This window comes from Bradyrhizobium sp. JYMT SZCCT0180, from assembly GCF_018130165.1.
Taxonomy (GTDB): Bacteria; Pseudomonadota; Alphaproteobacteria; order Rhizobiales; family Xanthobacteraceae; genus Bradyrhizobium.
The window spans coordinates 350,001-460,855 of sequence record NZ_JAFCLZ010000001.1; the positions used below are offsets into that span (position 1 = coordinate 350,001).

Below are 110,855 nucleotides of genomic sequence, written 5' to 3' on the forward strand. Positions count from 1 at the left end.
GTTCCGGTTGTCTTTGATGTATCACTGGCCTGGTCCGCGTTCGCTCGCCACTACTAACGGAGTCTCGTTTGATGTCCTTTCCTCCGGGTACTTAGATGTTTCAGTTCCCCGGGTTCGCTTAAAACCTCCTATGTATTCAGAGATTTCATACCTTCACTTGATAACTGGAAATCCAAAACCTCACGGCTTGGTCTCAAACATTGCTGTTCAAACCCCAAGATACGAGATCTTGGAGTTCCAGCTATCGAAGGTGGGTTTCCCCATTCGGAAATCCGTGGATCAAAGCTTCTTCGCAGCTCCCCACGGCTTATCGCAGCGTAGCACGTCCTTCATCGCCTCTCAGCGCCAAGGCATCCACCGAACACCCTTAAGGCACTTGATTGCTCTCATTATCAATGTCCACACACTCGGCAGAATGTAGTCCGTACAATTGCCTTGAGGTCGAAACCCCAAAACGCGCACCCTCGATGAATGCTATGCACGGCCGGACAATGATTAGAAAGACCAGCTTGCTTCGTAAGATCAACCCGATAGCGAGGCGGTCAAGCTTCGCTAAAAAGATCATTTACAACTCGCTCACCTCACTCATCTTGCGATGGGTTTCGATGCGCGAGCGCCGAAATGATCTGGAGATTATGAATTGAACTCCGCAAATTGCTTTGCAGACCCAAAACTCGGATCAATCTCCTCTTTACGATGTCAGAAATCACGCACGCGTATCCCGTAGGACACGACATGCGAAGTGATGTTTCGCGGACGATTTGAAATGCGCTTCGTTAGCAGGCCACTTTGTCGATCTTCAATTCCATCTGGTGGAGCCAGACGGGATCGAACCGACGACCTCATGCTTGCAAAGCACGCGCTCTCCCAGCTGAGCTATGGCCCCGTACCAGAAGACGAATGCTTACGTCGGTCATGAGACGTGATGCGCTCGATCAAAGTGGTGGGCCTGGGAAGACTTGAACTTCCGACCTCACGCTTATCAAGCGCGCGCTCTAACCAACTGAGCTACAAGCCCCTAACACGAGAGGCCGCAGTGGCGCGCATCGGCTTAACGCCAGATGCATCGCACAAGCGCTAAGCCCCTGGCGCGTGTTCGTCCGCGAAGAAAGAGAAGCGTAGACGGCGAAATCCCGCCAATGCAGCTCAACGATCCTGACGATCGTTGGCCACTGATGTTTCTAAAACGGTTCGATATCGGCAAGCTACAAGTAGCAAGCTTCTGAAGAACCATCCTTAGAAAGGAGGTGATCCAGCCGCAGGTTCCCCTACGGCTACCTTGTTACGACTTCACCCCAGTCGCTGACCCTACCGTGGCCGGCTGCCTCCCTTGCGGGTTAGCGCACCGTCTTCAGGTAAAACCAACTCCCATGGTGTGACGGGCGGTGTGTACAAGGCCCGGGAACGTATTCACCGTGGCGTGCTGATCCACGATTACTAGCGATTCCAACTTCATGGGCTCGAGTTGCAGAGCCCAATCCGAACTGAGACGGCTTTTTGAGATTTGCGAAGGGTTGCCCCTTAGCGTCCCATTGTCACCGCCATTGTAGCACGTGTGTAGCCCAGCCCGTAAGGGCCATGAGGACTTGACGTCATCCCCACCTTCCTCGCGGCTTATCACCGGCAGTCTCCTTAGAGTGCTCAACTAAATGGTAGCAACTAAGGACGGGGGTTGCGCTCGTTGCGGGACTTAACCCAACATCTCACGACACGAGCTGACGACAGCCATGCAGCACCTGTCTCCGGTCCAGCCGAACTGAAGAACTCCGTCTCTGGAGTCCGCGACCGGGATGTCAAGGGCTGGTAAGGTTCTGCGCGTTGCGTCGAATTAAACCACATGCTCCACCGCTTGTGCGGGCCCCCGTCAATTCCTTTGAGTTTTAATCTTGCGACCGTACTCCCCAGGCGGAATGCTTAAAGCGTTAGCTGCGCCACTAGTGAGTAAACCCACTAACGGCTGGCATTCATCGTTTACGGCGTGGACTACCAGGGTATCTAATCCTGTTTGCTCCCCACGCTTTCGTGCCTCAGCGTCAGTATCGGGCCAGTGAGCCGCCTTCGCCACTGGTGTTCTTGCGAATATCTACGAATTTCACCTCTACACTCGCAGTTCCACTCACCTCTCCCGAACTCAAGATCTTCAGTATCAAAGGCAGTTCTGGAGTTGAGCTCCAGGATTTCACCCCTGACTTAAAGACCCGCCTACGCACCCTTTACGCCCAGTGATTCCGAGCAACGCTAGCCCCCTTCGTATTACCGCGGCTGCTGGCACGAAGTTAGCCGGGGCTTATTCTTGCGGTACCGTCATTATCTTCCCGCACAAAAGAGCTTTACAACCCTAGGGCCTTCATCACTCACGCGGCATGGCTGGATCAGGCTTGCGCCCATTGTCCAATATTCCCCACTGCTGCCTCCCGTAGGAGTTTGGGCCGTGTCTCAGTCCCAATGTGGCTGATCATCCTCTCAGACCAGCTACTGATCGTCGCCTTGGTGAGCCGTTACCTCACCAACTAGCTAATCAGACGCGGGCCAATCTTTCGGCGATAAATCTTTCCCCGTAAGGGCTTATCCGGTATTAGCACAAGTTTCCCTGTGTTGTTCCGAACCAAAAGGTATGTTCCCACGCGTTACTCACCCGTCTGCCGCTGACGTATTGCTACGCCCGCTCGACTTGCATGTGTTAAGCCTGCCGCCAGCGTTCGCTCTGAGCCAGGATCAAACTCTCAAGTTGGACTTGAAACTTCAAACCGGCTGATCACAACGTTTGACGAGGTCCCACCATTTTTTGCCAGCCGAAGCTGACAAGCTGCCTACGATTCACATCGTGGGCAACGATGGTGTAACCTATGTAAACGTGTACCGCCGAAGTCTTTCGTCCGGCCCCAACACTTCAATACTTGCGTATTTCAGTAATCGAGGCCCGCAAGGACTCCGCCGTCCACGTTTCTCTTTCTTCATCTTCACTTGTCAAACAGCCCGGGACCCGAAGGACCCATCTCCCATTGATTGGGAGCTTCCCACTACTGGGAGTTCCGGAAGCAACTTCACCGGACGGCAAATAACAACCGATTGGTATCGGCTGTTGATTCACTCATCATAATGAGGAGCTTCACGGGCGCGACAACTTGCCTTGGCCTCAGGGCCAAAGCAGCGCCGCGCTCAGTGGTCGGGTTATAGGCCCACCCGATTGGACCTGTCAACGGCTTTCGTCAGAAAATTGTCGCACGATGTGGAAGAAATTTTGGACCCCAAGAAGTCTATATATTTGGGGCCTTTACGCCGTACTTGAGCCACAATCCTGCGACGTTCTGACTATAACGTATGCATTGAACCGCCGGATGCCAGTGGGGGCTGCCGGTGTTCATCTACCAGGGATCGGCGATTTCAATGAACCCGTCGCCTTTCCCCACGCGGCCGAGAAACATCGAGAGATCTGCACATCATTGACGTTCGAGATTCCGGCCGGTCTTCTGGCCTTTGATTCCCGAATATTGATTCGTGCGGCGCGCGGTGCACCGGGATCCTCCTTATAGGAGGGCAAAACCGGATCTGGATCGAGCGAAGGTCTAGTCGAATGTTGATGGAATTTGGGGGGACACAGGGTTGAATCAGAAGGCGTCACGCGGAAGCGGCTATGGACGCGAGACCGGGATCATTGATCTCGGTCACGAGCCGCCGCTTTCCGTCGATGGCACCGAGGCCGCGGTGATCGACCGCCGCCGTGTCTCCGTACAATGGTTTAGCGGCACTATCCTGACTGGTCTGTGCGGCGCAGCTCTCATCGGCGGCGCCGTTTTTGCGTCACTCGACGGCGAAATGACCTTTGCCAAGGTGCCGGAGCGCGTCGAAGGCGCGTTGCGCGGCGCTTTCGGCGCCAACGATCGTACCGCCAGCCTGCATAAGAGCGACCGCCTGCCGCCGCCAGGCGAATCGACAGCCGCGCGCAACGTCCAGCGGGTCTCGACCGTGACCCGGGTCGGCAACCGCGACGTGATGCGGGTTCGGCCGTTCATCCGGATCTCCGGCAATTTGTCGATGACGACGAGCGACCTTTCCGCCAAAATCCCGCCATTCAACGCCCAGCGCATGCTGACCGATGTCGGCGCCCCCACTCCCGCCGCCGCTGACGATCCGAACAACCCCGATGCCGTCGAACCCGATGCCGAGGTCTCCTTCGTCACCAAGGACCTCGCTTCCGTGCTGCCGAAGGCGAAACTCGCCGCCGTGGTCGCGCTCGACGAAGTCCTGATGCGCGTGCGGGACGCCGCCAACTGGCGCGGCAACACCGGCGGCGTACGCTATACGGCACTGGCGAACGCCACCGCCGATGCCAGCGGCGTCCAGTCCGACATGAAGCTGGCCTACGCCACCGAGGGCACCGTCTCCGACCCTTATGCCGGCTTTGAAACCCGCGTGGTGCCGGAAAACGTCACGCTGCTGCCGAAGACCAAAGACCAGATCACCGGCGGCAACCCTTCCAACGAGCGCATTCACGTCGTGAAGAAGGGTGATTCGGTCACCTCGATCCTGCGCGATCAGGGCGCAACGCCGGACGAGGCCAAGGCGATCGCCGCAACGCTGGGCGCCCGCGGCCGCGACGGCGGCCTGAAGGAAGGCCAGAAACTCCGTATCCTGATGGCCCCTGCTGCCCCCGGCCCGGGCGTGCGGCTGCAGCCCTATCGGGTGATCGTCGCCAACGAAACCACCATCGAGGCCGTTGCCGCACTGTCCGACGTCGGCAAATACGTCGCCGTCGACGTGCAGAGCATGAATACGGTCGCCGAGGCGGCCGCCGGTAAAGACGACGACGACGATGAGGATGACGGCACCGGCGTCCGGCTCTACCAGAGCATTTACGAGACCGCGTTGCGCAACAAGGTGCCGGCCACGGTCATCGAGGACATGGTCAAGATCTATTCCTACGACGTCGACTTCCAGCGCAAGGTGCAGCCCGGCGATTCCTTCGACGTGTTCTTCGCCGGCGAAGACGACGGCGCGACCATCACCGAAAAGACCGAGGTGCTGTTCGCTTCGCTCACGGTCGGCGGCGAAACCAAGAAATATTACCGCTTCCAGACCCCCGACGACGCGGTCGTCGACTACTACGACGAGACCGGCAAGAGCGCGAAGAAGTTCCTGGTGCGCAAACCCGTCAACAACGCGATCATGCGCTCGGGCTTCGGCGGACGCCGCCATCCGATCCTCGGCTACACCAAGATGCACACCGGCGTCGACTGGGCCACGCCCTACGGCACGCCGATCTTCGCTTCCGGCAACGGCGTCGTCGAGAAAGTCGGCTGGGAAGGCGGCTACGGCAAATACGTCAAGCTGAAGCACAACAACGGTTACGAGACCGCCTACGGCCACATGTCGGCGTTCGCCAAGGGCATGGAGCCCGGCAAGCGGGTGCGTCAGGGCCAGGTGATCGGCTTCGTCGGATCGACGGGCATGTCGACCGGCGCCCACGTGCACTACGAAATCCTGGTCAACGGCCGCTTCGTCGATCCGATGCGCGTGAAGCTGCCGCGTGGCCGCTCGCTCGAAGGCCCGGTCATGGCGGGCTTCGAGAAGGAACGCGATCGCCTCGATACCCAGATGAACAATCGCGGCGGCGCGCGTGTCTCCGACGCCGCCGGCAGCACCGCTGCACCATCGGTGCGGCAAGTCAGCCGCTGAGCGTTTAACTTCCCGGCTTTTCACCTCGTATGTTCGTTAGCGTGAAGTTGCACGCGTTACTGTTCCGCGACGCGGAATGTTTTGCGCGCACACGTACTTCACTCAAGTTCCTCCGCGACAAAATCGCATCGCGCGCGTCGCGATAATGCTTGCGAGCATTTCGGACGCGGTCCACTCTTGTTGCAAGAAGACGATGGGGGGCAGCGAAGGATGCAGGCATATCTCGCACGGCGATTGTTGGCGCTTGTCCCGGCGCTGTTCTTTGCCAGCCTGATTGTCTTCGTCATCGTGCGGCTGGTGCCGGGCAACGTCATCGACATGATGCTCGCCCAGAACGACGTCGGCGCCGACAAGCTCTCGCGTGACCAGCTGATCGCAACGCTCGGTCTCGATCGCCCGATGTGGCTGCAATATTTTCACTGGATCGGCGGCATCCTTTTTCACGGCGATTTCGGCCGCTCGCTCTGGCAGAATACGCCGGTGCGCGAACTGCTCGGCGCCCGGCTGCCGGTGACGTTCCAGCTCGGCTTCATGGCGCTGATCATTGCGCTGATCATCGCGCTGCCGATCGGCATCTATTCTGCGATCCGGCAGGACACCGCCGGCGATTATCTCACCCGTTCGTTCTCGATCCTGATGCTGGCGGTGCCGAGCTTCTGGATGGGCACCATGGTCATGGTGTTCCCGTCGATCTGGTGGGGCTGGTCGCCGCAGGTGAACTTCGTCGCGTTCACCGACAATCCACTGCAGAACCTCAAGCAGATGATTCTGCCGGCGATCATTCTGGGCACCGCGCTGTCGGCCATCACCATGCGCCTGACCCGCACCATGATGCTGGAGGTGCTGCGCCAGGATTATATCCGCACCGCCTGGGCCAAGGGCCTGTCGGAGCGGCTGGTCGTCATCCGGCATGCACTGCGCAACGCGCTGATCCCGGTGGTTACGCTGATCGGCCTGCAGGCGCCGATCCTGATCGGCGGCGCCGTTATCGTCGAGCAGATCTTCGTCATTCCCGGCATGGGGCTGCTGCTGCTCGACGCCATCAGCCAGCGCGACTACCCGATCATTACCGGCGTCAGCCTCGTGATCGGTCTTTGCGTGATGCTGATCAATCTCGCCGTCGACCTGAGTTACGGCCTGCTCGATCCCAAGGTGAGATACCGCTGATGACGCTGGCGATCGATATTCCGGCCACGAGCGGCAAGACCGAGCGCAACGGCGTCCTCCGCTTTGTCATCCGACTGTTCCGCGAGAAGCCGCTCGGCGCCGCCGGCGGCGTCATCTTCATCCTATTCCTGCTGTGCGGGATCTTCGCCGATGTTCTGGCGCCCTATGGCATGAACCAGATCAGCCCGCGCAACCGCCTGATGGCGCCGTCATGGGCCTATCCGTTCGGAACCGACAATCTCGGCCGCGACATGCTCTCGCGCTGTCTCTATGGCGCCCAGATTTCCGTCATCATCGCCTTTGCCGCAGCGTCGCTGGCCACCGTCATCTCCATCGTGATCGGCATCATCACCGGCTATCTCGGCGGCAAGATCGATCTCGTGACGCAACGGTTCGTCGATGCCTGGATGAGCTTTCCCGATCTCATCATCCTCCTGGTCGTGGTTTCGGTTCTCGGCCCCGGCCTGCCGCAGATCATCGGTACGCTCGGCCTGCTGCTCGGCATCGCCGGCTCGCGCATCATCCGCTCCGCCGTGGTGTCGGTGCGCGAGAACATGTATGTGCACGCCGCTCAATCGATCGGCGCCTCGACCGGCCGCATCCTGTGGCGGCATATCCTGCCCAACATCATGCCACCGATCATCGTGCTGTTCACGACGCGTGTCGGCACCGTGATCCTCGCCGAGTCGGGCCTGTCGTTTCTCGGCCTTGGCGTGCCGCCGCCGACGCCGACCTGGGGCGGCATGCTGTCGGGCTCGGGACGCACCTTCATGTTCCAGGGACCCTGGCTGGCGCTGGCGCCGGGCCTCTGTCTGACGATCGTCGTTTACGCCACCAACGTGTTCGGAGATGCCTTGCGGGACTTGCTCGACCCACGCATGCGCGGATCAAGATAAATCGCTGAATTAAGAATAAAGGAGGAAACCATGAGTGTTATTCGCAACGCCTGGCGCCTGGCCGCCGGGTCGGCCGCGATCCTGTTCGCGCTGGCCATGCCGGCATCGGCGCAAACCGAAGCAAAACCGCAATATGGCGGCACGCTCGAGATCGGCACCGTCTATGTGACGCTGTCGGCCTTGTCGTTCGACCCGGCCGACTGGAACTGGAAGCTCAACCACGACACCGGCAACTATCTCGAGCAACTGTTCGCCGCCGACCTCTCGAAGTCGAAGAAAAACGGCGGCAAGCATCCATTCTACGCCGACGCCTACCTGCCTTCCGACGCCATCCGTGGCGAACTGGCGGAAAGCTGGGAGTGGAAAAAGGATCCGTTGCGCGTCGAGATCCGCCTGCGCAAGGGCATCATGTTTCCGGACAAGCCGGGTGTGATGCAATCGCGCGAGTTGAACGCCGAAGACGTCGTGTTCAGCTATAATCGCCTAGCCAAGAGCCCGAAAGCGCAGGCCGGGTACTTCTCCTATGTCGACAAGGTGGAAGCCACCGACCGCCACACGGTGGTGTTCACCTTCAACTCTTTCCACGCCGAATGGGACTACCGCTTCGGCTGGGGCTACTACTCCCCGATCTACCCCAAGGAAATGGCCGACGCCGGCGCGACCAACTGGAAGAACGGCAACGGCACGGGCCCGTTCATGCTGACCGACTTCGTGCAGGGCAATTCCAACACCTACTCCAAGAACCCGATCTACTGGGACAAGGAGAAGATCGGCGGCGCCGAATACAAGCTGCCCTTTGTCGACAAGGTGGTCTATCGCACCATCAAGGACGAGGCGACGTTCCTCACCGCGCTGCGGACCGGCAAGCTTGACATCCTCGAGACGATCAGGTGGTCGGCGGTCGATGAACTGAAGAAGAGCGCGCCGCAATTGCAGTGGTCGAAATGGCTCAACATGAGCGGCACGTTCCTTGCGATGCGCGTCGACACCAAACCGTTCGACGACATCAGAGTCCGCCGCGCGCTCAATCTCGCTGTCAACAAGCAGGAAATCGTCAAGGAATTTTACGGTGGCAACGCCGAGCTGTTCGCCTATCCGCAGCATCCCGATTACGGCGGATATTTCGAACCACTGTCGGCCATGCCTGACTCGGTCAAAGAACTGTTCACTTACAATCCCGAGAAGGCGAAGAAGCTGCTGGCCGAAGCCGGCGTGCCGAAGGGGTTTACCTTCAAGGTGCAGGTTTGCTCATGTTCGCCCGATCATATCGACCTGATTCCGCTGCTGGCGGCCTATCTCGAGCAGGTCGGCGTCAAGATCGAAATCCAGACCATGGAATATGGCGCGTTTCTTTCCGCCATGACCACCAAGACCAACGCGGCCGGTTACTTAATGAACAACGGCCACACCAACCCGACGCGCTCGCTGCACAAGAGCTTCTTCACCAAGGAGGTCTGGAACCCGTCGCAATGGTCCGATCCGAAGCTGGACGCCAAGCTCGATGAAATGTACCGCACGTCGGACGAGGAAAAACGCGTCGAGATAATCCGCGATATCACCCGCGAGATCGTCGACAAGGCGCCATACATCTGGCTTCCCACCCCGTACATCTTCACGGCCTGGTGGCCCTGGGTGAAGAACTACGCCGGCGAACTCCGCGCCGGCGCCGTTCGTCCGGGGCCGATCTATGCCCGGATCTGGGTCGATCAGGACCTCAAGAAGAAGATGGGCCATTGAGCGGGACCGCGGCGATGACGCGCCCACTGCTGGAAGTCAAAAACCTGACGACGCGGTTCCGCACCGAGCGCGGAACCGTGACCGCGGTCGATGGCGTCTCGTTTCATGTCGATCCCGGTGAGACACTCGCGATCGTCGGCGAGTCCGGGTCCGGCAAGAGCGTGACCGCGCTCTCCGTGCTGCGCCTGATTCCGAATCCACCGGGGCGGATCGAGAGCGGGGAAATCCTGTTCGACGGCACGGATCTGTTGAAGCTCGACGATCCCGGCATCCGCGCGGTCCGCGGCAACAAGATCGCGATGATCTTCCAGGAGCCGATGTCCTCGCTCAATCCGGCGCTGACCGTCGGCCTCCAGGTCGCCGAGCCGATCAATGTGCATCGGGGCACGCCGTGGGAAAAAGCCTATGAGGCTGCGACCGAACTGATCGGCCGCGTCCGCATCGGCGATGCCGCGAGCCGGCTCGGCTCCTATCCGCACCAATATTCCGGCGGCATGCGCCAGCGCGTGATGATCGCGATGGCGCTGGCTTGCGCGCCACGCCTGATCATCGCCGATGAGCCGACCACCGCGCTCGACGTCACGGTTCAGGCGCAGATCCTGGACCTCCTGAAGGAAGTCACGCGTGAGACCGGCTCCTCGCTGATCCTGATCACCCATGATCTCGGCGTCGTCGCCCGCTATGCCGACCGCGTCGCGGTCATGTATGGCGGCCGCATCGTCGAAGTCGCGCCGGCGCGCGAGCTCTACGCCCGGCCACAGCATCCCTATACGTCAGGCCTGATGGCTTCCGTTCCCCGCCTCGACGGCGGCGGCGGCAGGCGCCTGATGCCGATCGAGGGCCAGCCGCCTGATCTCGCCAGCCTGCCGCCCGGCTGTTCCTTCGCGCCGCGCTGCCGCGCGGTCCTGGATCAATGCCGAACCGCGAAGCCTGAACTGCTTCAGGTCGCCGACCGTCACGCCAAAGCGTGTTTCGCCCATGTCTGACGCGCTGCCCGAGCCATCCGTCGATACCATCCTTCGGGTCGAGGATCTGAAGGTTCATTTCCCGGTCACCAAGGGCATCATCCTGCAGCGCCAGGTCGCGACCGTCAAAGCGGTCGACGGCGTTTCGTTCACGATCCGGCGCGGCGAGACGCTGGGCCTCGTCGGCGAAAGCGGCTCCGGCAAATCGACCACGGGACTAGCGGTACTGCGGATGCTGACGCCGACCGCCGGGCGGATCGTGTTCGAGGGACAGGACATCGCCCCGCACCGCGGCGCCGAATTGCTGGGTGTGCGGCGCCGGATGCAGATGGTCTATCAGGACCCTTATGGCTCGCTCAATCCGCGCATGACGATCCGCAACATCGTCGGCGAGCCGCTGGCCGTTCATGGCCTCGATGGCGACAAGGCGGCGACCCGCGACAAGATCGCTTCCCTGATCGCTTCCGTCGGCCTGTTGCCGGACATGGCCGATCGCTATCCGCATGAATTCTCCGGCGGCCAGCGCCAGCGCATCGGCATCGCCCGCGCGCTGGCGCTGGAGCCGAGCCTCTTGATCGCCGACGAGCCGGTGTCTGCGCTCGACGTCTCGATCCAGGCGCAGGTCATCAATTTGTTCATGGACCTACAGGAGCGGCTGGGGCTGACCTATCTGTTCATCGCGCATGATCTGGCTGTGGTCCGCCACATCTCGACGCGCATCGCGGTGATGTATCTCGGCCGCCTCGTCGAAATCGCCGACCGCGACGACCTCTATCGCAACCCGCTGCATCCCTACACCGAAGCCCTGATGGCGGCGGTGCCGGTCGCCGATCCCGAGGTGGAAGCGCGCCGGCCGCGTGCGGTGATTTCAGGCGAAGTGCCGAGCGCGCTGCGGCCGCCGCCCGGATGCAGCTTCCACACCCGTTGCCCCCGTGCCATGGCGGTGTGCAAGACCGATCAGCCGCCGCTCCGCGAGCTCGGTCCGGGACGCGCGGTGGCGTGTCATCTGCACGCAGGATGAGCTCTCGCAAGATTCTTAAGAGTCCAGTTCGCAGCGCATTGTCATTTTTGTGGCGACGAGGCCGCGCCGCAACGACAAGTTTTGTTTGCCAAACTGCGCAAGCGAACGAATACTCACCCCCATAATAAAAAACGGGAGGTAGCGTCATGACGAGCAGGCTTGCATTCGGTGCGACTGTGGCTGCGGCAGTGTTTCTTGCCACCGGCGCCTCGGCGCAGACCTATGAAGTTACCAAACTCGTACCAGGCTCGGCATTTCACGGCGTCCATGGGCTCGGCATCGACAAGGCCGGGCGGCTGTTCGCCGGCAGCGTCGCGGGTGCGGCGCTCTACGAAGTCGATCGCGCGAGCGGCACGGCCAAGATCGCGGTTGCCTCGCCGGAAGGCATGGCCGACGACATCGCCTTTGCCCCCGACGGCACCATGGCGTGGACCGCATTCCTGACCGGCGACCTCTACTCGCGAAAGGGCGACGGCCCGGTCAAGAAGCTGGCCTCCGGCCTGCCCGGCATCAACTCGCTCGCGTTTCGCAAGGACGGACGGCTGTACGCGACGCAGGTGTTCCTCGGCGACGCGCTCTATGAGATCGATGTCGAGGGCGCCAAGCCGCCGCGCAAGATCATGGAGAAGATGGGCGGCCTCAACGGCTTCGAGTTTGGGCCGGACGACAAGCTTTACGGCCCGCTCTGGTTCAAGGGCCAAGTCGCCAGGGTCGACGTCGACAAGGCCGAGCTGACTGTGGTCGCCGACGGTTTCAAGATTCCGGCGGCGGTCAATTTCGATTCCAAGGGCAATCTTTGGGTCGTGGACACCGCGCTCGGCCAATTGGTGCGGGTCGATCCGAAGTCCGGCGCCAAGAAGATGGTGGCGCAGCTCAAGCCTTCGCTCGACAACCTCGCGATCGACGACAAGGACCGGATCTTCGTTTCCAACATGGCCGATAACGGCATTCAGGAGGTCGATCCGGAAACCGGCGCTGCCAAGCAAGTGATCATCGGCAAACTGGCGCTGCCCGGCGGCATCGGCGTCGTCTCGGACGGCGGCAAAGACACCCTCTACGTCGCCGACGTGTTCGCCTACCGCACCGTCGACGGCGCCACCGGCGAGGTCTCCGAGCCTGCCCGCATGCATGCCGACGGCGTGACGCTGGAGTATCCGATGAGCGCCACCGCGCGGGGCGACGACGTGATCCTGTCGAGCTGGTTCACCGGCACGGTGCAGTTGATCGACCGCAAGACCGGTAAGACCAGGGACATGCTTCACGACTTCAAGGCGCCGCACGACGCCGTCAAGCTCGGTGACGGCTCCATTCTCGTCAACGAACTCGGCAGCAAATCGCTGGTCCGCGCCAGTGGCGAGCACGGCAAGGACCGTAAGGTTCTGATCGGGGACCTCGAAGGACCGGTCGGCATGGCCGCCACCGCATCGGGCGATGCGGTCTATGTCACGGAAGCCTTCGCCGGCCGCGTCTCGAAGATCGGCACCAACGGCGAGAAGACAATCGTCGCCAAGGACCTGAAAATGCCCGAAGGCATCGCGCTCGGGCCCGACGGCATGCTGGTCGTCGCCGAAGTCGGCGCCAGGCGCATTGTCGGGATCAATCCGAAAGACGGGACCGTCACCGAGATCGCCGCCAACCTGCCGATCGGCCTCGCCCCTGCCCCCGGCGGATTGCCGTCCAACATCCCGACCGGCGTCGGCGTCGGCGCATCCGGGACGATTTACTTCTCGTCGGATCTGGAGAACGCGATTTACAAGGTGGTGAGGAAGTAGCGCAGGGCATCGAAGCCCTGACGGTCGCGGTCCCGGTCGCCAATCCCAAAGCACGCAGGCCGCACGCCGTCATGTCGGTGAGATGTCGGGCGCGCCGCGGCCACTGCCCGGATGCAGCTTCCACACCCGTTGCCCGCGCGCGGAGAAATCGCCCGCATCGGCAAGACGATCCACGAAGCAGCGCCATTGGCCACCCCGATGATGCCCTACCTTCCGCATCATGACGGTCACCAAGACCCCCTCAACGTACGTTCTTGAAGAACCTGTGGACGCCGATCTCCGCAGTGAGAGTTGCACCAATCGTCCAGGAAGGGGCGGCAATCGTTCTCGCGTAATAGTGCGTAGCGCCACCTGTATTGTCCGCGACCGCCCCATCAATCACGCGGCGAGCTACTGCGAGGCAGTCTTTGAAGGTTGGGTTTTCGCTATCTTGATCCAGCGCCAGGATCTTTGGCCGGTTTGGATCACCCACGTTAAAGCAAGAGAATTGGCTAGGCTGCAGACAAACCCCTTCGATGGTGTCCCGGAATTTGTGTGAATTCACTCGATTGATAACCACGTGAGCGACGGCTTCACGGCCTGCGTTGGATTCGCCCCTGGCCTCGCCAAAAATCGTGCGAGCCAAAGCCAAGTGATCGTCGGGGTCAGCGATCTGGTCCAGAACCGACGAGCCTCCCCCTGACGGCGTCGGCGCCACATTTAGCCAACGGATGTCGACGATGGTTGAAACCTTGAAAGGCGAGAGGTTTACGCCGCGATGCTGGTTGCCGCCCAGCAACTCGATTGTGTTTGCATCAATAAATTTTGAATGGAAGCCAACGTGACCCGACGAGCCTGTGGTGCCCGGCTGAGGAGAGAGCACCACGACCGCTCCCTCCGGAATATCCTTCAGCCCGACCGCGATCGCTTTGCCCCACTTCCGCCAACTAACCGCGCGAGCGGATACCTTGGGTATGCTGGCTGCCGCTGTCGCATTTTCGCTTTTTGCGAGGCAATGCGCCACAAAGGCACCGCACCATGCCGGAACCCCACCACCTCCCACGGCGCCGTGATCTGTGGAAAGAAAGTATTTCTTGATCTCCGGATTATCTCCCGGTTCTGCAACGTTGCGAGATTTGATTGCCTTTGCAATAGCCAACCAGGGAGCGCTTCCGGGCGCCCCGCCACCCTGCGGCAACTCTCCTGGAGCGAACTGCCTGATTAATTCGAACGCTTTCGCCAGCGCCGAACCAAGCGCTCCGTCAGTCGCTGCGACAAACTCGGCGACAGTTTTCGGAGCCGCTTCGGTACCGACCAAGTCAGAACGCGTGCTGAAAAGCGTCTTAAGCTGCACGGCCTTCAACAAGGGCGGTACGAGCACCGTGTCGAGCGGCCTGTCGCGACCCGCAGCCGTTTCGTTTTCATCCAGGATCTTGACCGCTGGTGCGGGACCAAGCAGATAGGCATGGAAGACACTTAGATAGCTGGGAAGGAATGGGTCACTTTCACTGGCAACCGGTGGAACCGACTTGAGCCTGCTGATCTCCTTGGCGTCGGCGAGCATGCTATGGCCTGCGGCCCAGATTTGGCTGACGTAATTGTCGAAATCACTCGGGTTGAACGGCTTGAATGGCTTGGCCAGGTCGCCGCCATCCTTTAAAAACGATTTCCATTCTCCGGAGGATACCTGGAGCGGACCGACTGCATCCGAGGTCGTGCTTTTCGGACCACTGTTAATCAGCCCGGTCTCGATGATCGCACGAGCGATAAGAAAGTCCGCAGCGATGAACCAAGGCACCGTAGCTGGAAGATTATTGAATGACCGTTCGACGACGATAGATTGCTGTACGAATATTTCCGGGACGAGCGGTACACGCTCCTCGTCCGAGGCTTCCAGGTCAGCCGTGAGAGCCCAACCGACCAGTCCACCCGGATCGATCTCGCTGAACAGGTCCTGAGTTTTTCCGGTGGATTCGACCGGCTGGTTCGGAAACAGAATGCCGAGCTTCGGTCCTGTCGGCGTTTGCAGAAAGTCAGTGCGCTTCTTTGCTTGCAGCTTCATGTTGGCCCCCGTTCCGAAGAACCTCAGTTTGGCAGAGCGTTGTAGAGGTCTGGCGTTACTTGATCTGCAAGGTCGTCGGGCATATCCAATGTCAAATCTTTGCTTATCGAAGGTAGTCCGCGAACCTCTCTAATCCTGGCTCTCGCGCTGTCCAACGTATCGCCTGTGACTTTCAGCGTACCTCCTTGCACCTTATTCAAAGAGGCAATCAAATCCGCCAACGCCGTTTTGCCTGTGGGATTGTTTCGGAAGGTTCGGAGTTCGAAGAAATTTCTCGGACCCTTACCGTCCTGAGAACACTGCCGCGACGCAAGGATCTCGCCAATTTCCTGAGAGTCCAACTTGCCGTTGTTCTTTGCCTTCGGACGGACCCCCACCGGATTGTCCATCGTAGCTTCATAGACCCTGATAAGCGCTACCGTGCTGGGGAATTGCATCGTGCCGATCTCGCTCTTTGGCACGCAAAGCGCTTTTTGAATCCCTTTGACGTACTCAGGACCCTGAGCTTGTGGGTCATATGTATCGAGTATCGCTTTGAATTCCGGATGCTCCGTATATCGGGGCCGACCGGGGTTCACGAGAGTCTGTTTAGGCTGAAGCGGCACCCCAAGCGTCGGAAGCGCGGGACCGGATCCGGGGGCCATCCCGGTTTGCTTGAATACAGTCACCGTCGAATTGATGTTCGCCGAAATCGTCATCGGCATGCAGATCGAAAGGTACGTTCGCAGCGTGTGGACTGCCGCGGGCTTGTTATCGATCGATGAGGAGAACTTGACCAGATCCCTGCGAAAAAGGTCACGATTTGGGATCACGACACTCTGGACTGTCGTCTGGTCGACCTGCAGCAGCAAAGAATGGAAATTTTTTACCGAGTCATTGGCCAGTCCGAAAGCCGCCGATATCGCAGCCAACCCAACTCCGCTGACACCCGTTATGTTTGGATTGGTGAGTGCATCCACTGCGAACCGGATCGCGCCGATCTCCGCAAGAACGGCCGCCTTCTCGCGCCTTTTCAGGTCAAGCCACGCCAGATATGAATCGCAGCGGGCATCGATATCATTCAAACCGGCTTGAACGACGATCGGCCAGTAATTGGCTGAAACCTACGAGCAACCTGGCACGTCAGCGCCGACATCATTGCTGGCGCTACGGCACAAGTATTCCAGATAAACATTCTGGAGCTCGATGGATGAGGCCGTTGCCGCTGTATAGAGCTGAGTGCCAACTCCATCACGAACATAAGCCCGGTCGTTCGGATCGCACCCGCCCAGCAGCAGCGCCAAACCCATACACCAAGCAACGATACCCGCACGCATCGCACGCCCCCACACCCTACGGTTGGGATTGTGGAGACGAGTCCGGAGGTTGCACAAGGAGATTCTACGCCTAGAGCGCTAAATCGGCATGCGTGTCGCTTTTACACCACACACCTTTTGGGTGTGACGACTCGCCTCACGTCCAAGTTGCATAGTGGAATCAAGCGGTTCGAGTGATTTTACCGCTGCTGCAATCACCTAAAAAAACAGCCTGCGCGAGGCAGGCCGTTTTGTTGTCTATGTCGCTTTGCGTGCATTGCAGGATGCGTCGCTGCGCCGCCTGATCGGTCAGTTCAGCTTGCGCTTCGGGATCGGCGCCTCGAACGTCGCGATCTCGGCGGTCTGCGGTGCCTTGCCGTTGAAGGTCAATACGTTGCCTTCGCTAGAGATCACCACGCGGTCGCCGTCGGCGACCGAGCCTTCGAGGATCATCTCGGCCAGCGGATCCTGCAAATTGCGCTGGATCACCCGCTTCAGGGGACGGGCGCCATAGGCGGGATCCCAGCCCTTGGCGGCGAGCCAGTCGCGCGCCGCGGCATCCAGCGTGAGCGTGATCTTGCGCTCCTCCAACAGCTTCTGCAGCCGCGCGAACTGGATCTCGACGATCCGGCCCATCTCGCTCTTCTGCAAGCGGTGGAACAGGATGATCTCATCGACCCGGTTGAGGAATTCGGGGCGGAAATGCGCCCGCACCATCCCCATCACCTGATCGCGCACTTCAGAGGTGTCCTCGCCTTCCGGCTGGTTCACCAGGAATTCCGAACCGAGGTTCGAGGTCATGATGATCAGCGTGTTGCGGAAGTCGACGGTGCGGCCCTGGCCGTCGGTCAGCCGGCCGTCGTCGAGCACCTGCAGCAGCACGTTGAAGACGTCGGGATGCGCCTTTTCGATCTCGTCGAACAGCACCACCTGATAGGGCCGCCGCCGCACCGCTTCGGTGAGCGCGCCGCCCTCGTCATAGCCGACATAGCCCGGAGGCGCGCCGATCAGCCGCGAGACCGAGTGTTTTTCCATGTACTCGGACATATCGAGGCGGACCATCGCGGTCTCGTCGTTGAACAGATACTCCGCCAGCGCCTTGGTCAGTTCGGTCTTGCCGACGCCGGTCGGCCCCAGGAACATGAACGACCCCATTGGGCGGTTGGGGTCCTGCAAGCCCGCGCGCGAACGGCGGACGGCGGTCGCCACCGCACGCACGGCTTCAGCCTGGCCGACCACCCGCTGGCCGAGACTGCCTTCCATCTTCAGCAGCTTGTCCTTTTCGCCCTCCAGCATCTTGTCGACGGGCACACCGGTCCAGCGCGACACCACCTGCGCGATGTGGTCGGCGGTAACCGCCTCCTCCATCATCTCGCCGGGGTTCTCCTTGGCTTCGATGTCGGCAAGCTTCTTCTCCAGTTCGGGAATCCGGCCATAGGCCAGTTCCCCCGCGCGCTGGAATTCGCCGCGGCGCTGGGCGTTGGCAAGCTCGATGCGCAAGGCATCGAGGTCGCTCTTCAGCTTCTGGGCATCGGAGAGCTTGTTCTTCTCCGCGCTCCAGCGCGCCGTCAGCGCCGCCGACTTCTCCTCGAGCTCGGCGAGTTCCTTTTCCAGCGTCTGCAGGCGGCTCTTGGAGCCGGCATCGCTTTCCTTCCGGAGCGCCTCCTGCTCGATCTTCAGGCGGATGATCTCCCGATCCATCGTATCGAGCTCTTCCGGCTTGGAATCGACCTGCATCTTGAGCCGCGCCGAGGCCTCGTCCATCAGGTCGATGGCCTTGTCGGGCAGGAAGCGGTCGGTGATGTAGCGGTTCGACAGCGTGGTGGCGGCCACCAGCGCCGAATCCGTGATGCGCACGCCGTGGTGCTGTTCGTATTTGTCCTTCAGGCCGCGCAGAATCGAGATCGTGTCCTCGACCGTCGGCTCGGAAACGAAGATCGGCTGGAACCGGCGCGCCAGCGCCGCATCCTTTTCGACATGCTTGCGGTATTCGTCGAGCGTGGTGGCGCCGATGCAATGCAGTTCGCCGCGCGCCAGCGCCGGCTTCAACAGGTTGGACGCGTCCATCGCGCCATCAGCCTTGCCGGCGCCGATCAGCGTGTGCATCTCGTCGATGAACAGGATGATGCTGCCTTCGGCCGAAGTGACTTCGGCCAGCACGGCCTTCAGCCGCTCCTCGAACTCGCCGCGGTATTTGGCGCCCGCAATCAGCGAGCCGAGGTCAAGCACCAGCAGCTTCTTGTCTTTCAGGCTCTCCGGAACGTCGCCGTTGAGAATCCGCAGCGCCAGACCCTCGACGATCGCGGTCTTGCCGACGCCGGGTTCGCCGATCAGCACGGGATTGTTCTTGGTGCGGCGGGAGAGCACCTGAATGGTGCGGCGGATTTCCTCGTCGCGGCCGATCACCGGATCGAGCTTGCCGTCGCGCGCGGCCTGGGTGAGGTCGCGGGCATACTTTTTCAATGCGTCATAGGCGTTCTCGGCGGTCGCCGAGTCAGCGGTGCGGCCCTTGCGCAGGCTTTCGATCGCAGCATTGAGGTTCTGCGGGGTGACGCCGCCCTTGCTCAGGATGGTCGCGGCCTCGCTGCCCTTCTCGAGGGTCAGGCCCAGCAGCAGCCGCTCCACGGTAACAAAGCTGTCGCCGGCTTTTTCGGCCGCCTTTTCCGACGCGTCGAAGGCGCGCGCCAGTTCGGGGGCGAGATAGACCTGCCCCGCGCCACTGCCGGATACTTTCGGGAGTTTGCCCAGCGCGTCCTCGGTGGCCTTGAGGATGGCGCGGGAATTGCCGCCGGCGCGGTCGATCAGACCCCCGGCGAGGCCTTCGCTGTCGTCCAGCAGCACTTTGAGTATGTGCAGCGGGGAGAATTGCTGGTGGCCGTCGCGCACGGCCAGCGACTGCGCAGACTGGATGAAACCGCGCGCACGCTCGGTGTATTTCTCAATATTCATTCTTCACTTCCCTCGGCCTGCCACCCCCACCCCGAAGGCATGGACGCGGCATCTTCATTGGGTTTCCGCACGGCCGCGTTGACATTCCTCAACCAGCCGGCGGTCGTCGCCGTCATTTCAGGCTTGACGCAAATGTGGGCATGTCAGGCCAAAAACGGAAGAGGCCGATTTTGCAATTTCAGCGTAGTGGCAGGCTGCAAAAGAATCTCTTAAAAGGCCGGATGACCTCGTCAAAACCCCCTGAGATCACCGGTATCTACCGCTATCCCGTCAAGGGCCTGACCCCTGAGCCGCTGCCGCGTGCGGTCCTGACCCCCGGCGAGACCCTGCTGGCCGACCGCCGCTACGCCATCGAAAACGGCCCCTCCGGCTTCGATCCGGCCGAGCCGAAATGGCTGCCAAAACCGCATTTCCTGATGCTGCAGCGGGACGGCTGGCTGGCGGCGCTGCAGACCCATTTCGACGATGCCAGCCACGTGCTGACCATCCGGCACAACGGCGTGGTGGCTGCCCAGGGCAACCTCGAAACCGCCGAGGGCCGAGCCGCCATCGAGGCGTTCTTCGCCACCAGCTATGCCGGCCAGATCAAGGGGCCGCCGAAGGTGCTGACCAGCCCGGGCCACAGTTTCTCCGACGTCGCCCGCAAGGTGGTCTCGATCATCAACCTGGCGAGCCTGCGCGCCATCGAGAACATGGTCGACCACCCCGTCCACCCCCTGCGCTTCCGCGCCAACCTCTATGTCGAGGGCTGGCCGGCCTGGCACGAGTTCGACCTGCTCGACCGCACCATCGCGATCGGCGATGTCAGGCTCAAGGTGGTGAAGCGGATCGTCCGCTGCGCCGCTGTCAACGTCGATCCTGATACCGCGGAGCGCGATCTGGCCATCCCGCAGGCGCTGCAGCGCAGGCTCGGTCACGGCGATTGCGGCATCTATGCCGAGGTGACGGCGGGCGGCAGCATCGCCGTCGGCGATGCCATCATGGCGGAACAGCCGGAATTGTTGTGAGGTAGCTTGGGATGAAGCGGCGATTTCCGCTGTCGTCCTCCGCGAAAGCGGGGGACCCAGTACGCCGCGGCTTCTCGGTTCAATCATTACGGTCTCTGGAATACTGGGTCCCCGCCCCCGTGCGCAATTGCGCACTCGGCGGGGACGACGATTGTGGGTGCGACACACACCTCGACGTTCTCGCGACGCATTGCGCCCGAGCCTTGCCAGAAATCTCCTTGCCCCCGAAAATGAGGGCGCAGGGAAGACCGGGTGCGCGCTGCACCCGCGGTCTCGCGTGCGGTTTGCACAAAACAAAGTGCACACGAGCATACAGGGCAGCGGAGAACACCCGGCCTTCCCTGCGCAATGGCTTTACGGCTTATGCCGTGCTCTCCCCGGAGACGAGTTCTTGGTTGACTCCGTCGCTGCCGTTCGGCTCTCGCCCACCCGACAGCTTGACGCCTGCAACGGGTGCCAGGACCACACGGTTTTGCCGTACGCTCATCCACGCCATCGTCGAGGCGCAAACCAGCGTCCACCGCAACCCGTCCAACGTCCGTGACGACGGCCGACGCCCTTCTGAGGAGGACGGGATGGGCAATGATATGCACCTGATTTTCATTCTGGTAAACAGAAATATTTTTCAGCCGGAGCTTGACACGATTTCGATAAATCAGAAGTGATTTGCCCGTCGTGCCAGTTTGTCGCGCCAGTCTGCCCGTTCGCGGGCATAGCGCTCCCAAATGGAACCGGCGGCCACTCAGAACGTTTGCTTGGGGTGGAGGACATCATGCGCAAAGTCTTCTCACTGTTGGACGACGAACAGCGGCAGGCGCTCATCGAGGTCGTTGACCTCGGCACGGCGGTTGCTTCAGCCGGGCTGATCGTGTCGATCCTCAATGTGTTCGTCGATCTGGTGACGTGAACCGCCTGAGCCATCGGGTGGGTGGGAGTTTTCGGCCAGCCCGCTTCGAGGGCCGGAGCGACTCGTGCTTTCGGTTTTGTACCCTGGAGGTGCGTTATGAAACACGACCTGATTCATGAGGACTCGGTGAGAGAAGCGCTGCCGACCGAGGGAGAGCGGAACTACGGGATGCTGACCGCTGGCGTTATGGCCCTCGTGGCTATTGGAATGGCAATCTACTGGATTGCGTAAAACCTGGCGGATTTCGCATAGCGCCGGCGTCAGGAAATCTCGCGCGGAAGTTTCCAATCGGGCCGCGGGTCGCAGGGCTCTTCGACCCTGGCGACGTGATAACCGCTGGGAATCACCTGGCCGCCTTCCTCATCCGCAACCGGAACGTCCATAACTAGCCCCTCTATCAGGGCTGCTTCCCAGACCTCTTTCTCGGTAGGGAAGGCACTTCCGATCTGCTTGTCGCCTTCGAACAGCGCATACATCGGGGCCTCCTAGAGCTTCGGTTCTGATTGAATCAGAACCGAAGCTCTAGACTCTTGTTTTGACGCGTTTTCTTCACGCGAACCGGTGTCCACTTCGCTCGAAAACGCTCTAACCAAAACCCCGCCAGCTACAGGTGTAGCTGACGGGGCTTTTGAGATGATATTTCCGGTGGATTTCTCCTTCGTTGTATCACTCGAACAATCAACGTGGCCGGAGAAGGATCGTTCCCATGTTCCAGCCGTTTTTTCGCGGCCGTTCAGGCGGTCTTGGCAAACATCGTGAGAACGCCGTCGGCGATGTTGATGGCCACGACTTGTGACGAAGTCAGGCCTTTGGCCTTGAGCACGGATGCCGCTTCCGGCGTCGCGTCGATGGACTTCCGAAGCGACTGAATGTCTTCCTCGCGGGTTTGAGCCACGAGTTCATCGACCTTCGAACGTACCGCCGGCTGCAGATCCTTGACGTCGACGACCTGGATACTCCGGATGACGGTGCTGGACTGCGAAGGCTGCGCCTCGGATTGCGAGGGGCCTGGTTGAGATTGCGAGGGGCTTCCCTGTGCCTGCACGAAAGCTGGCGCGCCCAGAGAGAGGGCGGCAATGATGACGGATGCCGTAACGATGCGCATGCTCACTCCTTTTCAGTTTGACTGGCAGGACACCTATCCAAAAAGTTTGGTTGGGATCTGATTCCGATGTGGCCATTCAGTGAAACCAATGCGGCTGCAATGCGCGGCCGAAGGTTCCGATTTGCCATCGGGATCAAGTGGAAGGATCTGATTGCCCGGCGGAGCTAGATCTTGCGCCCTGTAGCCAGCTCAGCCCACATGATGCACACCCGGCCGTGTCATTCACCCGTGCGAAGCATCTGCAACTCGGCAATGCGTTTGTCGGCGCGGCGGAGTCGCCGGCAAAGCTCGCGGTTGATATTCTGCATCACGATCACATAGGCGTGGATGTCGGCCTTGTAGCACGCATAGAGTTGCCGGGCCGTGAGTTCGTACAGCACGGTGGGGCTCTCCGCGACGACGGTGGCTGACCGGTTCTGCATTTCGATCAGCGTCATCTCGCCGAAAAAGTCCCCGGGCTCGAGACCCGTCATGCGTAGGACGCGCCCGGACTCCAGCAGCTTGCTCACCACCAGCTGGCCGGTGTGAACGATGAACATCGAGCGACCCGCCTCGCCTTCCGCGACGACCGTGGCGCCGGCGTCGAAGCGGCGCTCGGCCAGCATTGAGATCAGGAGATCGAGGCTTGCGTCTGAAAGGCCACCGAAGAAAGGCGTGGCGAGCAGGAACGCTTTCAGATCTGAGGAGCTGACAGCCATCGGGCCAATATACCCGCGCGCCCGGCGGCGGCAAGCGGGCCAGGCCCGGCGGGCCGCTCAGCGAGGCCCGAGGCGGCCCGCCGGCTTGCTTCGGCGAAGCCATGATGGGCACGGCGCCAACGCGCCTGTGCCCATCCGGCGGTTCGTTCCCAATGACGATTTCAGCTCGTCGGCATCACGTAGGCGTAGATCCGGCCGCGCGAGACCGGCGCTTCCCGGACGCGGTTGCCGTTGTTGCCGGAGATCATGATCGGGTTGCCCTTGGCGTCGATGCCGGTGATGATTCCGACATGGCCGCCGCCGCGGCCCCTTGTCATCACAGCGATGGCACCGACCTGCGGGCCGGAAACGCGCTGGCCGTAGCTGGCGAACGATTTCGCCATGTCCGAGCCGGTGCCGCGATAGCCGGTATGCTGCAGCACCATGTTCATGAAGCGGGCGCACCAGAGGCTGCCGCGCCCGGTCGGGTTGCCGCCAAGATACCGGCGCGCCTCGGTGACGACGTTGGAGGAACCAAAGCCTACCGGCGCCATCACGCCGCCGGGCGGCGTCAGGGTCGAATTATGATCGGTGAAGGTGACGTTGATATCGGCGTTGGCGTTGGCATCGGCAAAGCCGCCGGCCTGCATCTTCGCGACGTTGCGCTCCCAGCGCGACAGGCGCGCGATCTTGCGGTGATGGTGGCGGGCGTAATGCCGTGCATGGTGCCCGGCGTGGTAGCCGCGGACGTGGCGCCCTGCGCCATGGTGGGGCCGCGCGGAGGCCGGCGTGGCCATGACGGCGATGGAGACCGAACACAACGCCAGCGCAAGGACACGGAGCGACCGGCGAAACGCAAACAACTGAAGCATCTTTGATCCTCTGTAACACAGCACAATCCTGCAGCGTTCGTAGACAAACGAACGCGGCGAGGGGTTTGAATTTTTGGCTGTGGCGAGAGGAAGATTTCATGCGGCGGTGCGGCAACGATTCCGGGGTGATTCCGCGATCATTTTGTGGCCAAAAACAAACCTGCCTGCCGCATTGCGGCCCAGAGCATTAACTGCAATTTTCGGGGCCGGAGAACGCGCCAAAACCAAGAGGAACCCTCAATGCCCTATGCCGTCACCAGCGATAATGTCCGCCTGTATTTCGAAGAAGCGGGCACGGGGACACCGATCATCTTCCTGCATGAATTCGCGGCCGACCACACCAATTGGGAGCCGCAGATGCGCTACTTCTCGCGCGGCCACCGCTGCATCGCCTATTCGGCACGGGGCTATACGCCTTCCGACGTGCCGCCGACATCGGACGTCTACACCTACAAGCATTTCTACACCGACGCGCTCGACGTGCTCGATCATCTCGGGATCGCCAAGGCGCATTTCGTCGGCCTCTCGATGGGCGCCTATTCGTCGCTGCAGATCGGCCTCAACGCCCCGGAGCGCGCGATGTCGATGACGCTGGCCGGCGTCGGCTCGGGCTCTCCGCTCGAAACCCTCGAAGCCTTCCGGGCGCAATGCCGCGGCAACGCCGAGCAATATGAGGCGATCGGATCGGTGGAAGTCGCCAAGGCGACGCGCGAGGCGCCGAGCCGGATTCCGTTCCTGTTGAAGGACCCGCGCGGCCACGCCGATTTCTACGCCGCACTGGCGCGCCACAGCGCCACAGGCTCGGCCAACACCATGCGCAGTTTTCAGGGCGGCCGGCCCTCGATCTACACGCTGACGGACGCGATCCGCAAAGTGCCGACGCCGGCGCTGATCATCTGCGGCGACGAGGATGACAATTGCATCGAACCTAGCCTGTTCCTGAAGCGACATATGCCTGCGTCGGGGCTGACGTTCTTCCCCAAATCAGGCCACGTGCTCAATCTGGAGGAGCCGGCGCTGTTCAATGAAATGGTCGAGCGGTTCATCGCGCTGGTGGAGGCCGGGAGATGGCCGGTGCGAGATCCGCGTTCGATGGGCTAGGACGCGGACTCATTCAGGCGCAGCCACAGCCTGATTGACGCGAGTTGAACGAAGGCACACGCCAGCTCTGATACATTGCGCCGTTCTTCATCGCAGGAGATAGACTGACGTGTCCGATACCCAGAAACTGACACCCGCACTCTCGACGGCTGGGCGCGACCTGCTGAGGCGAAAAATGCGCTCAATCTTCAATGTAAGGCAATTCGGAGTTGATGGTCGAAAGACGCTCTTCTTGCTGCTTCTCCTTTTCGCGATCCCCGCGGGCGACTGCTCCGCGCAGACACCGCCGCCGCCAGTCAGCGAACATGTGTTCGAGCGCGTGCCGCCGACGGTCGTGAAGAGATTGGCGACCCGCTTTTCGCTAGGCGCATTCGCCGGCCGCTTCGAGGAGACGCCGCTCGGCGCGGTCCGCAAAGCCGTGGGCGAAGGGACCATTCAACACCAGGGCCACGCTGGAGGTAGCATCTATTGGCTGTGTTACAGGCGCGCGCAGCATCGGTTATGGGTCGTGTCCCACGGAGAGATGGGCGGCCCGGACCATCGCGTCACAGAGATCGTTGAAGAGCTCACCGAGAAAGACACCGAGACCGCGACCGGTTGCGCCATCATCCCGGAAAAGTTCGCGCCCGTCGTCTTCGACGGCAAGCTGCATTTAGGTATGTCGCGTTCGGAGGTAGTCACGGCGCTGGGACCGCCGTCGAAGTCGGAAGCTGCTCAGATGGTGTATTCTCACGCCGGAAAGCTCGCAAACGGTTTCGATGAGACCGCTTGGCTCATTCTCCGATTTCGTGAGGAAAAGCTCGTGTCCATGCGCGGCTTCAAGACCACTACGAATTGAAGTGGCTGCCGGATCAAAAGTTCGAGGTTTGCGGATTCCCCGATGCGCTATTGCGCATCAGGGAATGACGGCGGTTGCTACTTCTCGCCCCGGCTCAGCAAAAACACGCCCTGCTCGCCGAACATGTTCCAGAACCACCACGGCAGGTTGAGCCGCAGCGGGCGGCCGTAGAGATCGAGCGCGACCGCGCGCTCCATCTTGACGTTGATCTCGTCGCAGAGCTGCACGAAATCCTTGATGGTGCAGAAATGGATGTTCGGCGTGTCGTACCAGGTAGCCGGCAAATTTTCGGTGCGCGGCATGTGGCCGCCGACCAATAATTGCAGCCGCATCCGCCAGAACCCGAAATTCGGGAACGAGACGATGGCGCGATGGCCGATCCGCAGCAGGTTTTCCAGCACCACTTTCGGCTGCCGCGTCGCCTGCAGCGTCTGCGACAGGATCACGTAGTCGAAGGCGTCGTCGGGATAGTTGACGAGGTCGGTGTCGGCGTCGCCCTGCACCACCGCAAGGCCCTTCGCGACGCAGCGGTTGACGCCCTCGCGCGACAGCTCGATGCCGCGGCCGTCGATGCCGCGGCTTTCCAGCAGTTGCAGCAGTTCGCCGTCGCCGCAGCCGACATCGAGCACCTTTGAACCGCTCTGCACCATCTCGGCGACCAACAGATGATCGCTGCGCAGATTTTCGGTGCGATGCGGCTCCACGCCGGTGAGCGGCAAAGTCTGTTGAGACGACATCGACATATCAACCACCGGTCTTTTGCAGGCCCCGCGCGGTGCCTGCGGATTGCAGGAAGGCGCGGGAAATGTCGAAGAATTCGGGCACGTCGAGCAGGAAGGCGTCGTGGCCGCGATCGGTTTCGATTTCGGCGAACGACACCCGCGCGCTCGACGCGTTCAGCGCATGCACCAGCGCGCGCGATTCCGCGGTCGGGAACAGCCAGTCCGAGGTGAACGACACCACGCAGAAGCGGGTCTTGATGCCGTTGAACGCTTTGGCCAGCACGCCATCATGGTCGGCGGCGATGTCGAAATAATCCATCGCGCGCGTCAGATAGAGATAGGAGTTGGCGTCGAACCGCTCGACGAACGACGAGCCCTGGTAGCGCAGATAGCTTTCGACCTGGAAATCGGCGTCGAACGAAAACGTCGGCAGCTCGCGGTCCTGCATCCGCCGGCCGAACTTGCGGTGCAAGGCGGCGTCGGAGAGATAGGTGATATGCGCGGCCATCCGCGCGACACCGAGGCCGCGATGCGGATGCGTGTCATGCTCAAAATAGCGGCCGCCGCGCCAATCCGGATCGGCCATCACGGCCTGTCGGCCAAGCTCATGGAATGCGATGTTCTGCGCCGAGTGGCGTGTCGAACATGCGATCGCCAGCGTCGAGAACACGCGCGCCGGATACGCCGCGGTCCATTGCAGCGCCTGCATGCCGCCCATCGAGCCGCCGACCACGCAGAACAGCGTCTCGATGCCGAGACGATCGATCAGCATGGTCTGCGCGCGCACCATGTCGGGAAGGGTGATGATGGGAAAATCGAGGCCCCACAATTTGCCTGACGCCGGGTTGGTCGAGGCCGGCCCGGTCGAGCCCATGCAGCCGCCGATCACGTTGCTGCAGATGATGAAGTAGAGGTTGGTGTCGAGCGGCTTGCCGGGGCCGACCATGGTGTCCCACCAGCCATGCTTGCCGGTGACGGGGTGCGCATTGTTGACATGCTGATCGCCGGTCAGCGCATGGCAAACCAGGATGGCGTTCGAGCGGTCCGCGTTCAGCTCGCCATAGGTCTGGTAGGCGATCTGGAACGGCGCCAGATCGACGCCGCAATCGAGCTTGAGCGGCTGGTCGGCGCCGAACTTCGCGACCTGCGAGGTCGGATGATCCGCCTCATGGGCCCGATCCTCGCCATGAATCGAAGGGCTTGGGATCGAGGGGCTTGGTATCGACTGAACGTTTGTCATCTCGGCCACCGACCTCGAAAGCTGAGGTCCTCCCGGACAGAAATCAGGCCACAAAAAAAAACCCGGCCTGAACAAAGGTTCGACCGGGATCACTTCTGTCCCCGGCCTGTTTAGCGAGTTGTTTAACGTGGCTGCAAGCCGGCCGGCTCAAATGACCACGGAATGGGCTAAAGCTAGTCCGAAGGGAGCTTTTCGTCAAGGCGGGCCATGGTTAACCGGCCGGGCGCCCCATCATTGCCGATGTTTCTCTTTGCTTTCGGCGGCCGTCTTTCCTAATCAATGCCCTTGTATTTGCCGGTGATTTCGGCCCCCGGCGCTAAAGGCTAGAACATGTCCAAGGGACCCTCGAAGGCACCCCCCGCCCCGCCCTCCCTCGCGGTGCTGCGCAAAGAGATCGACAGCATCGACGAGCAGGTTCACCGCTTGTTGATGGCGCGCGGCGACATCATCGATCGCCTGATCCAGGTGAAGGAGACCCAGGAAGTCGGCTCCGCGTTCCGCCCGGCGCGCGAGGCCGACATGATGCGGCGGCTGGTGGAGCGGCACCGCGGCATCCTCCCGATCGACACCATCGAGAGCATCTGGCGCGTCATCATCTCGACCTTCACCTACGTCCAGGCGCCGTTCTCGGTGCATGCGGACGTCTCGGTCGGCGAATCCGCTATGCGGGATTCGGCGCGGTTTCATTTCGGCTTCGTGGTGCCATACGTCGCGCATTTCAGCGCACAGGCCGCGGTCGAAGCGGTGGCGAAATCGAAGGGCGACCTGGCGCTGGTCTCGGCGACGTCGAGCCGCACGCCGTGGTGGATCGAACTCGAAGCCGCCGGCGCGCCAAAGATCATCGCGCGGGTGCCGTTCCTCGAACGCGCCGACCATCCGGCGGCGTTGCCGGTGTTCCTGGTCTCGCGCGTCGCCGACAACGCCATGGTGATCGAAGTCGAGACCTGGAGCGTGCGCGTCTCCGGCTGGAACGCCGAGACCGCCCGCGCGCTGGCGCCGCTCGCCGAGATCGTCGCTGTCCCCGATACCGCCTTCGACGGCGCCGCGCTCCTGGTGTCGATATCAGGCACCGGGCTGGAGAAGATCAAGACCGCCCTGATCGAGGCCGGCGCGTCGGTGCGCTCCGCAGCCCTCGTCGGCAGCCACGCAACACGCTATACGGTGCCCCCGAACGGGGCGGCCAAATCCTGAACAGACGCCCTACGATCCGGAGCCAGAAGATGTCCCGCCCCGTGCCGAACCCCGGCATTCTCGATATTGCACCCTACACCCCCGGCAAGAGCCCGGTGGCCGAGCCGGGCCGCAAGGTGTTCAAGCTCTCCGCCAACGAGACGCCGTTCGGCCCGTCGCCGAAGGCGATGGCGGTCTACAAGGAAGCGGCTGGTCATCTGGAGGATTATCCAGAAGGCACGTCGCGGGTGCTGCGCGAGGCGATCGGCCGCGCCTTCGGGCTCGATCCGAACCGCATCATCTGCGGCGCCGGCTCGGACGAAATTCTCAACCTCCTTGCGCACACTTATCTCAAGCATGGCGACGAGGCGATCTCGACCGCGCACGGCTTCCTGGTGTACCCGATCGCGACCATGGCGAACGGCGCCAAAAATGTCGTCGCGGCTGAGACCAATTTCACCGCCGATGTCGATGCGATCCTGAAGCTGGTCACGCCGCGCACCAAGATGGTGTGGCTCGCCAATCCGAACAACCCGACCGGAACCTACATTCCGTTCGACGAGGTCAAACGGCTCCGCGCCGGACTGCCTGACCATGTGCTGCTGGTGCTCGACGCCGCCTATGCCGACTACGTGTCGCGCAACGATTACGAACTCGGCATCGAGCTGGTGGCGACCACGGAAAACACCGTGGTGACGCATACGTTCTCCAAGATCCACGGGCTGGCGTCGTTGCGGATCGGCTGGATGTTCGGCCCGGCCAACATCGTCGACGCCGTCAACCGCATTCGCGGCCCCTTCAACGTCTCGACGCCGGCAATGCTGGCGGCGGTAGCGGCGATCGAGGACACCGCGCATGTCCAGATGTCGAAGACATTCACGGAGCAATGGCGCAACTGGCTGACCGAAGAAATTTCCAAGCTCGGCCTCAAGGTGACGCCGAGCGTGGCGAATTTTGTGCTGATCCATTTCCCGCAGGAAAAGGGCAAGACCTCGGCGGACGCCGACGCTTACTTAACAAAACGCGGCCTGGTGCTGCGGGCGCTGAACAATTACGGCCTGCCGCATTCGCTGCGCATGACCATCGGCACCGAAGAGGCCAACCGCCTCGTCGTCGATGGCCTCAAAGACTTTATGGCGGGCAAGTGAGCATCAAGTGAGCACTGAACCTCTCTTCAAACGCGTCGCGCTGATCGGCTTCGGCCTGATCGGCGGCTCGATCGCCCGCGCCGCTCGCGCGCAGGGCCTCGCCGGCGAGATCGTCACGTCGGCGCGCTCGGCCAAGACCCGCGCGCGGGTGGAAGAATTGCGCGTGGTCGATCGCGTGCTCGAAACCAACACGGAAGCGGTCAAGGGCGCCGACCTCGTGATCCTCTGCATCCCCGTCGGCGCCTGCGGACCGGTCGCCGAGGAGATCGCGCCGTTCCTCGAGCCGGGCGCCATCGTCTCCGACGTCGGCTCGGTCAAGGGCGCCATCGCGCGCGACATGGGCCCGCATATCCCGCAGGGCGTCCACTTCGTTCCGGCCCATCCCGTCGCCGGCACCGAGCACTCCGGTCCGGATTCCGGCTTCGCCGAACTCTTCATCAACCGCTGGTGCATTCTCACGCCGCCGGAAGGGACCGATCCCTCCGCGGTGGAAAAGCTGCGCGAGTTCTGGGCCGGCCTCGGCGCCAAGGTCGAGATCATGACGCCGGATCATCACGACCTGGTGCTCGCGATCACCAGCCATCTGCCGCATCTGATCGCCTACACCATCGTCGGCACCGCCGACGAACTGGCGCAGGTGACGTCGTCGGAAGTCATAAAGTTCTCAGCCGGCGGTTTTCGCGATTTCACCCGCATCGCGGCCTCGGACCCGACCATGTGGCGCGACGTGTTCCTGGCCAACAAGGAAGCGGTGCTGGAAATGCTCGGCACCTTCAACGAGGACCTGTCGAAACTCACGCGTGCGATCCGCCGCAACGACGGTGAGGCGCTGTTCGAGCATTTTACCCGCACCCGCGCCATCCGCCGCGGCATCGTCGAAATCGGCCAGGATTCGGCGGCGCCCGACTTCGGCCGCCCGCATGCGAATTTAACGAAGAAGCCGGAGTAGACCGGCTCACGACGGAGTGAAGCATGATCATCGACCATTCGAAGCTGCTTGGGCTAACAAACCGCATCGTCACCGCCGGCGGCAGTTCGCCGGCTGAAGCCGCCATCGTTGCCGAGCATCTGGTCGAGGCCAATCTGCGCGGCCATGACAGCCATGGCGTCGGCATGCTGGTCGCCTATGTGCGCGACCTCGACGCCGGCACGCTGAAGATCAACCAGACGCCCGAGATCGTCTCGGACACCGGCACCATCTCGGTGTGGGATGCTCGCGCCGGCTACGGCCAGGTGGTCGCGCGCCAGGCGGTGGAATGGGCAATCGAGGCGGCCAGGAAACATGGCGTCGCCGTCAACGGCTTGCGCAACGCGCACCATATCGGCCGCGTCGGCACCTATGGCGAGATCGCCGCCCGCGCCGGCATGGTGGCGCTGCATTTTGTGAATGTCGCTTCGGGTTCGCCCGGCGTTGCGCCCTTCCGCGGCCGCGAAGGAAGATTCCTGACCAACCCGGTCTGCATCGCAATCCCCGGCACCGACAACAACGAGCCGATCCTGCTCGATTTCGCCACCAGCCGCGTGGCGCTCGGAAAAGTGCGCGTGGCGCACAATGCCGGCAAGCCGATGCTCGACGGCGCGTTGCTCGACCATGCGGGCCAACCCACCACCGACCCTTCCGTCATGTACACCGACCCGCGCGGCGTCGTGCTGCCGTTCGGCGAGCACAAGGGCTCCGGCCTGGCGCTGGTGTGCGAACTATTGGCCGGCGCCATTGTCGGCTCGCCAAGCGTCACCACATCGACGCCGCCCGAGCGCGGCATCATCAACGGCATGCTGAGCATCGTGATCGATCCGGCGCGATTGTCGACGCGCGACAGCATGATGGCCGAGATCGACGACATGCTTTCGTGGGTAAAGTCCGCCAAGCCCGCGGAATCGGACCTGCCGGTGCTGGTCGCCGGAGAGCCCGAGCGGCTGGCGCGAGCCGCGCGGATCGCCAAGGGCATCGAAATCGATGACACGACCTGGGGCCAATTGTCCGATATCGCCCAGCGCTATCAGATCCGGATCGATAGCTGAGCAACCGTTCGGGCGAATCCAATGACATCTTCTGCCGGCAGGATTCAGCTAACAGCGCTCGATCCCGCCAGCTTCCGGCATATGCCCTGGAAGAACGGCGGCGGGGTCACGATCGATATCGCCGCATCCATGCTCCCTGGATTCGCGCCCGGCAGTTGGGAAGGAATCATCTGGCGTTTCAGCCGGACCGCTATCGTGACGCCGGGCGCATTCTCGGATTTAAGCGGCTATGACCGCCAGCTGGTGCTGGTTTCCGGCGAGGGGCTCGTGCTCGGGACACCCGTTGGAGAGATCGACGTCCGGCAACCGTTCAGGCCGGTCCGGTTTACCGGCGAGACCAGTATTGTCAGCCGGCTCGAAGCCGGACCCGTCGAAGTCGTCAATCTGATCGGCGACCGGTCACGCGTGGCGATTGACCTCTGCTGCCTTCTGGGCGGCGCAACCCACACCTGCCCGGCCGGCATTCACATCGTCTATGCCGCGACAGATTCCTGCGAACTGTCGATCAACGACAAGGCCCGCGAGATAGCAGCCGGCCATGCGGTGCGCATCGATGCCGGAGAAAGTTTTGCAGTCGCAAGCCGGCTTGGCACCGTTATCGTCGCCAGCGTTATTCCCGTGGTGCGGACATCCGCCTGATCCGGAACGCATCAAGGAACGATGACAGTCGTCCGCGCAGTTCCCGTCGCGCAAGCGAGCTATTCCGGAAACACATTGGTAACGCTTCCACTTGTGTTAGCTTGCCAACATCAATTCCGCCAAAGAACTTGCCGCCACTTAGAGAAGCTGCAGCCACCGATCGCGGGGAAAAAATGTCCGGCTCCAAGAACCGACCCATCATCTTTCCCGTCATCGCGTTGCTGACCCTGCTGTTTGCGAGCGGCGATCCGGCGCGGGCCCAGACCCTGAACGCCGTCAAGGAGCGCGGCACGCTGAATTGCGGCGTCGGCCAGGGACTGCTCGGCTTTTCCAGTATGGACGACAAGAACGCCTGGAGCGGCTTCGACGTCGATATCTGCCGCGCCGTGGCCGCTGCGATCTTCGGCGACCCTGCAAAAGTGACGTTCACGCCGCTCGATGCGGCCACGCGCTTTTCCGCGCTGCAGTCGAAGACGATCGACGTGCTGTCGCGCAACTCGACCTGGACGATGTCGCGGGAAAGTTCGCTCGGCCTGATGTTTGCCGGCGTCGCCTATTACGACGGCCAGGGCTTCCTGCTGCGCCGGGATGCCAAGATCGACACCGCGCTACAGCTCGGCGGCAAGACCGTGTGCACCCAGACCGGCACCACGACCGAACTGAATCTGGCGGATTATTTCCGCGCCAACGACATGCCGCTCAAGGTGTTGGCGCTTGCCACCGCCGAGGAAAGCCTCAAGGCCTATGACGATCGCAAATGCGACGTGCTGACCAGCGACGTCTCGCAGCTCTACGCCGAGCGTCTAAAACTCTCTGCGCCCGACAGCCACATCATCCTCCCGGAAGTCATTTCAAAGGAGCCGCTCGGACCCGCGGTGCGGCAAGGCGACGACCAATGGTTCAACCTGGTCAAGTGGACGCTCTATTCATTGATCAACGCCGAGGAGCTTGGCGTCAAGCAGGCCGGCATCGACGATGCGGTGAAATCAGCCAATCCCAACATAAAACGCCTGCTCGGTACCGAGGGCGAGTTCGGCGCGCAGCTGGGCATTGCCAATGACTGGGCCGCGCGCGCCGTGCGTGCCGTCGGCAATTACGGCGAGATCTATGAGAGAAACGTCGGCACGCAGTCGAAACTCAGCATTCCGCGCGGGCTGAATGCGCTCTGGACCCAGGGCGGCATCCAATACGCGCCTCCCGTCAGATAGTTCTTCAGGGGTCAGGCCATGACCGTGGATTATTATGCATTGCTGACCAAGGCCGTTGCCGGCAAGGACACCCTCGGCCGCGACAAGATCTACAAGGACGCCTATGACCTCATTACGAGGTCGTCCCACCTCACCCGCGAGGCCGCCGCCTCAAATGTCGCAGCACTTGAAGCCGCGATCCGGCGGATCGAGGATGAGGTCGCCATCGAGGAAGGCCGCGACGCCGCTCAAATCAACGAAGTGTTGTCGGAGGGCGCGAACTGGAAGCCATGGGCCTTCGGCGCCGGTGCGCTCGCACTCGCCATCGCTTTGGCGGCCTTCATGTACGGATATGTCGCGACCAAAGGCCCGGCCAACATCGCCACCGGCGTGACTGCGCCGCCACCAGCGAAAGCGGCACGCGCGCGCGAGGACATCGTGATGGCCGACCTGAAGCCCGGCGAGGACGGCGGCTCCACCGGAGACGGCCTGCCCTACGCGCTGCAGCGGCAAGTGGTGTTCTACCGCACCACCGTGGTTCCCGGCTCGATCGTGATCGACCGGGAAAACCGCTTTCTCTATCTGATCGATTCCAACAATTCCGCGCGCCGCTACGGCATCGGCATTGCGCAGGAATGCCTCAAGGGCGGCAGCTTCTTCCGTGTCACCAACAAGCTCGAATGGCCGGACTGGCGCTCGTCCGCGCAAAACGCCCGGGATGCCGACGCGTTGGCCGCTTCCGCCGGCCGTCCCGGCAGTCCGCTCGGCGCCCGCGCGCTGCTATTGGACAAGCCCGGGCTGCTGATCCACGGCACCAACTCGCCAAAAACCATCGGCCATCTCGTCGCCTCCGGATGCATCCGGCTCGTCAATGACGACGTCGAGGATTTGTACCGGCGGGTTTCGCTGGAAACGCGGGTGGTGTTTGTCAGCTAGGTGCTGGTGTGTGTCGTCGGCAGGCGCAAATACTCCAGCTGTGACTGTCATCACAGCCACCGGGATCCACCGCGCCTACTCCTGCCCTGACGGATGGCGGGAATAGTCCCTTCATCGGCAACAGGAGGGACTAAAATGGAACAGCTGAACAAAAAAGCCGACGAACTGACGATCGACGAACTCGATGCCGCTTCGGGCGGCGCTCTCTACCAGCCGCTCATCGTGGTCGCCATTGCTTTCCGCGTTGCGATCGAGTCGCTGGTTCACAAGATCACCCGCTGAGAGTCCTGCAAGCGCATTCGGAGAGTGTTCAATTTTCCGGAATGCGTTTGCCGCTTTTGACGGAACGGACATCTGAATGAAGCATCGCGGGCAACTGCCCGCGAAACGTCATTGTGCCGGCATAAGAGTCTTTGGATTACGCGCGCGGATTAACGACTATGTACCCTCGCAATGAGCGCGCATGGATTCTCGTTGCATGGCCACCCGAATTGGCATCATACGCCATCCACGTATCACCTCCGACATGCTGCTCCAGGACGAAGACGTGCCCGCGCCGCGCGGCGACCATTCCCGGCGCTGGCGCCGTCCGGGGAAACCGCAGCCAGTTTGAGGCAAGATTTAATCCGGGCACGATACGGCCGAACACCCGCATGGATGCGCCGCAGCCGCAGAAAGAGCGGGGGCAACCGGCTGGGCGCCCGCCGACGATTTGACCACGCCCGCTATTTGCTTCGGCCCTTGCATTGCGCGGCAGAATTGCCGGCCGTTCTGTGCTCTGCGATTCCCGGCCATATGCGTTCACACCAACGCGTTGCGTCGGCGAAAAGTCGCACGGCATGGTGACGTTGCATCCCGGCGCTTGACCAACGATGCGGGGCGGACGTGCTTCGGATGCGGTCGAAGAAAAGGCAACGAGTACGGACGCAACAAATACCAGTCTCAACATGACAGGGCTCCGGCTTTTTAACCCTGCCCTGCGTTCACATACCCATCATTGTTAGGCGAAAATGCGGTGGCGCAACGACCGCTGCTCAGGACTGAACCCGCCTGCGACCAGGTTAGCGGCCCTGGAAAAGAACGGCCCCAGCGCGGGGGCTGGAGAGCACTGGGGCCGTCTTGAGCGCGGCGCAGGGGCGGCCCTGGCGCAGCGCCGTACATTACCAAACGACATTCGCGTCCCGGAGGTTGGTCAATTCTGACCATCCTGCCTGTTTGGAAGCCTCATGAGATCCGGAGCGGGTTTAGCGACCGGCCTCTTCGTCATTTGTCCCAAGCCTTCCATCAGCTTTCACTCGTCAGATGTTTCAGCATCAGGTTGCACGCTTCCTCGGTCTCCTCGAACGTTGCAAAAGGCGATCCACCGATCTTGATCGCCCCGCTGCCCGGATCAAGCGGACGCCATGACGCCACGTAGCCGGGCCGCCCGTGAAAGCCGGGGCCGGCGCGGCTCTCGTGGGTGATCACGAACGAAAAGCCGTCGCTGCTCGCGCTCCAGATTTCCAGACTATCGACGGCACGGTGGAATTGCAGGGCCATCAGCAGTCGTTCACTAGCCATCTTTCATCAAAGCTCGCCGCCACATGAAATCTCTAGCCAGAGCCCACAGCGCTTCGGCCGCGGGGTCTTCATCCGGCAGCACAAAATCGAAGCCCGCCGGACCGGGATCAGGTATTGACAGCGCGTCGCTTTCTGCCTGGTGCTGAAATTTGAGCTGCGACAGCTCCCATTCGTATGCTCTCACCGAGCTGTCCGTCAGTGGGCCTTGATTGCGCAAGACTCCTATTACCGCTCCCATTGCACCTGAAGGGCGCTGCGTCATCTGCTCCTCCTGCGGACAACACTCTCTGGTGGTGCGTTCCGAACTTGCAGTCTGCGATGCTGCTAGAACCGCTTGGCGGCCGATCACGGGCCTAACCTCTCCATGGACTCAATTGCGGAAGCTCCCTTAGCCGAGCACCAAAGTGCTTCCAAGCGCAATATGTCCTCGGGGGTAAGGCACTCCCTTCACGGAGTACTCCGTTTGCGCCGGGCAGATCATCCACGCTCGGTTGAAACTCGCGTGCCGCGCTTGCGAAGCAGCATTTTCAATGCACAGGTGCGATAACCATCGACATCTGATACTCTACGCCGGTCTCCTCGAACTGCGTTGGAGGATCAAATGAAGCGCCGGGAGTTCATAGCGCATTGTTTGATTGCAGCAGCCATCTCGATATGTCCGGCATATGCAGAGAAACGCGTGCTTCCGGTAATTGGTTATCTGGGCTTCGATTCAGCCGAGAAAAGCACGGAACTGCTCGTTGCCTTCCGCGAAGGTCTCCGCGCCTTGGGCTTCGTGGAAAACCAGAACGTCGCAATCGAGTACCGTTTTGCCGAAGGAAAATACGACCGGTTTCCGGGGTTGATTGCAAACCTTATTCAAGGTCGCGTTCAAGTAATTGTTGCCGCTACTGGAACTAACGGAGTCCTGGCGACAGCGGCCGCGACAAAAACGATCCCGATCGTGTTTGCAATTGCCATGGATCCTGTAACTGTTGGCGTCGTTTCCAGCCTCAACAGGCCGGGAGGCAATGCAACCGGCGTGAGCATGTACACTCCACAGCTCGTCGCCAAGCGACTGGAGCTTTTGGCCGAATTGACGCCTGCAGGCGGTACAATCGCGATGATGATCAATCCGGCGAACCCCAATGCAGACCTCATCTCTTCCGATGCCGAAGTCGCGGGCAGATCGCTTGGGCGGCAAATCCACGTTGTGCGGGCGAGCACAGACCAGCAAATTGGTACTGCTTTCGACGAGATCAGAGAAAGAAAGGACGTCGCGCTTCTTGTCAGCCCTGATGCATTTTATATTGCGCGCCGAGAGCAACTTGCAGCGTTGTGCGAGCAAAATCGGATACCCGCCATCTATGAGTGGTCTCTCTTCGTAAAAGACGGCGGGCTTATGAGTTACTCGCCTCGCATTACCGATGTCTCCCGGCAGCTTGGCGTCTATGCTGGTAAGATTCTGGGCGGCGCTAAGCCTGCCGACCTGCCGGTTGAGCAGCCAACCAAATTCGAGTTGGCGATTAACCTGAAAGCAGCAAAAGCAATCGGCCTTTCGATCTCGCCGACCCTTCTCGCCCGCGCCGACGAGGTGATCGAATAGGGCCTCCACTTCGGGTCTTGGCCATTTTCGTCAACCCGATCCCGGCTGAGCGCGTGGATACAAACCGGGGCCGCGTCATCGAAAAAGGATGCAACGCCGTCCTGTCAAGACATCGCGCGGAGGGGAAATCAACGCATCGCCAAAGCGAGACTGCTGAATCGAAAACGATTCGACAGTCTCGCCATGCGCAATCAGCTCAAAAGATTGCGCTGATGCAATACCCGATGCCGCCGAGGAGCGCGCCGCCAATGGCACCCGGTATGGCGCCGATGCCGCCGACCGCCGCACCACCCATGCCGCCGGTCACGCCGCCGGCACCCACCGCGACGGCCAGTTCCTTCCAGAAGCCGCCGGCCGCGGCGTCGAGTTCATCGATCGAAAGCTCATGATTGGCTGCATCGTTTTTCGTAACGTTCGTCATTCCAGGTCTCCATCCATCTGTTGAGCTGCGGGATCATCCCGCAACCATCGTCAGGATGTCCGAACGGTTCGGAGTTGGCCGTGACAGAAATCACGCATCGTCAGCGCAGCTCGGTTGTTGAGAGAGCGTTCCAGAAACGGAACTATTCGATTCGAAAATCTACAGCAGCGCGTGCCGTGGGACGCGCGTGTGATTCTTTCAACCAAGCGCTGACGAGCGCCGATGTTTCAGGGCCGGCGGCTTGTCATCGGCGTCTCATCTCGCCGCCTACCAGAACCGGCTTCAATTCTCGAAGGCAAAACTCGAACACGGCGCTTACCCTCGGCACTTTCCGCAGATCCTTATGGGTAAACAGAAACAACGGATAGTTCAGTTCGGGGATCGGACCGAGTACGTTGACGAGGTCATGGTCTGCCGCCGCATACACGGCGGGCAAGGGCGCGAGACCCGCTCCGGACTTGATGGCCAAATGCACGCTGGGAATATTGCTGCAGGTTGCGACGATCGGCGCATTCGGCGCGTGCGATCTCATCCAACGCGCGGCGGGCAATCCTTCGATATCTCCTGAAAACTCGATAAGACCAAAATTGTTGAGGTCGCCGGATGTCTCCGGACGGCCGTGCCGGGCAACGAGGGCGGCGCTAGCGAAGATTGCCCAGGGCACCTCGGCGATCTTTTTGCCCACCAATGCACGGTTATCGGCACCTCCTCCCCGTATCGCGATATCAGCCTCGCCCTTGGAAAGATCGAGCGCCCGCTGTTCCATAATCAACTCAATCCTGATGCCCGGGTGGCGCGCATGAAACTGATCCAGGAATCCCGACCTGATGATGCGCTGTCCCACCGTGACGTGGCTGGTCAGTTTGACATGTCCGGCAGCGGTCAAATCGAGCGCGGATATCCTCCGATGCAACGCGTCGACCGCCGCTTCGACGTGCTCTGCATCCGCCAGCAATTGCTTGCCCGGAAGGGTCAAGCGATAACCTTCTGACGTACGCTCCGCGAGCGAACAGCCGATGGCGGTTTCGAGCGTCCGCAATCGTCGTTGCACCGTCGATGGATTGACGCCAAGCGCCTCGGCGGCGCTGGCGAGGCTGCCCTTGCGGGCCACCGCCAGAAAATATCGCAGGTCATTCCAATCGAACATCAGGTCCACCCGCATCTTTGCCGACACGGCGCGCAAACTTGCGGCTCCAACCAGCCGGCCTTCGATAGTAATATTCGTACAGACCTTTCAGACCATTGCAGGATCAAACATGAAACAGCATCTGTCCATGGTTTATGCCATCGCCGTTGGTCTCGCCCTGCTGGTTTCGGCGCCTACCGCATTCGCGCAAACACCCGACAGCGAGAGCGAGGCTGCCATCCGGCGAATCATCGTGGAAATGACAGAAGGATTCAACAACCACGACGGCAAGGCCGCCTCGCGCATGTACATGCAGGATGCCCGTCTCGTCACCGTTCGAGGTGACGTGATGAGCGGTCCCGCCGAGATTGAAAAGGGATTATCGGCCATCTTCGCCGCCCGCGCAAAAAATGCCACGCAACGCACGATGGACGTGAAGATTCGGTTGGTCAGGCCCGACATTGCGTTCGCTTATGTGACGAACGAACTGAGCGGACTGGTCGCCCCGGACGGAAGATCGTTGCCTGCGCATCAGGAGTTGAGCTTGCGCGTATTCGTCAGGGATGGCGGCTCGTGGCAGGTAGCCGCATTTCACAACACAATGATTGCCCCATTTGCGCCACCCGTCCGGTAAGAAGCAGCACGGCGCGTGAGGATTACACGTTCGTCGTCCCGGCGAATGTCGGGACGGCAAAGCGCAATCAAAACAGCGGCGGGATCTGCCCTACCTTCAGAGGCCCCAGGAAGACCGCGCCGTCGACGAAGCGCAGCGGGAAGCTGCGGGCCTTCTTGCCCTCAAGTTCGGCCGCGGTGCCAAGCGAATTGATGCCGACGGCGACGCCGACATTGGTGTTCTGCTTGACGACCTTGCCAAGACCCGGAATAGCCTTGTCGAGCGCGCCGAACAGGTTGGTGAGGTCCTGGCTCTTGACGCCGGGCGCCACGCGATCGAGCGTTGCCTGCGGCACGCCCTGCTCCAGCATTTTGTCGATACCCAGCGCCGGGATCACGCGCTCCAGGCCCGTCACCGTCATCTGCAGCTCGCCCTCGATCTGCCCCTGCGCATTGAGGCCCAGCGTGCCTGCGGCCACCGCGACCAGCTCGCCCTGCTGAATCCGCGAGCGCACGATCTCGACCTTGCCGCCCGCGGCCTGCATTTCGCGGAAGCGCTCGGGCCACGGCTTCGGCGAGAAATCCTTCAGGCCGCTGAGCTTGGTCTGCACATCGGATTCGAATGGCGTCGCCAGCAGCGGATGCAATTCCTGAATGCTGCCCCCTGATATCTGCAGCGCTGTCTGAATCACCGGATCTGCAATCGATGATCCCTCCGCGAGCCTGCCGTGCAGTTCCACACGGTTGGCGCGCGCCAGCGGCGTCTCTACCGGTCCGTTGACGCGCTCGATCGTGGGATTGTCGAACACGATCGAGGCGCGCTCCGGAACGGCCGGCAGCCCGGCCACGCTGCTGCGGCCAACGCTCCAGCTCACCTTCAGCGACGGCGGCTGGCCGCGATCGGCAATCGTCGCCGGCGCCTTGAATTCGGCGATCAGGAGTTTCGGCTGGTAGATCGAGGCGATCACCATGATCTCGCCGAGCCGCGCCGTGAACGGCGCGCCCGCGCCCGCGGTCTGCGAGACCAGCGTCACGCTGGCGTCCTCGCAGCGGACTTCGAGGCGGAACGGATAGCCCGCAACCGAGCGCTTGCCGCAATCATAGATCCGGCCGGCTTTCGCTTCCTGCGCGCGCCACGCATCGGCGCGCACGCCGACCTCGGAGGCCGCATAGAACCAGAAACCGCTCCAGGCGATGGCTGCAACCACCAGCAGTGCGGGCAAGATGAAAAGGCGCCAAAGCGGGCGCCGGCGCGGCGCAGGGGTGATGTCAGGCATGCGGCGACCTTTGGCTCATGATTTTGTCAAATGTAAGCGAGTACCGGCCCCGGTAAAACCCGCTGAATTTGCTTCGCTTCTCCCCTTCTGGTAGCCGTTCCTCGTTTGGACGCGTTTTCTTTACGCGAACCGGTCCCCACTTCGCTCGAAAACGCTTGTGCCGATGTCCGCAATGACCCTGCAAGATTCGGAATTCTCGAGCGGCGACCTCTGGGTGTTCGGCTATGGCTCGCTGATGTGGCGGCCGGGCTTCGAATTCGTCGAACGGGTGCCCGCCCGGCTGATCGGCGAACATCGTGCGCTCTGCGTCTATTCCTTTGTCCATCGCGGCACCCCGGAAAAGCCGGGCCTGGTGCTCGGGCTCGATCGCGGCGGCGCCTGCCGCGGCATCGCATTCCGGGTCGCGGAACAGAACCGCGCCGCCACCGTCGCCTATTTGCGCGAACGCGAACAGGTCACCTCGGTCTACCGCGAGGTGAAGCGCTCGTTGTGGCTGGAGAACGAGGCGCGGCAGCGCGTCAGCGCGCTGGCCTATGTGGTCGATCGCGGCCATGTGCAGTACGCGGGAAGGCTGTCGCTGGCGGACCAGTTGCGTCACGTGCTGCAAGGTCACGGCCAGTCCGGCGTCAACCGCGACTATGTGCTGGCGACCGTGAAGGCGATCGAGGCCGAGGGTTTTCGCGATACGCAATTGCACCAGCTGGCACTGATGCTGCACGATTCGCACCCGGTCTTGCAGCGGAAAACGCCTGCGGAATAGGCGTTTGCGGCATTTTCGCCCCCCTGCATTGACGGGGTGGAAAACGGGGTGACGCAAATGGCGTTCTGGGCTAGGTGTCCCATATGGGCACGACAGCACGCCGTTTCGACGGCTTCTTCAAAAGCGAATTCAGGGTCAACGAAGCCGTCGGACGCAGCGTCAGCTACGTCCGGGACGGCAAGCTCCTGGGTGGCAATTCGGGGTTCGCCCATATCGGCACCTATCGTTTCGACGGCGAGGAGATCGCCGTCGAGGTGACCAGCCGCCGGCACAATTTCGGCGCCGCTCACCAATCGCTGCTCGGCTCCGACGTTTCGACCATTGCGGTCACCGGACGGGCGGTCGGAAACGCGTTTTGCTTCGAGGGCGGCTCGCCGCAAATGCCCAACGCGACGTTTCGATCCGTGATGACGCCGCTCGACGAGAGCGAACTCGCAGCCCCCGGCGCGATCGGCGAAGGCGGCATTTCCAACGGGCTGTACTCGATTCACCTCAAGATCCTCGACGGCATGCCCGGCGGCTTGACCGGCGTCATGCTGCTCAACAACGGCCGCATCCTCGGCGGCGATGCCTTCTTCTATTACCTCGGGTCGTACTCATCCGCCGGCGGTCGCTGGAAAGGCCAGATGGTCAATCAGGAACACACGCCGGCGCGGGGTGAAGACCCGGTCTTTGGCGGGCATGAAATCGGAATCGGGTTTTCCGGAACATGCGATGCGGAGGGCGGAACCCTCGAGGGGACCGCGCTGGCGGGCAAGCGAAGCATCCGGTTCGAAGCCGAGCTGAAACTGATCTGCGCTGCTTAAGCGGAGCGGGTAGCAGCGCCGGCGGTCAATTGGCTTGCGCGGTCGCCGGCCGTCGCGGCGCCGTCGAACCGGCCGGCTGATCGTCGGGCAAGACTTCGATGCCGATATCGGCGAGCCGCACCCGCACCTCCGCCGCGACATATTTCGCATATTCCGACAGCAGTAGACGGAAGGTGGTACCCGAGGTCCACCATGGCTCGTCGCGCCATTTTTCGCCGACCACCGCAAACGGGATCAGCGCGATATCAGGCATCGCATGCGACAATTCGACGATCGCCCGCGGCATGTGGTAGTTCGAAGTCACCACGATCAGCGACTTGAAACCGCGATCCTTGACCCAGCGCCGCGTCTCCGCCGCGTTGCTTCGCGTGTTGACGGCCGAGCGGTCGAGATCGACGCAACAGCGCAGCAGCGAATGGTTGTCGGGCAGCGTGCGGGAAATGTCGCTGGCGGCGTTGGTCGGGTGCACGCCCGAAATCAAGAGCCGCTTGCCATAGCCGCCGGCCAGCAATTCCATCGCATCGGACACCCGCGACGAGCCGCCGGTCAGCACCACGATGCCGTCGGCATTGCGGGCCGGCTTGATTTCAACGCCGCGCAATTGCGACAGGAAGCCGATGAAACCCACCGCCGCTCCGACGAAGCCGAGCGCCAGCGTGGCGACGATGGTCGCACGCAGCCACCCTCGCGGCCGCACGGCCGGCGCTTGTCGCGACGTATCGTCGGGTTGCACACGCATGCAGTTCTTGCAGTCCTCTCCGCTCGCAATTCTAGAAGTTTTTTGGGCGAAGTGGAGTCTGGTCCGGTGCCCTCCCCCGGATCAAGTCCCCGGCCATTGCTTCGCTCGAAAACGCTTCAATCAATGTCGTCCAGCGTCGCGAACAGCGTCCGCCGCGAGGCCCAGGCCGTGATCGCCGCAATCAGCACCGCCTGCGCCGCCAGCGCCAGATAGCCGGACGGACGCAGCGAGAAGGTGCCCAGCAGCGCGGCAAACTGATCGCCGACCGGCGTGCCCGAGAACCAGCTCGCGATCGATTCCGAGAAACCAAAACCCAGCATTGCAGCGCCGCCGCCGATCAACCCGCCCTCGAGGCCGAGCCTGAGGAAATGCCGCAGGAAGCGGTTGGCGATGTAGCTGTCGCCGGCGCCGACGAAATGCAGCACCTCGACGATCGGGCGGTTCGCCGCCATCGCGCCACGCGTCGCAAACGACACCGAAATGATGGTTGCCACGATCACCAGGGCCAGGATGCCGATGCCGGCGAATACCGTCGCGCCGGTCATCGAGCGCATGCGTTCGATCCAGGCGCGGTGATCGTCGACGCTGGCGGAGGGGGCTACCTGCAGCACCCGCGCACGCAAAGCGGCGAGATCGGGCGTGGTGCCGGGCTGCACCCTTGCGACGATGACGCGCGGCACCGGCAGTTGCTCGATCGACAGCCCGGTGCCGAGCCACGGCTCCAGCAATCTGGCCGACTCGTCCTTGGTGAAGGGCCGGACCTCGACGATGCCGGCCTGCGCCCGCATCGCCTCGACGGCCGCGATCGCATCGCGATCGAGATCTCGGCCTGCCGAGGGGCGCACCTGGATGGTGATTTCGCTGGCGACTTCCGATTGCCACTCCGCCGCCGACGCGCTTACCAGCAGCACGGTGCCCGTGGTGATCGAGGCGAGGAACGTCATGATCGCGACCACCGCGACCAGCGCGCGGCCGGAGATCGAGGCGCGCGGCACGATCGGCGACATGTTGCGCGCCCGCGCCGGGACCTGCGGGCGTTCGTGCCCGAGATCGACCAGCGGACCATGCTCGTCACCGGATCTACTCATAGATATGCAGCCGTCCCTGATGCAGCACCAGACGCCGCGCCTCGTACTGATCCATCAGCGTGATGTCGTGGGTCGCGATGATCACGGCAGTGCCCGACTTGTTGAGCTCGATGAACAGCCGCAACAGCCGCCGACCTAGCGTCGGATCGACGCTGCCGGTCGGCTCGTCCGCCAGCAATAATTGCGGTCGCGAGATCACCGCGCGCGCGATCGCCGCGCGTTGTTTTTCGCCGCCGGACAGGATCGGCGGCAACGCATCCATGCGCTCGCCGAGCCCGACCCATTTCAACAGATCAATCACTTCGCGCCGGTAGCTGGATTCATCCCGCCCCATGACGCGGAACGGCAGCGCCACGTTCTCATAGGTCGTCATGTGATCGAGCAGGCGAAAATCCTGCAGCACGATGCCGATGCGTTTGCGCAGATCCGCAATCTGGTCCTTGCCGAGCAGCGAGACGTCGTGGCCGAACAGATTGACCAGACCGCGCGTCGGCCGCATCGACAGGAATAGCAGCCGCAGCAGCGAGGTCTTGCCGGCGCCCGACGGACCGGTGAGGAACTGGAAGGAATGGGCCGGGATCAGGAACGACAGGTCGCGCAAAATCTCCGGGCCGAGCCCGTAGCGCAATCCAACATTTTCGAACCGAACCAAGCTCAGCTCCGCTCGAGATGGGCCTCGGCTTCTGCCTCGGCCTCGACGTTTGCCTGGGCCTTGACCGGAAACCCGTACCTACCAATACCCTTGACCGTACCCTTGGGCTCGCAGCCCAGTTTTTGGGCGCGAGCCGGACAAAACGGTTGTGCGACCGTTATGGTTTCCGATTCGTTAACGGTCGCCAGCTAGCATCGGCCCAAAGACACTGTGGAAACGGGCTCCATGCACATCGTCTGCCCCCATTGTACAACATCCTACGCGATCAAGCTGGCCACCTTGGGTGTCGCCGGCCGGACCGTCCGTTGTTCCCGCTGCAAGGAAACCTGGCTGGCGCGCCCCGAGGACGCGGTCGAGATGGCGCCGGCCGTGCCGGCGATGGCGGAAGCCAGCCATGGAACCGGAAATGCCGAAGCGGACGCCGCCGCCGAGTGGGAGGCCATGGCCCGCCAGGAAGAGGCCCAGGAGCCCCCCGTGGTCGACAGCCCGTCGATTTCGGCCGATTGGCCCGCCGAGGGCGAAGGCTCCCGGGGAAATGAAGCCGACTGGCCGTCGGTCGCCCAGCAGGATGCCGAGGCGCATCAGGAGGCGGTGTCCACCCACCGCTCGCGGCTGGCCAAGCTGTTCCGGCTGCCCAGATTGCCGTCCATGCGGATGCCGTCCATCAGCGCTCCCGTCGCCTGCGCCGCGATGGGCGCACTGGTCGTGGCGCTGATGTTCTGGCGCACCGACGTGGTGCGGCTGCTGCCGCAGACCGCGACGTTCTACAAGATGGTCGGGCTGGATGTGAATTTGCGCGGGCTGTCGTTCAAGGACATCAAGATCACCAACGAGACCGTCGACGGCAAGCCGGTGCTGGTCATCGAAGGCGTGATCGTCGGCGAGACCAGGAAGCCGGTCGAATTGCCGCGGCTGCGCTTTAGCGTTCGCGACGAACAGGGCGCGGAGATCTATGCCTGGAACGCGGTGCTCGAGCAGCCGGTGCTGAAGCCGGGCGAGCGCGCCTATTTCAAGTCGCGGCTGGCGTCGCCGCCGCCCGAAGGCCGCAATATCGATGTACGCTTCTTCAACAAGCGGGATCTGGCCGCCGGCCGCGCGTAAGGCGCATCCCGTGGCCTCGTGGTTCGAGACGCGCGGCAGCGCCGCGCTCCTCTCCATGAGGGTTATGGAGCTGTTCCTGAGCTGGTAGACCTCATCCTGAGGAGCGGCGCCTTCGCCGCGTCTCGAAGGATGAAGCCACTGAAGTTCGCACCTTGCTCGCGAAAGAGTTGAGCCGATGCCGCGTGTATTGATTGCCGACGACGAAGACTCGATGCGCTCCCTGGTGGCGCGCGCCATCGCCATGGACGGCCATGACACCGTAACCGCCGAGGACGGCGCCGAGGCGCTTGATATCCTCAACCGCGAAAAGGGTGCGTTCGACCTCTTGCTCACCGACATCCAGATGCCCGTGATGGACGGGATCGCGCTGGCGCTGGCGGCGGCGCGCGATTTCCCCGACCTGAAGATTCTGCTGATGACCGGCTTTGCCGATCAGCGCGAACGCGCCTCCGGCCTCAATGCGATCGTGCATGACGTGGTGACAAAGCCGTTTTCGGTGGCCGATATCCGCACCGCAGTCGCCGATGCACTGGCGGCGCGGAAGGGGTAGCGCGGAACGGTCTCGGCGGAAGCGAGAATCCGTAGGGTGGGCAAAGCGAAGCGTGCCCACCACCTTCGAGAAGCGCAAGAATGGTGGGCACGGCGCAACGCGCCTTTGCCCACCCTACGCAGCCACGCATCGCGCGCTTGCAATGACGGTGATCAATAATCCTTCAGCAGCCGCTCGATGTAGTCGAGTTCGATCTGCGGGCGGGCCGGATCGGCGAGGCGCCGGCGCAGTTCTTCCAGAATGCGGCGCACGCGTTGTACGTCGATCTCGCCGGGGATCTTCACCGAATAGTCGTCGCTGAACTCGTTGTTGCGCATCGGCCGCCCGAGCGGATCGGTATTCCTTTGCGCGCCCTGCTGCCGGCCGTTCGGATTGCCCGGACCGTCGCCCGGCTGGTCGCCATCGCCCTGCTGCATCGCTTCTGCGAGGCTCCGCGCGCCCTTGCGCAGCGCATCCAGCGCGCGGCCTTGCGAATCCACCGCGCCGTCGGCATTGCCTTCGCCGAGCCGGCCGGAGGCGTCACCCATTGCGCCATCGGCTTGCTCCAGCCCGTCCTCGCCGTCGCCCTGGTCGCCGCCGGGCTGGCCTTGCTGACCCTGTTGACCTTTTTCGCCGCGCTGGCCTTTCTCGCCGCGCTGGCTCGGACCCATGCCGCGCTTGGCAAGTTCTTCCTGCAACTTCTTCAAGCGGTCGCGCAGGCCCTGCTGGTCCTGCTGCAGGTCGCCCATGCTCTGCTCGCCCTGTTTGCCGCGCTGACGATCGCGCCGCGAATCCTGGCCCTGCTTGTAGGTCTTGTCGCGCAATTGCTGCTGCTTGCGGATCATGTCGCCGAGCTCGTTCAGCGCCTGCTCCATGTCGTTGTCGCCGCCCTGCCCGGGCTGCGCCATCTGCAGGTTTTCCAGCATCTGCTGCAGCTGCTCCAGCAATTGCTTGGCCGCATCCTTGTCGCCGGAGCGTGACAGCCGCTCCATCCGGTCGAGCATGCTCTTGAGATCCTGCTGGCTCAGCATCTTGGTATTGGGATCGAGCGGCCGCGCCAGTTGCTGCGGATTGTTCTTGAGCTGTTCGGCGAGCTGGCGCAGGAAATTATCCAGCGCGGCGCGCAGATTGTCGGTGAGCTTCTTGATCTCCTCGTCGCTGGCCCCGCGCTCCAGCGCCTGCTTCAGCGCCTCCTGCGCGGCGCGCAACGCCTTGTCGACATCGGTGATGTTGCCGTCCTCGATCGTGACCGCGAGCGACCACAGGCTCGCAACCACCTCGCGCATGGCATCGTCGGTGCGCGCCGCCTCGAGCTGGCGCGAGACGCTGTAGAGGCCGAGATAGTGGCCGGCTTCCGGCGTAAACAATTCCGGCGCGATCATCAACGCGGCAAGCGCGGCATAGACCTGGCCGTTCTGGTTGGCGTCGAGCGCCAGGATGCGGCGCTGCTCGATCAGGGCACGCGCCAATGGCTTGGTGAACAGCCGCTCCGGCAGCCGCATGTTGAACGGTTCGCTGCGGCCTTCATTGCCGGCCTCGTCCTTGGCCGTCAGCGTCAGCGTGACGTCGGCGCCGGCATAGGGATCCTCGCTGAGATCCTTGACGGTCTGGCCGACACCATTGCGGGTGCGCGCGTTCGGCAGGGCCAGCGGAAATTGCGGCGCCGGGAACAGCGGGCGCACCTCGGTGGTTTTTTCGGCAGTCTTCTCGGCGGCCTTGTCTCCGCCCTTGGCGCCCTTTGCCGGTTCCTTGCCGATTTCCCTGACGGCTTCCTTGCCGGGATCGGCCGGCCGGGCCGCGAACGAGGCGCGCGCTTCGGTGACGCCGTAATCATCCTCGAGCTTGTAGGACATCTGCAGCGAGCCGCGAGCCTGACGCTCGGGATCCTTCGCCAGCGAAATGACCGGGGCACGGTCGGGCGTCGCGGCGAACCGCCATTGCGGCTGGCCGGCCGGTGCACGGACATGGGCGGTGCCGTCGCCGGCGATCTTGAAATGGCGCTCGTTGGTGCCCTTCGGCGCCTGTTCGCTGGGCGCGACTTCGGTCACGCCGCCACCCACCACGACATCGATTGAGCCACCGCTGGAGCGCACCAGCAGCGTGCTGCCGGCCGGAACCGCCAGCGGCCCGCTATTGGGTCCAGCGTCCTTGCTCGCGGCGGAAAGAATGATCGGCGGCTTGCTGGTGTAGACCGGCGGCGTCACCCAGGCATCGACCCGGACATTGGCCGGCGCCAGCACGCCGTTCCAGTCGAAGGCGGCAGCGATGCGCATCGTGCGTTCGTCACCGGCGGCAAAATAGGCCGCCACCGCCATCACCATGACCAGCGCACGCAGCGCCCAGGGATCGTGGATCGGCAGCCGCGGCGACGGCAGGCCGGCGCGGATCCGCTTGATCGAGGCCAGCGTCCGCTCGCGCTGCTCCTTCCAGAGCGCCAGTGCGATCGGATCCTTGCTGGCCAACGTGTCGGTGAGCGCGGTCGCCGGGCGATGGCGAATGCCGGTGCCGCGGTCGAGCCGGCTCAGGCTCTCTTCACGGGTCGGCCAGCGATAGCGCAAGATCGGGTACAACGCGCCGAGCGCCAGGCCTGCGAACAAGGCGATGCCGACGACACGGGCGACAAACGGCAGCGCCAGCCACAATCCGGCCCAGGACGCCACCAGAAACAGTCCGACGACGGTCAACAGCCGGGCCAGAATCGGCCATCCGCGCTCCCACGCGATCGCATACTGGGCCCGCTGCAGGGCCTGCGTCAGTTGAAGCCGCGCCACCGCATCCGGCTCGCGCGCTGGCTCCGTGGGGTCAGGGTTGGCGCCGTTCAATAAACTCTCCGGGTTGCCGACAAATCAGCCTAGCACAGCGGCGGCAATGAGGCACCCGTTTCCAGGGCCAACCCACACCCGGAAATACGCATAACACGAAGGCGTGACTGCGGGCCGGCAACCCCCTAACGTCGGCCAGAACCAGTAAAAATACCGAAGGAAACGTCATGGACAAGAAGACCTACGACAAGGGGCTGGAAGTGCGCAAAGCCGTGCTCGGCGAGGCCTATGTCAACAACGCCCTGAAGAACGTCGACGATTTCAACCGGCCGTTCCAGGAACTGCTCACCGAATATTGCTGGGGCGCGGTGTGGGGCCGCGAGGAACTGCCGCGCAAGACCCGCAGCATGCTCAACCTCGCCATGATCTCGATCCTGAACCGGCCGCATGAGTTGCGCACCCACATCAAGGGCGCGCTGACCAACGGCGTGACCAAAGACGAGATCCGCGAAATCTTCATGCAGGTCGCGATCTATGCCGGCGCGCCCGCCGGCGTCGACAGCTTTCGCATCGCGCGCGAAGTGTTCGCGGAAATGGACAAGGGCTAGCTCTCACCCCTCATGGTGAGGAGGCGCTCTTGCGCCGTCTCAAACCATGAGGCCCGAACGATCGATCAACAAGCTCACCCTTCGAGACGCGCGAAGACGCGCTCCTCAGGGTGAGGGCCGTTCTGGAACTAAGGAAAACATCACCATGGAAATCGGATTCATCGGCCTCGGCAAGATGGGCTTCCCGATGGCGCGCCGCCTGATCGAGGCAGGGCATCAGCTCACCGTGTTCGATACGCGGAAGGAAGCCACCGACAAGCTTGTGGCGCTCGGCGCGCAAGTGGCGTCATCGCCAAAGGATATCGCAGATCGCTGCGAAACGGTGCTGGCGAGCCTGCCGTCGTTGCAGGCCTCGCTCGACGTCGCAACCGGTGCCGGCGGCGTGATCGAAGGCAAACGCGTCAAGCGCTTCGTCGACCTCTCCACCGTCGGCTCGCAAATGGCAACGCGGATTCACGGCCTCCTGGCCGCGAAGAACATCGTGCAGATAGACTCTCCGGTCAGTGGCGGCGTCGGCGGCGCGGAAAAAGGCACGCTCGCCGTGATGGTGTCGGGCCCGCGGGTCGATTGCGACATGTTGAAGCCCGCGCTCGGTGTCATCGGCAAGGTGTTCTTCATTGGCGAGAAACCGGGTTCCGCTCAGACCATGAAGCTCGCCAATAATTTCCTGTCGGCCACCGCGATGGTGGCGACGTCGGAAGCGGTGGTGATGGGCGTCAAATCAGGGCTCGATCCGGCCGTGATGGTCGACGTCATCAACGCCGGCTCGGGGCTCAACACCGCCAGCCGCGACAAGTTTCCGCGCGCGGTGCTGCCGCGGACGTTCGACTTCGGCTTCGCCACCGGACTGATGGTGAAGGACGTGCGGCTCGCGCTGGACGAGATGAAGTCGCTGGGGCTGTCGATGGAGGTCGCCGAAGCGGTCGGGCGCCTGTGGGAAGTCGTGATCCGCGACCAGGGCGCGGAGTCGGATTTCACCGAGGCGATCAAGCCGATCGAAAAGGCCGCCGGTGTGATCGTCGGCGGCGCCAAGGGCGGCAGCCACGCCGCGAAGTGAGGCATCGCGCAGGATAGGTGGAGCTAAGCGCTCCACCACCTACGCGCCCTATCCGCTCAATAACCCTGGCGGTAACGCCGGCCGCTGCCTTCCGGCCGCCCGCCGTAATACGGATTCTCGATGCACTGGGCAGGAAGGCCCAGTGCCGTCGCGTTGCACTGCTCCAGCGAGGTGTAGGCGCACTCAATGCGTTCACCACCGAAAGTCTGGATCTGCTTGATGCAGACCGGATACCTCGGATTATAGGTCTGGGCGCGCGCCGGCGACGTCGCCGAAACCGCCGCCATCGTCAAGACTGCCAAAGCCAGAATGCGCATCGGAATCTCCTTTGAAATCGGCACAGTGTCAGCGCGCGCTGACAAATATGCCTTGAAATATGCCTTGGGTCACAGCCACGGCGCCTGCCGGTCCATCGCGATCAGTTCGTCCACCTCGATGCGCGGACGCACCACCGCGAATTGATCGTCCTTGACCAGCACTTCCGGCACCAGCGCGCGGGTGTTGTAAAAGCCTGACTGCACCGCGCCGTAGGCGCCGGCGGTCATGATCGCCAGCAAATCGCCGGCCTTGGGCTCGGGGATCTGGCGGTCGAGCGCCAAATAATCACCGGTTTCGCAGACCGGCCCGACCACATCGGCGGTAATCGTCGGCGTGCCCAGCGCAGCTTCGCGGACCGGCAGGATGTCGTGATGGGCTTCATACAGCGTGGGGCGGATCAGGTCGTTCATGGCAGCGTCGATGACGACGAAATTCTTGGCGTCGCCCGGCTTCACATAGATCACGCGCGCAACGAGGATGCCGGCATTGCCGACGATCATCCGGCCCGGCTCGAACATCAGCGTGCAGCCGAGATTATGCGTCACCCGCTTGACCATCGCGGCATAGGCGGACGGCAGCGGCGGCGCTTCGCGGTCCATGTGATAGGGAATGCCGAGCCCGCCGCCGAAATCGATATGCGAGATGTTGTGGCCGTCGGCGCGCAAGGTCCGCACGAAGTCGGAGAGAATCCGGAACGCGGTCTCCATGCGGCTCAGATCCGTGATCTGGCTGCCGATATGCATATCGGTGCCGGTGACCTCGATCCCGGGCAGCCTTGCGGCACGGGCGTAGACCTCGCGGGCGCGCGCAATCGGCACGCCGAACTTGTTCTCTGATTTCCCGGTGGCGATCTTGGCGTGGGTGCCGGCATCGACGTCGGGATTGACGCGCACCGAAATCCGCGCGGTCCGGCCCATTTCGACCGCGAGCCGCGACAACAATTCCAGTTCAGGCTCGGATTCGACGTTGATGCAGAGGATATCCGCCGCCAGTGCCGCGCGAAGTTCCGCCTCGGTCTTGCCGACGCCGGAAAACAGGATCTTGTTTGCGGGGATCCCCGCCGCCAGCGCGCGCTTCAACTCGCCGCCGGAAACCACGTCGGCGCCGGCGCCGAGTTTCGCCAGCGTGCGCAGCACCGACTGGTTGGAATTGGCCTTCATGGCGTAGCAGACCAGCGTCTTCTCGCCGGCGAAGGCCTCGGTGAATACCCGGTAGTGGCGCTCCAGCGTCGCGGTCGAATAGCAATAGAACGGCGTTCCCACGGCATCCGCGAGATCGGAAAGATTGACCGCCTCGGCGTGGAGCACGCCGTTGCGATAGTCGAAGTGATTCATGGTGCGCGCGCTCAGTTACCCAGCAGCGGGTCGAGTATGAATGGTTTCTTTTTGCCCCTGGCCGCCTCCGGCTGGGCGTCGGACCCGAAGCCCGGATTGTATACGCCCGGCTGGGCCGCGCGCTCGGCCTCCGAATCGGTGGCCGCGGATTGCGCCGATGCATTCGACGCGTTCGGCGGCAGATCAAGGCCGCCCTTGCGGCCGCAGCCGCCGAGCGCAAGCGCGCTCACGCTCAGCAGGATGATGGCCCATCCCGACGATGTCGGCCGGTAGTTACGTGTCACGACGAAATCCCCAATGCGCGCCGCACCATACAAAGATTGCCTTGCGATGGCGAGGCCTGACGCCCCCATGAAACCCAAGAAAAACCCAAGAAATTACAGCGAAATTTTTGACCTCAGCCCAATTTTCGCTCTTTTTCCAGCCGCTTAAGCCAGGACTTGGCCTGAGCCGCTACGTTTTTCGGTGCGGTGCCGCCATAGCTGGTGCGGCTCTTGACGGACGCCTCCACCGACAATACGCGCAGCGCCTCGGCGGTAATCTTCGGCTCGACCTCCTGCATCGCCTGCAGCGGCAGTTCGTGCAGCGCCACGCCCTGTTTCGAGGCAAGCCCGACGATGCGCCCGGTGACGTGATGGGCGTCGCGGAACGGCATTTTCAGGGTCCGCACCAGCCAGTCGGCAAGATCGGTGGCGGTGGCATAGCCCTCGCCCGCGGCCGCCTTCATCCTGTTCTCGTCGGGCACGAGGTCGGCAACCATGCCGGTCATCGCCCGGATCGCCAGCGAGAGGGCGGCGAAGGCTTCCATCGCGCCCTGCTTGTCCTCCTGCATGTCCTTTTGATAGGCAAGCGGCAGCCCCTTCATCACGATCAAAAGCGCCGTCAGCGCGCCGATTACCCGCCCGGTCTTGGCACGCACCAGTTCGGCCGCATCGGGGTTGCGCTTTTGCGGCATGATCGAGGATCCGGTGGTGAACTTGTCGCTCAGCCTGATGAGGCCGACCAGCGGCGAGGTCCAGATCACGATCTCCTCGGCGAAGCGCGACATATGCACGGCCGCGATCGACGCCGCTGACAGCGTCTCCAGCACGAAGTCGCGGTCCGATACCGCGTCGAGCGAATTGGCCATCGGCCGGTCGAAGCCGAGCGCCTTGGCGGTGGCGTGACGGTCGATCGGAAACGAGGTGCCGGCGAGCGCGGCCGCGCCCAGCGGAGATTCGTTCAGACGCTTGCGCGCATCCGCAAAGCGGCCGCGGTCGCGTGCGGCCATCTCGACATAGGCGAGCAAATGATGCCCGAGCGTCACGGGCTGGGCGGTCTGCAGATGGGTGAAACCGGGCATCACGGTGCCGGCGTGTTCCAGCGCCCGCTCTACCAGGACATATTGGAACGCGGCCAGCGCCGCATCGGTCTCATCGATGGTGTCGCGCACGTAGAGACGAAAATCGGTCGCGACCTGGTCGTTGCGCGAACGCGCGGTATGCAGCCGGCCTGCGGCGGGCCCGATCAGATCGGTCAACCGGCTCTCGACGTTCATATGAATGTCTTCGAGCGCGCGCTTGAAATCGAACGCGCCTTTTTCGATTTCTGACAGAATCGTGTCTAGACCTTTGCCGATATTTTTCGCATCACCGGCCGTGATAATGCCCTGCGCAGCGAGCATCGCGGCGTGGGCCTTGGACGCGGCGATGTCCTGGGAATACATGTGACGATCGACGTCGATGGAGACGTTGATTTCCTCCATGATCGCATCGGGACGCTCGGTGAACCGGCCGCCCCACATCTTGTTGCTCATGACTTCTCGCTCACGACTTCTTATTCAGGTGCTGGCTATTCAGGTCTGGCATTTATCGTCGAAACCGGCGAAACGCCGTGCCGGTTTCGGCCGTAACATGAGCACTGCATAGCCGTATCTGATACAGGATGACAAACGATATGCCCGAAACGCCTGCCCCTCGCCCGGCCGCCACGCGCCGGATCCCCATCGCCGTCGGCGCGGTCCTGATCGGGGCTGCGATCGGCTTTGCCGGGGTCTACGGGTTCGGCGGCCTCAAGCGCGGCTCGGGCGGCGATGCCGCCTGTGCGGGCGCAGTCGAACTGGCGCGCAAGATCGGGCCTTTGGCGCATGGCGAGGTCGCCGCGCTGACCATGGCCACCAGCCCGCTCAGGCTCCCTGACCTCGCGTTCGAAGATGCCGAGGGCAAGCCCCGAAAACTCTCGGACTGGCGCGGCAAGACCGTGCTGGTCAATCTGTGGGCCACCTGGTGCGTGCCCTGCCGGAAGGAGATGCCGGCGCTCGACAGCCTGCAGACCAAGCTCGGCGGCAAGGATTTCGAGGTGGTCGCGATCAACATCGACACCCGCGATCCCGAAAAGCCCAAAAACTTCTTGAAAGAGGCCAATCTGACCAGATTGGCGTATTTCGCGGACGCGAAAGCCAAGGTTTTTCAAGACCTTAAGGGCGTAGGCAAGGCGCTGGGGATGCCGACCTCGATCCTGGTCGACGGCCAGGGCTGCGAAATCGGCAATCTGGCCGGCCCGGCCGAATGGGCCAGCGACGACGCAATCAAGCTGATCAAGGCTGCGGTAAAGCCGGCGACGGCAGGGTTTTAGACCCTGTCAGACCTCATCCTGAGGAGCCCGCACTTGCGGGCGTCTCGAAGGATGCAGGCCCGAAATAGCCCGTCTTCGCCCGTTGGGCTTCGCCGGGCACGCTTGGCCTTTTTTTGGTGAGTGGCTGCGCAACGCGTAGCCCGAAGGGCAAAGCGTGGTTCGAGACGCGCGAAGACGCGCTCCTCACCATGAGGGTCTTTTTCCGAGAGGCGGTTTTACGCGACCGCGTTCAGATTGCCGCCGACGCCCGCAGCGAGGTTGGCGGTCGAGGGGATGCCGAGCAGGGTCTGGACCGCGGATTTCTCGGCGTCGTTGTTCTGTTTGATGATCGAGGTCTGGATCTGCTGCTGCAGACCGCCCGCCTGCATCGCGAGCATGCTCGAAACCATAGCCATCATGTCCATACGCAACACTCCTCGAACGCCGAGGACGCTAGCCGACGGTGGTTAACGATCGGTTTTCAGCCCGCGCTCGCCGCGAAGGCCGCGCCCAGCGTGCGCAGCGTCTGCCGCGTGCGGGAATCGGAGGGTTTCGCGTAAAGGATGACGTCGCGGGAGGGCAATGGCGGCAGACCGAGCCGCGGCCCGAGATCGACGGTATCTGACGGCGCCACCCGGCGCGCCAGCGCCGCCACCGCAAGGCCTGCGGATATCGCAGCCCCAATGGTTGCAAGTCCGCCACCGACGAAGGCCTCGGTCCATTGAATGCCGGCGGCGTCGAGCACATCGACCGCCATGGCGCGAACGCTGCAAGGCTCGGCCTGGGTCGCCAGCCGCAGCGGCTCACCGGGCTGACGATAAAAATCCGGCGAGGCCATCCAGCCGAATGGCTCTTCGAACAACACGTCGCCGTCGCGGCGCTTGGCATCGTGGCGCAGCACGATCGCGGCATCGAGCGTGCCGTCGTCGAAGGCCGCCAGCACGGCGCGCGACGTATCGACCTGCAATTGCATCACCAGGCCCGGATCGGTGGCGTTCATCCGCTTCAACAACGAGGGCAGTTCTGTTCCGACGATGTGGTGGCTGATGCCGACCACCAGCCGGCGGTGTTCGACGACGAAGGCCCCGATCGCCGACTGATGCGCGGCGACGAGGTTGCGCGCCGCGCCGAGGAAGGCCGAGCCCTCCGCGGACAGACGAACCAGGCGCGGCGTTCGCTCCAGCAGCCGCCGGCCGAGCCCGTCTTCCAGGCGCTTGATCTTCAGGCTGACCGCGGATTGCGTGGTGTCCATCGCCTCCGCGGCGCGGGTGAAGCTGTTCAGGTCAGCCACCAGCACAAAGGCCTGGACCGCCTCGACGTCGAGCGCCTTCATGGCCATCCATTTAAAAATGAAATCACTGAAATAGTATTCCATACCGTTTTACAATGATCAAGAGACGCCTAGGTTTGGTCGACACCAACCAACCGGCACCAGGAGATCCACCATGCCGCTGACCCGGGTTTCATTGCGGCGGGGCAAGCCCGCCGCCTACCACAAGGCCATCCTTGAAGGCCTCTACCGCGCCATGCGCGAGACCTTCGATGTGCCCGAAGGCGATCGCTTCATGACGGTCTCGGAACATGACGAAGGCGATTTCGTCTATGGCGCAGACTATCTCGGCATCAAGCGCAGCGACGATCTGGTCATCATTCAGCTCACCGTCAGCAACACGCGGCCGGTGGCGCAAAAGCAGAAGCTGTATCGACGCATCGTCGAGCTTCTCGCCGAAAGTCCCGGCCTGCGGCCTGAGGACATCTTCATCAACCTCGTCGAGGTGCTTCCCGAAAACTGGTCGTTCGGCCATGGCGAGGCGCAATACGTCCGATGACCGCCATGCCAGCACTTTCGCCGCGCATCCGCGGCATCCACGCTTCCCCTGCATCGATCCTGCGCCGCCGCGCCCGCGAGCTGCGCGCGGCCGGACGCGACATCATCGAGCTATCTTCGGGCAATCTCGACTTTGCAACGCCGGACCATGTGATCGCAGCCGCGCACGCCGCGGCTCTGCGCGGCGAAACCCGCTACACCGATGTCGACGGCACCCCTGACATGAAGCAGGCGGTGCGTGCCGCACTGCTGCGGGACCGTCATCTCAGCTATGCGCAGGACGAGATCATCATCTGCAACGGCTCGACGCAGGCACTGTTCAATGCCCTGCAGGCGACGCTGGCGCAGGGTGACGAGGTGATCATCCCCGCGCCCTACTGGGCGCCCTATCTCGATCAGGTGCGCCTGAGCGGCGGAACGCCTGTCATCGTGCCCTGCCCGCAGAACAACGGTTTCAAGTTGCGCGCGGACGATCTGCGCACCGCGATCACGGCGCGAACGCGCTGGCTACTCATCAACAATCCGGTCAATCCGTCAGGCGCCGTTTATTCGGCGGGCGAATTGTCCGAGATCGCCGCGGTGTTGTTGCAGCATCCGGACATCTGGATCCTCGCCGACGGCCTCTACGAGCATATGGTGTTCGACGGCGTTCCCGCGCCGACGCTCGCGGAAATCGAGCCCCGCCTGAAGTCGCGGACGCTCACCGTGAGCGGCGTTGCCAAGAGCTACGCCATGATGGGGTGGCGTATCGGTTATGCCGCCGGACCTTCCGCGCTGATCCGCGCGATGACCACGGTCCAGTCGCAGACCACCAACGGCGCCTCATCGATCAGCCAGGCCGCCGCGGTGGCAGCGCTCGACGGACCGCAGGATCTGTTGTCCGAACGCGCGTCCGTCCTGCGCAGCAAGCGCGACCGTTTTGCCGAGATAACGAATGATTGCGCCGGCCTGTCGTGTGAGCCGCCGGAAGGCACCTTCTATCTGCTCATCGGCTGCGCTGGCGTGATCGGCAAACGTAGCCCGGACGGCAAGCTGATCGAGACCGACCGCGACTTTGCGGCTTACCTGCTCGACCACGCCGATCTGGTGGTCGTTGCCGGCGAGGATTTCGGTTTGTCGCCCTATATCCGCGTCAGCTTTGCCAATCCGCTATCTGTCATCGAGGAAGCCGGAAGGCGATTGCAGCGCGCATGCGACGCGTTGCGATGACGCGTCGGCGGCCGCGCGACCTGACTGACGAGAGGAATTACCGCGTCGGGACCGGCTTGTCGCCGCGGTAGTCGTAGAATCCGCGCTGGGTCTTGCGGCCGAGCCAGCCGGCTTCGACGTATTTCACCAGCAGCGGGCACGGCCGGTATTTCGAATCCGCCAGCCCCTCATGCAGCACCTGCATGATCGACAGGCAGGTATCGAGACCGATGAAATCGGCCAGCTCCAGCGGGCCCATCGGATGGTGCGCGCCGAGCTTCATCGCCGCATCGATCGCCTCGACGTTGCCGACGCCTTCATACAGCGTGTAGATCGCCTCGTTGATCATCGGCAGCAGGATGCGGTTGACGATGAAGGCCGGGAAATCCTCGGACACCGCGATCTGCTTGCCGACCTTGGTGACAAAGGCCTTGGCGGTATCGAAGGTCTCGTCATCGGTGGCGATGCCGCGGATCAGTTCGACCAGTTCCATCGCCGGCACCGGATTCATGAAATGAATACCGATGAATTTCTCGGGGCGGTCGGTCGAGGCGGCGAGCCGTGTGATCGAAATCGACGAGGAATTGGTGGCGACGATCGCTTCCGGCTTCAGCACCGCGCAGACGTCGTGGAAGATCTTGCGCTTGACCTCTTCCTTTTCGACCGCGGTTTCGATCACGAGGTCGCAGTCCGCCAACCCATCGATGGTTTCGGTCGAGGTGATACGGTCCAGCGCCTGCTTGCGGGCGTCCTCGGTGATCATCTTTTTCACGACCTGGCGCGACAGGTTGCCGTTGATGGTGGCCATCGCCGATTTCAGCCGGTCGGCGGACACGTCGTTGAGCACCACGTCCAGGCCGGCCAGCGCCGCCACATGGGCGATGCCATTGCCCATCTGGCCCGAGCCGATCACGCCGACCTTCTTGATTGTCACCGCCATCTTGTCATCCACCCGAACGGCACGCATATCGCGCCAGTTCATCCCGTTAGGCCCCGGCCCGAACCAAGGCTTAAACCTGTTTTCGACGCGTTTTCTTCAAGCGAACCCGGTAGCCACTTCGCTTGAAAACGCTGTCCCTAGATTAACACCGGCCGGAGCTTACGCGTCCGGCCGCTGTTTGACTGCCGTTATTTTCCGAGCTTGCCGAGCGCCTCGGTCAATTCCGGAACCGCCTGGTACAAATCCGCAACCAGGCCGTAATCGGCAACCTGGAAAATCGGCGCGTCCTCATCCTTGTTGATCGCAACGATCACCTTGGAATCCTTCATGCCGGCGAGATGCTGGATCGCGCCGGAAATGCCGATCGCGACATAGAGCTCCGGCGCCACCACTTTGCCGGTCTGGCCGACCTGCCAGTCGTTCGGCGCGTAGCCGGCATCGACGGCGGCGCGCGAGGCGCCGACGCCGGCGCCCAGCTTGTCGGCGAGCGGCTCGATGTACTTGGCAAAGTTCTCGCGGCTCTGCATGGCACGGCCGCCAGAGACGATGATTTTTGCGGAGGTCAGTTCGGGACGGTCGCTTTTCGCGACCTCCTCACCGACGAACGTGGAGAGGCCCGGATCGACCGCGGAGGCGGCGTTCTCGATCGCAGCACTGCCGCCGTCACCTGCCGCGGCGAAGGTCGAGGTCCGCACCGTGATGACCTTCTTGGCGTCCTTGGACTTCACGGTCTGGATCGCGTTGCCGGCATAGATCGGCCGCTCGAACGTATCCGGCGAGACCACCTTGATGATTTCGGACACCTGCATCACGTCGAGCAAGGCGGCGACGCGCGGCATCACGTTCTTGAAGCGCGAAGTCGCGGGCGCGACGAAGGCGTCGTAGGACGGCGCCAGCGCCACGATCAGCGCGGCCAGCGGCTCGGCAAGGTCGTGGGCATAGGCGTCGCCCTCGGCAACCAGCACCTTGGTGACGCCGGCGAGCTTCGCCGCCGCCTCGGCCGCAGCCTTGGTGCCCTGGCCGCCACCGGCGACCAGCACGTGAACCTCGGCACCCAGCTGGGTGGCCGCGGTCAGCGCCTTGTTGGTGGAGTCCTTGAGGGCCTCGTGGTCGTGTTCAGCAATCAACAGCGTGGTCATCAGAGAACCCCGGCTTCGGTCTTGAGCTTCGAAATCAGTTCGGCGACGTCCTTGACCTTGACGCCTCCCTTGCGGCCCGGCGGTTCGGTGGTTTTCAGCACTTCGAGATGCGGCGTGAGATCGACGCTGTAGTCGGCCGCGCTCTTGTCGGCGATCGGCTTCTTCTTCGCCTTCATGATGTTGGGCAGCGAGGCGTAGCGCGGCTCGTTGAGGCGGAGATCGGTGGTGACGATGGCCGGTCCCTTCAGCTTGAGGGTTTGCAGGCCGCCGTCGACTTCGCGCGTCACCTTGAAATCGGAGCCGTCGACTTCGAGCTTGGAGGCAAAGGTCGCCTGCGACCAGCCGAGCAGTGCGGCCAGCATCTGGCCGGTCTGGTTCGAATCGTCGTCGATCGCCTGCTTGCCGAGGATGACGAGGCCGGGCTTCTCTTCGTCGACGATGGCTTTGAGAATCTTGGCGACCGCCAGCGGTTCGACATTGCCTTCGGCCTTGACGAGAATGCCGCGGTCGGCGCCCATCGCAAGACCGGTCCGGATCGTCTCCGAGGCCTGTGCGGGCCCGATCGATACCACCACCACTTCGGTCGCCTTACCGGCTTCCTTCAGTCGCAGCGCTTCCTCGACGGCGATTTCGTCGAACGGATTCATCGACATCTTCACGTTGGCGAGTTCCACGCCCGTTCCGTCGCTCTTGACGCGGACCTTGACGTTGTAATCGACCACCCGTTTTACCGGCACAAGAACCTTCATCGATCCTCTTTCGCTTGAATTCTGGGGTTTAGTGAGCTCTCTATTAGCTTGGGCGCGGAACCTAAAGGTCCCGCTATCGGCGGTCAACGCGCGAAAGCCAAAAATCGCCCCCTTCAGACGACCACTTTAGCGGTTCTGGCCGGGCACCCACAACACGTCCCCGGCGCCATTATCGTTCATGGCGCGGCTGGCGACGAACAGGAAATCCGACAGGCGGTTCATATATTGTATGGCAGGCTCGCTGACCGGCTCTTCCGGGCTGGCCGCCAGTTCCACCATGATCCGTTCCGCTCTGCGACATATGGTGCGGGCGAGATGCAGGTATGCCGCAGCGGGGGTGCCGCCGGGCAGCACAAAGGAGGTCAGGGGCGCCAGATGGGCGTTGAGCGTATCGATATCACGCTCGAGCCGCTCGACCTGGCTGGACAGCATGCGCAGCCGCTCCGCCTTGCCGTCGCGCTGGGGTACCGCCAGATCGGCGCCGAGATCGAACAGGTCGTTCTGGATCAGGCCCAGCATCGCATCGAGTTCGCGCGCCTGCGCCAGATGCAGCCGCACCACGCCGATCGCGGCGTTGGTCTCGTCCACGGTTCCATAGGCGCTGATGCGCAGATCATATTTCGGGCGGCGTTCGCCACTGCCGAGCGCGGTGGTGCCGTCATCGCCGGTCCGCGTGTAGATTCGATTAAGCACGACCATTGGCGGGTCCCCTCTTACTTACCCTATTTGCCCATCGCCCAGACCACGGCCATCGTGATGACAATGGCGATGAATTGCAGCAACACCCGCAGCCGCATCAGATTCTGCGAGCGACTGGGCGAGCCGCCCCGCATCATGTTGATGAGACCCAATAGCAGCACGATCGCAACGGCAGCGACCGCGATGGGCAGAACAATCGAACCAAAAAAGGAAGCCATCGGCGCTACATAACACCGTGCCGGGCCGGCCGCCATATGTTGACAGAGCCTGCACAGATGCCTGATCGATCTGGCTTTTAGCCCAATAATATCAGAAGCTAGGGTGATGTTCCGATCGAACCGTCAATCGCAAGGCCAGGGTGGCATGTGAGGCAGGTCAAGTACGTCTATCACGTCGTGATGGATGCATTTTATACGTTCCTCGCCGATGACGGCTGGGCGATCGCCAGCCATATCGCGCTGTCGACGCTGATGGCGCTGTTTCCGTTCCTGATCGTGCTGACCTCGCTGGCCGCTTTTGTCGGCTCCAAGGAACTTGCCGACCAGTCCGTTGAACTGCTGTTGCAGGTGTGGCCGCAGCAGGTCGCCGATTCGCTTTCAGGCGAAATTCACGACGTGCTGACCACGACCCGCGGCGACTTGCTGACCATCGGCGCGGTGCTGGCGGTGTACTTCGCCTCGAACGGCGTCGAGGCGCTGCGGGTGGCGCTGAACCGCGCCTATTCGGTGATCGAGCCGCGAAGCTGGTACTGGCTGCGGCTGGAATCGATCGGCTACACGCTGGTCGCCGCCTTCACCGCGCTGGCGATGGCGTTCCTGATCGTGCTGTTTCCCCTGATGCTGGAGGCGGCGCGGCGCCACATTCCCTTCTTCGTCGAAACCAACGAACACTTCCTCAACGTCACCCGCTACAGCATCACCATCGGCGCGCTGATCATCGCCCTCTTCATCCTGCACGCCTGGCTGCCGGCGGGTCGCCGGGGCTTTCTGCAGATCCTGCCCGGTATTATCTTTACTTTGGTTGCGTCGCTGCTGTCGGGCATCGTGTTCGGCCAGTATCTGACGCGATTCGCCGGCAACTACGTGACGATGTATGCGGGACTGGCATCCGTCATCATCGCGCTGGTGTTCCTGTATTTCATCGCCGCGATCTTCGTTTACGGCGGTGAACTCAACGCAGCGATCATCAAGTCGCGGCTGCCGCACGGCGTGTCGCTTCAAGCAGCGCAGTCGCTAGCGCACGTGGACTGACGGGCTTGACCAGGAAGGCGTCGGCCCCGGCAGCGCGCGAGGCCGCCTCGTCCTCGCCGCGCCCAGACACGCAGATGATGGCGATGCGGCCGAGCGGCGGAGCGAGCGCCCGAATGCGCCTGATAGCCTCGATGCCGTCGATGCCCGGCAGCACCATATCCATCAGCACCGCGTCGAAACTGCCCTGCGCAATCCGCTCCGGCGCAGCCTCGCCCTGGCCGATGAACTCGGTCTGGTGGCCGAGTTCGGTCAGGATGGCGTTCAGCACGACGCGGCCGAACGGATTGTCCTCGACGCTGAGCAGGTGCAGGGACCGCAACGCCCCGGTCGACGGCTCGCCGTCGGCCCCCGTGATGATCGTAATCGGACCCTTGGCCGGCGCCATCACGACGCTGAGCGTGAAGGTGGTGCCGCCGCCGCGCCGTTGCGTCACCACGATGTCGCCGCCCATGGCGCGCGCGAGTTGCTTGACCGACGACAGCCCAAGCCCGGTGCCGCCGAACTTTGAGGCGATCGAGACATTGGCTTGCGAGAACGGGCGGAACAGGCGCTTGATCTCGCTGAGCGTGAGGCCGATGCCGCTGTCGGAAACCGCAAAGGCGACGCCGATTTTGCCCCTCGGCGCACGCAGCGGCGACACAACAAGCGTGACGCTGCCCTGTTCGGTGAATTTCACCGCATTGTCGATCAAGTTCTCCAGCGCCGCCCGCAGCCTTACGGGATCGCCGACCGCGAATGCCGGCAGCTTTTCAGAAATCTCGACCGACGACTGCAGACCCTTCGCCGCCGCCCGCCCGGTCAGCGAATCGCCGGCGTTGCGCGCCAGCGTGCGCAGATCGAAGAAATCGTGGCGCACGGTGAGCCCGGGACCGCTGCTGCGCGCGGCATCGACGAACAAGGTCGCAAGGCTCGCCAGATGTTCCGCGCCGGCCTTGATGGTGTCGACCCAGCGCCGTTCGCGCTCGTCGAGGTCGGAGGTGGCGAGCAGGTTGCTGATCGCGAGAATGCCGGTCAGCGGCGTGCGCACCTCGTGGGCAAAGGCCGCCAATGCCACTTCGACCACGCCGGGCCCGGCCACAGCTTTCCGCGAACCACGTTTCTTCGCGGCAACGCGCGATACGCGCTTCTTCGGCTGCTTCTTGGTCAGCCGTGTTGTACGCCGTGAACGCGGTGATGCCGCCATGATCCCCTGACCCATCCTGGAACCAAGCATGGCATGCCACGGCGGCCGGAGTCACGATGGCCTTTGGGGCAACCCTCAGTAATTACGGAAGTCCGACCAGACGGCGGATGTCGGCCGGCGTGGCGCCCTGCCCACGCAATTCGCGCAAGGCGGTGGCCTCGGTCGACTTCGACAGTTTCTGCCCGGCGTCGTCGAGGACCAGCCGGTGATGCCGGTAGGCCGGTTGTGGAATACCAAGCAGCGATTGCAGCAGCCGGTGCACGCTGGTCGACCAGAACAGGTCCTGGCCGCGCACCACGTCGGTGACGCCCTGCAGGGCGTCGTCGATCACAACCGACAGATGATAGCTGGTCGGCGTCTCCTTGCGCGCCAGGACGACGTCGCCCCAGGCTTCCGGCCGGGCGGCCACGAGGCCGGTTTCGCCGCCAGCGCCCTCGCCGTGCTCGATCCAGGTCAGATCGGGCGCTTGGGCCATGGCCGCCGCCATATCGAGCCGCAACGCGTAAGGCAGGCCCTGGTCGATCAATCGCCGCCGCGCCGGCGCGGGCAACGACTTCGCGGCGCCGGGATAGAGCGGCGCGCCATCGGGATCACGCGGCCAGGACGCTCCGGTTTTCGCGGCGGCTTCCCGGTCGGCCACCAGACGGGCGATTTCCGCGCGGCTCTCGAAGGCGGGATAGATCAGGCCGCGGCCCGACAGTTTTTCCACCGCTGCGCGAAAGTCGGAAAGATGTTCGGACTGCCGCCGCACCGGCGTCTCCCAGCCAATGCCGAGCCATTCGAGGTCATCATAGATCGCGGCCTCGAATTCCGGCCGGCACCGCGTCGCGTCGATATCCTCGATGCGCAGTAGGAATCTTCCACCGCTTTCGCGCGCCAGCTCGAAATTCAACAGCGCCGAAAAAGCGTGGCCGAGATGGAGGTAGCCATTGGGGCTTGGCGCAAATCGGAACACAGGTGGCGGCATTGATCTCTTTCGCGGGACATGATGGTTTTAACGGGCAATGACCATTCACCTCAACTCCCAGGCCGACCTCGAAGACGCGATTGCGGCCCTCGTCGTTAAGGACAAGCGACTCAAACCGATTCTCGAGCTCACGGGCATGCCGGCGCTGCGCCAGCGCGAGCCGGGCTTTGCCGGGCTGGCGCATATCGTGTGCGGTCAGCAACTTTCCACCGCGAGCGCCGGGGCGATCTGGGGACGCCTCACCGCCGCGTTCGATCCGTTCGATCCCGAGCCCATCCGCAAGGCGCGCGCCGACCGGCTCGGACGGCTCGGCCTTTCGGCGGCCAAGATCAAGACGCTGAAGAACATCGCGCGCGAACTGGCCGCGGAGCGATTGAACCTCGACGTGCTGGCGGAAGAGGACGCCGACGCCGCACACCATACGTTGACCGCGCTGCACGGCATCGGCCCGTGGACCGCCGACGTCTATCTGCTGTTCTGCCTCGGCCATGGCGACGCCTGGCCGGCCGGCGATATCGCGATCCAGGAAGCGATCAAGGTCGGGCTCGGCCTGCAAACGCGTCCGACCGCCAAGCAGATGGCCCCGCTGGCGGAGCCCTGGCGTCCGCTGCGCGGTGCCGCAGCGCATCTGTGGTGGAGCTACTATCGCGTCGTGAAGAAGCGCGAGGGCGTGATTGCTAAATAGATCCGTGTCCCGGACGCGGAGCAGCGTGAAACGCTGCTCCGCAGAGCCGGGACCCACCTCACCCGTGGACCCCGGATCAGCAGCGCACCACGTCGCAAGCGCGACGCGCTGCGCAGCATCCGGGGAACGGAGACCGTGCTGGACGCCGGATTGCGCCTCACCCACGCAGCCTGACCCGGTCCTCGCGCGCGCATGCCGTGACGAAGTCGATCACCGCGCGCACCGCGGGAAGCTCGACGAGATCCGGATGCGCCAGCAGAAAGAGATCGGCCACGCTGACGAGCTTTTGCGGGGCGACACGCACCAGATCGGGATCATTGGCGGCGACGAAGCATGACAGCGCCGAGATGCCGAGGCCGGCCTTCGCCGCGGCCAGCATGTCGCCCTGCGACGAGCAGCGCAGCACCACCGTTCCTTGCCGGGTGATGAGATCGCTCCAGCGCGCCAGCCGTTCGTTCGAGGCCCGGTCGGCAAAACCGATCACGCTGTGCCCCTTCCACTCGTCGCGCCGCTCCGGCAGCCGCCGCCCTGCCGCATAGGCACGCGAGGCGTAGAAGCCGGTGCCGAGCCGGCCGATCCTGCGGCCGATCAAATTCTCTTCGCCGCTATCCACCGGACGCAGCACGACATCAGCCTCGCGGCGGCGGACGCTGGCCGGAAAGGGATGGGTGATGATCTCGATCTGGATGTGGTCATGCGCGCGCAGGAACGGGCCCAGCCGCGGCATCAGCCAGTGCGAGGCAAAGGTCGCGCCGATCGAGAGCTTGACCACGCCGCGGGCGTCCGAACCTGTCGCGGACACCGCGGCCTCGGCGCGCAGCGCGGCCGCCGCCATGGCGTCAACATGCTCACGGAATTTGCGGCCCTGCGAGGTCAGCGACAGGCCTTCGTTGGAGCGCGCGAACAGGGGTATGCCGAGCTGGCCTTCCAGTTCGGCGATCTTGCGGCCGACCGTCGGATGACTGGAACGAAGCTGGCGCGCCGCCGCGGCGAAGCTGCGGGTTTCGGCCACCGCCACAAAGGTCTTGCACAGGTCCCAGTCCATCGGCGATCAGGCCCATATGTTCATTACTGAATGGTCATCTGTTCAATATTGAACGTCGGAGACGACCCGTCCAGCCCTATAATGCAGCGCATAAGCAAGCCGGCTGGAGCGGAACCGCTCGCCGGCCTCGAAACCCAAAGGGAGGATCGAATGCCGTTGCCCCCGTCGCTTGCCAATTCGCTTGAACTGGCCGTGGTCGGCTCGCCGCTGTTCATCGTATCCGGGCCGGAACTCGTGATCGCCCAGTGCAAGGCCGGCATCGTCGGATCGTTTCCAGCGCTGAACGCGCGGCCGGTCGAGAAGCTCGGCGAGTGGCTCAGCCGGATCGAGGACGAACTCGGCGAATACAAGGCGCTGCACCCGGAGAAGAAGGTCGCGCCCTATGCGGTCAACCAGATCTGCCACGCTTCGAACGACCGGCTGATGAAAGACATGGAGACCTGCGTCAAGCACCAGGTTCCGATCATCATCACTTCGCTGCGGCCGCCGCTGGAGATCGTGGAGGCCGCGCATTCCTATGGCGGTGTCGTGTTCCACGACGTGATCAACGTCAAGCACGCGCGGAAAGCCGCCGAACAGGGCGTTGACGGCCTCATTCTGGTTTGCGCCGGCGCCGGCGGGCATGCCGGAACGCTGTCGCCGTTCGCGCTGCTGCGCGAGGTCAAGCAATGGTTCAAGGGCACCATCCTGCTGTCGGGCGCGATCTCCGACGGCTGGAGCATTGCCTCCGCACTCGCCCTCGGCGCCGACCTTGCCTACATGGGCACGCGCTTCATCGCCACCGAAGAGGCCAATGCCGACCTCGCCTACAAGAAGGCGCTGACCGAGCACGCCGCCCATGACATCGTCTATTCGAACCTGTTCACCGGCGTGCACGGCAATTATCTCGGCCCCTCGATCGTGGCCGCAGGCCTCGATCCCGACAATCTGCCGGTCGCCGACAAGACCAAGATGAATTTCGGCTCCGGCGGCAACACCAAGTCGAAGGCGTGGCGCGACATCTGGGGCTCGGGCCAGGGCATCGGTCAGATCAACGACGCGCCGCCGGTCGCCGAACTCGTCGCGCGCCTGAAGGCCGAATTCGACGACGCCGGCAGCGACTTTCTGAGAAGGGCGCGCGCTTAAGCGGCGCGCCTCCGGATACTACAATAATCAAAACAGAGGGATGGGAACGATGAGCGTATCACGCACTGCATTGAGCATGGTGTTCGCATTGTTGGCGACCGCAGCCGGCGCCGCCGACGACAAGGGCGAAATCCGCATCGGCCAGACGCTGCCCTATAGCGGGCCGGTATCCGGCTTCGGCGTTATCGGCCGGGCGCAGGAGGCCTATTTCGAGAAGGTCAACGCGGAGGGCGGCATCAACGGCCGCAAGGTCAAGTTCATCACCCTCGACGATGCCTACTCGCCGCCCAAGACCGTCGAGCAGACCCGAAAGCTGGTCGAGCAGGAGGAAGTGCTGGTCATGTTCGGCTCGCTGGGCACCGCGACCAACAACGCCGTGCACCGCTACCTCAACAACAAGAAGGTCCCGCAACTGTTCGTGCTGAGCGGCGCCACCAAATGGGCCGACCCGAAGCATTACCCGTGGACCATGCCGGGCATGGCGACCTATCAGTCCGAGGGCGTCGTCTATGCCAAGTACATCCTGCAGACCAAGCCGGACGCGAAGATCGCCATCCTGGCGCAAAACGACGATTTCGGCCGCGACTATGTCGCGGGCTTCAAGCGCGCGCTGGGAGACAAGGCCGCGAACATGATCGTCTCCGAGGCGAGCTATGAGACCAGTGCGCCGACCATCGCTTCGCAGCTCGCGACGCTGAAAGCCTCCGGCGCCAACGTGATGTTCGGCGTCGTGCTCGGGAAGTTTACCTCCCAGATGATCAAGGGCGTTGCCGAACTGAACTGGAAGCCGGACCTGTTGTTCGTGCCGACATCGGCGTCATCGATCTCGTTCCTGGAGCCCGGCGGACTGGAGAACGCGGTCGGGTTGATCTCGTCGAGCAACCAGAAGGACACGATGGACGCGCAATGGGCCAATGATGCCGGCGTGAAGGAGTATTTCGCGTTCATGAAGCAGTATCTGCCGAACGCCGACCTCAACAATTCGAATTACGCGGCGGGCTATCATTATGCCAACCTGATGACGAAGGTGCTGGCGGCGTGCAAGGACGATCTCAGCCGGGAGAATATCATGCGGCAGGCCGCCTCGCTGCGCCAGGTTTCGCTGCCGCTGCTGTTGCCTGATATAACGGTGTCGACCGATGCCGAGGATTATCTGCCGTTCCAGCAGTTGCGGCTGCGGCGGTTCGACGGCAAGAGCTGGGTCGGTTTCGGCGAAATTCTGGACGACCGATAGGGAGTTGCGAACGTGATCATCGGCGGCGAACGCAGCATCAGCTATCCGGATATCCATGCCCGCATCGCGCGTGCGGCTACGGGGCTTCAAAACCTCGGCCTTGGCGGCGGCACGCCGGTCGCGATGATGCTACGCAATGATTTTGCGTTGTTCGAAGTTACCGGCGCAGCCGCAGCGCTCGGCAGCCCGGTGGTGCCGATCAACTGGCATCTGAAGGCCGAGGAGGTCGCATACATCCTGGCCGACAGCGGCGCCGAGATTCTGGTCTGCCACGCGGACCTGTTACCGCAGATCAGGGACGGGCTACCAGCCCATATCAAGCTGTTGATCGTAACCACCCCGCCGGAGATCGCTGCGGCGTTCAATGTTGCGCCCGCGCTGACGCAAGTCCCTGATGGCATGACCGACTGGGACGTCTGGCGCGACGGCCACACTCCTTCGCAGGAGCCGCCGATCGGCAGCGCGCCGATGTTCTATACATCGGGCACCACAGGCCTGCCCAAGGGCGTCCGGCGCAAGCCGATGGCCCCTGAGCAGCAGGCGGCCTCGGCGCGGGTCGGCGGTATCGCCTATGGGATCAAGCCGAACGAGGATCAGGTGATCCTGATGAACGGACCGATGTATCATTCGGCGCCGAACTCCTACGGCATGCTGGCGTTCCGCAGCGGCTGCAAGATCGTGCTCGAACCGCGCTTCGATCCCGAGGACTTGCTGCGGCTCGTCCAGGAGCACCGCATCACCCACATGCATGCGGTGCCGACCATGTTCGTCCGCCTGCTGCGGTTGCCGAAGGAGGTCAGGCGTCGTTACGACGTCTCCTCGTTGCGCTTCGTCATCCACGGTGCGGCCCCCTGTCCGATCGAGGTCAAGCGCGCGATGATCGAATGGTGGGGACTCGTCATCAACGAATATCTGGGATCGACCGAAACCGGCATCCCGGTTTGGCATTCGTCCGAGGAGGCTCTGGCAAAGCCCGGCACTGTCGGACGGACCATCGAGGGCGGCATCGTCAAAATCTTTCGGCCTGACGGCACGCGATGCGACATCGGCGAGCCCGGCGAAATCTTCATGCGGCAGACATCCGTTCCGGATTTCGATTACCACGGCAAGGCCGAGGCGCGCGCCGAGGCCGGACGCGACGGCCTCGTCAGCGTCGGCGACGTCGGCTATCTCGACGCGGACGGCTATCTGTTCCTGTGCGACCGCAAGCGCGACATGGTGATCTCGGGCGGCGTCAACATTTATCCCGCCGAAATCGAGAATGCGCTGATCGGCATGGAGGGCGTGCGCGACTGCGCAGTGTTCGGCGTTCCCGACGACGAGTTCGGCGAGCGGCTGTTTGCCTGCATCGAGCCCGAGACCAATGCCGCGCTCTCGCCCGCGGCGGTGCAGGAATTCCTGCGCGCACGTCTCGCCAATTTCAAGGTGCCAAAGGACATCCAGTTCCTGGACGCAATGCCGCGCGAAGCCACCGGCAAGATTTTTAAACGTAAACTGCGCGACCTGCATGCTGAAGGCCGCCTGCGCGCGGCCACGTGACGGCGGGGCAGAAAAGCAAACGGCGTTTCAAACGGACAGTGTTTTAAACGTCCTTGTTGAACATACTTGCTGTTGCAAAAGGGGCATCGGAGAGCGCAAGGATCAGGGCATATCAAGCGTAGGGACCTGACACATGCATGCCACCGATTTTATCGTCGCCCGCCATGATCTGCAGCAATACAAAGTGATCGAGACAGAGCTACCCGACGCGGGCACATTGCCGGGTGAGGCGCTGCTGGTCAAAGTTGTCAGCTTCGCCTTTACCGCCAACAACATCACCTACGCCGTGCTTGGCGACCAGTTCAATTACTGGCAGCTGTTTCCTGCGCCAAAGGGTTTCGGCAATATTCCGGTGTGGGGATTCGGCGACGTGATCGCGTCGAAGCATCCTGATATTGGCGAGGGCGAACGCCTGTTCGGCTATTTCCCGATGGCGACGCACGTGGTGATCGAAGCGGCTGACGTCAGCAAGCACGGCCTGCGCGATGCCGCCCCGCATCGGCAGGGCGTGGCGCCGGTCTACAACGCCTATGCCCGCGTCAGCGGCGATCCCTCCTTCGCCGGACGTCAGGGCGATTTTCAGGCGCTGCTACGACCGCTGTTCATGCTGTCCTTTCTGGTCGATGATTTCCTCGCCGAGAATGACTTCTTCGGCGCGCAGAGCGTGATGCTCTCCTCGGCCTCCAGCAAGACCGCGTTCGGGCTTGCGCACCTGCTGCACACAAGGCGCAACGGAATCAAGGTGATCGGGCTCACCTCGGCACCCAATGTCGACTTCGTAAGATCGCTCGGCTGTTACGACGAGGTCGTGACCTATGACGCCGTGACATCGTTGCCACCGGATTCACCTGTCGCGTTTGTGGACATGGCGGGGAACAGCGAATTGCGCGCGACGCTGCACAATCATTTCGGCGACCAGATGAAATATTCCGGACGCATCGGACTTACCCATCGCAGTTCGTCGCCCGACGAGCCGGAATTGCCCGGTGCCAAGCCAACCTGGTACTCCGCGCCCATCCAGATTCGCAAACGCGCCAAGGAATGGGGCTCGGGCGCCGTCGGCACGCGGTTCAGCGCGGCATGGTCGGGTTTTGCGCCGATGCTGGACGGGTGGCTCACCGTGACCGAAGGCCGCGGACCGGCGGCGGTTCAACAGGTCTATCTCGACACCCTCAACGGCCGTGTGCCGCCGGACCAGGGGCATATCCTCGCTCTTTAGCGAATGTCCGCTATCTCCTCACGCCCTTCCTGCAGTCTCCCGAATGGGTATAGGCTCGCAGGAACAGGGAAAACGCCGCACAGACGGCCGGTGACGAGAAACGCGCATGCTCGACAAGACGGACGACATTTCGGTAGCCGCCGACAACTGGCTGGCGCAGTTCGAAGAGGCGCTGGCGAAATCCGATAGCGGCCTGCTGAAGACGCTGTTTCATGCCGACAGCCATTGGCGCGACGTGCTGGCGTTGAGCTGGAACATCCAGACCGTCAACGGCGCGGACGCCATCCTGGACGAGCTCGCGCTTCACGCGCCCACCGCCGGCCCTGTTGGATTTGCGGTGGATCTCAACCGCGCCGCCCCGCGCAAGGTGATGCGCGCCGGCACCAACACGATCGAGGCGATCTTCAAGTTCGAGACCAGGGTCGGACGCGGCAGTGGCATCATCCGGCTGATCCCGGATGCCGGCAATGTCCTGAAGGCCTGGACGCTGCTGACCGAGCTTGGCGAGCTCAAGGGCTTTGAGGAGCAGGTCGGCGTCGCCCGGCCGCGCGGCAACGCCTATTCGCGCGATTTCCGCGGCCCCAACTGGCTCGACCTGCGCAAGGCTTCCGCCGGCTATGCCGAACACGATCCGACCGTGCTCGTGATCGGCGGCGGACAATCCGGCCTCTCGATCGCCGCGCGGCTGAAGCAATTAAATGTCGATACGCTGATCGTCGATCGCGAGAAGCGCATCGGCGACAATTGGCGCAAGCGCTACCACGCGCTGACACTGCATAATCAAGTCCAGGTCAATCACCTGCCCTACATGCTGTTCCCGCCGAACTGGCCGACTTACATTCCCAAGGACAAGCTCGCCAACTGGTTCGAGGCCTATGTCGAGGCGATGGAGCTGAACTTCTGGACCGAGACCGAGTTCGAGGGCGGCAGCTACGATGAGAAGGATCAGCGATGGACCGTGACGCTGCGCTGCGCCGACGGCAGCAAGCGCACCATGCATCCGCGCCATGTCGTGCTGGCGACCGGCGTCAGCGGCATTCCGAGCCGACCCGACATTGCCGGCCTGAAGGATTTTCGCGGCACCGTGATGCATTCCAGCCAATACGACGACGGCGAGAACTGGAAGGGCAAGCGCGCGATCGTGATCGGCACCGGCAACAGCGGCCATGACATCGCGCAGGACCTGCATTCGAGCGGCGCCGAGGTGACGCTGTTTCAGCGCTCATCGACGCTGGTCGTCAGCATCGAGCCCTCGGCGCAGCTGGTGTACGCGCCCTACAATGAGGGCACGCTCGAGGACAACGATCTGATCGCGACCTCGATGCCGTTGCAAGTCGCGCGGAAGAGCCACGCGCTGACCTGTGCGAAGTCGAAGGAGCTCGACAAGGATCTGCTCGACGGATTGGAACGCGCGGGCTTCAAGCTCGATTTCGGCGAGGACAACACCGGCTGGCAGTTCAAGTACCTCACCCGCGGCGGCGGTTATTACTTCAACGTCGGCTGCTCCGATTTGATCGTCAAAGGCGATATCGCTCTGAAGCAATTCGCCGAGGTCGAGGGCTTTGTCGCGGATGGCGCTGACATGAAGGACGGCGAGACCATCGCCGCCGATCTGGTCGTGCTGGCGACCGGCTACAAGCGGCAGGAAGAGCTGGTGCGGCTGTTGTTCGGCGAAGCCGCCATGAACCGTGTCGGCACCATCTGGGGCTTTGGCGACGGCCAGGAGCTGCGCAACATGTACACCCGCACCGGTCAGCCCGGCCTGTGGTTCATCGCCGGCGGCCTCGCGCAATGCCGCATCGGATCGAAGCATCTCGCCTTGCAGATCAAGGCGATCGAGGAGGGGTTGCTGCCGCGCGGGGCCAGGGCGGCGGCCGCTTCGTGAATCAATCAACTCATTATCGTGGTTATGGATTTTGGGCTCTCGCTTCGCGAGCCCTCAGATGCGCAATTGCGCATCGGGGAATGACGACTTAAAGGGAGAGACGACATGCCGTCCATTCTGGGCTCCGGTGAGCATCGTTATCGCGTGGTGGAGAACTGGGCGAAGCTGCCCGATGGCTGGAGCCTCTCCGACGTCGCTTCCGTCGCGGTCGACAGCCGCGACCGCATCTACGTCTTCAACCGCGGCGCCCACCCGATGGTGGTGCTGGACCGCGAGGGGAATTTCCTCAGGAGTTGGGGCGAAGGCCTGTTCAACCGCGCCCATGGCCTGCACATCGACGCCGACGACAATCTCTATTGCACCGATGACGGCGACCACACCGTGCGCAAGTGCTCGGTCGACGGCAAGGTGCTGCTGACGATCGGAATCCCGAACCGGCCAAAACCGTATATGAGCGGTGAGCCGTTCCATCGGTGCACCCATACGGCACTGTCGCCGAAGGGTGAGATCTATGTCTCGGACGGTTACGGCAATTCCTGCGTCCATAAGTACACGCCCGACGGCAAGCTGCTGAAGACCTGGGGCGAGCCAGGCTCCGATCCCGGCCAGTTCAACATCGTCCACAATATCGCTACCGACGTTGACGGCTTCGTCTATGTCGCCGACCGCGAGAACCATCGCGTGCAGGTGTTCGACGGCAACGGCAAATACGAGACCCAGTGGAACAATTTGCACAGGCCCTGCGCACTGCATTGCTGCGGCGGCAAGCAACCGCATTTCATCGTCGGCGAGCTCGGCCCCGGCATGCCGGTCAACCTGAACGTACCGAATCTCGGGCCGCGCCTCTCCATCGTCGACGCCAAAGGCCAGCGGATCGCCCGGCTCGGCGGCGAGGACGGCCCGGGGATCGAGACCGGCAAATTCCTCGCACCCCATGGCCTGGCGCTGGATTCCAGAGGCGACATCTATGTCGGCGAAGTCGGCGTCACCAACTGGAAGACCAGCTTTCCGGACACGCCGATGCCATCGGAGGTCGGCGTCGGCCGCTGCCTGCAGAAGCTTGAGAAGGTTTAGGACCGGCCGCGCGGCTCGGGGCTCGGCGCGCCCGATCACGATGGATTGACCGCGGATACCCGCCCATGGAGGTGCCTCGAAGGCCCACGGAACCATGGCGATTCGGGGGCGGCGTATGCTGGATAAGGCCCGGAACGCTCTTCACAATCCCGTCACGCTGCCTGTAGTATGCAGGGCGCATGCTGCTTCGCAGCTAACATGGGAGTCAGGAGCGTTTCTTGAACGCACACGTCTCGCAAGGCGGTTGGCCGGTACTCGTGCTGAACGCGGATTTCCGGCCGCTGAGTTACTACCCGCTGTCTCTCTGGTCGTGGCAGGACGCGATCAAGGCGGTGTTCCTCGACCGCGTCAACATCGTCGAGCATTACGACCGCGCGGTGCACAGCCCGAGCTTCGAGATCCAGCTGCCGAGCGTGGTGTCGCTCAAATCCTTCGTCAAGCCGACCACGCATCCCGCCTTCACCCGGTTCAACGTCTTCCTGCGCGATCGCTTCAGCTGCCAATATTGCCTGGCGCATGACGACCTCACCTTCGATCACATCATCCCGCGCAGCAAGGGCGGCCAGACCACCTGGGAGAACGTCGTCGCGGCCTGCTCGCCCTGCAATCTGCGCAAGGGCAATCTGACGCCGCAGCAGGCCCGGATGTTCCCGCGCCAGCACCCGTTCGCGCCGACCGTGCATCAACTGCACCGCAATGGACGCCTGTTCCCGCCGAACTATCTGCACGATAGCTGGCTGGATTATCTTTATTGGGATACCGAACTCGATCCATAGGGTTTGGGACGCTGTTCTCGTGGGTATCAAATGAGCGCCACGCCCCGCGCTCTGAGTTTCCGATAATTCAATCTGAGATAAGCGGGTACGCCGCGGCCTGGCTTTCCCATGCCCCTTACGAGTTCGATCACACCCTACGATCCCGAGTGGCCGCAACGCTATGCGGAGGAAGCTGAGCGTTTGTCTCCGACCTTCGGATCGGTATTGCAGGAGATCCATCACGTCGGCAGCACCGCCGTGACGGGATTGGCGGCGAAACCTGAGATCGACATCCTGGCCGTGGTCACATCCGGCAGCGTTCCCGAGGAGTGGATCCGGGCATTTGAAGAGCTTGGCTACCGGCGCGGCGGCGACCTTTCGCAAGGCCACCATTTCTTCAAACGGGATGTCGGCGACGTCCGCACGCACAAGCTCCACGTTTGCCGCGAAGGCCATCCGGCCATCGCGCGAATGCTGAAATTCCGGGACCATCTTCGCCGGCATCCGGCCGATCGGTTGAGGTATCAGGAATTGAAGCTCGCCCTCGAACGGGAAAATGCCGACGGCATTCACCAGTATCTTGCGGACAAGGCGCCGTTCATCAACTCCCTTCTCGCCGGCCTCGAGTGAGAACCTGCGCTCGCGCACCAGGCCAACTGGTGGCCGGCACGTCCGCGCATGCACGCTCCGTTCGGGCCAAGGAACTGCGATTCGGCGGGCAACCGGCAATTGCGCGCTCGAATTCACAACGCTTCAAGCGCGCTGCGCGATGGTGCCATCGGCAGCCATTCCGGGATACGGCGCTTCGCGATCCAATATGGTCGCCAGAGCGATTGCCAAGCGGCGCGGTCGAGCGGCGCCGTGCCCCAGTCACGCCACCCCATGTTGACATGCGACAGGTCATGCATGTGCAGCCACTGGCGCGCCGCCCACCACAGCTCGCGCGGCACCTCTGCGTTCCCAGCGGCTTTGAGCTCGACGATATTCGGCAGCGGATCGCGATAACGCGAAGCAACGCGCAGCGTGGCAACGCGCTCCCCATCGCGCCGAACGCTCCAGAGCCGCGAGCGATTATGCGCCAGGTTGTAGCCATAGGTGTGCAGGCAATTCCGCATGGCGTCCGCTTCTTCGGCGATAGCGACGATGGTGTCCAAGGGCAGGAAATCATAACCGGCCACGCGACCAGTCCGGAGCCACATGTCGCTGATTGGCAGGCGACCGAGATTCACCTGCAATGCGATGAGCATTCGCCAGTTGTCAGCAGCCGCAAGGGCCGGACCGATGCGCATGTCCGGCGTCCACGGCTTGCCGATCAGCCCGTGCCCGTACGTTGCCGGCTGGCCGGAAAACCATGACCAGAGACTGATCAACCGCAATCGGGCCGGATTCACACGCCGCTGCTCGCGGACAAGCTCGCGCGCGATCCACACCGCCGCCGCCTCATGCGCGAGATCGGCAACATCAGCCACGACCTGCAGCCAAATCGGGGCGAGTTTGGGCGAGCGCGGAAAATGGTTTGCGATCTGCCGGCGAAACAGCTCGCCGTCAGGCAATCTCCGGATCGGACGCGTGAGCGCCTCCGGCGGCACCTTTCGCAGCCACATCGGCACATCGGCCGCCACCGCCGCCTCAGCTAGACCGACGCCATCGACGACGTGCGCGAGCGCCGGCGCGGGATCGAGCCCGGGCCGCGGGACGGCCAGCGCGAAGAGAAGCGCGGGAAAGCTCGCGGCAAGGTCCGCAATGCGCGAGTGCCGCATTGCCAGAACACGCACCTCTCCCTGGAACCGGGGATGATATCTCCGGAGCCGACGTTCAAGCAGGTCGGAGCGCGCGGCCTCCCGGCGAGGGGCCAGCAACAGATTCGAGGTCATGACAACAATTCCGCAGCGCGGACTCAGAGGTCCGCCGCCAAGATTCGATCGCGTTGAGGATTTGGATATTTCACCCGGGGTTTGAATCCCGGGACGCGCGTCAAATATCGCGTATCGAACCCGGGAAGCGCGCAGACGTAAACATGGTCGCCTCCATCGATGGCGTTGCGAAGCCGTCCCAATAGCCAGTTTTCGGCCGGTGCGCAACCCGGGAATGCATCCTGCTGGCAGTTCACCTGACGCCCGGCTTGCGTCGCTGTCCCTCACCTCTCCCCTTTCAACCTGTCCGCCATTCGCTCGGCAATCGCGACCGTCGTCAGATGCGTGTTGGCGCGCGGGACTTCGGGCATGATGGAGGCGTCGATGACGCGGAGGCCGGTGCAGCCGAGCACGCGGCATTCGGGATCAACTACCGAGCGCGGGTCGTCGGCCGCACCCATGCGGCAGGTGCCGCTGGCGTGCTGGGCGTCGCTGCACTCGGTGAACAGCCAGTCGTCCAGCTCAGTGGCGCTGAGCGCCTCGTCCATCGATCGCCCGGTGGCGCCGTATTCGACCCGGTGGGCGATGTCGGTGATGGCGGGCTGCAGGCAGATCTCGCGCAGGCGGCGCACGCCGTCGCGCATCCGAATGAGGTCGCTGCGGTCCGACAGCATGCGCTCCTCCACCGCCGGATCGATGGTCGGATCTGTCGTGGTGATGCGGACGTGGCCCTGGCTGAACGCCTGATAGACCGACACCGCGATGCGGCCGCGCGCGGTGCTGGCCGTCTGATTGACGTCGCGGGCGAGGTTGCCGGCGATCATGATCATGTCGTTCTCACCGGCGCTTGCGAGGCCGGAGCTGTAGCGCAGGCAGCAATTGGTGTGGCGGTGCATCAGCGTGTTGACCTGACCGTGCTCGCGCAGATGCAGCAGCGCATCCATGATCGGATGGTCGAGCAGGTTTTCGCCGACCGGCAGGTCGGCCAGGACAGGGATGCCCAACCCGTCCAGCAATGCCGCGGGGCCTATGCCGGAGCGCTGCAGAATCGCCGGCGAGTGAATGGCACCGGCGCAGAGGATCACCTCATGCTTCGCCGCGGGCGCATATGATTTGCCGCCGATACGCACCCGGACCGCGCGGGCGTGCAGCCGGTTGCCTTCGAATTCGATTCCTTCGACCAGCGCATCGCCGACGATCCGCAGATTCTGGCGGCCGCGCGCCGGCTCCAGATAGCCGTCATTGGTGGAGACGCGGCGCCCCGCCTCGCTGTTGATGGCGTAGGGCGAGACACCGGTGCCATCAGGGGCGTTGTGGTCGTCGCACCAACCATAGCCCAAGGCCAGCGCGGACTGGCGCAGCGCCCGGTCCACATTTCCCCAATCCGGCACCAGCGCGCGATACACCGGGATCGGGCCGCGATCGCCGTGATAGGCCGCGTCCGGAAAATTCTTGTCGGTCTCGAGCTTGCAGAACCAGGGCAGCATCGCGTCCCAGCCCCATCCCGCACAGCCGCTTCTCTCCCAGCGGTCGAGATCGTCGGGCACCGCGCGGATGGCGATCTGGCCGTTGATCGTGGAACTGCCGCCCATGGCGCGCCCGCGCCACAGCAGGCGCGGCGCCTGCCGCTCGGTTCGCCTTGCCAAGAGCTTGGGCCAGCGGAAATTGTCATCGCCGATGGCGCGCATCGGGTTCGGGATCTGGATGTGCTCCGGCGTGTCGGCAGTGCGAAGATCCTGCCCGGCCTCGAGCAGCAGCACGCGATGGGCGGGGTCCTCGCTGAGGCGCGCGGCCAGCGTGGCGCCGGCAGAGCCGCCGCCGATGATGATCGTGTCGTACTCCTGGTCAATCATGCGCTTTCACCGGCAATTATTCCCTCACATATTTCTGGATGCGCCAGTTCAGCGTATCGGCGACGAAGATCTCGTCGCGCGGGCTCACCGCGATGTAATGGGCTTCACCATACTTGCCGAGCGTTTTGCCCTGCCCGGCGCCTGATATCATCCCCACCACCGTGCCCTTGAGATCGAGCTTCATGATCTGGCCGGTGTGACCGGCCGCCAGCCAGATGTGCTGATCGTCGCCCATGAACAGCCCGCACGGCGCGCCGGGATGCTGAGACTCGCTGACGTAATTGCCGTCGGCGTCGAACACCTGGATGCGCTCGTTCTTGCGGTCGGCGATATAGAGCAGCCCTTGCGCGTCGAATACCAGGGAGTGCGGCAGATCGAATTCGCCCGGCCCCTTGCCGTTGCTGCCCCAGCTCTTGATAAAATTGCCGTCAGGACGAACTTGATCACGCACGACGTGCCCTTGCCGTGCCCCTGCAGCACATAGATGTCGCCGGTCGGACCGACCACCGCCTCGTTCGGTTCGTGGAACAGCCGCAGGTGCCCGAACGGATGCCACTCGCCGGTGTGGCCCTTGACGCCGAGCACCATTTCCAGCCGACCGGACGGATTGAACTTGTAGACCAGGTTCGCGGCAACGTCGGTTGCCCAGATGTTATCCTGCGCGTCGATCCGCAGGCCGTGCGAGCGTTCGAACATGCCCTCGCCGAACCCGCGGATGAAATGGCCGTCGGGATCGAATTCCATCAGCGGCATCAGCCCGCGATGAATGACGAAGATGTTGCCTTTGGAATTGAAGGCGACGCCCGACGTGCCGCGAAAATTCATGCCCGGCGGCAGCTTGAACGATTCGGCAACCGCGACGTAGGGAAGTGGTGGGAACTCCATTCGCGCAGCCCCGAAACGTTCGTTCGCCAGGTCAGGCCCGCTCAACCCAATGACATGTCCAGTGGTGGCGCGACATTATCCGGCAGCGGACAGACATAGGGCGTGCGGGCGGTGCGCTTCTTGAGGTCGGCTTTCGCCGCTGCGATCAGTTCCGGCTCGCCCAACGCCTGGACGCCGAGCGCGGCCATCGCCTTGGCTGCCTGCACCATGGCCTTGTGGGCATGCGGGCTCTTGCCCTGGGCGACGATCTGCCAAGTGTGAAACGGCGTTCCGATGGCGACCGTGGGAGCGTGGACCTGAACGGTCGGGACCACCCAGCTGACATCGCCGACATCGGTCGAACCGATCTGCGGATTGCGCTTGGCATCCAGCGGCACGATGAAATCAGCCAGCGGCCGGTCGGTCGGATCCATGCCGATCGAATGATAGACGGAGGCGATGTCCTTGTCGGTCAGGGTTGCGCGGATTTTTGTGGCGAACTCCTTGTCCGCCTCGTCGAAATGCGGGGGGCCGAGGTCCGTCATGATGCGGTGCAGGGTTTGCTCGAGCGGGGTGTTGTCCAGAACATTGGAGACGGCGGAAATGATCCGCATCTCCACGCTTGTTTCGGTCATCAGCGCGGCGCCTTGCGCAATCTTGTGAACGCGCCCCACCAGCGCGTTCATCCCAGGCAGATCGCGATCGCGGATCGAATAGCGCACGCGGGCGTGGGCCTGCACCACGTTGGGGGCGATGCCGCCGGTGTCGAGCAGCGCATAGTGCACGCGAGCTTCGCTCGGCATGTGCTCGCGCATGTAGTTGACGCCGACATTCATCAGCTCCACCGCATCGAGCGCGCTGCGGCCGAGATGCGGCGAGACCGCGGCATGCGAGGCCCGGCCGGTGAAGATGAAATCCGCACGCGTGTTGGCCAGCGACGGCGTCACCGCGACTTCCCAGAAACTGTTGGGGTGCCAGGTGATGGCGATGTCGGCATCATCGAAGGCGCCCGAGCGCACCATGAAGGTTTTCGCCGCACCACCTTCCTCGGCGGGGCAGCCGTAATAGCGCACACGGCCCGGAATCTTGCTCGCGGCAAGCCAATCCTTCACGGCGGTGGCGGCGAGCAGTGCCGCCGAACCCAGCAAATTGTGGCCGCAGCCATGGCCATGGCCGCCGGCCTCGATGGGGCGGTGTTCCGCGACGCCCGCCTCCTGGCTGAGACCGGGCAGCGCATCATACTCGCCAAGAAAGGCGATGACGGGACCGCCCTCGCCCCATTCGCCCATCAGGGCGGTGGGAATATCGGCGACATTTTCGGTGATGCGGAAACCCTGATGGCGCAGTTCGGCCAGATGTTCGGCGGCTGAGCGCGCCTCGGTGTAGCAGACCTCGGGCATCGCCCAGACCCTGTCGGCCAGATCGATGAAGCGCGGCTTGATGACGTCAATGCCCCGCCAGATGTCGCTGCGATTGTCCATGCTAGGGTCCCCGATCGTTGTTTGGATGAAATCGTATCAGCTTCGTCAGGCCCGGCCTAGCGCCGGGCGGGTGACCTGCCATGCGGCCGACGCGATGAATATGCGCCTGCGATCTCGCGGCGCGATGCGCCCGAGTCTTGCTGGAAGCTCCTTGCCCTCGAAATGAGAGGGCGCAGGGAAGACCGGGTGCGCGCTGCACCCGCGGTCCCGTGTGCGGTTTGCACTAAGTAGGCTGCACACGAGCATACAGGGCAGCGGAGAACACCCGGCCTTCCCTGCGCAATGGCTTTACGGCTTATGCCGTGATCTCCCCGGAGACGAGTTCTTGGTTGACTCCGTCACCACCGGTTCAGCTTGCGCTTCTCCGACAGCTTGACGCCTGCAACGGGCGCCAGGACCACACGGTTTTGCCGTACGCTAAATACACGCCGTCGTCAGACGTGAACCAGCGTCCACCGCAACCCGCCCAACGTCCGTGACGACGGCCGACGCCCTTCTGAGTAGGACGGGATGGCTCACATATAAGCTGATTTGTCGTTCCGGAAAACAGAAATATTTTTTATTTTGGGGCTTGACACGATTTCTGAAAACCGGAACTGATTTGCCCGTCGGGCAACACGGAGGTATCCCACACAGGGCGTCGCGCGACGATGCCGGCTTTTGGACCCGGTGCGGACATTGAGTTTCGCAGCGAACGTCGTAGACTTCATCCGGATTGCAACGCCTTGAAACCCTGGAGGTAGATGCAATGACCCTCGACCAGTATGTGTGCGACCTGCGGGAGATTACTGCTCGGCATTCTGACCCGGTGGAAATCACGGACCTCGTCGTACCGCTCGCCAGGAAATTTGCACAATCGCCGGAACTACTCCGCCCCGAATACCGTGAATGCGATGCCGAGCAGGGCTTCGGCGTTCACATGCTCCATGAAGAGCCCAATCACGATCTGGCCGTTTTCCTGGTATCGTGGCTGCCTGACCGCGGCACCACTCCGCACAACCATAAAACCTGGGCCGTGGTGGTCGGTATCGAAGGCCAGGAACAGGAAGTCAACTACGACCGGCGCGATGACGGTGGTAAGCCCGGCTATGCCGACCTGAAGCGCAGCGGTGAACAGGTGATGACCGCTGGTGACATTGCCTGTTGTTATCCCGAACACATACATAGCGTCCGGAACGTTGGAAAAGACATTTCGATATCGCTGCACACTTACGGCCGGCACATCAACTACACTGGACGCTCCGAGTTTGATGTAGAGCGTAAACTTGAGAAGCCCTACGTGGTCAGGGTCGCCGACGACGCGCACGCGCGGGCGCAGATCCTGACCAAACGAAGAATAAGTTAGAGTTCCGCTTCCGGCACTTTCGGACCTGGATTGCCGAGCCATAACCGAGCGGTAATGGGCCTGGTCAGCGACGTCTATCGGCCGATGCGTCTGGAGTGACGGACATGATGTCGATAAAATTGCCGCTCTGGCTTCGCTTTTTCCTGCTTATCGGCGTCGCCGTCTTTGCGGCAGGCGCAGGTCTCCTTGCCTATCGGTACTACACTCGCCCGGTAACGCTGACCGTGGCGGTTGGCTCGATCGACGGCGAGGCTGCCAAGGCAATGTCAGCCATCGCAAGCGAGTTCGTTTCAACGAACGCGCCGGTCCGGCTCAAGGTCATCGACAGCGGCACAGCGCTTGAGGCTGCCGCCGCTTTCTCCGCGACCAAGGTCGATCTCGCTGTGGTTCGCGGCGATGTCGGCGACTTGTCGCAGGCGCAAGCCGTCGTCGTCGTCAGCCATATGGTCGTACTGATCATCGCGCCACCGGGATCGTCCATCGACAGCATTGGCAGCCTGAAGGGCCGCACGGTCGGCGTGGTCGGCGGAGCAGTGAACGCCAAAATTGTCGATGCGTTGACCAAGGAATATAACCTGGCAAGTGCAAAAGTTGCGTTCAAGAACCTTGCTTTGACGGATGTCCGGCAGGCCATTCAGTCAAAGCAGGTCAGCGCCCTGCTCGTCACGACCCCGCTCGCCGAAAAATACCTCTCGCTCGTTCGCGGATTTTTTCAGCTCGATCATAAAAAGGTTCCGGTACTGATCCCCATCGAGTCCGCGGCGGTAATAGCAGAGACCGAACGTGCCTTTGAAAGCTTCGACGTCCCGAAGGGCACGCTGCGGGGATCGCCGCCGGTCCCGGAAGACGACCTGACGACCTTGAGGACCTCACTATACCTGGTTGCGCAGAAGAAGCTCGGCACCGATCTGGTAACCAGCCTCACGCAGGCGATCATGAGCGCGCGCAGGACTCTTCTGCGCGAGCAGCCGATTTTCGCTCAGATCACCGCGCCGAGCACCGACCAGGATGCCTACCTTCCGCTGCACCCTGGAGCGGCGGCCGTCTATAACAGCACGACGCAGAGCTTCATGGATGAATACGGCAACTGGATCTATTTGACGCCGATGATACTGGGTGGCGTTGCCACCATGCTTGCGGCGGCGTGGAAATTCCTGCGCATCGGCAACCGCGCAACCGAGGGCCCGCTCGATTCTCTCTATGCCTTGGCGCGTCGGATTCGGAAAGTCGATACAGAGGACGAGCTTTCGGATATCGAAGAGGAAATCGACGGCATTCTAAGGGCGGAGCGCGCCAAATCCGCTGATGGAGACGAGAGCGCGGTGGATGATGCCACATTGAACGTGGCAGCCCACCGGCTGGAGAACTTGATTCACGACCGACGCGCATTGATTGCGAAAAGACCCGCAGTTGCCCCCGCGGCCTAAGCGACTCACGGCATGGGAGATCAAGTGATTTGCAACGTCGGTGAGTTGCCCTTCGCTCCCGTCTTGCGCGCGTATCGGCTTTGCATGCCGATACGCACGCAAGCAGCGAGTTCACCGGGCAACGCAAAGAGAAGGCCTACTTGCCGTCGTTCCAGATATCGGTCGTCATCTTCCAGTCATTTCCGACCTTTTCCCAAACCACAACATACTTCCCGCTCACTTCCTGTGGCGTCGGGCCCTTGGTCTTCAGGCTGAAATTCCCGATCTCGCGTGCCGCAGAGGGGCCGAGCGGCTTGACGTCAAGGACGGTGAGTTTCGGATCGCCTACTTGTTCGGCCATGCTTTTCCACATTGCCTCGATCGCCGCTCGGCCCTGCACCATCGCAGCACCGGGCGGAAGTGCGATGGCATCAGCGGTGTAGAATGACGCCATCGCGGCGAAATCCGCCTTGTTGAAGAATTCGATCCATTTGGCGTTTGTCGCCTCGATCTCGGCCTTCTGTGCCGACGCTGGTCCGATCAACGCCAGCACGAATGCAATCACCAGTGCCATCCTGCTCATGATCAGCTCCATCTTTTGAATGAAGTTCCCCGGTCGGTTCGCGCATCTCGGTCTCCGTTCCGATACTGCGTGCATGCCGATCGGCACATGCAATTTTACCGCACGGGCATGTTCCTGAGACTCGCCCTATCGGGTTACCCTTGGTCGGCGCGGCCGCCCAAGACAGCGGCGGAAACGAACGAAAGCCCACGCCTCGCAGTGTCCAATTAATTCACAACATCATCCCCGTTAACCATACCTATATACGATGGTGTGAATTGACATCGTCGAAAAAATTTTAGTCGAGAGTCGCAAATCGAACCGACCGCCACGTTTTCGCAGGGCACTGTGGTGCGGGGCTGGATTGAAGCTCATCAAAAAACAGATCGAACACGGAGCGTGAGCTCTCGTGACGCAAGCGAGCGTCTCGGGAAAGGGCTTTCGCTTGAGAAAGGTAATGCCGCAGTGAGTGAAAGCGAAACGAAAGTCGCAGCGAACGGAACGAGTGTATTCGGGATGCCGCTGTTGGAACTCCCGAAGATCGCGTTGCCTGGCGTGAGCTTCGAGTTGGCCGAGCAGGGTTTTGCCCGCGCGCGGGAAGGTTGCGAGAAGATGAAGGTCGCGTCAGAGGCGATGACGGAAGCGCTGCGCGAGAGTTATTCGAGCAATGCCAGAAGCACGACAGACTACGGGCTCAAGGTGCTCGAAATCTCAAACGCCAACGCCGTCTCCGCGATCGATTTCTTCGTCAATCTGCTGGGCAGCAAATCAGTTTCGGATGTCTTTACCCTGTCCGCGTCCCAAGCGCGCAAGACCTTCGACGCCGCATCCGGCCAGAACAAGGAATTGCTGGCCCTTGCCCAGAAGCTTGCGACGGAAACGGGTGAGCCGATCAGAGATCACTTCGCCAAGATTCTGCACAAAGCCAGCTAGAAAAGCGGCACCCAATTCACAAAGAGGATTCGTTCAAGGAGGGATCCGGCCGGTTGGATTAAGCCCTGCAACGAGCATGCCCACCCCATGCTCGATCAGACAAATGCACAGGTGCGCTATGCCCCCCAGTCACCGCACCGACAAGAGGCGCAAATCCAACCGGCCGGTGCTTTGCTGCAAAGACAGCAAGTACCATTTCAAGGGAGGGACACATGGGTATGGTTATGGTGAAATGTCCGCAAAGCGGACGCGCGATCCCCACCGGCATCAAGATCGATCGCGAGAGCTTTGGACGTAGCGCGGTGTTCTTCTCGCGCACTCATTGCCCGATATGCAGCACCTATCACGACTGGTTCGCGCGGGAAGCTTGGGTCCACGAGCCGAGCATCCGGACGCGGCGTCTCGGCGCGGGCTCCAGCGCCTGACCGTCGCGGCGCAATGGGGGACACCATGGCGCGCATGGAAATCTCAACTGAAACATCGACCTGGCTGCTGCAGGCCAGGGACTTTCTTGAAGAAGCACGACGGCTGAAGCCGGGCCCCGCGCGCAACGAGCTGCGCCAGACGGCAAAGGTGCTGCACGAGCTTGCCAAGCTCGAGGCAAAGAAACGACACAACGGGAAGAAACGACGCAACGGCCAGTCGCAGCGCGGCTAGGTCCGCGGTCGCGCGCTCACACGACATCGCCCGATTCAGTTTCCGGGATGCGCGCGCCAACGGGCGCAGCCGCCGCGCGTGATCGGGCCGTGTTCGACGAAAAGATCTCCTCGACTTCGAGACGCATGGTGCCGTGGCATTCGCACGATGCCGCCGCGAGCCGCGATCGGTCGATCTCGATCCGGCCTCGTTGATCGGACCTGATCGCTCCGGCAGCGCGCAGTTTGCCCATCAGGAGGGTCACCGTCGTTCGTCGCACACCAAGGATCTGCGACAACGCCTGTTGGGTGAGCGGGAGAACGTCGTGGTCGATGCGGTCGCGAAACTGCAGCAGCCAGCGGGCCATGCGGGCTTCGACCGGGTGCAGCGCATTGCAGGCCGAGCCGAGTTGGAACTGTACCAGCATCGCCCTGACGTGATTCTGGACCAGGTGCCGGATCGCCGGACTGCGATTGAAGGCGGCGTGAAAGCGCGACGCAGGAATCCGCGAGGCGATGCCCGCCGCACGAACGACCGCGGTAACGGCCGAAGGTGACGGCCCGAGCACTGAAAGAATGCCGATTGCCCCCTCGCGCCCGACCGCGGCGGTGGCGACCGTCTGCCCGTCCGCCATGTCGATCATCAGCGAGATGGCGCCGCTATGAGGGAAAAGGACATGCTCGATCGGATCACCCGCTCGCGAAATGACCGCGTCCGGATCGAGTGCGACCGTCTCCAGCACGGGCCCCAGCAGATCGAGGTCCGACGGCGGCAGCGCGGCAAGAAGGCGGTTACCGGTTCCGCCCAGAGGTTTCACTGAAGCGAGCCCGCGATCAGACATTCGCGGCCTTCTTCATTTGGAGCGTCTTCATTTGGAGTGTCGCAAAACGGCGATCTTGCTCCGAGATCAACCCCACCCTGGTACGCCTTTACTCTCGACAACAAATTTTCCCCCAATACAAAACTCCTAACCATCGGCCGCGATGTGGATTTCTCCTCGCAGCATCGCAAAGAGTTAGATGCAAATGCGACGGACGCAACAACAAAATGCGCATGCATAGCTCCGTAGTAATGCGGAACGCGTGGTTCCAATTCCGGCACACGGCACACGATGGAAGCGGACGCGACCTATCGGTGCGCGGGCCCATTATGATATCGGCAGGTAGCATTTTTGAGACGTGACGGTGGACCCCGACAATATCCGTGAACGGAAATCGTCGGCGGTCAGGCGCTTAAGCCGCGCGATGAGGTGAACGCTCGCGATCGGAGGTTGCTATTGTCTGTGGCAATATGGACGCCGCGGCCGTCTTGAGTGACAATGTCTGCTGTTGGCGAAGTGCCAGCGGTGGCCACATGCCGCCTGATACGAAACACAAGAGCGGCATCAAGACGCCCCGCAATGGAAACTCCCCATGCTGATCCCCCTTGCCGACGTGCCGCGCTGGTATGCCGGGCGCAAACCGAAAGACACGATCGCGATCAGCCATGGCGCTGAGACGCTGACCTGGGAGCAGCTGGAGCGCAATGCCAACGCCCGTGCCCGCGCCTTTGCGGCCAAGGGCGTCAAGCCGGGCGATTTCGTCGCCATCGGCCTGCCCAACAGCAACGCGTTTTTCGAGACCACGTTTGCGGTGTGGAAATGCGGCGCGACGCCGACCTCGCTGACCTGGCGGTTGCCGCGCGGCGAGGCGGCTGCGGTGCTGGGGATTCTCAAGCCTTCGCTTGTCGTCGGTGGCCAGCCGGACTGGAATGCGCCCAACGCGCTACCGATTGATTTCAGGCCGGACGGGTTTTCCGGAGATCCGATCGACAACCCGGTGGCGCGCTACTGGAAGGCGATGACCTCTGGCGGCTCGACCGGCCGGCCGAAGGTGATCCTCGACCACCGGCCCGCCGTGATCGATACCGCGGGCCCCGCCGCGCTCGGCATGCCGCTCGGCGCTTCGCTGCTCAACCCCGGGCCGCTCTACCACAACGCGCCCTTCATTGTTTCGCACACCGCGCTGTTCCATGGCGGGCGCGTCACCGGCCTCGTCAAGTTCGACGCCGAGGAATGCCTGCGCCTGATCGAAGCGAGCCGGGTGCAGTGGGTCAATTTCGTGCCGACCATGATGCACCGGATCTGGGCGCTGCCGGACGGGGTGCGGAGCCGCTACGATCTGTCGAGCCTGCAAATCGTGTTTCACATGGCCGCGCCAATGCCGCCATGGCTGAAGGAAAAATGGATCGAATGGCTCGGGCCCGAGCGCATCTATGAGCTCTATGGCGGCACCGAAGCACAGGGCGCCTGCATCATTTCGGGCGTCGAATGGCTCGAACACAGGGGATCGGTCGGCAAGATCGCCGAGACCTCCCGCCTGCGCATCATCGGCGAGGACGGCAACGAGGTCCCGACCGGCGAGACCGGTGAAATCTATTTCCTGCCCAATGACGGCGCCGGCAGCTCCTATCATTACCTCGGCGCCGAACCAAAACGCCGCGCCGACGGCTGGGAATCGCTCGGCGACATCGGAAGGCTGGACGCCGACGGCTATCTGTATCTCGGCGACCGGCTCGCCGACATGATCCTGCGCGGCGGCGCCAACATCTACCCGGCCGAAATCGAGGCTGCGGTATCCGCGCATCCGCAAGTTCGCTCCTGCGTCGCGGTCGGCCTGCCTGACGCCGAGTTCGGCCAGCGCGTGCACGCAATCCTGGAACTTGGGCCCGACGCCGACGCGCAATCGGTCGCCGACGGCATGGGCGATTTTCTCTCCGACCTGCTCAGCCGCTACAAGCACCCGGAAAGTTTTGAAGTGGTCGACGTCGGCCTGCGCGATGATTCCGGCAAGGTCCGCCGCACCCTGCTGCGCGACGAGCGCGCCGCCTGGCTGAAGGAGAACCGCGCGTTCCGGATATTGCCGGCGCGGGCGCGGGCCAAGGCGGAGTGAGAAAAAGGGCCGGGATAAACTACATTCTTGGCCTCGACAGCGCGTCCTTGCTTACAAACAGCAGGCGCCGACGAAAGGCCGTCGGACTCTCTGCAAGCAGCACCCCCTTGAGAGACTGCAAACCGCCCGCGAAGAAAGGTTCACGAAGCCCGTTACCATGGGTCTCGCTCCACTCCGGTATCGGCAGCCCGTAAACGCGCGCAAGATGCTCGGCGACTGCCGCCACGTAGGCGTCGTGCACGGCGTCAATGGAAGCCGGCCGCTCTTCGATCGCTCGCTGGCGTGACTCCACGTTCGTATAAAACGAATCGAGAAACTCCCGAAGCGACGGGTCGAACTTCTGTTCGCCGGCCTGGACCCGACGGACCACCTCGCCCAACGATCCTGGTTTTCTGCGGAACAGATTCATGGCGGGCTCGACGAGCCAGTGGGGTGACCATCGCCTCGGTCAATGTCCAGGTTTGAAAAAATTTCTTCAAGTCCCAACCGTGTTTTGGGTTGGAGCATGTTTTGCGGGTAGAATTTTTCGACCAAGGTCAGGGCATCCTCGCTTTTCTTGATACCTATTGCCCGAGCGAGAAGCTTGATGTCATCGATGTCCGAGTTCGTTTCAATGCCTCCGACTCGCATCGCCCGGCATTTCATCGCAAACAGGTATTCCGGTTTCGCCGTATATACACGCAGACCTGGCTGGTCCTCCGTCGGATAGGTCTTAAACAAGGCCTTCACATCGGGCTCAGCGTCTCTGCCGCTGAGCCATCCCTTCACGCCGTCGTTCAACCAGTTTTTGTCCCACCCGAACTCCTCGGCCATCTCCGCCGCGAGCCTTTTGATGAAGTCTTTGTTTCCCTCGAATACCGCATCGACGTCGCCGGTGTTGATCTGTCTGTTCAAGGTGAGCAGGAGAGCCGATCCGCCATATATCGCGATCTCGACGGTGCGACCGGCCGCAAATGCTCTCTGGCCAAGTTCGGCAAGGGCATGCTCCAGAGTTGACCGATCGAAATTCTTATCGCCGCTCATGGTTCGTTCTTCCGCAACCAGTAAACGATACGCTTTTAGCACGAAAGCTGCCAGCAAACCGCTTCGTCGTTACGATCCGGGAGGGCTCCCGGGCCGGCTCAGGACATCCGTTTGTTCCGGAGCGATCATGTCGTCCAGCGCGCGGGCCAAAACGGATTGAAGGCAACCGGCCAGGGCTCCCAAAAGCCAACCCTCTCTTTCAGCGATATTTAAACACGATACATCCTGAGGTAGGATACTCTGGCCGGTACGCCGACTCCGATCGGCCGCCTCGCATTGGAACATGACATGTCTTTCCGCAGGGATAACAGGGCCTACGAGGCCTGGCTCGCCACGCAGTGCGACGTCGTCAAAAAGGATATCGCCTACAAGCACAAACGGATGAAGAAGACCCCCTTCATCTTTCTGCGGGCGACCTATTTCCGCTGGGCCAGAAAAATCGGCGACTGGTGTCCGGAGCTGATGGATGCGCCGCAGTTGCTTTCGGTCGGCGATCTGCATCTGGAGAATTTCGGGACCTGGCGCGATGCGGACGGCCGCCTGGTCTGGGGCATCAACGATTTCGACGAAGCCGCTGTCATGCCCTACGTGCTCGATCTGGTCCGGCTCGCGGCCAGCATCCAGCTTGCGCCGAATCCGGCGGTCGATCCCAGGCATGCCGCCAGCGCCCTGCTCCGGGGCTATCGTGACGGCCTTAAAGAGCCACGGCCGGCGCTGCTGTTCGAAGACCAAAGCTGGTTGCGGCCCTATGCCGAACCTGAGGAAGACAGGCTGAAGGAGTTCTGGAAGGAAGTTGCCGACTACCCGGATTACAAGCCGCCGCCCGCGATCGCCAAAGCGCTGATCGAAAGCCTGCCTGACGGCGTGGACAAAAAGCGCATCCGATTATGTCGCCTGCTCTACAAGGGTGGCGGCAGCCTGGGGCGGCCGCGCTACGTCGCGGTCGGCGCCTGGCGCGGCGGGCAGGTATTGCGCGAGGCAAAGGCGCTGGTGCCCTCGGCGTGGACATATGCCAACGGCCAAACATCCGGCAAGAAATCTGGCAAGAAATCCAGCAAGTCGAATTTCCTGGCGCTGGCGAACAGCCGCTATCGCGCGCCGGATCCGTTTCTCGACGTGCGCCATCAATTCATCTTTCGGCGCATCGCCGCCGATTCCCGCAAGATCGAGCTGGGTGATGCCGCCGGCAGGAAATTGCACCTCAAGCTGCTGGAGGCGATGGGACTGGAAGTGGCGTCGGTCCACGCGGCCGGCGCGGTGCCGGTCGAGGCGCTGCAGGCTGACCTTGCGAAACGCCCGCGCGGCTGGCTGAACGCCGCCGCGGCGGTTGCGGCCGACAAAGTCAAGCGCGATTATCGGGAATGGCGGAGCTGACGCGCCTTCCATCGGTGTACGGATCGCAAGCCGCGTTCGATCCGCGATCTCGATCCGCGGCCGTTTCGCTGATATAATCCGGCAAAGGCTGCCGCTGACAGGACCATGATCTATTCGGGTTGCGCGGCGTTGGTTAGCTGCGCGCAACCGTATGGGAGACCCTTCATGCCCTCTTTGACCGAATGGAAAGTGCCGCCGGCCAACCAGCCGCGCCCGGGCGATTACAGTTTTGATCTCGACCGCGCACTGGCCTCGGTGGTCGGGCTGCATTCGATTATCCCCGCCGACGCCTTCAGCGCGGAAACACTCGGCACCGAGCGCGCCGGCAATGGCGTTCTGATCGACGACGGCCTGGTGCTGACCATCGGCTATCTCATTACCGAGGCCGAGACCGTGTGGCTGCATCTGGGCGACGGCCGCGTGATGCAGGGCCATCCGCTCGGCTTTGACTTCGAATCCGGCTTCGGCCTGGTGCAGGCGCTCGGACGTCTCGACATCGAGCCGCTGCCGCTCGGCTCTTCCGCCATCACCAGGGTCGGCGACCGCGTCGTGCTCGGCGGCGCCGGCGGCCGCACGCGATCGGTCGCGAGCCAGATCGCGGCCAAGCAGGAATTCGCCGGCTATTGGGAGTATCTGCTGGATGAAGCGCTCTTTACCCACCCCGCGCATCCGAACTGGGGCGGCACCGGGCTGATCTCCGGCCGGGGCGAATTGATCGGCATCGGCTCGCTGCAGCTCGAACGCGAGCGCGAGGGCAAGGCCGAACACGTCAACATGATCGTGCCGATCGACCTGTTGAAGCCGGTGCTCGACGACTTACGCAAGTTCGGCCGCGTCAACAAGCCGGCGCGGCCATGGCTCGGGATGTTTTCGACCGAGATCGACAACCGCATCGTGGTGGTCGGCGTCGCCGGCAAGGGTCCCGCGGCGCGCGCCGAAATCAAGACCGGCGACGTCATCCTCGCGATCAACGGCGACAAGGTCACCAGCCAGACCGGCTTCTACCGAAAACTCTGGTCGCTCGGACCGGCCGGCGTCGACGTGCCGCTCACGGTCTATCATGAGGGCGTCACTTTCGACGTCGTGCTGACCTCGGTCGAACGCGCCAAGCTGCTGAAGGCGCCGAGACTTCACTGAGCAAGACTTCACTGAGCAAGACTTCACTGAGCAAGACTGCGCTAAGAAGACTGCACCGAGAACGCGGCGCCAGAACAAAAGCTCCAATAAACAGGGAATGCGCAATGAGCGAGGCCGTGGTGGACGACATCGTGGCTGTGCTGCCGCCGCTGTTGCAATCGCTCGAAGCGCTCGGCTTTGTCGCGCGCCATCTGAACCCGCCGGATTTTGGTCGCGTGATGGAAGCGGCCGGCACGCCTGACGAGGCGCTGCGCGCGGTGCGCCCGCGGCTATTGCGTTGGCCCGCGGAATTCAGCGATATCAAGACCGTGCTCGAAACCGCCAGCGACGCGGCGCTCGCCGCCTTTGACGGCCTGCGCGAGGTGCAGAACGGCAACGGCGATCTGGTCAGCGTGTTTCGGGCGCTGCGCTATTCGCCGCGCGCGCAGGAGGCGCTCTATGCGCTGGTCGAAAAATTGCCGCCGGTCAGCGAGTTCTTCGTCGAGCCTTCGCTCCGCGAGGATACCGATCTCGCCGCACGGCTGGCGCAACCGGCCAATGAAAACACCGGAATTTTTCACGACCATAACGAGCCCGGCAGCCGCGGTGGCTTCTCGCTCTATGTGCCGGAATATTATACGCCGGACCGTGCCTGGCCGCTGGTGATGGCGCTGCATGGCGGCAGCGGCAATGGCCGCGGTTTTCTGTGGAGCTGGCTGCGCGACGCGCGAAGCCACGGCGCCATCCTGATCGCGCCGACCGCGACAGGAAATCCTTCGAACAGCAAAACCACCTGGGCCTTGATGGGCGAGGATACCGACACGCCGAACCTGATGCGCATCCTGGAACAGGTGCGCTCGCGCTGGAACATCGACGCGCAAAAAATGCTGCTGACCGGCATGAGCGACGGCGGCACCTTCTGCTATGTCAGCGGGCTCGAAAGCGGCTCACCGTTCACGCATCTCGCGCCGGTCTCGGCGACGTTCCATCCGCTGATGGCTGAAATGGCGGATGCGGAGAGACTGCGCGGCCTGCCGATCCACCTCGTGCATGGCAAGCTCGACTGGATGTTTCCGGTACAGGTAGCGCGGCAAACTCGGCAATTGCTATCAGTTGCCGGCGCCGAGGTGACCTATCGCGAGATCGACGATCTCAGCCACACCTACCCGCGCGAGATCAACGCGCCAATGCTGGCCTGGCTGCGCGGGAAATCGGCCGACGGCGCCTGAGGCGCCATGTTTCGTCATTGCCTGCAACAAACGCGAAGCGTTTGTGCAAGGGAGCGATAGCGACGAAGCAATCCATCTGTCCACTTGCGGCGCGATGGATTGCTTCTCTAACGCTCGCAATGACGCGGATGGGACGTGCTTGCTCGCTCAGACCATGCCACCATTGGCGCGCAGGGTTTGGCCATTGATCCACGAGCCGTCGGGACCGGCGAGGAAGGCGACGCTGGCGGCGATGTCCTCGGGCGTGCCGAGCCGTTCCAGCGGATTCATCTTGGCGAAGCGCTCGATGACTTCCTGCGTCTTGCCCTTGAGGAACAGGTCCGTCGCGGTCGGTCCCGGCGCCACCGCGTTGACGGTGATCGAACGGCCACGCAGCTCCTTGGCCAAGACCGCCGTCATGGTTTCGATCGCAGCCTTGGTCGCGGCATAAACGCCGTAGGTCTCGATCCGGGTTCCGACCACGCTGGTCGAGAAGTTGACGATGCGGCCGCCGTCGCGCAGCCTTCTCGCGGCTTCGCGCATCGCGTTGAAACTGCCCTTGAGATTGATCGCGACCTGCTGGTCGAACAACGCGTCGTCGCTGTCGGCGATTTTTGCCAGCTTCATGATGCCGGCATTGTTGACGAGCACGTCGATACCGCCGAACGCCGCTTCCGCCGCATCGAACATGCCGCGCACCGCGCTCGCGTCGCTGACATCGGCCCTGGCGGTCAGCGCCCTGCCGCCCTTGCCCTCGATCTTGCGGGCCAGCGCCTCGGCCGACTTGGTGTCGCCGGAATAGTTGATGACGACGGTGAAGCCGTCGGCCGCGAGCCGTTCGGCGACCGCAGCGCCAATCCCGCGCGAAGCACCGGTTACGATTGCTACCTTATTGGTTTCGTTTGACATTTTATCTCTCCCACGATTGAGCGGCTTCGGCCGCTGCTGATGGAAGAAACCTATGGCTTTCCCCTGCCCGGATAATCATGCATTAATTGTCATCACTATCCGAAAATAACGAATAATATCATGGACCGATTTGACGCGATGCGGGTGTTCACACGGGTGGTGGAGCGGCGCAGTTTTTCGCTCGCGGCCGATGATCTCGGCCTGCCGCGCTCGACGGTGACCGACGCCGTGAAGACGCTGGAAGCGCGTCTCGGCGTGCGGCTGCTGGAGCGGACCACGCGGCAGGTCCGCCCGACGCTGGATGGCGAAGCGCATTACCGGCGCTGCCTTTCCCTGATTGCCGATCTCGAGGATGCCGAAGGCGCGTTCGGCGGCGCCAGGCCGAAGGGAATGTTGCGGCTCGAAGTGCAGGGCACGCTGGCGCGACACTTCCTGCTGCCGAACCTGCCGGGCTTTTTCGCGCAATACCCCGACATCGAAATCAATATGAGCGAGAGCGATCGCTGGATCGACCTAATCCGCGAAGGCGTCGACTGCGTGTTGCGCTTCGGCCATCTGCCGGACAGCGACATGATCGCGCGGCAGGTGGTGGCGCTGGAGCGCTTGACCTGTGCCGCGCCAAATTATTTCGCGCGCTACGGCACGCCGACTGATCCGGACACGCTCGACGGTCATCACATGATCGGGCTGCGCTCGCTCACGACGGGACGGTTGCGGCCGATGGAGTTCATGATCGGCGATGCGTTGCGCGAGATCCCGTTGCCGGTGGTGATGTCGGTAACGGGACCTGAAAGCTATCTCGCCACAGCGCGGCTTGGCCTTGGGCTTGTGCAAGTGCCGCGCTTTCACGCCGAGACCGATCTGGCGAACGGCACGCTGATCCAGGTGCTGGCGGATTGTCCGCCGCCATCGGTGCCGGTATCGCTGCTCTATCCGCGCAACCGCCAGCTCTCGCCGCGCGTGCGCGTGTTCATCGAGTATGTGATGCGGGCGTTCGGTCGCATTTGATGCGGAACTTTCCGCCACGCACCACGTTATCAGCGCATCATCGGAGGACGTGATGCGAACTTTTTTTGGAATGATTTTGGGCGCGCTGCTGCTGGTCTGCGGCGTTTACGTCTATGATTCGATGAACACGTCGAGTGTGGCGAACGGTCAGGTCGCGCAGGCCAACCGCACCATCGTCAACTGGGACGTGGCCGCGACCGACTGGAAGGCGCTGAAAACGCGCGCCCATGAGGAATGGACCAAGATCGCGTCGAAATGATTACCCGACTTCGCAGTTCAGTGGCTTCATCCTTCGAGACGGCGCTTCGCGCCTCCTCAGGATGAGGTCTAGACCCTCATGGTGAGGAGCACGGCAACGCCGTGCGTCTCGAACCACGAGGCCAACACAACTCCCCCTCAATTGCTCGCCTTCGCCTTCCGCGCGTCCTTGATGACCATTTCGAACTCCGCCATGGTCAGGATGCCGGGCACGCGGAACTTGCCGACGATAAAGGACGGCGTGCCGCGGAAACCGAAGGCTTCGGCCTGGGCGTGGTTGCGGGCCAGGATGGCGTCGATCGCCTTGGCGTTGGTGGTGAGGTCGCGGTTGAGGCGGTCCATGTCGATGCCCTTCTCAGCGAGCAATTCGCGGGCGCGCGCCTCGGTCAGCCGTGAACTGACGCCGATCATTGCCTCGTGCGCCAGCAGGAACTTGTCCTGATACTTGGCCGCCAGCGCCATCCGCGCCGTGATCTTGGAAACTTCGCCGAGGATCGGCCAGTCCTTCAACACCAGTCGGACCTTGCCGTCGTCCTGCACCACCTGCGCGATCTCGGGCGCGATCTTGCGGCAATAGGGACAATTATAGTCAAACCATTCGACGATGTTGATGTCGCCGTCGGGGTTGCCGGCCGCGGGAATATCCGGGTCGCGCAGCACCAGCGCTTCGGTCAGCACCGCGTCATCATGCGCAAAGGCCTGATGTGGCATCGCCGCGGTGCCGAGCAAGGTTGCTCCGGCGCCCATCAGGCCGAGCGCTTCGCGCCGGCTGGGTCCCGGATTGGTTGCGGCTGGTTTGTTCTGCTGGTTCATTGCTGCTCTCGCGACGGCCCTCACCCCTGTCTACGCCCAGGATGAGGATATGTTACGCGCCAGCATATAGAGCGCCACCGCAATAATGACCACGGCGAACACAATGTTGAGGGCGCCGCGCCGCTCGGCGAGGAGACGGGCGGAGCGGGTGCCGGCCAAGCCGCCGGTAATACCGCCTGCGACGAACAACCCCGCCAGCGCCCAGGAGACGAGGCCGGACCAGGCATAGCTCGCCGCGGTGGTCATGCCGAACGCGGTGACGGCGACCAGGGAGGAACTGACCGCGTTCATGATCGGCATCCCCGTCGCCAGCATCAACGCCGGCACGATCAGGAAGCCGCCGCCGATGCCGAAGAAGCCTGATAGCGTTCCGGTCGCCAGGCCAAGGCTGACGATGGCCGGCATGTTGGCCATCGACATCTTGACATCAGGCAGCCCGATCCGCGACCGCGTCTTCAGCATCAGCAGCGCGATCACGATCATGACCAGCGCAAACAGCGCCAGCAGTTTCTGGCCGTCGACCATCTTGCCGAGGATCGAGCCGCCGAAGGCGCCGGCCATCCCCGCGACAGCAAATGTCAGCGCGCAGGACCACACCACCGTGCCGCCGCGCGCATGGTTGGACAGATTGACCGCGGCATTGGCGGCGACCGCAATCGCGCTGGTGCCGATCGCGACATGGGGTTCGGGCACGCCGACCACATAGACCATCAGCGGCACCGCCAGGATCGAACCGCCGCCGCCGACCAGGCCGAGCGAAAACCCGACCAGCATCCCCGACGCCAGTCCCAGCACGCTTTGCGCCGTGGAGATGATCAAGATGGAAGACTCATGTGCACGGCAGAACCATAGAAGGAATTTCTATGATCCGCCATGGCTGCAGCACAAATCTGCCCTGCAACAGGCGTTCAGCGTATGTGTGATGCTCCGAGCAATGTCCGACGTCAGGCGGGCGCGAGCGCCTTGTTCTGCAATGGTGCGCTGGCGCGGCGCGGCAGCGCCATCAGCGTCCCCGTCATGGTCGCGACCAGGGTTTCAACACCCTCGTGCTCCGCATAGGCACGGCCTTCGCACACGGTGAGCGTACGGCCCGGCTTGACGACGGTGGCGCGGAAGGCAAAGCGCTGGCCGCGCGCCGGCGCCAGCAGGTTGGTCTTGAACTCCACGGTCAGGATGTCGGAGCCAACGGGCATCAGCGTGAAGGCGGCGATGCCGCAGGCACTGTCGAGCCCGGCGGTGATGATACCCGCATGCACGAAACCGTTCTGCTGGGTGAAGTCGCTCGAATAGGCCATCGCAAGCTCGACCTCGCCCGGCTCCAGCCGCGCGATCGAAATCCCGAGCGTGCGCATCGCGTGCTGGCGCTCGAACGTGTCCGTCGCGATGCTGCGATAGTCAGGGTTTTTCGGCTCGAATCGCGCCATGCCGCTCATGCCGGCACCGCCTCAGCCGGGCTGAGATGCTTCAGCGCGGTGTTGCGGATCTCGGGCGAGAACGGCATCGATTTGTGGGCCTGCCGGTCGAGGTGCACGGCGGTGATTTCACAGCTCGCTGATATCTCGCCGGTTTCCGCGTTGCGCATCTCGTGCAGGAAGCGAATCGATTTTTCGCGGATTTCCAAGAGCCGGCTTTTGACTTCGACGATATCGCCGGCGAAAAGTTCGCGCTTGTAGCTGATGTTCTGCTGCACGCCGGCCATGCCGCGGCCGGATTCGCGCAAATAGGAAGGCGTCAGCCCGAGCCGTGCGAACATATTCCAGTTCGCCTCGTCGAATTTGCCGACATACCACATGATGTTCATGTGCCCGACATGATCGCATTGCCACGGATAGACCGTGCCGCGATAGGTCGCGTCAGTCTCCATCGTCTCGCTCCCGCTTGCCGTTCCTGGTCGGTTTTCGATTTTGATACGGTAGCGTATCAGGGCGGATGCGGGTTAGCAATACGGTACCGTATCAAGAATTGGTGAGTCGCTGACATGACCGACGGCAAGAGCGAAACCTGGATCGAGGCCGGCATGGCGGAAATCGCCCGCACCGGCGTCGAGGGCGTGCGGGTCGAGGTGCTGGCGAAGAATCTTGGCGTCACCAAGGGCGGCTTCTATCGCCGCTTCAAGGATCGCGCGGCGCTGCTCGACGGCATGCTGCAAAACTGGAGCACCGGGCGCATCGCGGCGATCGAAAGGCAGACCAGCCTCGATGGCGCCACCGCGCGCGAACGCCTGCGGGCGCTGGTCGCGCTTTATTCGGAACGGATGAATACCGAAGGCATGGCGGTGGAGCTTGCGATCCGGCAATGGGCGCGATCCGACGAGGCCGCGGCCGCCGCGGTCGCCAGCGTCGATGCCGCGCGCCTGCAGAATGTCGGGCAGCTCTATCGGGCGGCGGGGTTGGCCGCAGAGGAAGCCGACGCGCAGGCGTTCCTGTTCTACTGCTTCATCTTCGGCCAGAGCCTGCTGTTCCTCGAACGCGGCCCGCGCAAGCGCGCGCAGCTGATCGCAAGGTCAGCCGAGAAGCTGCTTGAGGATGAAGGCTAGGCGCGTGACGATTTTGAATCGAATCGGCACCCGTCATCCCCGCGCAACGGCTTCGCCGTTGTCGCTGGAGGTGCGAGCGGAGCGAGCCTCGAAGGATGGGCCACGGGCGCGTCTCATCCTTCGAGGCGCGCAAGAGCGCGCACCTCAGGATGACGCGTAGAACTAGCTAGGCGCGGCCGAACCAATTGGCCGCGCCCTGAGAACTCAGCCTTGGCTCAAGCCGTGGGTTTCAGCTTCTTGGTGCATTCGCTGTAATAGCCGCCGCCCTTCTGGATCCATTTCAGGCCACCATTGGCGTTGGTGGTCTTGTTGGCGTTGTACTGATCGACGCAGGTGTGCATGCGCTGCTTGCCGGCAGTTTCCTTGGAATATTTCGGATCCACGGCGCTCGGATAGACCGCAGGTCCCGACGGCGCGGCCGGCGCAGCTGCTTCCTTGGCGGGCGCGGCTTCCTTCTTGGCCTTGGCTTCCTTGGGCGCGGCAGCGGGTGCCGCGGCCGGCGCGGCTGCTGGCGCCGCGGCGGTGGCATCCGCACCGCACTGTGCCTTGCGGAAGTCATTCCATTTCTGGCCGCCGAGCGTGCCGGCGGTCTTGGCGGCCTGGTATTTCGCGCTGCATTCCTGCGCGGTGAGGGCTTGCGCCGGCGACGTCACCATGAACGCCGCAAAACCCGACACCGCCATTGCGCAGAGTATTCTTGCTTGATTGGTCATCCCAAAACTCCTTGGAGCAGTTCAACCGGGGCAAATTAGCTTGCCCCATTCAACTTGGGCAGGTCGTCCTTGTGCAGTTACTGTGCAATCATTCAGGGGTTTTGACCTGCACCGCCATCCTAACGCAACCAAAGCTTGCGGCAACGAAAGCCGCGATTTTCCGTTCAAAATAATGTGGCTGTCAAAGACGCGGATAGTCCGGTCCATTCACTTAACGTTCAGCATCACGGCGCGACGGTCGCGCCCTTGTCTTCAATCCGAGGTGCCCCATGAAGATCTCTTCCCTTGTCACCGCGACCGCGATTGCTTCGTTCCTGCTGATGGGCGCCGCGTCGGCGCAAACCGCCGCGCCGGCTGCCAAGACCGAGGCGCCGAAGACCGAAACCAAGGCACCGGCCGACAAGAAGGCCGCCGCGAAGCCGCGGACGCCAGGCTCGCTCGAATGCTCCAAGCAGGCCGACGAGAAGGGGCTGAAGGGCAAGGAACGCAAGAAATTCCGTTCCGCCTGCAAGAAGGAATTCGCCGACAAGGAAAAGGCGGCGGGAGCGAAGTGATCACTGCCCTTGCTGTTTCAAGGCAAGGACTAGTTCGCATCCGCATGTTTGACGGTATTGCCTGGCGTCCGCGGACTTCCTCGGGCGCCAATTGCCTGCCTGCGATTGGACTACCCGCGCCGGGGCCGATGCTGGCTGATGCGCGCATTGCAGCAATCGCGTGGCGCATTTGTCCCCTCATGCGGGATTTGCCATAAGGCGGCGTGAGCCTGATCCCCGCATCGATGACGTCTGCGATTCCTGACCGCGCCAGGATTCTCTCCACGATCGAGACAATCGTCCTCGGCGCCGCTGGCGGCTTGCTGTTTCTTTGGGCAAACCTGCCCGGTGGACTGATCTCCGGCGCGATGTTCGCGGTCGGCATCGCCGCGCTCTGCGGACGACCGCTCGCGATGCCACCGATCCTGACGCAAAGCGTGCTGTTGCTGCTCGGGATCACGCTGGGCTCGCTGGTGTCGCGGCAGCTGATCCAGCACATGAGCTCCTATCCGCTGACCATCGGACTTCTGGCGCTCGCCACCTTCTGCTCGACCTTCGGCAGCAGCTTCTACCTGCAGCGCTTCCACGGCTGGGACCAGACCTCGGCCTTGCTGGCGGGAAGCCCCGGCGCGCTGTCGCAAATCACCATCCTCGCCGCCGAAAAGGGCGCCGACGTCGCTGGTATCGCCGTGGTTCAGACCATGCGCGTGATCATCCTCACCGCCGCCCTGCCGCTGCTGCTGGCATTGACCGGAATCGCGCCATCGGCGCCGCCGAACCTCGCCGCCATCATCGCCTCGCCGCTCGAACTGGCCGTATTGATCGCGGCTGCGGTCGCGGTCGCGCTGCTGTTGCTGCTGATGAAATTTCCGGCGAGCTGGATGTTCGGCGCGATGATCGCCTCGAGCGTGCTGCACGGCACCGAAATGATCGAGGGCGGGCTGCCGCCCTGGATGCGCGGCGTGGCGCTGGTCGGCATCGGCGCGGTGATCGGCACGCGCTTTGCGCGGGTGAAACGGTCGACGCTGCTCAGCCATGTCAATGCGGGGTTCGGCTCGTTCGCAGTCGCGATTCTGATCTCGGCGATCTTCGTCGCCATCATCGCGCTAACCACGAATGTGCGGCTGGCCGACGTGCTGGTGGCGTTCGCGCCGGGCGCGATGGACGCCATGCTGGCGCTGGCGCTGACGCTGCATATCGACCCGATTTTCGTCGGCGCGCACCATCTGTCGCGCTTCGTGTTCGTCTCCATCACGACGCCCGGCATCGTCCATCTGTTCGGACGGCCGCAGGATGATGTGGATGATTGAGGCAGGCGGATCAGGTGCGTAGGGTGGGCAAAGCCACCGGGTCGCGCGAATGCGCGCCCGATGACAGGCTCCGCGTGCCCACCATTCAGGCCAACGGTTCGGATAGATGGTGGGCACGGCGCAATCGCGCCTTTGCCCACCCTACGAAATTACGCTTTGGACGTCTTCTTGATGCCCCACGCCGCGATCGCAGCCATCGCCAGCGAGATCAGCACATTGTAGCCGGCCAGCGAGAGGCCGAGGAAACGCCACTGCACCTCGTCGCAGCGGATCACCTTCACGGTGTCGAGCCGCTCGAGCAGCGTGCCGGCGCTGCCGAGATCGACGACCGAGCCCGAGCAATCGGTCGGGCCCTGCCAGAACTTCCATTCGACGCCGGCGTGGTAGCCGCCGAGCCAGGCGTTGTAGAGCGCAGCCAGCGCCAGCAGGGCAAGGCCGGCCAGCAGCACCGGCCGCGGCGCGTCCCGCGAGGCCACGAACGCGACCAGGAGCCCAAGCGGGATCGCCAGATAATAGGCGTAGCGCTGTTCGAGGCAGAGCGGACAGGGCCGGATATCCTGCACCAGCTGGAAGAACCAGGCGCCCGCCAGGGTCGCCGCCGCGATGGCTGCGATCGCCAGCGCGGCGACAACAGCGGGATTGGCGCCAAGCCCGGCATGTGACGGATTTGCGGTGGCATGAAGCGTCACGGGCGTTCTCCAACGATAACAACGTCCTATCTCTCTGAAGTGGCGCTGTCGAGGCACGGGACAATCACATCCGCGCGGGTTGACCCGCCGAAACCGCCCGCTATATTCCGCCGGCTTCGCGGCACCGGCCTTTGGCCGGCGCCCCGAGGGCCCCTGTGGCGGAACTGGTAGACGCGCTCGACTCAAAATCGAGTTCCGCAAGGAGTGCTGGTTCGATTCCGGCCAGGGGCACCACGCTTCGCCTGCGGCTTCGCGTGGCGCGGCCACGCCAGACCGAAAGAGCGAAGCGTGTCCGGGTTAGCCACTTGGCGAAGACGGACTGTCGCGATCTTGCGCGGTGGTCCCCGACCAAACCTCAGTTCTTTGCTTCGACGGCGTGCTTCATCAGCGCCTTGTCGCTGAGATCCTGCTGCAGAATCTCGCTGAGGAAAACGACGAGCGAGTTGTATCGCGAGATGCCCTCGGGCACGGCCAGATCGGGATAATAGCGCTGACGGGAAGCTTCGTAGTGCAGGCGGCCCAACTCAACATCCCCGCTCGCCGTGCGTTCGATGACCTCGGTGACCTTGCAATCCCCACCAAATGGAACGGGCCTGAGAACAATGGCCGGCGTCCGATCGTCCGGCGGGTCCGGCAGCGTGCGTCGCCTCAGGCACATGTCGACACGCAGCGGCGCAACCGCAACCTTCCTTTGAACCAGCTTCGGCGTGATGCCGACGTCGGCACTGTCGCGCCCGCCGGTACAATTGTCGGAATACTCGGCCAGGGTTTCCCGAATTTCAGGCTTGCGAGAAGTGAAACAGAATCGACCGGCCTCGACCACACGCATTCCCGTTAGGATCGCGACCGTGTCGGGAACGTCGTAATTGTGATCTCCACACATGTACATGTCCTCGAGGACGAGCAAGTCATGCTTGGCCGATGGCTTCTTCAGCGGGACATAGCCAGTGGCGCATTCCTTCCGCTTGCTCTGCAAGTATGCATTCGCCCTGGCGCCTTCCTTGAGGTTCTTGTCGATCTCACCGACGAGCGCTGCGGTCGCCTGCCCGACGGGCGATAGCGCCACGGCGATCGCCAGCAGCGCGACGCCGATCGCGGCCGGAATTCGGCCGAAGGTCAAAAACCCGAAAAACAGCAGACCAACGACGCCGACGCTCCAGATGGGCACGACAAACAGAAAGAACCCGGCTGCCGGCATCGCCAGAAACACAATGGGCGGCACAATTGCCAACACGACGGCCGCGACGAACCCAAAAATCACTTCCCGAAAATATCGCTTCATCGAAGGATCGCCGTGCACGTGGACGGAGCCACGTTCGTATCACGGCAGAATTAACTGTTATGGAATCGGAAGCGTAGAAGCCTATCGGTCGGATTAAGCGCCGCCAGTTCGTCGGCCACGAGGGCATGGAAGCCGCCTTCCGCCGCTTCGTCCCGCCGTTCCGGCGTCGCTATAGCCAAGTCCGACATGCCACTTTGTGATGCAGATTCTATGAAACTCCAATGTTGGTATTTGTGTTGGTATCGAGAATTCGAGGCCCGAAGAAACCAAATACAATCAATGCTATGGCTGGCCAATTCAACGCCGGCCAGGGGCACCACGCTTCGCCTACGGCTACGTTGGCGCAGCCACATTCAAATCCATCCTGTGTAGCGGCCAAGGCTGCCCGGCGTAGCCTCTTGCGCAGCGAAGCGATCCCCTCGTAGCGTCTGTCAGGACTGCCACCTCGGTCAGAATCACCAGGGCCACCCGATGGACATGCTCGTCAAACTCTATGCGCTGCCGGATTCCCGGCCCGCGTATGATCGATTGCGCAACGCCGGAATCGTCATGCGCCGGGCGCTGGCCCCCGAGAAGCACAAGGTCACAGGCTGGGTGCGGCAGAATTTCAGCGAGGCATGGGCCAGCGAAACCGATGTCGCATTCAGCCGCCAGCCGGTCTCCTGCTTCATCGCGGTCCGGGAGAAAAACATCATCGGCTTCGCCTGCCATGACGCGACCTGTCCCAACTTCTTCGGTCCGACCGGCGTCGATCCGAAGGCCCGGCAAGGCGGGGTCGGAAAGGCCCTGCTGTTCGCCTGCCTCGAGGACATGCGGCAACAGGGCTTTGGCTACGCCATCATCGGCGGCGTGGGGCCGGCGGAGTTTTATTCGAAGGCGGTCGGCGCGGTGGCCATCGAAGGTTCGGAGCCGGGGATTTATCGCGGGCTGCTGTAACGCCGCATTGCCCGTGGGAGGCTGTTAGATCCGGGCGACCGCGGAAGATCGCGCTTGATCGGCCATCTGGGCAGCCCCGCGCGCTTCACCGGAATACGCGCCGGCATCGGGCACGATCGAGCCCGCCTCGGTTTCCGCCAATTCAGTGCGATTGCGGCCGAGGCGTTTGGCCTCATAGAGCGCCTTGTCGGCGGCGGCGATGAGATCGCGATGCTTGCTTTCCGCGCCGGGCACCAGGGACGCGACGCCGATGCTCAGCTTGGCATGGCCGCGCTGAGTCTCGTCCGCGCCGCAGCGGACGATCAGATCCTCGCGAATCCGCGCCGCCAGCGCTGCCGCGTCGCCGAGCGACGTTTCCGGCAGCAGAACGGCGAACTCGTCACCGCCATAGCGTGCACCGATGTCCGAGGGGCGCTTCACATTCGCCGCGATCGACGCCGCAATGTCCTGCAACAGCCTGTCGCCAGCCTGATGGCCATGCGCGTCGTTGTAGACCTTGAAATGGTCGGCATCGATCATCAGCAGCGCGACCGGCGCGCGGCTGCGCATCGCGCGGCGCCATTCATAGGCCAGCGCGCGGTTGAAATGCCGGCGGTTGGCAAGACCGGTGAGCCCGTCGATCGTGGCCAGAATGGTGAGCTTCTTTTCCGCGGCACTGCGGCGCGCGAATTCGCGATGCAGGAACGCGGCCAGCATCACCGTCACGGCGCACAGCACGGCCATCAGGACGCCGATCGCGACCGCCTGCCGCCACCACGCCGCAAGGACATCGTCGAGCGATTGGCCGACCACGACGATCAGCGGCAGATTACCGACCTGGGTATAGACGAACAGCCGTTTGATCCCATCCGACACCGCCTTCGATTCATAGTGGCCGCTGGAAGCCTTCGGGAAGTGCGTGAACAGTTCGGCGCGCTTGATGCTGGTGCCGATGAAATCCTGGCGGAACGGCCAGCGCATCAGCACGATGCCGTCGGTGCGAGCCAATGTCACCGTGCCATTGGGGCCGAGCGAGGCATCCTTGAACATCGCCTGGAAATGGTCCTGCAGCATGGCCGTGAGCACGACGCCGGCAAAGGAGCCGTCCGGATGCGACAGCCGCCGGCTGAACGCCACCAGCGAGAGGCCGGTGACACGGGACGCGATCGGACGACTGACGTACAGGCCGGCAGAATCATTGTCTCTGTGAAACTGGAAATAATCCCGGTCGGACATGTTGTGTCCCGGCGGGATCAGATTCTTGGAATCGTGCGTGATCCGTCCGGTGTCATCGACCACGAACATCGATGTCGGATGACGCGCGGTAGCGGAATAATCGAACAGCACCAGCTGGCGCATTTCCGGACTGAGACGATCGAGACCGGGCAGCTTCAAGTTGCTCATCAACCCCTCGAGCGAGAGATTGAGCAGATCCACGTTGCGAGCGATATCGGCCTTGAGCGAATTGGCGAGGCTGGTTGCGACCTCGGTGGCACGCGCTTCGGTCGCCCGCCGCGCCTCCAGCAGCACCCAACCGCATACCGCGGAGAAACTCAGCGCCAGCAGAACGACCGAAATGGTCATCCGGTGATGCGACTGCGTCCATGCCCAACCGGAGCTATCGTCCGCCTCGGCGGGCTGACGCGACCAGAGCGACTTCCACACCGGTTTGCCCGCTTCCGCTATTGCCACGGAATTCACCTTGCAAGACGTTGCCTTCGCCTCTTGTGCGCCGATGGAACGAGTTCCGCGTTAAAGGCCAAGTGAATTCGCCCCATGTGGTTCACAAATTATTCGCGGAACAGGTTGAAATGGCCTGATCGGGCGACTTTTCCGCGGCAGTACGGATGCTTTTTCGCGCCGCACACAAGCAATAATGAAGAACAGCACCGCACGCCGCCAGTGCGGATCGCGCCTGCGCACGGACGCAAGGTGGTGGAATCGCGTGGCGGATAGGTGAAGCGATCTGGATCGGCAGGCAGTGGATCGATCAGTCCAGATCGAACAATCTGATCCGCGGCGTATCGAGTCGCGCCGGCTCGGCCGCGAAGACCTGCCGCGGCTCGGTCTCTTCGCGGACCTTCTCCTCGACCTGGCGAAGCTCCTGATCCTGCCGCGGCCGGCGTCGTTCAACCCATTGCTGACGGCGCTCGGCCTTGCGCTTCTCCTCGGCCGCACGTCTTGCCTCTCGCCTGATATCGGCGTCGCGTGACTTCACGTCGGCGGCGTCGCGCGCCCTGATATCGCTGTCGCGCGTTCTGGCAAAAGCGGCTTCGGGCGTTTTGACCGGTTCAGGGCTTGTCTTTTCAGACGTTGCTGCCTGCGTCACGGGTGCCGCGCTTTGCAATGGTGATGCCGTCGGCGGCGCGCTTGCAGTCGCCTTTTCCATGGACGACGCTTCGGCAGGCCTCGCCGACGTTGAGGCTGCGCTCGGCGCGGGCTCGGCCGATGCATTCATTGCCGGGATCGGCTTCTCCGACATCCGCAATTCGAGCTTGCTCATTTCGATCTTGGGCGCATGCGGGCTGACGATGTTTGAAATCAACATGCCGCCGCCAAGGCCCGCGACAACGGCCGCGACCACGGTTCCCACGCCTGCAAAATATGCTGTCGAAGTGCGCATCGGCACGGCTCCTTGATCCACGCGGGAAAACGCGCGGACAGGACCGATGTTCCGATATGGGAAAATGTGGAAACGATGGAACCGGCGGCGTGCGCTGCGGCCGCCGCCGCAATCGCTCAGATCATGGAGGCTACTTTTTCGAGCCCGATGATGCGGGCAAGCGAGCGCACTTCGCTCTTCTGGTCTTCGCGCAACTGGAACAACAACGGCATCGCCGCCGATTTCAGCTGCTGGACTTCTTCAGCCTCGGGATCGATCGGAATGCCGCCCGCCGCGTTGGGATCGGCCTGACGCTTTGCGTGAATCTTGCGGGCGACAGCCTTCAACGCGGTCTCCACCGGCGGCCAGTAGGATTCCTGCGAAGCGGACAGTTTCAGGCGCTCCTTGATCCCGGCGATCTGGACGTCGCTGAGCAGCGCGTAGTTCTTTTGCGGGGCAGGCTTCGCGGCGGCCTTGGGCTTGGGCGGTGCCGCAGCAGGCGCCATGGCGGGTGCGGCAACTTTCGGAATTCCAAGATCGGCCGGCCCGGTCGACGCATAGGCCTGGCGCAATGGCTCGCTCAGTACGGGTGCGGACTGCGGCGGTTCGAACGCGGCCAGCGCCATCGTCGCAATGGCGAGCTTGTCCTTCTTGCTTTCCTTGTTGGAGACCGGAGCCTGGAAGTCGGCCGGTGCGGAGGCCAGTTCGTAACGCGCGCCGAACAGGCTGTCGCGGCCGAGAATTGCGGTGGCGGCGGCGCCGACCACGAGGAAACAGGTCAACGCAATAATCGTAATGACTTTGGTCAACAACGTCTCCATTCCGCCGATCCCGGAGCCCATGGGCTCCAGTCTTTTAACTTTTTGACGCGCCTTTTCGACGCGAACCGGTATCCACGTCGCTCTAAAACGCTACCGAGGATGCCCGGAAACTGGACGGTAATTAAGGCTTTACCATGCCGCTCAAGGGGTTAGTGCCCCCGGAAAATCACAGGAATCGCGCCGAATCGGCAAAAAATCAGGCCGCGGCGGCCAGATCATAGGCTTCCTGGATGTCGGCGACGATATCGGAGGCCTCCCAGAGCGCGTCGGGGGCGACCGAGCGCAGGCTGATGGTCCAGTTGCTTTTGCCGGTGCGGGGCATGCTGACGATGTCGAATTCGACGTTGCGGCAGAGCGGATGCCGGTCCAGCGCGCGGGTCACCCGCCACCTGATCTCGTCGATGGTGGCCGGGGTTTTGGCATAAAACTGATCGAAATCCATCTTGCGCCCCCTTATTTGCGGATCGCCCGGCGGTGCGGCCGGCTATCCTGTGGTTCTATTGTTGGGGCGGATTTGGTTAATGGCCCGTTAATCCGGGAACGGCACGAGAAACAACCCTGCATGGCGGAAGCAACTCAGGAAGCGACGACCGCCACGGACGGGCCGTCGGTCCGATCAGCGCTGCTGGCGGCCGCGGGCATTTCGATCGGCACGCTGCTGCTCGCGACCTTCGAATTGTCGATGGCCGACTGGCCGTCCGGCTTTGTCCTGCTCGGCATCCTGCCGCTGACGGCGCTGGTGTTCTTCGGCTGCGGCCTCTGGACGGCGACGCTGCTGCTTCGCATCCCACGGGGCGGTGCAAAATTCGCGATCCCGTTCCTGATGTGCGCGGCGACGCTGGCGCTGCTGGTCTACGCACCCTTGCAGAAAGTCGCGTTGCAACGGAATTTCTCCTGGCACCGCGCCGATCGCGAACGAATCGTGGCCCGCGTCGAGGCCGGCGAGCTCAAGCCGAACGTCGCCTACAACAAATCCATGATCGCGCTGGGCGCAACCGAGCCCAACGTTTCCGCCGGCGGAAACGACATCGTCATCGACACGGTCAAAGAAGGCACCTACGTGCTGTTCCTGACCTCGCGCGGCCTGAAACACTATTTCACCGGCTTCCTGCACGTGCCGCCGGGCAGCGACCCCAAGGACTTCTTCGAGTTCGACGACAAGCCGCCGAGCCAGCTCGTTCACTACGACGGGAATTGGTATTTTGTGGCGAATTAGGCGCGCAACAATCCGGAGTCTAGCATCTTGCTCGTCATGCCCGGCCTTGTGCCGGGCATCCACGTCTTACTCTTCGCCGCAAAGACGTGGATGGCCGGGACAAGCCCGGCCATGACGAGATAGCGTCGACTGAACGGCTTAAGTG

The 110,855-nt window shown here is 62.8% G+C and carries 112 protein-coding genes, 3 tRNA genes, 2 rRNA genes and 1 riboswitch (2 of these 118 cut by a window edge); of the genes, 59 read left to right on the forward strand and 58 right to left on the reverse strand.

The genetic code is table 11. The features are described 5' to 3' along the window. From JQ641_RS01635 to JQ641_RS01650, 4 genes are all read right to left on the reverse strand, one after another. Positions 1 to 382: ribosomal RNA gene (locus tag JQ641_RS01635) — 23S ribosomal RNA — on the reverse strand (it extends 2,463 nt beyond the left edge of the window). A gap of 428 nt (positions 383 to 810) precedes the next feature. Next, positions 811 to 886, reverse strand: a tRNA-Ala gene (locus tag JQ641_RS01640). Positions 887 to 941: 55 nt separating this feature from the next. Continuing rightward, positions 942 to 1,018 (reverse strand) — tRNA-Ile (locus JQ641_RS01645). A gap of 222 nt (positions 1,019 to 1,240) precedes the next feature. Then, a 16S ribosomal RNA gene (locus tag JQ641_RS01650) occupies positions 1,241 to 2,731 on the reverse strand. Together the 16S and 23S rRNA genes with 2 tRNA genes alongside form the textbook arrangement of a ribosomal RNA operon. An 872-nt stretch (positions 2,732 to 3,603) precedes the next feature. On the opposite strand from JQ641_RS01650, the gene JQ641_RS01655 reads away from it, so the two are divergent. From JQ641_RS01655 to JQ641_RS01685, 7 genes are all read left to right on the forward strand, one after another. Then, positions 3,604 to 5,676, forward strand: a complete 2,073-nt coding sequence (locus JQ641_RS01655) for a M23 family metallopeptidase (RefSeq protein ID WP_211994098.1) — start codon at positions 3,604 to 3,606, stop codon at positions 5,674 to 5,676. A 210-nt stretch (positions 5,677 to 5,886) separates the two neighbouring features. Next, on the forward strand, positions 5,887 to 6,843 hold the full coding sequence (locus JQ641_RS01660) for an ABC transporter permease (protein ID WP_211994099.1): 957 nt from the start codon (positions 5,887 to 5,889) through the stop codon (positions 6,841 to 6,843). Beyond that, complete coding sequence (locus tag JQ641_RS01665) at positions 6,843 to 7,739, forward strand: ABC transporter permease (protein ID WP_211994100.1); 897 nt, start codon at positions 6,843 to 6,845, stop codon at positions 7,737 to 7,739. Before JQ641_RS01660 ends, JQ641_RS01665 begins: the two co-directional genes overlap by 1 nt. A gap of 30 nt (positions 7,740 to 7,769) precedes the next feature. Further along, entirely contained in the window at positions 7,770 to 9,476 is a 1,707-nt protein-coding gene (locus tag JQ641_RS01670) for an ABC transporter substrate-binding protein (protein ID WP_211994101.1), read from the forward strand. A 14-nt stretch (positions 9,477 to 9,490) separates the two neighbouring features. Then, the gene (locus JQ641_RS01675; RefSeq protein WP_211994102.1) at positions 9,491 to 10,462 is read left to right on the forward strand and encodes an ABC transporter ATP-binding protein; all 972 of its coding nucleotides are present in this window, start codon (positions 9,491 to 9,493) and stop codon (positions 10,460 to 10,462) included. Next, positions 10,455 to 11,462, forward strand: coding sequence for an ABC transporter ATP-binding protein (locus tag JQ641_RS01680; RefSeq protein ID WP_210337426.1), 1,008 nt, complete (start codon positions 10,455 to 10,457; stop codon positions 11,460 to 11,462). The genes JQ641_RS01675 and JQ641_RS01680 overlap by 8 nt, the downstream gene beginning before the upstream one ends. A gap of 146 nt (positions 11,463 to 11,608) precedes the next feature. Next, on the forward strand, positions 11,609 to 13,234 hold the full coding sequence (locus JQ641_RS01685) for a Vgb family protein (RefSeq protein ID WP_211994103.1): 1,626 nt from the start codon (positions 11,609 to 11,611) through the stop codon (positions 13,232 to 13,234). Positions 13,235 to 13,475: 241 nt separating this feature from the next. Here JQ641_RS01685 and JQ641_RS01690 read toward each other — a convergent pair whose 3' ends face one another. The 3 genes from JQ641_RS01690 to clpB all read right to left on the reverse strand — a co-directional run bounded on the left by JQ641_RS01690 (position 13,476) and on the right by clpB (position 19,519). After that, positions 13,476 to 15,275, reverse strand: coding sequence for a cell wall hydrolase (locus JQ641_RS01690; RefSeq protein ID WP_211994104.1), 1,800 nt, complete (start codon positions 15,273 to 15,275; stop codon positions 13,476 to 13,478). Between the two features lie 23 nt (positions 15,276 to 15,298). After that, positions 15,299 to 16,339, reverse strand: a complete 1,041-nt coding sequence (locus JQ641_RS01695; RefSeq protein WP_211994105.1) for a hypothetical protein — start codon at positions 16,337 to 16,339, stop codon at positions 15,299 to 15,301. Between the two features lie 540 nt (positions 16,340 to 16,879). Beyond that, entirely contained in the window at positions 16,880 to 19,519 is a 2,640-nt protein-coding gene (gene clpB / locus JQ641_RS01700) for an ATP-dependent chaperone ClpB (protein WP_211994106.1), read from the reverse strand. 221 nt (positions 19,520 to 19,740) lie between these two features. Between clpB and JQ641_RS01705 the strand changes: the two genes are divergently transcribed. The 3 genes from JQ641_RS01705 (at position 19,741) to JQ641_RS38380 (ending at position 21,664) form a co-directional block, all read left to right on the forward strand. Next, on the forward strand, positions 19,741 to 20,526 hold the full coding sequence (locus tag JQ641_RS01705; RefSeq protein WP_211994107.1) for an MOSC domain-containing protein: 786 nt from the start codon (positions 19,741 to 19,743) through the stop codon (positions 20,524 to 20,526). Positions 20,527 to 21,298: 772 nt separating this feature from the next. Further along, positions 21,299 to 21,433: a hypothetical protein gene (locus tag JQ641_RS38375; protein WP_283813689.1), complete on the forward strand. Its 135-nt coding sequence runs from the start codon at positions 21,299 to 21,301 to the stop codon at positions 21,431 to 21,433. A gap of 96 nt (positions 21,434 to 21,529) precedes the next feature. Then, on the forward strand, positions 21,530 to 21,664 hold the full coding sequence (locus JQ641_RS38380) for a hypothetical protein (RefSeq protein WP_283815151.1): 135 nt from the start codon (positions 21,530 to 21,532) through the stop codon (positions 21,662 to 21,664). Between the two features lie 29 nt (positions 21,665 to 21,693). Here the strand turns inward: JQ641_RS38380 and JQ641_RS01710 are convergent, their stop codons facing one another. The 4 genes from JQ641_RS01710 to JQ641_RS01725 form a co-directional block, all read right to left on the reverse strand. Then, positions 21,694 to 21,909, reverse strand: a complete 216-nt coding sequence (locus JQ641_RS01710; RefSeq protein WP_192738278.1) for a hypothetical protein — start codon at positions 21,907 to 21,909, stop codon at positions 21,694 to 21,696. 257 nt (positions 21,910 to 22,166) lie between these two features. Beyond that, on the reverse strand, positions 22,167 to 22,538 hold the full coding sequence (locus JQ641_RS01715; RefSeq protein ID WP_211994108.1) for a hypothetical protein: 372 nt from the start codon (positions 22,536 to 22,538) through the stop codon (positions 22,167 to 22,169). Between the two features lie 218 nt (positions 22,539 to 22,756). Continuing rightward, positions 22,757 to 23,236 carry a Crp/Fnr family transcriptional regulator gene (locus JQ641_RS01720; RefSeq protein WP_211994109.1) on the reverse strand — a complete coding sequence of 160 codons (480 nt, stop codon included), beginning with the start codon at positions 23,234 to 23,236 and terminating at the stop codon, positions 22,757 to 22,759. 161 nt (positions 23,237 to 23,397) lie between these two features. Then, positions 23,398 to 24,087, reverse strand: coding sequence for a TIGR02594 family protein (locus JQ641_RS01725; protein WP_211994110.1), 690 nt, complete (start codon positions 24,085 to 24,087; stop codon positions 23,398 to 23,400). Positions 24,088 to 24,327: 240 nt separating this feature from the next. Here JQ641_RS01725 and JQ641_RS01730 point away from each other — a divergent pair, with 240 nt between their 5' ends. Together JQ641_RS01730 and JQ641_RS01735 are read left to right on the forward strand one after the other, a co-directional pair. Continuing rightward, a complete protein-coding gene (locus tag JQ641_RS01730) occupies positions 24,328 to 25,188 on the forward strand; it encodes an alpha/beta fold hydrolase (protein ID WP_211994111.1) in 861 nt (286 codons plus the stop codon). Between the two features lie 109 nt (positions 25,189 to 25,297). Beyond that, positions 25,298 to 26,026 carry a hypothetical protein gene (locus JQ641_RS01735; RefSeq protein WP_211994112.1) on the forward strand — a complete coding sequence of 243 codons (729 nt, stop codon included), beginning with the start codon at positions 25,298 to 25,300 and terminating at the stop codon, positions 26,024 to 26,026. A gap of 77 nt (positions 26,027 to 26,103) precedes the next feature. Here the strand turns inward: JQ641_RS01735 and metW are convergent, their stop codons facing one another. Together metW and metX are read right to left on the reverse strand one after the other, a co-directional pair. Then, on the reverse strand, positions 26,104 to 26,763 hold the full coding sequence (metW, locus tag JQ641_RS01740) for a methionine biosynthesis protein MetW (protein ID WP_211994113.1): 660 nt from the start codon (positions 26,761 to 26,763) through the stop codon (positions 26,104 to 26,106). A 7-nt stretch (positions 26,764 to 26,770) separates the two neighbouring features. Continuing rightward, positions 26,771 to 27,988: a homoserine O-acetyltransferase MetX gene (gene metX, locus JQ641_RS01745; RefSeq protein WP_211994114.1), complete on the reverse strand. Its 1,218-nt coding sequence runs from the start codon at positions 27,986 to 27,988 to the stop codon at positions 26,771 to 26,773. A gap of 89 nt (positions 27,989 to 28,077) precedes the next feature. After that, a riboswitch (SAM riboswitch) is annotated at positions 28,078 to 28,157 on the reverse strand. 161 nt (positions 28,158 to 28,318) lie between these two features. Between metX and JQ641_RS01750 the strand changes: the two genes are divergently transcribed. From JQ641_RS01750 to JQ641_RS01785, 8 genes are all read left to right on the forward strand, one after another. Continuing rightward, the gene (locus JQ641_RS01750; protein ID WP_211994115.1) at positions 28,319 to 29,179 is read left to right on the forward strand and encodes a chorismate mutase; all 861 of its coding nucleotides are present in this window, start codon (positions 28,319 to 28,321) and stop codon (positions 29,177 to 29,179) included. Positions 29,180 to 29,208: 29 nt separating this feature from the next. After that, on the forward strand, positions 29,209 to 30,306 hold the full coding sequence (gene hisC / locus JQ641_RS01755) for a histidinol-phosphate transaminase (RefSeq protein WP_211994116.1): 1,098 nt from the start codon (positions 29,209 to 29,211) through the stop codon (positions 30,304 to 30,306). A gap of 7 nt (positions 30,307 to 30,313) precedes the next feature. Beyond that, a complete protein-coding gene (locus JQ641_RS01760) occupies positions 30,314 to 31,255 on the forward strand; it encodes a prephenate/arogenate dehydrogenase family protein (protein WP_211994117.1) in 942 nt (313 codons plus the stop codon). A gap of 23 nt (positions 31,256 to 31,278) precedes the next feature. Next, a complete protein-coding gene (locus JQ641_RS01765) occupies positions 31,279 to 32,328 on the forward strand; it encodes a malate/lactate/ureidoglycolate dehydrogenase (protein WP_211994118.1) in 1,050 nt (349 codons plus the stop codon). 21 nt (positions 32,329 to 32,349) lie between these two features. Then, positions 32,350 to 32,967, forward strand: a complete 618-nt coding sequence (locus JQ641_RS01770; RefSeq protein WP_211994119.1) for a HutD/Ves family protein — start codon at positions 32,350 to 32,352, stop codon at positions 32,965 to 32,967. Between the two features lie 173 nt (positions 32,968 to 33,140). Further along, a complete protein-coding gene (locus tag JQ641_RS01775) occupies positions 33,141 to 34,175 on the forward strand; it encodes an amino acid ABC transporter substrate-binding protein (protein ID WP_211994120.1) in 1,035 nt (344 codons plus the stop codon). Positions 34,176 to 34,193: 18 nt separating this feature from the next. Beyond that, positions 34,194 to 35,090, forward strand: a complete 897-nt coding sequence (locus JQ641_RS01780; protein ID WP_211994121.1) for a L,D-transpeptidase — start codon at positions 34,194 to 34,196, stop codon at positions 35,088 to 35,090. A gap of 135 nt (positions 35,091 to 35,225) precedes the next feature. Next, on the forward strand, positions 35,226 to 35,372 hold the full coding sequence (locus JQ641_RS01785) for a hypothetical protein (RefSeq protein WP_211994122.1): 147 nt from the start codon (positions 35,226 to 35,228) through the stop codon (positions 35,370 to 35,372). A gap of 136 nt (positions 35,373 to 35,508) precedes the next feature. Here JQ641_RS01785 and JQ641_RS38820 read toward each other — a convergent pair whose 3' ends face one another. The 3 genes from JQ641_RS38820 to JQ641_RS01795 all read right to left on the reverse strand — a co-directional run bounded on the left by JQ641_RS38820 (position 35,509) and on the right by JQ641_RS01795 (position 36,912). Continuing rightward, positions 35,509 to 36,039 (reverse strand): hypothetical protein, encoded by a 531-nt coding sequence (locus JQ641_RS38820; protein ID WP_502754921.1) that lies wholly within the window; start codon positions 36,037 to 36,039, stop codon positions 35,509 to 35,511. Positions 36,040 to 36,374: 335 nt separating this feature from the next. Continuing rightward, complete coding sequence (locus JQ641_RS01790; RefSeq protein WP_249150139.1) at positions 36,375 to 36,650, reverse strand: hypothetical protein; 276 nt, start codon at positions 36,648 to 36,650, stop codon at positions 36,375 to 36,377. Beyond that, a complete protein-coding gene (locus JQ641_RS01795; RefSeq protein ID WP_211994123.1) occupies positions 36,643 to 36,912 on the reverse strand; it encodes a hypothetical protein in 270 nt (89 codons plus the stop codon). The genes JQ641_RS01790 and JQ641_RS01795 overlap by 8 nt, the downstream gene beginning before the upstream one ends. Positions 36,913 to 37,251: 339 nt before the next feature. Here JQ641_RS01795 and JQ641_RS01800 point away from each other — a divergent pair, with 339 nt between their 5' ends. Then, on the forward strand, positions 37,252 to 38,235 hold the full coding sequence (locus JQ641_RS01800; protein ID WP_211994124.1) for an ABC transporter substrate-binding protein: 984 nt from the start codon (positions 37,252 to 37,254) through the stop codon (positions 38,233 to 38,235). Positions 38,236 to 38,431: 196 nt separating this feature from the next. Here JQ641_RS01800 and JQ641_RS01805 read toward each other — a convergent pair whose 3' ends face one another. Together JQ641_RS01805 and JQ641_RS01810 are read right to left on the reverse strand one after the other, a co-directional pair. Next, entirely contained in the window at positions 38,432 to 38,656 is a 225-nt protein-coding gene (locus tag JQ641_RS01805; protein ID WP_192738297.1) for a hypothetical protein, read from the reverse strand. A gap of 244 nt (positions 38,657 to 38,900) precedes the next feature. Beyond that, complete coding sequence (locus tag JQ641_RS01810) at positions 38,901 to 39,830, reverse strand: LysR family transcriptional regulator (RefSeq protein WP_349628483.1); 930 nt, start codon at positions 39,828 to 39,830, stop codon at positions 38,901 to 38,903. Between the two features lie 82 nt (positions 39,831 to 39,912). On the opposite strand from JQ641_RS01810, the gene JQ641_RS01815 reads away from it, so the two are divergent. Beyond that, entirely contained in the window at positions 39,913 to 40,416 is a 504-nt protein-coding gene (locus JQ641_RS01815; RefSeq protein WP_211994126.1) for a YybH family protein, read from the forward strand. Between the two features lie 67 nt (positions 40,417 to 40,483). Here the strand turns inward: JQ641_RS01815 and JQ641_RS01820 are convergent, their stop codons facing one another. Beyond that, a complete protein-coding gene (locus JQ641_RS01820) occupies positions 40,484 to 41,671 on the reverse strand; it encodes a DUF2125 domain-containing protein (RefSeq protein ID WP_211994127.1) in 1,188 nt (395 codons plus the stop codon). A 163-nt stretch (positions 41,672 to 41,834) separates the two neighbouring features. Between JQ641_RS01820 and JQ641_RS01825 the strand changes: the two genes are divergently transcribed. Both JQ641_RS01825 and JQ641_RS01830 read left to right on the forward strand, forming a co-directional pair. After that, positions 41,835 to 42,431: a gamma-glutamylcyclotransferase gene (locus JQ641_RS01825; protein WP_211994128.1), complete on the forward strand. Its 597-nt coding sequence runs from the start codon at positions 41,835 to 41,837 to the stop codon at positions 42,429 to 42,431. Between the two features lie 83 nt (positions 42,432 to 42,514). After that, the gene (locus tag JQ641_RS01830) at positions 42,515 to 43,237 is read left to right on the forward strand and encodes a hypothetical protein (RefSeq protein WP_211994129.1); all 723 of its coding nucleotides are present in this window, start codon (positions 42,515 to 42,517) and stop codon (positions 43,235 to 43,237) included. Positions 43,238 to 43,262: 25 nt separating this feature from the next. Here the strand turns inward: JQ641_RS01830 and JQ641_RS01835 are convergent, their stop codons facing one another. From JQ641_RS01835 to ftsE, 3 genes are all read right to left on the reverse strand, one after another. Next, positions 43,263 to 43,976: a YdcF family protein gene (locus tag JQ641_RS01835; protein WP_211994130.1), complete on the reverse strand. Its 714-nt coding sequence runs from the start codon at positions 43,974 to 43,976 to the stop codon at positions 43,263 to 43,265. Positions 43,977 to 44,092: 116 nt separating this feature from the next. Beyond that, positions 44,093 to 45,064 carry a cell division protein FtsX gene (locus JQ641_RS01840; RefSeq protein ID WP_192738302.1) on the reverse strand — a complete coding sequence of 324 codons (972 nt, stop codon included), beginning with the start codon at positions 45,062 to 45,064 and terminating at the stop codon, positions 44,093 to 44,095. Beyond that, positions 45,057 to 45,716: a cell division ATP-binding protein FtsE gene (gene ftsE / locus JQ641_RS01845; protein WP_192738303.1), complete on the reverse strand. Its 660-nt coding sequence runs from the start codon at positions 45,714 to 45,716 to the stop codon at positions 45,057 to 45,059. Before ftsE ends, JQ641_RS01840 begins: the two co-directional genes overlap by 8 nt. 225 nt (positions 45,717 to 45,941) lie before the next feature. On the opposite strand from ftsE, the gene JQ641_RS01850 reads away from it, so the two are divergent. Next, on the forward strand, positions 45,942 to 46,817 hold the full coding sequence (locus JQ641_RS01850) for an MJ0042-type zinc finger domain-containing protein (RefSeq protein WP_211994131.1): 876 nt from the start codon (positions 45,942 to 45,944) through the stop codon (positions 46,815 to 46,817). A 175-nt stretch (positions 46,818 to 46,992) separates the two neighbouring features. Next, the gene (locus tag JQ641_RS01855; RefSeq protein ID WP_211994132.1) at positions 46,993 to 47,367 is read left to right on the forward strand and encodes a response regulator; all 375 of its coding nucleotides are present in this window, start codon (positions 46,993 to 46,995) and stop codon (positions 47,365 to 47,367) included. 152 nt (positions 47,368 to 47,519) lie between these two features. Here the strand turns inward: JQ641_RS01855 and JQ641_RS01860 are convergent, their stop codons facing one another. Then, a complete protein-coding gene (locus JQ641_RS01860; protein WP_211994133.1) occupies positions 47,520 to 50,168 on the reverse strand; it encodes a TIGR02302 family protein in 2,649 nt (882 codons plus the stop codon). Positions 50,169 to 50,335: 167 nt separating this feature from the next. Between JQ641_RS01860 and JQ641_RS01865 the strand changes: the two genes are divergently transcribed. Beyond that, positions 50,336 to 50,716, forward strand: a complete 381-nt coding sequence (locus tag JQ641_RS01865) for a carboxymuconolactone decarboxylase family protein (protein WP_211994134.1) — start codon at positions 50,336 to 50,338, stop codon at positions 50,714 to 50,716. A 145-nt stretch (positions 50,717 to 50,861) separates the two neighbouring features. Next, entirely contained in the window at positions 50,862 to 51,773 is a 912-nt protein-coding gene (locus tag JQ641_RS01870; RefSeq protein WP_211994135.1) for an NAD(P)-dependent oxidoreductase, read from the forward strand. A gap of 56 nt (positions 51,774 to 51,829) precedes the next feature. Here the strand turns inward: JQ641_RS01870 and JQ641_RS01875 are convergent, their stop codons facing one another. From JQ641_RS01875 to argH, 4 genes are all read right to left on the reverse strand, one after another. Next, positions 51,830 to 52,090, reverse strand: a complete 261-nt coding sequence (locus tag JQ641_RS01875; RefSeq protein WP_192738309.1) for a DUF3551 domain-containing protein — start codon at positions 52,088 to 52,090, stop codon at positions 51,830 to 51,832. A 69-nt stretch (positions 52,091 to 52,159) separates the two neighbouring features. Further along, complete coding sequence (gene lysA, locus JQ641_RS01880; protein WP_211994136.1) at positions 52,160 to 53,425, reverse strand: diaminopimelate decarboxylase; 1,266 nt, start codon at positions 53,423 to 53,425, stop codon at positions 52,160 to 52,162. A gap of 11 nt (positions 53,426 to 53,436) precedes the next feature. Continuing rightward, positions 53,437 to 53,709 (reverse strand): LPS translocon maturation chaperone LptM, encoded by a 273-nt coding sequence (gene lptM, locus JQ641_RS01885; RefSeq protein ID WP_192738311.1) that lies wholly within the window; start codon positions 53,707 to 53,709, stop codon positions 53,437 to 53,439. Positions 53,710 to 53,822: 113 nt separating this feature from the next. Beyond that, entirely contained in the window at positions 53,823 to 55,220 is a 1,398-nt protein-coding gene (argH, locus tag JQ641_RS01890; protein ID WP_211994137.1) for an argininosuccinate lyase, read from the reverse strand. A 128-nt stretch (positions 55,221 to 55,348) separates the two neighbouring features. Here argH and tlpA point away from each other — a divergent pair, with 128 nt between their 5' ends. Beyond that, the gene (gene tlpA / locus JQ641_RS01895) at positions 55,349 to 56,038 is read left to right on the forward strand and encodes a thiol:disulfide interchange protein TlpA (protein WP_502754922.1); all 690 of its coding nucleotides are present in this window, start codon (positions 55,349 to 55,351) and stop codon (positions 56,036 to 56,038) included. Between the two features lie 215 nt (positions 56,039 to 56,253). Here the strand turns inward: tlpA and JQ641_RS01900 are convergent, their stop codons facing one another. Together JQ641_RS01900 and JQ641_RS01905 are read right to left on the reverse strand one after the other, a co-directional pair. Beyond that, entirely contained in the window at positions 56,254 to 56,442 is a 189-nt protein-coding gene (locus JQ641_RS01900; RefSeq protein WP_211994139.1) for a hypothetical protein, read from the reverse strand. Positions 56,443 to 56,498: 56 nt separating this feature from the next. Then, on the reverse strand, positions 56,499 to 57,356 hold the full coding sequence (locus tag JQ641_RS01905; RefSeq protein WP_249150163.1) for a LysR substrate-binding domain-containing protein: 858 nt from the start codon (positions 57,354 to 57,356) through the stop codon (positions 56,499 to 56,501). A 106-nt stretch (positions 57,357 to 57,462) separates the two neighbouring features. Between JQ641_RS01905 and JQ641_RS01910 the strand changes: the two genes are divergently transcribed. Together JQ641_RS01910 and JQ641_RS01915 are read left to right on the forward strand one after the other, a co-directional pair. Further along, a complete protein-coding gene (locus JQ641_RS01910) occupies positions 57,463 to 57,846 on the forward strand; it encodes a tautomerase family protein (protein WP_211994140.1) in 384 nt (127 codons plus the stop codon). Positions 57,847 to 57,851: 5 nt separating this feature from the next. After that, positions 57,852 to 59,054, forward strand: coding sequence for an aminotransferase class I/II-fold pyridoxal phosphate-dependent enzyme (locus JQ641_RS01915; RefSeq protein WP_211994141.1), 1,203 nt, complete (start codon positions 57,852 to 57,854; stop codon positions 59,052 to 59,054). Positions 59,055 to 59,091: 37 nt separating this feature from the next. Here the strand turns inward: JQ641_RS01915 and JQ641_RS01920 are convergent, their stop codons facing one another. The 5 genes from JQ641_RS01920 to JQ641_RS01940 form a co-directional block, all read right to left on the reverse strand. Beyond that, the gene (locus tag JQ641_RS01920) at positions 59,092 to 59,973 is read right to left on the reverse strand and encodes a 3-hydroxybutyryl-CoA dehydrogenase (RefSeq protein ID WP_211994142.1); all 882 of its coding nucleotides are present in this window, start codon (positions 59,971 to 59,973) and stop codon (positions 59,092 to 59,094) included. Between the two features lie 188 nt (positions 59,974 to 60,161). Next, a complete protein-coding gene (locus tag JQ641_RS01925; protein WP_211994143.1) occupies positions 60,162 to 61,112 on the reverse strand; it encodes an electron transfer flavoprotein subunit alpha/FixB family protein in 951 nt (316 codons plus the stop codon). Next, positions 61,112 to 61,861, reverse strand: a complete 750-nt coding sequence (locus JQ641_RS01930; protein ID WP_192738320.1) for an electron transfer flavoprotein subunit beta/FixA family protein — start codon at positions 61,859 to 61,861, stop codon at positions 61,112 to 61,114. The genes JQ641_RS01925 and JQ641_RS01930 overlap by 1 nt, the downstream gene beginning before the upstream one ends. A 126-nt stretch (positions 61,862 to 61,987) precedes the next feature. Then, on the reverse strand, positions 61,988 to 62,560 hold the full coding sequence (locus tag JQ641_RS01935) for a cob(I)yrinic acid a,c-diamide adenosyltransferase (protein WP_192738321.1): 573 nt from the start codon (positions 62,558 to 62,560) through the stop codon (positions 61,988 to 61,990). A 23-nt stretch (positions 62,561 to 62,583) separates the two neighbouring features. Next, positions 62,584 to 62,778, reverse strand: coding sequence for a twin transmembrane helix small protein (locus JQ641_RS01940; protein ID WP_192738322.1), 195 nt, complete (start codon positions 62,776 to 62,778; stop codon positions 62,584 to 62,586). Between the two features lie 180 nt (positions 62,779 to 62,958). On the opposite strand from JQ641_RS01940, the gene JQ641_RS01945 reads away from it, so the two are divergent. Then, positions 62,959 to 63,810 carry a YihY/virulence factor BrkB family protein gene (locus JQ641_RS01945; protein ID WP_211994278.1) on the forward strand — a complete coding sequence of 284 codons (852 nt, stop codon included), beginning with the start codon at positions 62,959 to 62,961 and terminating at the stop codon, positions 63,808 to 63,810. Here the strand turns inward: JQ641_RS01945 and JQ641_RS01950 are convergent. Together JQ641_RS01950 and gluQRS are read right to left on the reverse strand one after the other, a co-directional pair. Further along, positions 63,746 to 64,993, reverse strand: a complete 1,248-nt coding sequence (locus JQ641_RS01950) for an ATP-binding protein (protein ID WP_211994144.1) — start codon at positions 64,991 to 64,993, stop codon at positions 63,746 to 63,748. The genes JQ641_RS01945 and JQ641_RS01950 overlap by 65 nt on opposite strands. Positions 64,994 to 65,075: 82 nt before the next feature. Next, positions 65,076 to 65,960 (reverse strand): tRNA glutamyl-Q(34) synthetase GluQRS, encoded by an 885-nt coding sequence (gene gluQRS, locus JQ641_RS01955; protein WP_211994145.1) that lies wholly within the window; start codon positions 65,958 to 65,960, stop codon positions 65,076 to 65,078. 37 nt (positions 65,961 to 65,997) lie between these two features. Between gluQRS and JQ641_RS01960 the strand changes: the two genes are divergently transcribed. After that, positions 65,998 to 66,645 (forward strand): DNA-3-methyladenine glycosylase family protein, encoded by a 648-nt coding sequence (locus JQ641_RS01960; RefSeq protein ID WP_211994146.1) that lies wholly within the window; start codon positions 65,998 to 66,000, stop codon positions 66,643 to 66,645. A gap of 157 nt (positions 66,646 to 66,802) precedes the next feature. Here JQ641_RS01960 and JQ641_RS01965 read toward each other — a convergent pair whose 3' ends face one another. Then, positions 66,803 to 67,690 (reverse strand): LysR family transcriptional regulator, encoded by an 888-nt coding sequence (locus JQ641_RS01965; RefSeq protein WP_211994147.1) that lies wholly within the window; start codon positions 67,688 to 67,690, stop codon positions 66,803 to 66,805. Between the two features lie 150 nt (positions 67,691 to 67,840). On the opposite strand from JQ641_RS01965, the gene JQ641_RS01970 reads away from it, so the two are divergent. The 8 genes from JQ641_RS01970 to JQ641_RS02005 all read left to right on the forward strand — a co-directional run bounded on the left by JQ641_RS01970 (position 67,841) and on the right by JQ641_RS02005 (position 77,151). Then, positions 67,841 to 68,815: an NAD(P)H-dependent flavin oxidoreductase gene (locus JQ641_RS01970; RefSeq protein ID WP_211994148.1), complete on the forward strand. Its 975-nt coding sequence runs from the start codon at positions 67,841 to 67,843 to the stop codon at positions 68,813 to 68,815. A gap of 76 nt (positions 68,816 to 68,891) precedes the next feature. Continuing rightward, positions 68,892 to 70,049, forward strand: a complete 1,158-nt coding sequence (locus JQ641_RS01975) for an ABC transporter substrate-binding protein (RefSeq protein ID WP_249150164.1) — start codon at positions 68,892 to 68,894, stop codon at positions 70,047 to 70,049. Positions 70,050 to 70,061: 12 nt separating this feature from the next. Beyond that, positions 70,062 to 71,588 (forward strand): acyl-CoA synthetase, encoded by a 1,527-nt coding sequence (locus JQ641_RS01980; protein WP_211994150.1) that lies wholly within the window; start codon positions 70,062 to 70,064, stop codon positions 71,586 to 71,588. A 133-nt stretch (positions 71,589 to 71,721) separates the two neighbouring features. After that, entirely contained in the window at positions 71,722 to 72,807 is a 1,086-nt protein-coding gene (locus JQ641_RS01985) for a DUF2855 family protein (protein ID WP_211994151.1), read from the forward strand. A 106-nt stretch (positions 72,808 to 72,913) separates the two neighbouring features. Further along, entirely contained in the window at positions 72,914 to 74,692 is a 1,779-nt protein-coding gene (locus JQ641_RS01990; protein WP_211994152.1) for a flavin-containing monooxygenase, read from the forward strand. A gap of 105 nt (positions 74,693 to 74,797) precedes the next feature. After that, positions 74,798 to 75,766 (forward strand): peptidyl-alpha-hydroxyglycine alpha-amidating lyase family protein, encoded by a 969-nt coding sequence (locus JQ641_RS01995; protein ID WP_211994153.1) that lies wholly within the window; start codon positions 74,798 to 74,800, stop codon positions 75,764 to 75,766. A 218-nt stretch (positions 75,767 to 75,984) separates the two neighbouring features. Further along, on the forward strand, positions 75,985 to 76,542 hold the full coding sequence (locus JQ641_RS02000; protein WP_211994154.1) for an HNH endonuclease: 558 nt from the start codon (positions 75,985 to 75,987) through the stop codon (positions 76,540 to 76,542). A gap of 108 nt (positions 76,543 to 76,650) precedes the next feature. Then, entirely contained in the window at positions 76,651 to 77,151 is a 501-nt protein-coding gene (locus JQ641_RS02005; RefSeq protein ID WP_211994155.1) for a GrpB family protein, read from the forward strand. Between the two features lie 113 nt (positions 77,152 to 77,264). On the opposite strand, the gene JQ641_RS02010 is transcribed toward JQ641_RS02005, so the two are convergent. The 3 genes from JQ641_RS02010 to JQ641_RS38385 all read right to left on the reverse strand — a co-directional run bounded on the left by JQ641_RS02010 (position 77,265) and on the right by JQ641_RS38385 (position 80,678). Then, the gene (locus tag JQ641_RS02010; protein WP_211994156.1) at positions 77,265 to 78,395 is read right to left on the reverse strand and encodes a hypothetical protein; all 1,131 of its coding nucleotides are present in this window, start codon (positions 78,393 to 78,395) and stop codon (positions 77,265 to 77,267) included. Between the two features lie 263 nt (positions 78,396 to 78,658). Beyond that, positions 78,659 to 80,227: a GMC family oxidoreductase gene (locus JQ641_RS02015; RefSeq protein ID WP_211994157.1), complete on the reverse strand. Its 1,569-nt coding sequence runs from the start codon at positions 80,225 to 80,227 to the stop codon at positions 78,659 to 78,661. Positions 80,228 to 80,243: 16 nt separating this feature from the next. Then, positions 80,244 to 80,678, reverse strand: coding sequence for a 6-bladed beta-propeller (locus tag JQ641_RS38385; protein WP_211994158.1), 435 nt, complete (start codon positions 80,676 to 80,678; stop codon positions 80,244 to 80,246). A gap of 71 nt (positions 80,679 to 80,749) precedes the next feature. Here JQ641_RS38385 and JQ641_RS38610 point away from each other — a divergent pair, with 71 nt between their 5' ends. Next, on the forward strand, positions 80,750 to 81,211 hold the full coding sequence (locus JQ641_RS38610) for a hypothetical protein (RefSeq protein WP_211994159.1): 462 nt from the start codon (positions 80,750 to 80,752) through the stop codon (positions 81,209 to 81,211). On the opposite strand, the gene JQ641_RS02030 is transcribed toward JQ641_RS38610, so the two are convergent. Further along, a complete protein-coding gene (locus JQ641_RS02030; RefSeq protein ID WP_211994160.1) occupies positions 81,154 to 82,572 on the reverse strand; it encodes a M20 family metallopeptidase in 1,419 nt (472 codons plus the stop codon). The two genes, JQ641_RS38610 and JQ641_RS02030, sit on opposite strands and share 58 nt — an antisense overlap. 748 nt (positions 82,573 to 83,320) lie before the next feature. On the opposite strand from JQ641_RS02030, the gene JQ641_RS02035 reads away from it, so the two are divergent. Then, positions 83,321 to 83,917: a cysteine dioxygenase family protein gene (locus tag JQ641_RS02035; protein WP_211994161.1), complete on the forward strand. Its 597-nt coding sequence runs from the start codon at positions 83,321 to 83,323 to the stop codon at positions 83,915 to 83,917. Between the two features lie 104 nt (positions 83,918 to 84,021). Continuing rightward, complete coding sequence (locus tag JQ641_RS02040; RefSeq protein ID WP_211994162.1) at positions 84,022 to 85,344, forward strand: TAXI family TRAP transporter solute-binding subunit; 1,323 nt, start codon at positions 84,022 to 84,024, stop codon at positions 85,342 to 85,344. Positions 85,345 to 85,480: 136 nt separating this feature from the next. Here JQ641_RS02040 and JQ641_RS02045 read toward each other — a convergent pair whose 3' ends face one another. After that, positions 85,481 to 85,906 carry a YybH family protein gene (locus JQ641_RS02045; protein WP_211994163.1) on the reverse strand — a complete coding sequence of 142 codons (426 nt, stop codon included), beginning with the start codon at positions 85,904 to 85,906 and terminating at the stop codon, positions 85,481 to 85,483. Between the two features lie 378 nt (positions 85,907 to 86,284). On the opposite strand from JQ641_RS02045, the gene JQ641_RS38615 reads away from it, so the two are divergent. From JQ641_RS38615 to JQ641_RS02060, 3 genes are all read left to right on the forward strand, one after another. Continuing rightward, the gene (locus JQ641_RS38615) at positions 86,285 to 86,818 is read left to right on the forward strand and encodes a phasin family protein (RefSeq protein ID WP_349628482.1); all 534 of its coding nucleotides are present in this window, start codon (positions 86,285 to 86,287) and stop codon (positions 86,816 to 86,818) included. Positions 86,819 to 87,030: 212 nt separating this feature from the next. Beyond that, complete coding sequence (locus JQ641_RS02055; protein ID WP_192738344.1) at positions 87,031 to 87,243, forward strand: hypothetical protein; 213 nt, start codon at positions 87,031 to 87,033, stop codon at positions 87,241 to 87,243. Positions 87,244 to 87,268: 25 nt separating this feature from the next. After that, positions 87,269 to 87,475 (forward strand): hypothetical protein, encoded by a 207-nt coding sequence (locus JQ641_RS02060; protein ID WP_211994164.1) that lies wholly within the window; start codon positions 87,269 to 87,271, stop codon positions 87,473 to 87,475. Positions 87,476 to 87,491: 16 nt separating this feature from the next. Here the strand turns inward: JQ641_RS02060 and JQ641_RS02065 are convergent, their stop codons facing one another. Continuing rightward, positions 87,492 to 88,295 (reverse strand): Crp/Fnr family transcriptional regulator, encoded by an 804-nt coding sequence (locus JQ641_RS02065; RefSeq protein ID WP_211994165.1) that lies wholly within the window; start codon positions 88,293 to 88,295, stop codon positions 87,492 to 87,494. 571 nt (positions 88,296 to 88,866) lie between these two features. Here JQ641_RS02065 and JQ641_RS02070 point away from each other — a divergent pair. After that, entirely contained in the window at positions 88,867 to 90,384 is a 1,518-nt protein-coding gene (locus tag JQ641_RS02070; protein WP_211994166.1) for an AMP-binding protein, read from the forward strand. A 19-nt stretch (positions 90,385 to 90,403) separates the two neighbouring features. Here JQ641_RS02070 and JQ641_RS02075 read toward each other — a convergent pair whose 3' ends face one another. Both JQ641_RS02075 and JQ641_RS02080 read right to left on the reverse strand, forming a co-directional pair. After that, a complete protein-coding gene (locus JQ641_RS02075; protein WP_211994167.1) occupies positions 90,404 to 90,793 on the reverse strand; it encodes a hypothetical protein in 390 nt (129 codons plus the stop codon). Further along, complete coding sequence (locus JQ641_RS02080) at positions 90,790 to 91,464, reverse strand: hypothetical protein (RefSeq protein WP_211994168.1); 675 nt, start codon at positions 91,462 to 91,464, stop codon at positions 90,790 to 90,792. Before JQ641_RS02080 ends, JQ641_RS02075 begins: the two co-directional genes overlap by 4 nt. 231 nt (positions 91,465 to 91,695) lie before the next feature. Between JQ641_RS02080 and JQ641_RS02085 the strand changes: the two genes are divergently transcribed. From JQ641_RS02085 to JQ641_RS02095, 3 genes are all read left to right on the forward strand, one after another. Beyond that, positions 91,696 to 92,781 (forward strand): DUF2252 family protein, encoded by a 1,086-nt coding sequence (locus tag JQ641_RS02085; RefSeq protein WP_211994169.1) that lies wholly within the window; start codon positions 91,696 to 91,698, stop codon positions 92,779 to 92,781. A 165-nt stretch (positions 92,782 to 92,946) separates the two neighbouring features. Beyond that, positions 92,947 to 93,918: a S1C family serine protease gene (locus tag JQ641_RS02090; protein ID WP_211994170.1), complete on the forward strand. Its 972-nt coding sequence runs from the start codon at positions 92,947 to 92,949 to the stop codon at positions 93,916 to 93,918. Positions 93,919 to 94,022: 104 nt separating this feature from the next. Then, positions 94,023 to 95,126, forward strand: a complete 1,104-nt coding sequence (locus JQ641_RS02095) for an alpha/beta hydrolase (protein WP_211994171.1) — start codon at positions 94,023 to 94,025, stop codon at positions 95,124 to 95,126. A gap of 147 nt (positions 95,127 to 95,273) precedes the next feature. Here JQ641_RS02095 and JQ641_RS02100 read toward each other — a convergent pair whose 3' ends face one another. Then, positions 95,274 to 96,014: an SDR family oxidoreductase gene (locus tag JQ641_RS02100; RefSeq protein WP_211994172.1), complete on the reverse strand. Its 741-nt coding sequence runs from the start codon at positions 96,012 to 96,014 to the stop codon at positions 95,274 to 95,276. A gap of 120 nt (positions 96,015 to 96,134) precedes the next feature. Here JQ641_RS02100 and JQ641_RS02105 point away from each other — a divergent pair, with 120 nt between their 5' ends. Continuing rightward, positions 96,135 to 97,022 carry a LysR family transcriptional regulator gene (locus JQ641_RS02105; protein ID WP_211994173.1) on the forward strand — a complete coding sequence of 296 codons (888 nt, stop codon included), beginning with the start codon at positions 96,135 to 96,137 and terminating at the stop codon, positions 97,020 to 97,022. A gap of 52 nt (positions 97,023 to 97,074) precedes the next feature. Next, a complete protein-coding gene (locus JQ641_RS02110; protein WP_211994174.1) occupies positions 97,075 to 97,281 on the forward strand; it encodes a hypothetical protein in 207 nt (68 codons plus the stop codon). A 137-nt stretch (positions 97,282 to 97,418) separates the two neighbouring features. Here the strand turns inward: JQ641_RS02110 and JQ641_RS02115 are convergent, their stop codons facing one another. The 4 genes from JQ641_RS02115 to JQ641_RS02130 all read right to left on the reverse strand — a co-directional run bounded on the left by JQ641_RS02115 (position 97,419) and on the right by JQ641_RS02130 (position 99,957). Next, on the reverse strand, positions 97,419 to 98,093 hold the full coding sequence (locus JQ641_RS02115; protein ID WP_211994175.1) for a DsbA family protein: 675 nt from the start codon (positions 98,091 to 98,093) through the stop codon (positions 97,419 to 97,421). A gap of 30 nt (positions 98,094 to 98,123) precedes the next feature. Beyond that, positions 98,124 to 98,909, reverse strand: a complete 786-nt coding sequence (locus JQ641_RS02120) for a sulfite exporter TauE/SafE family protein (protein WP_211994280.1) — start codon at positions 98,907 to 98,909, stop codon at positions 98,124 to 98,126. Between the two features lie 128 nt (positions 98,910 to 99,037). Continuing rightward, positions 99,038 to 99,517, reverse strand: a complete 480-nt coding sequence (locus tag JQ641_RS02125) for a PaaI family thioesterase (protein ID WP_211994176.1) — start codon at positions 99,515 to 99,517, stop codon at positions 99,038 to 99,040. Positions 99,518 to 99,522: 5 nt separating this feature from the next. After that, a complete protein-coding gene (locus JQ641_RS02130; RefSeq protein WP_211994177.1) occupies positions 99,523 to 99,957 on the reverse strand; it encodes an acyl-CoA thioesterase in 435 nt (144 codons plus the stop codon). A gap of 114 nt (positions 99,958 to 100,071) precedes the next feature. On the opposite strand from JQ641_RS02130, the gene JQ641_RS02135 reads away from it, so the two are divergent. After that, positions 100,072 to 100,629 carry a TetR/AcrR family transcriptional regulator gene (locus tag JQ641_RS02135; protein ID WP_211994178.1) on the forward strand — a complete coding sequence of 186 codons (558 nt, stop codon included), beginning with the start codon at positions 100,072 to 100,074 and terminating at the stop codon, positions 100,627 to 100,629. A gap of 215 nt (positions 100,630 to 100,844) precedes the next feature. On the opposite strand, the gene JQ641_RS02140 is transcribed toward JQ641_RS02135, so the two are convergent. After that, entirely contained in the window at positions 100,845 to 101,342 is a 498-nt protein-coding gene (locus tag JQ641_RS02140; RefSeq protein WP_211994179.1) for a hypothetical protein, read from the reverse strand. A gap of 269 nt (positions 101,343 to 101,611) precedes the next feature. Between JQ641_RS02140 and JQ641_RS02145 the strand changes: the two genes are divergently transcribed. Next, a complete protein-coding gene (locus JQ641_RS02145) occupies positions 101,612 to 101,896 on the forward strand; it encodes a PsiF family protein (RefSeq protein ID WP_192738360.1) in 285 nt (94 codons plus the stop codon). A gap of 203 nt (positions 101,897 to 102,099) precedes the next feature. Next, positions 102,100 to 103,185: an AbrB family transcriptional regulator gene (locus JQ641_RS02150; RefSeq protein ID WP_502754923.1), complete on the forward strand. Its 1,086-nt coding sequence runs from the start codon at positions 102,100 to 102,102 to the stop codon at positions 103,183 to 103,185. 149 nt (positions 103,186 to 103,334) lie between these two features. On the opposite strand, the gene JQ641_RS02155 is transcribed toward JQ641_RS02150, so the two are convergent. Then, on the reverse strand, positions 103,335 to 103,874 hold the full coding sequence (locus JQ641_RS02155) for a disulfide bond formation protein B (protein WP_211994181.1): 540 nt from the start codon (positions 103,872 to 103,874) through the stop codon (positions 103,335 to 103,337). A gap of 149 nt (positions 103,875 to 104,023) precedes the next feature. Here JQ641_RS02155 and JQ641_RS02160 point away from each other — a divergent pair. Continuing rightward, positions 104,024 to 104,108: transfer RNA gene (locus tag JQ641_RS02160), tRNA-Leu, on the forward strand. Between the two features lie 121 nt (positions 104,109 to 104,229). Here JQ641_RS02160 and JQ641_RS02165 read toward each other — a convergent pair. Continuing rightward, the gene (locus JQ641_RS02165) at positions 104,230 to 105,156 is read right to left on the reverse strand and encodes an ABC transporter permease (RefSeq protein WP_211994182.1); all 927 of its coding nucleotides are present in this window, start codon (positions 105,154 to 105,156) and stop codon (positions 104,230 to 104,232) included. Positions 105,157 to 105,627: 471 nt separating this feature from the next. Here JQ641_RS02165 and JQ641_RS02170 point away from each other — a divergent pair, with 471 nt between their 5' ends. Further along, the gene (locus JQ641_RS02170) at positions 105,628 to 106,092 is read left to right on the forward strand and encodes a GNAT family N-acetyltransferase (protein ID WP_211994183.1); all 465 of its coding nucleotides are present in this window, start codon (positions 105,628 to 105,630) and stop codon (positions 106,090 to 106,092) included. A 24-nt stretch (positions 106,093 to 106,116) separates the two neighbouring features. Here the strand turns inward: JQ641_RS02170 and JQ641_RS02175 are convergent, their stop codons facing one another. The 4 genes from JQ641_RS02175 to JQ641_RS02190 form a co-directional block, all read right to left on the reverse strand. Continuing rightward, a complete protein-coding gene (locus tag JQ641_RS02175) occupies positions 106,117 to 107,763 on the reverse strand; it encodes a sensor domain-containing diguanylate cyclase (RefSeq protein ID WP_211994184.1) in 1,647 nt (548 codons plus the stop codon). A 298-nt stretch (positions 107,764 to 108,061) separates the two neighbouring features. Continuing rightward, complete coding sequence (locus JQ641_RS02180; protein WP_211994185.1) at positions 108,062 to 108,694, reverse strand: hypothetical protein; 633 nt, start codon at positions 108,692 to 108,694, stop codon at positions 108,062 to 108,064. 116 nt (positions 108,695 to 108,810) lie between these two features. Further along, positions 108,811 to 109,482 (reverse strand): hypothetical protein, encoded by a 672-nt coding sequence (locus tag JQ641_RS02185; protein ID WP_211994186.1) that lies wholly within the window; start codon positions 109,480 to 109,482, stop codon positions 108,811 to 108,813. 208 nt (positions 109,483 to 109,690) lie between these two features. Then, entirely contained in the window at positions 109,691 to 109,936 is a 246-nt protein-coding gene (locus tag JQ641_RS02190) for a hypothetical protein (protein WP_192735271.1), read from the reverse strand. Between the two features lie 120 nt (positions 109,937 to 110,056). Between JQ641_RS02190 and JQ641_RS02195 the strand changes: the two genes are divergently transcribed. Further along, entirely contained in the window at positions 110,057 to 110,710 is a 654-nt protein-coding gene (locus tag JQ641_RS02195) for a hypothetical protein (RefSeq protein ID WP_211994187.1), read from the forward strand. A gap of 138 nt (positions 110,711 to 110,848) precedes the next feature. Here the strand turns inward: JQ641_RS02195 and JQ641_RS02200 are convergent, their stop codons facing one another. Continuing rightward, on the reverse strand, positions 110,849 to 110,855 hold the final stretch of the coding sequence (locus tag JQ641_RS02200; protein ID WP_211994281.1) for an NAD(P)H-dependent flavin oxidoreductase. Its footprint extends 974 nt past the window's final position; the window shows 7 of its 981 coding nt (coding positions 975-981); its start codon lies beyond the right edge, outside the window — the gene reads right to left on this strand; its stop codon occupies positions 110,849 to 110,851.

What these genes read in the sequence shown, in the direction of transcription:
- JQ641_RS01660 (WP_211994099.1), top strand. Translation starts at nt 5,887, where the DNA reads ATGCAGGCATATCTCGCACGGCGATTGTTGGCGCTTGTCCCGGCGCTG.
- JQ641_RS01665 (WP_211994100.1), top strand. Translation starts at nt 6,843, where the DNA reads ATGACGCTGGCGATCGATATTCCGGCCACGAGCGGCAAGACCGAGCGC.
- JQ641_RS01670 (WP_211994101.1), top strand. Translation starts at nt 7,770, where the DNA reads ATGAGTGTTATTCGCAACGCCTGGCGCCTGGCCGCCGGGTCGGCCGCG.
- JQ641_RS01675 (WP_211994102.1), top strand. Translation starts at nt 9,491, where the DNA reads ATGACGCGCCCACTGCTGGAAGTCAAAAACCTGACGACGCGGTTCCGC.
- JQ641_RS01680 (WP_210337426.1), top strand. Translation starts at nt 10,455, where the DNA reads ATGTCTGACGCGCTGCCCGAGCCATCCGTCGATACCATCCTTCGGGTC.
- JQ641_RS01685 (WP_211994103.1), top strand. Translation starts at nt 11,609, where the DNA reads ATGACGAGCAGGCTTGCATTCGGTGCGACTGTGGCTGCGGCAGTGTTT.
- JQ641_RS01690 (WP_211994104.1), bottom strand. Translation starts at nt 15,275, where the DNA reads ATGAAGCTGCAAGCAAAGAAGCGCACTGACTTTCTGCAAACGCCGACA.
- clpB (WP_211994106.1), bottom strand. Translation starts at nt 19,519, where the DNA reads ATGAATATTGAGAAATACACCGAGCGTGCGCGCGGTTTCATCCAGTCT.
- JQ641_RS01705 (WP_211994107.1), top strand. Translation starts at nt 19,741, where the DNA reads ATGACCTCGTCAAAACCCCCTGAGATCACCGGTATCTACCGCTATCCC.
- JQ641_RS38375 (WP_283813689.1), top strand. Translation starts at nt 21,299, where the DNA reads ATGCGCAAAGTCTTCTCACTGTTGGACGACGAACAGCGGCAGGCGCTC.
- JQ641_RS38380 (WP_283815151.1), top strand. Translation starts at nt 21,530, where the DNA reads ATGAAACACGACCTGATTCATGAGGACTCGGTGAGAGAAGCGCTGCCG.
- JQ641_RS01710 (WP_192738278.1), bottom strand. Translation starts at nt 21,909, where the DNA reads ATGTATGCGCTGTTCGAAGGCGACAAGCAGATCGGAAGTGCCTTCCCT.
- JQ641_RS01715 (WP_211994108.1), bottom strand. Translation starts at nt 22,538, where the DNA reads ATGCGCATCGTTACGGCATCCGTCATCATTGCCGCCCTCTCTCTGGGC.
- JQ641_RS01720 (WP_211994109.1), bottom strand. Translation starts at nt 23,236, where the DNA reads ATGGCTGTCAGCTCCTCAGATCTGAAAGCGTTCCTGCTCGCCACGCCT.
- JQ641_RS01725 (WP_211994110.1), bottom strand. Translation starts at nt 24,087, where the DNA reads ATGCTTCAGTTGTTTGCGTTTCGCCGGTCGCTCCGTGTCCTTGCGCTG.
- JQ641_RS01730 (WP_211994111.1), top strand. Translation starts at nt 24,328, where the DNA reads ATGCCCTATGCCGTCACCAGCGATAATGTCCGCCTGTATTTCGAAGAA.
- metW (WP_211994113.1), bottom strand. Translation starts at nt 26,763, where the DNA reads ATGTCGTCTCAACAGACTTTGCCGCTCACCGGCGTGGAGCCGCATCGC.
- metX (WP_211994114.1), bottom strand. Translation starts at nt 27,988, where the DNA reads ATGACAAACGTTCAGTCGATACCAAGCCCCTCGATCCCAAGCCCTTCG.
- JQ641_RS01750 (WP_211994115.1), top strand. Translation starts at nt 28,319, where the DNA reads ATGTCCAAGGGACCCTCGAAGGCACCCCCCGCCCCGCCCTCCCTCGCG.
- hisC (WP_211994116.1), top strand. Translation starts at nt 29,209, where the DNA reads ATGTCCCGCCCCGTGCCGAACCCCGGCATTCTCGATATTGCACCCTAC.
- JQ641_RS01765 (WP_211994118.1), top strand. Translation starts at nt 31,279, where the DNA reads ATGATCATCGACCATTCGAAGCTGCTTGGGCTAACAAACCGCATCGTC.
- JQ641_RS01770 (WP_211994119.1), top strand. Translation starts at nt 32,350, where the DNA reads ATGACATCTTCTGCCGGCAGGATTCAGCTAACAGCGCTCGATCCCGCC.
- JQ641_RS01775 (WP_211994120.1), top strand. Translation starts at nt 33,141, where the DNA reads ATGTCCGGCTCCAAGAACCGACCCATCATCTTTCCCGTCATCGCGTTG.
- JQ641_RS01780 (WP_211994121.1), top strand. Translation starts at nt 34,194, where the DNA reads ATGACCGTGGATTATTATGCATTGCTGACCAAGGCCGTTGCCGGCAAG.
- JQ641_RS01785 (WP_211994122.1), top strand. Translation starts at nt 35,226, where the DNA reads ATGGAACAGCTGAACAAAAAAGCCGACGAACTGACGATCGACGAACTC.
- JQ641_RS38820 (WP_502754921.1), bottom strand. Translation starts at nt 36,039, where the DNA reads ATGTTGAGACTGGTATTTGTTGCGTCCGTACTCGTTGCCTTTTCTTCG.
- JQ641_RS01790 (WP_249150139.1), bottom strand. Translation starts at nt 36,650, where the DNA reads ATGGCTAGTGAACGACTGCTGATGGCCCTGCAATTCCACCGTGCCGTC.
- JQ641_RS01795 (WP_211994123.1), bottom strand. Translation starts at nt 36,912, where the DNA reads ATGACGCAGCGCCCTTCAGGTGCAATGGGAGCGGTAATAGGAGTCTTG.
- JQ641_RS01800 (WP_211994124.1), top strand. Translation starts at nt 37,252, where the DNA reads ATGAAGCGCCGGGAGTTCATAGCGCATTGTTTGATTGCAGCAGCCATC.
- JQ641_RS01805 (WP_192738297.1), bottom strand. Translation starts at nt 38,656, where the DNA reads ATGACGAACGTTACGAAAAACGATGCAGCCAATCATGAGCTTTCGATC.
- JQ641_RS01815 (WP_211994126.1), top strand. Translation starts at nt 39,913, where the DNA reads ATGAAACAGCATCTGTCCATGGTTTATGCCATCGCCGTTGGTCTCGCC.
- JQ641_RS01820 (WP_211994127.1), bottom strand. Translation starts at nt 41,671, where the DNA reads ATGCCTGACATCACCCCTGCGCCGCGCCGGCGCCCGCTTTGGCGCCTT.
- JQ641_RS01825 (WP_211994128.1), top strand. Translation starts at nt 41,835, where the DNA reads ATGTCCGCAATGACCCTGCAAGATTCGGAATTCTCGAGCGGCGACCTC.
- JQ641_RS01830 (WP_211994129.1), top strand. Translation starts at nt 42,515, where the DNA reads ATGGGCACGACAGCACGCCGTTTCGACGGCTTCTTCAAAAGCGAATTC.
- JQ641_RS01835 (WP_211994130.1), bottom strand. Translation starts at nt 43,976, where the DNA reads ATGCGTGTGCAACCCGACGATACGTCGCGACAAGCGCCGGCCGTGCGG.
- JQ641_RS01840 (WP_192738302.1), bottom strand. Translation starts at nt 45,064, where the DNA reads ATGAGTAGATCCGGTGACGAGCATGGTCCGCTGGTCGATCTCGGGCAC.
- JQ641_RS01850 (WP_211994131.1), top strand. Translation starts at nt 45,942, where the DNA reads ATGCACATCGTCTGCCCCCATTGTACAACATCCTACGCGATCAAGCTG.
- JQ641_RS01855 (WP_211994132.1), top strand. Translation starts at nt 46,993, where the DNA reads ATGCCGCGTGTATTGATTGCCGACGACGAAGACTCGATGCGCTCCCTG.
- JQ641_RS01865 (WP_211994134.1), top strand. Translation starts at nt 50,336, where the DNA reads ATGGACAAGAAGACCTACGACAAGGGGCTGGAAGTGCGCAAAGCCGTG.
- JQ641_RS01870 (WP_211994135.1), top strand. Translation starts at nt 50,862, where the DNA reads ATGGAAATCGGATTCATCGGCCTCGGCAAGATGGGCTTCCCGATGGCG.
- JQ641_RS01875 (WP_192738309.1), bottom strand. Translation starts at nt 52,090, where the DNA reads ATGCGCATTCTGGCTTTGGCAGTCTTGACGATGGCGGCGGTTTCGGCG.
- lysA (WP_211994136.1), bottom strand. Translation starts at nt 53,425, where the DNA reads ATGAATCACTTCGACTATCGCAACGGCGTGCTCCACGCCGAGGCGGTC.
- argH (WP_211994137.1), bottom strand. Translation starts at nt 55,220, where the DNA reads ATGAGCAACAAGATGTGGGGCGGCCGGTTCACCGAGCGTCCCGATGCG.
- tlpA (WP_502754922.1), top strand. Translation starts at nt 55,349, where the DNA reads ATGACAAACGATATGCCCGAAACGCCTGCCCCTCGCCCGGCCGCCACG.
- JQ641_RS01900 (WP_211994139.1), bottom strand. Translation starts at nt 56,442, where the DNA reads ATGGACATGATGGCTATGGTTTCGAGCATGCTCGCGATGCAGGCGGGC.
- JQ641_RS01905 (WP_249150163.1), bottom strand. Translation starts at nt 57,356, where the DNA reads ATGGCCATGAAGGCGCTCGACGTCGAGGCGGTCCAGGCCTTTGTGCTG.
- JQ641_RS01910 (WP_211994140.1), top strand. Translation starts at nt 57,463, where the DNA reads ATGCCGCTGACCCGGGTTTCATTGCGGCGGGGCAAGCCCGCCGCCTAC.
- JQ641_RS01915 (WP_211994141.1), top strand. Translation starts at nt 57,852, where the DNA reads ATGCCAGCACTTTCGCCGCGCATCCGCGGCATCCACGCTTCCCCTGCA.
- JQ641_RS01920 (WP_211994142.1), bottom strand. Translation starts at nt 59,973, where the DNA reads ATGGCGGTGACAATCAAGAAGGTCGGCGTGATCGGCTCGGGCCAGATG.
- JQ641_RS01925 (WP_211994143.1), bottom strand. Translation starts at nt 61,112, where the DNA reads ATGACCACGCTGTTGATTGCTGAACACGACCACGAGGCCCTCAAGGAC.
- JQ641_RS01930 (WP_192738320.1), bottom strand. Translation starts at nt 61,861, where the DNA reads ATGAAGGTTCTTGTGCCGGTAAAACGGGTGGTCGATTACAACGTCAAG.
- JQ641_RS01935 (WP_192738321.1), bottom strand. Translation starts at nt 62,560, where the DNA reads ATGGTCGTGCTTAATCGAATCTACACGCGGACCGGCGATGACGGCACC.
- JQ641_RS01940 (WP_192738322.1), bottom strand. Translation starts at nt 62,778, where the DNA reads ATGGCTTCCTTTTTTGGTTCGATTGTTCTGCCCATCGCGGTCGCTGCC.
- JQ641_RS01945 (WP_211994278.1), top strand. Translation starts at nt 62,959, where the DNA reads ATGGATGCATTTTATACGTTCCTCGCCGATGACGGCTGGGCGATCGCC.
- JQ641_RS01950 (WP_211994144.1), bottom strand. Translation starts at nt 64,993, where the DNA reads ATGGCGGCATCACCGCGTTCACGGCGTACAACACGGCTGACCAAGAAG.
- gluQRS (WP_211994145.1), bottom strand. Translation starts at nt 65,960, where the DNA reads ATGCCGCCACCTGTGTTCCGATTTGCGCCAAGCCCCAATGGCTACCTC.
- JQ641_RS01960 (WP_211994146.1), top strand. Translation starts at nt 65,998, where the DNA reads ATGACCATTCACCTCAACTCCCAGGCCGACCTCGAAGACGCGATTGCG.
- JQ641_RS01965 (WP_211994147.1), bottom strand. Translation starts at nt 67,690, where the DNA reads ATGGACTGGGACCTGTGCAAGACCTTTGTGGCGGTGGCCGAAACCCGC.
- JQ641_RS01970 (WP_211994148.1), top strand. Translation starts at nt 67,841, where the DNA reads ATGCCGTTGCCCCCGTCGCTTGCCAATTCGCTTGAACTGGCCGTGGTC.
- JQ641_RS01975 (WP_249150164.1), top strand. Translation starts at nt 68,892, where the DNA reads ATGGTGTTCGCATTGTTGGCGACCGCAGCCGGCGCCGCCGACGACAAG.
- JQ641_RS01985 (WP_211994151.1), top strand. Translation starts at nt 71,722, where the DNA reads ATGCATGCCACCGATTTTATCGTCGCCCGCCATGATCTGCAGCAATAC.
- JQ641_RS01990 (WP_211994152.1), top strand. Translation starts at nt 72,914, where the DNA reads ATGCTCGACAAGACGGACGACATTTCGGTAGCCGCCGACAACTGGCTG.
- JQ641_RS01995 (WP_211994153.1), top strand. Translation starts at nt 74,798, where the DNA reads ATGCCGTCCATTCTGGGCTCCGGTGAGCATCGTTATCGCGTGGTGGAG.
- JQ641_RS02005 (WP_211994155.1), top strand. Translation starts at nt 76,651, where the DNA reads ATGCCCCTTACGAGTTCGATCACACCCTACGATCCCGAGTGGCCGCAA.
- JQ641_RS02010 (WP_211994156.1), bottom strand. Translation starts at nt 78,395, where the DNA reads ATGACCTCGAATCTGTTGCTGGCCCCTCGCCGGGAGGCCGCGCGCTCC.
- JQ641_RS02015 (WP_211994157.1), bottom strand. Translation starts at nt 80,227, where the DNA reads ATGATTGACCAGGAGTACGACACGATCATCATCGGCGGCGGCTCTGCC.
- JQ641_RS02030 (WP_211994160.1), bottom strand. Translation starts at nt 82,572, where the DNA reads ATGGACAATCGCAGCGACATCTGGCGGGGCATTGACGTCATCAAGCCG.
- JQ641_RS02035 (WP_211994161.1), top strand. Translation starts at nt 83,321, where the DNA reads ATGACCCTCGACCAGTATGTGTGCGACCTGCGGGAGATTACTGCTCGG.
- JQ641_RS02040 (WP_211994162.1), top strand. Translation starts at nt 84,022, where the DNA reads ATGATGTCGATAAAATTGCCGCTCTGGCTTCGCTTTTTCCTGCTTATC.
- JQ641_RS02045 (WP_211994163.1), bottom strand. Translation starts at nt 85,906, where the DNA reads ATGAGCAGGATGGCACTGGTGATTGCATTCGTGCTGGCGTTGATCGGA.
- JQ641_RS02055 (WP_192738344.1), top strand. Translation starts at nt 87,031, where the DNA reads ATGGGTATGGTTATGGTGAAATGTCCGCAAAGCGGACGCGCGATCCCC.
- JQ641_RS02060 (WP_211994164.1), top strand. Translation starts at nt 87,269, where the DNA reads ATGGCGCGCATGGAAATCTCAACTGAAACATCGACCTGGCTGCTGCAG.
- JQ641_RS02065 (WP_211994165.1), bottom strand. Translation starts at nt 88,295, where the DNA reads ATGTCTGATCGCGGGCTCGCTTCAGTGAAACCTCTGGGCGGAACCGGT.
- JQ641_RS02070 (WP_211994166.1), top strand. Translation starts at nt 88,867, where the DNA reads ATGCTGATCCCCCTTGCCGACGTGCCGCGCTGGTATGCCGGGCGCAAA.
- JQ641_RS02075 (WP_211994167.1), bottom strand. Translation starts at nt 90,793, where the DNA reads ATGAATCTGTTCCGCAGAAAACCAGGATCGTTGGGCGAGGTGGTCCGT.
- JQ641_RS02085 (WP_211994169.1), top strand. Translation starts at nt 91,696, where the DNA reads ATGTCTTTCCGCAGGGATAACAGGGCCTACGAGGCCTGGCTCGCCACG.
- JQ641_RS02090 (WP_211994170.1), top strand. Translation starts at nt 92,947, where the DNA reads ATGCCCTCTTTGACCGAATGGAAAGTGCCGCCGGCCAACCAGCCGCGC.
- JQ641_RS02095 (WP_211994171.1), top strand. Translation starts at nt 94,023, where the DNA reads ATGAGCGAGGCCGTGGTGGACGACATCGTGGCTGTGCTGCCGCCGCTG.
- JQ641_RS02100 (WP_211994172.1), bottom strand. Translation starts at nt 96,014, where the DNA reads ATGTCAAACGAAACCAATAAGGTAGCAATCGTAACCGGTGCTTCGCGC.
- JQ641_RS02105 (WP_211994173.1), top strand. Translation starts at nt 96,135, where the DNA reads ATGGACCGATTTGACGCGATGCGGGTGTTCACACGGGTGGTGGAGCGG.
- JQ641_RS02110 (WP_211994174.1), top strand. Translation starts at nt 97,075, where the DNA reads ATGCGAACTTTTTTTGGAATGATTTTGGGCGCGCTGCTGCTGGTCTGC.
- JQ641_RS02115 (WP_211994175.1), bottom strand. Translation starts at nt 98,093, where the DNA reads ATGAACCAGCAGAACAAACCAGCCGCAACCAATCCGGGACCCAGCCGG.
- JQ641_RS02125 (WP_211994176.1), bottom strand. Translation starts at nt 99,517, where the DNA reads ATGGCGCGATTCGAGCCGAAAAACCCTGACTATCGCAGCATCGCGACG.
- JQ641_RS02130 (WP_211994177.1), bottom strand. Translation starts at nt 99,957, where the DNA reads ATGGAGACTGACGCGACCTATCGCGGCACGGTCTATCCGTGGCAATGC.
- JQ641_RS02135 (WP_211994178.1), top strand. Translation starts at nt 100,072, where the DNA reads ATGACCGACGGCAAGAGCGAAACCTGGATCGAGGCCGGCATGGCGGAA.
- JQ641_RS02140 (WP_211994179.1), bottom strand. Translation starts at nt 101,342, where the DNA reads ATGACCAATCAAGCAAGAATACTCTGCGCAATGGCGGTGTCGGGTTTT.
- JQ641_RS02145 (WP_192738360.1), top strand. Translation starts at nt 101,612, where the DNA reads ATGAAGATCTCTTCCCTTGTCACCGCGACCGCGATTGCTTCGTTCCTG.
- JQ641_RS02165 (WP_211994182.1), bottom strand. Translation starts at nt 105,156, where the DNA reads ATGAAGCGATATTTTCGGGAAGTGATTTTTGGGTTCGTCGCGGCCGTC.
- JQ641_RS02170 (WP_211994183.1), top strand. Translation starts at nt 105,628, where the DNA reads ATGGACATGCTCGTCAAACTCTATGCGCTGCCGGATTCCCGGCCCGCG.
- JQ641_RS02180 (WP_211994185.1), bottom strand. Translation starts at nt 108,694, where the DNA reads ATGCGCACTTCGACAGCATATTTTGCAGGCGTGGGAACCGTGGTCGCG.
- JQ641_RS02190 (WP_192735271.1), bottom strand. Translation starts at nt 109,936, where the DNA reads ATGGATTTCGATCAGTTTTATGCCAAAACCCCGGCCACCATCGACGAG.
- JQ641_RS02195 (WP_211994187.1), top strand. Translation starts at nt 110,057, where the DNA reads ATGGCGGAAGCAACTCAGGAAGCGACGACCGCCACGGACGGGCCGTCG.